Origin of the sequence: Vibrio sp. S17_S38, assembly GCF_014694375.1 — a bacterium.
GTDB lineage: Bacteria > Pseudomonadota > Gammaproteobacteria > Enterobacterales > Vibrionaceae > Vibrio.
In genome coordinates this window covers 1-115,343 of record NZ_JAAUWW010000005.1, presented here as the reverse complement: position 1 = coordinate 115,343, position 115,343 = coordinate 1, and the positions used below count along the sequence as shown (strand labels likewise).

The 115,343-nt window shown below is 41.2% G+C and carries 99 protein-coding genes, 1 tRNA gene and 1 riboswitch (1 of these 101 running past the window's edge); of the genes, 67 read left to right on the top strand and 33 right to left on the bottom strand.

From position 1 onward, the window contains the following. Nucleotides 1-292, bottom strand: the start of a protein-coding gene (tyrS, locus tag HC725_RS05725; protein WP_190330820.1) for a tyrosine--tRNA ligase. The gene continues 896 nt to the left of window position 1, outside the view; 292 of the gene's 1,188 nt are visible here — the first part of the coding sequence; it begins with the start codon at nucleotides 290-292; the stop codon falls past the left edge of the window. Between the two features lie 126 nt (nucleotides 293-418). Between tyrS and HC725_RS05720 the strand changes: the two genes are divergently transcribed. Continuing rightward, nucleotides 419-1,705, top strand: coding sequence for a peptidoglycan DD-metalloendopeptidase family protein (locus HC725_RS05720; RefSeq protein ID WP_190330819.1), 1,287 nt, complete (start codon nucleotides 419-421; stop codon nucleotides 1,703-1,705). Between the two features lie 99 nt (nucleotides 1,706-1,804). Here the strand turns inward: HC725_RS05720 and erpA are convergent, their stop codons facing one another. Next, nucleotides 1,805-2,146, bottom strand: coding sequence for an iron-sulfur cluster insertion protein ErpA (gene erpA / locus HC725_RS05715; protein ID WP_190330818.1), 342 nt, complete (start codon nucleotides 2,144-2,146; stop codon nucleotides 1,805-1,807). Nucleotides 2,147-2,499: 353 nt separating this feature from the next. Here erpA and hemL point away from each other — a divergent pair, with 353 nt between their 5' ends. The 15 genes from hemL to emrD all read left to right on the top strand — a co-directional run bounded on the left by hemL (nucleotide 2,500) and on the right by emrD (nucleotide 26,865). Next, entirely contained in the window at nucleotides 2,500-3,801 is a 1,302-nt protein-coding gene (gene hemL, locus HC725_RS05710) for a glutamate-1-semialdehyde 2,1-aminomutase (RefSeq protein ID WP_190330817.1), read from the top strand. 307 nt (nucleotides 3,802-4,108) lie between these two features. Beyond that, nucleotides 4,109-5,194, top strand: coding sequence for an AI-2E family transporter (locus tag HC725_RS05705; protein WP_190330816.1), 1,086 nt, complete (start codon nucleotides 4,109-4,111; stop codon nucleotides 5,192-5,194). 94 nt (nucleotides 5,195-5,288) lie between these two features. Beyond that, nucleotides 5,289-6,320 carry a 16S rRNA (guanine(1207)-N(2))-methyltransferase RsmC gene (gene rsmC / locus HC725_RS05700; RefSeq protein ID WP_190330815.1) on the top strand — a complete coding sequence of 344 codons (1,032 nt, stop codon included), beginning with the start codon at nucleotides 5,289-5,291 and terminating at the stop codon, nucleotides 6,318-6,320. 240 nt (nucleotides 6,321-6,560) lie between these two features. Next, a complete protein-coding gene (locus tag HC725_RS05695; protein WP_190330814.1) occupies nucleotides 6,561-9,953 on the top strand; it encodes a response regulator in 3,393 nt (1,130 codons plus the stop codon). An 840-nt stretch (nucleotides 9,954-10,793) separates the two neighbouring features. Continuing rightward, nucleotides 10,794-12,476 carry an ABC transporter substrate-binding protein gene (locus tag HC725_RS05690; RefSeq protein WP_190330813.1) on the top strand — a complete coding sequence of 561 codons (1,683 nt, stop codon included), beginning with the start codon at nucleotides 10,794-10,796 and terminating at the stop codon, nucleotides 12,474-12,476. A gap of 165 nt (nucleotides 12,477-12,641) precedes the next feature. After that, on the top strand, nucleotides 12,642-13,628 hold the full coding sequence (locus HC725_RS05685; RefSeq protein WP_190330812.1) for an ABC transporter permease: 987 nt from the start codon (nucleotides 12,642-12,644) through the stop codon (nucleotides 13,626-13,628). Nucleotides 13,629-13,630: 2 nt separating this feature from the next. Further along, nucleotides 13,631-14,656, top strand: coding sequence for an ABC transporter permease (locus HC725_RS05680; protein WP_190330811.1), 1,026 nt, complete (start codon nucleotides 13,631-13,633; stop codon nucleotides 14,654-14,656). 1 nt (nucleotide 14,657) lies between these two features. Next, nucleotides 14,658-15,656, top strand: coding sequence for an ABC transporter ATP-binding protein (locus HC725_RS05675; RefSeq protein WP_190330810.1), 999 nt, complete (start codon nucleotides 14,658-14,660; stop codon nucleotides 15,654-15,656). Between the two features lie 72 nt (nucleotides 15,657-15,728). Further along, nucleotides 15,729-16,730 carry an ABC transporter ATP-binding protein gene (locus tag HC725_RS05670; protein ID WP_190330809.1) on the top strand — a complete coding sequence of 334 codons (1,002 nt, stop codon included), beginning with the start codon at nucleotides 15,729-15,731 and terminating at the stop codon, nucleotides 16,728-16,730. A 77-nt stretch (nucleotides 16,731-16,807) separates the two neighbouring features. Continuing rightward, nucleotides 16,808-18,544: a glycoside hydrolase family 9 protein gene (locus HC725_RS05665; protein WP_190330808.1), complete on the top strand. Its 1,737-nt coding sequence runs from the start codon at nucleotides 16,808-16,810 to the stop codon at nucleotides 18,542-18,544. Nucleotides 18,545-18,546: 2 nt separating this feature from the next. Further along, on the top strand, nucleotides 18,547-19,425 hold the full coding sequence (locus tag HC725_RS05660) for an N-acetylglucosamine kinase (protein ID WP_190330807.1): 879 nt from the start codon (nucleotides 18,547-18,549) through the stop codon (nucleotides 19,423-19,425). Between the two features lie 35 nt (nucleotides 19,426-19,460). Beyond that, on the top strand, nucleotides 19,461-21,380 hold the full coding sequence (locus HC725_RS05655; RefSeq protein ID WP_190330806.1) for a beta-N-acetylhexosaminidase: 1,920 nt from the start codon (nucleotides 19,461-19,463) through the stop codon (nucleotides 21,378-21,380). A 69-nt stretch (nucleotides 21,381-21,449) separates the two neighbouring features. Continuing rightward, entirely contained in the window at nucleotides 21,450-23,855 is a 2,406-nt protein-coding gene (locus HC725_RS05650; protein WP_190330805.1) for a GH36-type glycosyl hydrolase domain-containing protein, read from the top strand. A gap of 150 nt (nucleotides 23,856-24,005) precedes the next feature. Next, nucleotides 24,006-25,418 carry a phosphoglucomutase/phosphomannomutase family protein gene (locus HC725_RS05645; RefSeq protein WP_190330804.1) on the top strand — a complete coding sequence of 471 codons (1,413 nt, stop codon included), beginning with the start codon at nucleotides 24,006-24,008 and terminating at the stop codon, nucleotides 25,416-25,418. 241 nt (nucleotides 25,419-25,659) lie between these two features. Continuing rightward, entirely contained in the window at nucleotides 25,660-26,865 is a 1,206-nt protein-coding gene (emrD, locus tag HC725_RS05640; RefSeq protein WP_190330803.1) for a multidrug efflux MFS transporter EmrD, read from the top strand. Between the two features lie 83 nt (nucleotides 26,866-26,948). Here emrD and HC725_RS05635 read toward each other — a convergent pair whose 3' ends face one another. From HC725_RS05635 to hrpB, 11 genes are all read right to left on the bottom strand, one after another. Continuing rightward, nucleotides 26,949-27,287 carry a HopJ type III effector protein gene (locus HC725_RS05635; protein WP_190330802.1) on the bottom strand — a complete coding sequence of 113 codons (339 nt, stop codon included), beginning with the start codon at nucleotides 27,285-27,287 and terminating at the stop codon, nucleotides 26,949-26,951. 102 nt (nucleotides 27,288-27,389) lie between these two features. Continuing rightward, nucleotides 27,390-28,460 (bottom strand): ABC transporter ATP-binding protein, encoded by a 1,071-nt coding sequence (locus HC725_RS05630; RefSeq protein ID WP_190330908.1) that lies wholly within the window; start codon nucleotides 28,458-28,460, stop codon nucleotides 27,390-27,392. Between the two features lie 2 nt (nucleotides 28,461-28,462). Continuing rightward, entirely contained in the window at nucleotides 28,463-30,103 is a 1,641-nt protein-coding gene (locus HC725_RS05625; RefSeq protein ID WP_190330801.1) for an ABC transporter permease, read from the bottom strand. Between the two features lie 70 nt (nucleotides 30,104-30,173). Continuing rightward, on the bottom strand, nucleotides 30,174-31,187 hold the full coding sequence (locus HC725_RS05620; protein ID WP_190330800.1) for a Fe(3+) ABC transporter substrate-binding protein: 1,014 nt from the start codon (nucleotides 31,185-31,187) through the stop codon (nucleotides 30,174-30,176). 177 nt (nucleotides 31,188-31,364) lie between these two features. Then, nucleotides 31,365-32,594, bottom strand: a complete 1,230-nt coding sequence (locus HC725_RS05615) for an ammonium transporter (RefSeq protein ID WP_190330799.1) — start codon at nucleotides 32,592-32,594, stop codon at nucleotides 31,365-31,367. A 135-nt stretch (nucleotides 32,595-32,729) separates the two neighbouring features. Next, nucleotides 32,730-33,068: a P-II family nitrogen regulator gene (gene glnK / locus HC725_RS05610; protein ID WP_190330798.1), complete on the bottom strand. Its 339-nt coding sequence runs from the start codon at nucleotides 33,066-33,068 to the stop codon at nucleotides 32,730-32,732. A 209-nt stretch (nucleotides 33,069-33,277) separates the two neighbouring features. Further along, nucleotides 33,278-33,652: a YacL family protein gene (locus HC725_RS05605; RefSeq protein ID WP_190330797.1), complete on the bottom strand. Its 375-nt coding sequence runs from the start codon at nucleotides 33,650-33,652 to the stop codon at nucleotides 33,278-33,280. Nucleotides 33,653-33,832: 180 nt separating this feature from the next. Then, complete coding sequence (acnB, locus tag HC725_RS05600) at nucleotides 33,833-36,430, bottom strand: bifunctional aconitate hydratase 2/2-methylisocitrate dehydratase (protein WP_190330796.1); 2,598 nt, start codon at nucleotides 36,428-36,430, stop codon at nucleotides 33,833-33,835. Between the two features lie 302 nt (nucleotides 36,431-36,732). After that, nucleotides 36,733-38,952: a patatin-like phospholipase family protein gene (locus tag HC725_RS05595; protein WP_190330907.1), complete on the bottom strand. Its 2,220-nt coding sequence runs from the start codon at nucleotides 38,950-38,952 to the stop codon at nucleotides 36,733-36,735. Between the two features lie 218 nt (nucleotides 38,953-39,170). Continuing rightward, nucleotides 39,171-41,585, bottom strand: a complete 2,415-nt coding sequence (mrcB, locus tag HC725_RS05590) for a penicillin-binding protein 1B (protein ID WP_190330795.1) — start codon at nucleotides 41,583-41,585, stop codon at nucleotides 39,171-39,173. Next, on the bottom strand, nucleotides 41,539-44,109 hold the full coding sequence (hrpB, locus tag HC725_RS05585; protein ID WP_190330794.1) for an ATP-dependent helicase HrpB: 2,571 nt from the start codon (nucleotides 44,107-44,109) through the stop codon (nucleotides 41,539-41,541). The genes mrcB and hrpB overlap by 47 nt, the downstream gene beginning before the upstream one ends. A gap of 106 nt (nucleotides 44,110-44,215) precedes the next feature. Here hrpB and sfsA point away from each other — a divergent pair, with 106 nt between their 5' ends. The 7 genes from sfsA to panC all read left to right on the top strand — a co-directional run bounded on the left by sfsA (nucleotide 44,216) and on the right by panC (nucleotide 50,354). Further along, complete coding sequence (sfsA, locus tag HC725_RS05580) at nucleotides 44,216-44,983, top strand: DNA/RNA nuclease SfsA (RefSeq protein WP_190330793.1); 768 nt, start codon at nucleotides 44,216-44,218, stop codon at nucleotides 44,981-44,983. A gap of 146 nt (nucleotides 44,984-45,129) precedes the next feature. Then, a complete protein-coding gene (gene dksA / locus HC725_RS05575) occupies nucleotides 45,130-45,579 on the top strand; it encodes an RNA polymerase-binding protein DksA (RefSeq protein ID WP_190330792.1) in 450 nt (149 codons plus the stop codon). Between the two features lie 100 nt (nucleotides 45,580-45,679). Further along, the gene (gluQRS, locus tag HC725_RS05570; protein ID WP_190330791.1) at nucleotides 45,680-46,558 is read left to right on the top strand and encodes a tRNA glutamyl-Q(34) synthetase GluQRS; all 879 of its coding nucleotides are present in this window, start codon (nucleotides 45,680-45,682) and stop codon (nucleotides 46,556-46,558) included. Between the two features lie 155 nt (nucleotides 46,559-46,713). Next, entirely contained in the window at nucleotides 46,714-48,105 is a 1,392-nt protein-coding gene (gene pcnB, locus HC725_RS05565; protein WP_190330790.1) for a polynucleotide adenylyltransferase PcnB, read from the top strand. A 2-nt stretch (nucleotides 48,106-48,107) separates the two neighbouring features. Then, nucleotides 48,108-48,596, top strand: a complete 489-nt coding sequence (gene folK / locus HC725_RS05560; RefSeq protein ID WP_446751351.1) for a 2-amino-4-hydroxy-6-hydroxymethyldihydropteridine diphosphokinase — start codon at nucleotides 48,108-48,110, stop codon at nucleotides 48,594-48,596. 72 nt (nucleotides 48,597-48,668) lie between these two features. Continuing rightward, a complete protein-coding gene (gene panB / locus HC725_RS05555) occupies nucleotides 48,669-49,463 on the top strand; it encodes a 3-methyl-2-oxobutanoate hydroxymethyltransferase (protein WP_190330788.1) in 795 nt (264 codons plus the stop codon). Nucleotides 49,464-49,472: 9 nt separating this feature from the next. After that, the gene (gene panC, locus HC725_RS05550) at nucleotides 49,473-50,354 is read left to right on the top strand and encodes a pantoate--beta-alanine ligase (protein ID WP_190330787.1); all 882 of its coding nucleotides are present in this window, start codon (nucleotides 49,473-49,475) and stop codon (nucleotides 50,352-50,354) included. Nucleotides 50,355-50,504: 150 nt separating this feature from the next. On the opposite strand, the gene HC725_RS05545 is transcribed toward panC, so the two are convergent. Next, nucleotides 50,505-51,275, bottom strand: a complete 771-nt coding sequence (locus tag HC725_RS05545) for an ABC transporter permease (RefSeq protein WP_190330786.1) — start codon at nucleotides 51,273-51,275, stop codon at nucleotides 50,505-50,507. Further along, complete coding sequence (locus HC725_RS05540; protein ID WP_190330785.1) at nucleotides 51,275-52,231, bottom strand: ABC transporter ATP-binding protein; 957 nt, start codon at nucleotides 52,229-52,231, stop codon at nucleotides 51,275-51,277. The genes HC725_RS05545 and HC725_RS05540 overlap by 1 nt, the downstream gene beginning before the upstream one ends. A 95-nt stretch (nucleotides 52,232-52,326) precedes the next feature. Here HC725_RS05540 and can point away from each other — a divergent pair, with 95 nt between their 5' ends. Next, entirely contained in the window at nucleotides 52,327-53,004 is a 678-nt protein-coding gene (gene can / locus HC725_RS05535) for a carbonate dehydratase (RefSeq protein ID WP_190330784.1), read from the top strand. Nucleotides 53,005-53,227: 223 nt separating this feature from the next. Here can and hpt read toward each other — a convergent pair whose 3' ends face one another. Beyond that, the gene (gene hpt, locus HC725_RS05530; RefSeq protein WP_190330783.1) at nucleotides 53,228-53,758 is read right to left on the bottom strand and encodes a hypoxanthine phosphoribosyltransferase; all 531 of its coding nucleotides are present in this window, start codon (nucleotides 53,756-53,758) and stop codon (nucleotides 53,228-53,230) included. A gap of 236 nt (nucleotides 53,759-53,994) precedes the next feature. Here hpt and HC725_RS05525 point away from each other — a divergent pair, with 236 nt between their 5' ends. Continuing rightward, nucleotides 53,995-54,609 carry a TetR/AcrR family transcriptional regulator gene (locus HC725_RS05525; protein WP_190330782.1) on the top strand — a complete coding sequence of 205 codons (615 nt, stop codon included), beginning with the start codon at nucleotides 53,995-53,997 and terminating at the stop codon, nucleotides 54,607-54,609. Nucleotides 54,610-54,735: 126 nt separating this feature from the next. On the opposite strand, the gene lpdA is transcribed toward HC725_RS05525, so the two are convergent. From lpdA to ampD, 5 genes are all read right to left on the bottom strand, one after another. Beyond that, a complete protein-coding gene (gene lpdA / locus HC725_RS05520) occupies nucleotides 54,736-56,163 on the bottom strand; it encodes a dihydrolipoyl dehydrogenase (protein WP_190330781.1) in 1,428 nt (475 codons plus the stop codon). A gap of 292 nt (nucleotides 56,164-56,455) precedes the next feature. Beyond that, the gene (gene aceF, locus HC725_RS05515) at nucleotides 56,456-58,345 is read right to left on the bottom strand and encodes a pyruvate dehydrogenase complex dihydrolipoyllysine-residue acetyltransferase (protein ID WP_190330780.1); all 1,890 of its coding nucleotides are present in this window, start codon (nucleotides 58,343-58,345) and stop codon (nucleotides 56,456-56,458) included. A 60-nt stretch (nucleotides 58,346-58,405) separates the two neighbouring features. Beyond that, nucleotides 58,406-61,072: a pyruvate dehydrogenase (acetyl-transferring), homodimeric type gene (aceE, locus tag HC725_RS05510; protein ID WP_190330779.1), complete on the bottom strand. Its 2,667-nt coding sequence runs from the start codon at nucleotides 61,070-61,072 to the stop codon at nucleotides 58,406-58,408. A 52-nt stretch (nucleotides 61,073-61,124) separates the two neighbouring features. After that, nucleotides 61,125-61,892 (bottom strand): pyruvate dehydrogenase complex transcriptional repressor PdhR, encoded by a 768-nt coding sequence (gene pdhR / locus HC725_RS05505; protein ID WP_190330778.1) that lies wholly within the window; start codon nucleotides 61,890-61,892, stop codon nucleotides 61,125-61,127. Nucleotides 61,893-62,299: 407 nt separating this feature from the next. Next, nucleotides 62,300-62,848, bottom strand: a complete 549-nt coding sequence (gene ampD / locus HC725_RS05500; protein WP_190330777.1) for a 1,6-anhydro-N-acetylmuramyl-L-alanine amidase AmpD — start codon at nucleotides 62,846-62,848, stop codon at nucleotides 62,300-62,302. 312 nt (nucleotides 62,849-63,160) lie between these two features. Here ampD and nadC point away from each other — a divergent pair, with 312 nt between their 5' ends. The 8 genes from nadC to yacG all read left to right on the top strand — a co-directional run bounded on the left by nadC (nucleotide 63,161) and on the right by yacG (nucleotide 70,735). Then, a complete protein-coding gene (nadC, locus tag HC725_RS05495) occupies nucleotides 63,161-64,081 on the top strand; it encodes a carboxylating nicotinate-nucleotide diphosphorylase (protein ID WP_190330776.1) in 921 nt (306 codons plus the stop codon). A gap of 391 nt (nucleotides 64,082-64,472) precedes the next feature. Then, nucleotides 64,473-64,970 (top strand): pilin, encoded by a 498-nt coding sequence (locus tag HC725_RS05490; protein WP_190330775.1) that lies wholly within the window; start codon nucleotides 64,473-64,475, stop codon nucleotides 64,968-64,970. A gap of 6 nt (nucleotides 64,971-64,976) precedes the next feature. Next, the gene (pilB, locus tag HC725_RS05485; RefSeq protein ID WP_190330774.1) at nucleotides 64,977-66,665 is read left to right on the top strand and encodes a type IV-A pilus assembly ATPase PilB; all 1,689 of its coding nucleotides are present in this window, start codon (nucleotides 64,977-64,979) and stop codon (nucleotides 66,663-66,665) included. An 84-nt stretch (nucleotides 66,666-66,749) separates the two neighbouring features. Further along, complete coding sequence (locus HC725_RS05480) at nucleotides 66,750-67,982, top strand: type II secretion system F family protein (protein WP_190330773.1); 1,233 nt, start codon at nucleotides 66,750-66,752, stop codon at nucleotides 67,980-67,982. 37 nt (nucleotides 67,983-68,019) lie between these two features. Further along, nucleotides 68,020-68,913 carry a prepilin peptidase gene (locus tag HC725_RS05475; RefSeq protein WP_190330772.1) on the top strand — a complete coding sequence of 298 codons (894 nt, stop codon included), beginning with the start codon at nucleotides 68,020-68,022 and terminating at the stop codon, nucleotides 68,911-68,913. Nucleotides 68,914-69,018: 105 nt separating this feature from the next. Beyond that, nucleotides 69,019-69,624: a dephospho-CoA kinase gene (gene coaE / locus HC725_RS05470; protein WP_190330771.1), complete on the top strand. Its 606-nt coding sequence runs from the start codon at nucleotides 69,019-69,021 to the stop codon at nucleotides 69,622-69,624. Nucleotides 69,625-69,727: 103 nt separating this feature from the next. Beyond that, the gene (gene zapD / locus HC725_RS05465; protein WP_190330905.1) at nucleotides 69,728-70,465 is read left to right on the top strand and encodes a cell division protein ZapD; all 738 of its coding nucleotides are present in this window, start codon (nucleotides 69,728-69,730) and stop codon (nucleotides 70,463-70,465) included. A gap of 66 nt (nucleotides 70,466-70,531) precedes the next feature. Beyond that, complete coding sequence (yacG, locus tag HC725_RS05460) at nucleotides 70,532-70,735, top strand: DNA gyrase inhibitor YacG (RefSeq protein ID WP_190330770.1); 204 nt, start codon at nucleotides 70,532-70,534, stop codon at nucleotides 70,733-70,735. 99 nt (nucleotides 70,736-70,834) lie between these two features. Here the strand turns inward: yacG and HC725_RS05455 are convergent, their stop codons facing one another. The 3 genes from HC725_RS05455 to HC725_RS05445 all read right to left on the bottom strand — a co-directional run bounded on the left by HC725_RS05455 (nucleotide 70,835) and on the right by HC725_RS05445 (nucleotide 74,931). After that, nucleotides 70,835-72,091 carry a uracil-xanthine permease family protein gene (locus tag HC725_RS05455; protein ID WP_190330769.1) on the bottom strand — a complete coding sequence of 419 codons (1,257 nt, stop codon included), beginning with the start codon at nucleotides 72,089-72,091 and terminating at the stop codon, nucleotides 70,835-70,837. A gap of 249 nt (nucleotides 72,092-72,340) precedes the next feature. Continuing rightward, nucleotides 72,341-73,186, bottom strand: a complete 846-nt coding sequence (locus HC725_RS05450) for a general secretion pathway protein GspB (RefSeq protein WP_190330768.1) — start codon at nucleotides 73,184-73,186, stop codon at nucleotides 72,341-72,343. Next, entirely contained in the window at nucleotides 73,186-74,931 is a 1,746-nt protein-coding gene (locus tag HC725_RS05445) for an ExeA family protein (RefSeq protein WP_190330767.1), read from the bottom strand. Before HC725_RS05445 ends, HC725_RS05450 begins: the two co-directional genes overlap by 1 nt. A 152-nt stretch (nucleotides 74,932-75,083) precedes the next feature. Between HC725_RS05445 and HC725_RS05440 the strand changes: the two genes are divergently transcribed. Beyond that, nucleotides 75,084-76,319: a multifunctional CCA addition/repair protein gene (locus HC725_RS05440; protein ID WP_190330766.1), complete on the top strand. Its 1,236-nt coding sequence runs from the start codon at nucleotides 75,084-75,086 to the stop codon at nucleotides 76,317-76,319. Between the two features lie 194 nt (nucleotides 76,320-76,513). Further along, on the top strand, nucleotides 76,514-77,299 hold the full coding sequence (locus HC725_RS05435) for an undecaprenyl-diphosphate phosphatase (protein ID WP_190330765.1): 786 nt from the start codon (nucleotides 76,514-76,516) through the stop codon (nucleotides 77,297-77,299). Between the two features lie 110 nt (nucleotides 77,300-77,409). Here HC725_RS05435 and folK (HC725_RS05430) read toward each other — a convergent pair whose 3' ends face one another. Both folK (HC725_RS05430) and folB read right to left on the bottom strand, forming a co-directional pair. Beyond that, nucleotides 77,410-77,895 carry a 2-amino-4-hydroxy-6-hydroxymethyldihydropteridine diphosphokinase gene (gene folK / locus HC725_RS05430; RefSeq protein ID WP_190330764.1) on the bottom strand — a complete coding sequence of 162 codons (486 nt, stop codon included), beginning with the start codon at nucleotides 77,893-77,895 and terminating at the stop codon, nucleotides 77,410-77,412. Next, complete coding sequence (gene folB / locus HC725_RS05425) at nucleotides 77,892-78,251, bottom strand: dihydroneopterin aldolase (RefSeq protein ID WP_190330763.1); 360 nt, start codon at nucleotides 78,249-78,251, stop codon at nucleotides 77,892-77,894. Before folB ends, folK (HC725_RS05430) begins: the two co-directional genes overlap by 4 nt. A 128-nt stretch (nucleotides 78,252-78,379) precedes the next feature. On the opposite strand from folB, the gene plsY reads away from it, so the two are divergent. Then, nucleotides 78,380-78,970, top strand: coding sequence for a glycerol-3-phosphate 1-O-acyltransferase PlsY (plsY, locus tag HC725_RS05420; protein ID WP_190330762.1), 591 nt, complete (start codon nucleotides 78,380-78,382; stop codon nucleotides 78,968-78,970). A 90-nt stretch (nucleotides 78,971-79,060) separates the two neighbouring features. Here the strand turns inward: plsY and tsaD are convergent, their stop codons facing one another. Further along, nucleotides 79,061-80,095, bottom strand: a complete 1,035-nt coding sequence (gene tsaD / locus HC725_RS05415) for a tRNA (adenosine(37)-N6)-threonylcarbamoyltransferase complex transferase subunit TsaD (RefSeq protein WP_190330761.1) — start codon at nucleotides 80,093-80,095, stop codon at nucleotides 79,061-79,063. A gap of 231 nt (nucleotides 80,096-80,326) precedes the next feature. Between tsaD and rpsU the strand changes: the two genes are divergently transcribed. From rpsU to HC725_RS05385, 6 genes are all read left to right on the top strand, one after another. Beyond that, a complete protein-coding gene (rpsU, locus tag HC725_RS05410) occupies nucleotides 80,327-80,542 on the top strand; it encodes a 30S ribosomal protein S21 (RefSeq protein WP_190330760.1) in 216 nt (71 codons plus the stop codon). 27 nt (nucleotides 80,543-80,569) lie between these two features. Next, the gene (locus HC725_RS05405; protein ID WP_190330759.1) at nucleotides 80,570-81,013 is read left to right on the top strand and encodes a GatB/YqeY domain-containing protein; all 444 of its coding nucleotides are present in this window, start codon (nucleotides 80,570-80,572) and stop codon (nucleotides 81,011-81,013) included. Nucleotides 81,014-81,115: 102 nt separating this feature from the next. Next, a complete protein-coding gene (dnaG, locus tag HC725_RS05400; RefSeq protein ID WP_190330758.1) occupies nucleotides 81,116-82,879 on the top strand; it encodes a DNA primase in 1,764 nt (587 codons plus the stop codon). 117 nt (nucleotides 82,880-82,996) lie between these two features. Then, nucleotides 82,997-84,841: an RNA polymerase sigma factor RpoD gene (gene rpoD, locus HC725_RS05395; RefSeq protein ID WP_190330757.1), complete on the top strand. Its 1,845-nt coding sequence runs from the start codon at nucleotides 82,997-82,999 to the stop codon at nucleotides 84,839-84,841. 165 nt (nucleotides 84,842-85,006) lie between these two features. Next, nucleotides 85,007-85,083, top strand: a tRNA-Ile gene (locus HC725_RS05390). A 180-nt stretch (nucleotides 85,084-85,263) separates the two neighbouring features. Beyond that, complete coding sequence (locus HC725_RS05385; RefSeq protein ID WP_190330756.1) at nucleotides 85,264-85,782, top strand: DUF4136 domain-containing protein; 519 nt, start codon at nucleotides 85,264-85,266, stop codon at nucleotides 85,780-85,782. Between the two features lie 106 nt (nucleotides 85,783-85,888). Here the strand turns inward: HC725_RS05385 and ribB are convergent, their stop codons facing one another. The 4 genes from ribB to HC725_RS05365 all read right to left on the bottom strand — a co-directional run bounded on the left by ribB (nucleotide 85,889) and on the right by HC725_RS05365 (nucleotide 89,433). Beyond that, nucleotides 85,889-86,551, bottom strand: a complete 663-nt coding sequence (ribB, locus tag HC725_RS05380; RefSeq protein WP_190330755.1) for a 3,4-dihydroxy-2-butanone-4-phosphate synthase — start codon at nucleotides 86,549-86,551, stop codon at nucleotides 85,889-85,891. Nucleotides 86,552-86,670: 119 nt separating this feature from the next. After that, nucleotides 86,671-86,855: riboswitch (FMN riboswitch) on the bottom strand. Nucleotides 86,856-87,058: 203 nt separating this feature from the next. Then, nucleotides 87,059-87,673, bottom strand: coding sequence for an acetate uptake transporter (locus HC725_RS05375; RefSeq protein ID WP_190330754.1), 615 nt, complete (start codon nucleotides 87,671-87,673; stop codon nucleotides 87,059-87,061). Nucleotides 87,674-87,779: 106 nt separating this feature from the next. After that, the gene (locus HC725_RS05370; protein WP_190330753.1) at nucleotides 87,780-88,430 is read right to left on the bottom strand and encodes a mechanosensitive ion channel domain-containing protein; all 651 of its coding nucleotides are present in this window, start codon (nucleotides 88,428-88,430) and stop codon (nucleotides 87,780-87,782) included. Nucleotides 88,431-88,440: 10 nt separating this feature from the next. Next, a complete protein-coding gene (locus HC725_RS05365) occupies nucleotides 88,441-89,433 on the bottom strand; it encodes a bile acid:sodium symporter (RefSeq protein ID WP_190330904.1) in 993 nt (330 codons plus the stop codon). A gap of 250 nt (nucleotides 89,434-89,683) precedes the next feature. On the opposite strand from HC725_RS05365, the gene HC725_RS05360 reads away from it, so the two are divergent. Both HC725_RS05360 and HC725_RS05355 read left to right on the top strand, forming a co-directional pair. Then, on the top strand, nucleotides 89,684-90,097 hold the full coding sequence (locus HC725_RS05360; protein WP_190330752.1) for a DUF3302 domain-containing protein: 414 nt from the start codon (nucleotides 89,684-89,686) through the stop codon (nucleotides 90,095-90,097). Continuing rightward, nucleotides 90,097-91,230 carry an HlyD family secretion protein gene (locus tag HC725_RS05355; protein WP_190330751.1) on the top strand — a complete coding sequence of 378 codons (1,134 nt, stop codon included), beginning with the start codon at nucleotides 90,097-90,099 and terminating at the stop codon, nucleotides 91,228-91,230. The genes HC725_RS05360 and HC725_RS05355 overlap by 1 nt, the downstream gene beginning before the upstream one ends. A 65-nt stretch (nucleotides 91,231-91,295) precedes the next feature. Here the strand turns inward: HC725_RS05355 and HC725_RS05350 are convergent, their stop codons facing one another. Then, a complete protein-coding gene (locus HC725_RS05350; protein ID WP_190330750.1) occupies nucleotides 91,296-92,540 on the bottom strand; it encodes an NAD(P)/FAD-dependent oxidoreductase in 1,245 nt (414 codons plus the stop codon). A 34-nt stretch (nucleotides 92,541-92,574) separates the two neighbouring features. Then, nucleotides 92,575-93,642, bottom strand: coding sequence for a methyltransferase (locus HC725_RS05345; protein ID WP_190330749.1), 1,068 nt, complete (start codon nucleotides 93,640-93,642; stop codon nucleotides 92,575-92,577). 141 nt (nucleotides 93,643-93,783) lie between these two features. On the opposite strand from HC725_RS05345, the gene HC725_RS05340 reads away from it, so the two are divergent. The 23 genes from HC725_RS05340 (at nucleotide 93,784) to cysE (ending at nucleotide 114,792) form a co-directional block, all read left to right on the top strand. Then, entirely contained in the window at nucleotides 93,784-94,551 is a 768-nt protein-coding gene (locus HC725_RS05340) for a beta-ketoacyl synthase chain length factor (RefSeq protein ID WP_190330748.1), read from the top strand. Nucleotides 94,552-94,575: 24 nt separating this feature from the next. Further along, nucleotides 94,576-95,373 carry a lysophospholipid acyltransferase family protein gene (locus HC725_RS05335; RefSeq protein WP_190330747.1) on the top strand — a complete coding sequence of 266 codons (798 nt, stop codon included), beginning with the start codon at nucleotides 94,576-94,578 and terminating at the stop codon, nucleotides 95,371-95,373. 92 nt (nucleotides 95,374-95,465) lie between these two features. After that, a complete protein-coding gene (locus HC725_RS05330; RefSeq protein WP_190330746.1) occupies nucleotides 95,466-95,726 on the top strand; it encodes a phosphopantetheine-binding protein in 261 nt (86 codons plus the stop codon). Between the two features lie 26 nt (nucleotides 95,727-95,752). Further along, nucleotides 95,753-96,010 carry an acyl carrier protein gene (locus tag HC725_RS05325; protein ID WP_190330745.1) on the top strand — a complete coding sequence of 86 codons (258 nt, stop codon included), beginning with the start codon at nucleotides 95,753-95,755 and terminating at the stop codon, nucleotides 96,008-96,010. Continuing rightward, nucleotides 96,010-96,576, top strand: a complete 567-nt coding sequence (locus tag HC725_RS05320; protein WP_190330744.1) for a COG4648 family protein — start codon at nucleotides 96,010-96,012, stop codon at nucleotides 96,574-96,576. Before HC725_RS05325 ends, HC725_RS05320 begins: the two co-directional genes overlap by 1 nt. Before the next feature lie 125 nt (nucleotides 96,577-96,701). Then, nucleotides 96,702-98,126, top strand: a complete 1,425-nt coding sequence (locus HC725_RS05315) for an AMP-binding protein (RefSeq protein ID WP_190330743.1) — start codon at nucleotides 96,702-96,704, stop codon at nucleotides 98,124-98,126. Next, nucleotides 98,126-98,491, top strand: a complete 366-nt coding sequence (locus HC725_RS05310; protein WP_190330742.1) for an ApeI family dehydratase — start codon at nucleotides 98,126-98,128, stop codon at nucleotides 98,489-98,491. Before HC725_RS05315 ends, HC725_RS05310 begins: the two co-directional genes overlap by 1 nt. 37 nt (nucleotides 98,492-98,528) lie before the next feature. Next, nucleotides 98,529-100,322 carry a glycosyltransferase family 2 protein gene (locus HC725_RS05305; protein WP_190330741.1) on the top strand — a complete coding sequence of 598 codons (1,794 nt, stop codon included), beginning with the start codon at nucleotides 98,529-98,531 and terminating at the stop codon, nucleotides 100,320-100,322. Beyond that, on the top strand, nucleotides 100,300-101,850 hold the full coding sequence (locus HC725_RS05300) for an HAL/PAL/TAL family ammonia-lyase (RefSeq protein ID WP_190330740.1): 1,551 nt from the start codon (nucleotides 100,300-100,302) through the stop codon (nucleotides 101,848-101,850). The genes HC725_RS05305 and HC725_RS05300 overlap by 23 nt, the downstream gene beginning before the upstream one ends. Then, nucleotides 101,850-102,272 carry an acyl-CoA thioesterase gene (locus HC725_RS05295; RefSeq protein WP_190330739.1) on the top strand — a complete coding sequence of 141 codons (423 nt, stop codon included), beginning with the start codon at nucleotides 101,850-101,852 and terminating at the stop codon, nucleotides 102,270-102,272. Before HC725_RS05300 ends, HC725_RS05295 begins: the two co-directional genes overlap by 1 nt. Further along, nucleotides 102,262-102,885 carry a LolA family protein gene (locus HC725_RS05290; protein ID WP_190330738.1) on the top strand — a complete coding sequence of 208 codons (624 nt, stop codon included), beginning with the start codon at nucleotides 102,262-102,264 and terminating at the stop codon, nucleotides 102,883-102,885. The genes HC725_RS05295 and HC725_RS05290 overlap by 11 nt, the downstream gene beginning before the upstream one ends. 55 nt (nucleotides 102,886-102,940) lie before the next feature. Next, nucleotides 102,941-105,385, top strand: a complete 2,445-nt coding sequence (locus HC725_RS05285) for an MMPL family transporter (protein ID WP_190330737.1) — start codon at nucleotides 102,941-102,943, stop codon at nucleotides 105,383-105,385. A 74-nt stretch (nucleotides 105,386-105,459) separates the two neighbouring features. Next, a complete protein-coding gene (locus tag HC725_RS05280) occupies nucleotides 105,460-106,050 on the top strand; it encodes a DUF3261 domain-containing protein (RefSeq protein ID WP_190330736.1) in 591 nt (196 codons plus the stop codon). A gap of 61 nt (nucleotides 106,051-106,111) precedes the next feature. Continuing rightward, complete coding sequence (locus HC725_RS05275; RefSeq protein ID WP_190330735.1) at nucleotides 106,112-107,311, top strand: beta-ketoacyl-[acyl-carrier-protein] synthase family protein; 1,200 nt, start codon at nucleotides 106,112-106,114, stop codon at nucleotides 107,309-107,311. Then, nucleotides 107,304-107,801, top strand: a complete 498-nt coding sequence (locus HC725_RS05270) for a hotdog family protein (RefSeq protein WP_190330734.1) — start codon at nucleotides 107,304-107,306, stop codon at nucleotides 107,799-107,801. The genes HC725_RS05275 and HC725_RS05270 overlap by 8 nt, the downstream gene beginning before the upstream one ends. Then, complete coding sequence (fabG, locus tag HC725_RS05265) at nucleotides 107,798-108,523, top strand: 3-oxoacyl-ACP reductase FabG (protein ID WP_190330733.1); 726 nt, start codon at nucleotides 107,798-107,800, stop codon at nucleotides 108,521-108,523. Before HC725_RS05270 ends, fabG begins: the two co-directional genes overlap by 4 nt. Then, nucleotides 108,520-109,767, top strand: coding sequence for a beta-ketoacyl-ACP synthase (locus HC725_RS05260; protein ID WP_190330732.1), 1,248 nt, complete (start codon nucleotides 108,520-108,522; stop codon nucleotides 109,765-109,767). The genes fabG and HC725_RS05260 overlap by 4 nt, the downstream gene beginning before the upstream one ends. 192 nt (nucleotides 109,768-109,959) lie before the next feature. Next, nucleotides 109,960-110,403 carry a Zn(2+)-responsive transcriptional regulator gene (gene zntR / locus HC725_RS05255; protein WP_190330731.1) on the top strand — a complete coding sequence of 148 codons (444 nt, stop codon included), beginning with the start codon at nucleotides 109,960-109,962 and terminating at the stop codon, nucleotides 110,401-110,403. Between the two features lies 1 nt (nucleotide 110,404). Continuing rightward, a complete protein-coding gene (locus HC725_RS05250) occupies nucleotides 110,405-111,571 on the top strand; it encodes an SO_0444 family Cu/Zn efflux transporter (RefSeq protein ID WP_190330730.1) in 1,167 nt (388 codons plus the stop codon). Nucleotides 111,572-111,746: 175 nt separating this feature from the next. Next, entirely contained in the window at nucleotides 111,747-112,202 is a 456-nt protein-coding gene (locus HC725_RS05245) for a rhodanese-like domain-containing protein (RefSeq protein WP_190330729.1), read from the top strand. 43 nt (nucleotides 112,203-112,245) lie between these two features. Next, nucleotides 112,246-112,710: a protein-export chaperone SecB gene (gene secB / locus HC725_RS05240; protein WP_190330728.1), complete on the top strand. Its 465-nt coding sequence runs from the start codon at nucleotides 112,246-112,248 to the stop codon at nucleotides 112,708-112,710. A gap of 136 nt (nucleotides 112,711-112,846) precedes the next feature. Continuing rightward, nucleotides 112,847-113,869, top strand: coding sequence for an NAD(P)H-dependent glycerol-3-phosphate dehydrogenase (gene gpsA / locus HC725_RS05235; RefSeq protein WP_238928437.1), 1,023 nt, complete (start codon nucleotides 112,847-112,849; stop codon nucleotides 113,867-113,869). 101 nt (nucleotides 113,870-113,970) lie between these two features. Further along, nucleotides 113,971-114,792 (top strand): serine O-acetyltransferase, encoded by an 822-nt coding sequence (gene cysE, locus HC725_RS05230; RefSeq protein ID WP_190330727.1) that lies wholly within the window; start codon nucleotides 113,971-113,973, stop codon nucleotides 114,790-114,792. The last annotated feature ends 551 nt before the right edge of the window (nucleotides 114,793-115,343 follow it).

The window sequence follows — 115,343 nt, the reverse complement described above, 5'->3', positions numbered from 1 at the left end:
ATACATCTTCACGCGTTAAAGGCGGACGTGTGGTGTTTTTACCACTAGGGTCACCAACCATACCGGTAAAATCACCGATTAAAAAAGTAACGTCATGACCTAGCTCTTGGAATGCTCTTAACTTGTTAAGAATAACGGTGTGGCCTAAATGGATATCTGGTGCAGTTGGATCCGCTCCCAACTTAATACGTAAAGGGCGATTTTCTTTTAATTTCTCAATCAACTCAGCTTCAGGGATTAATTCTTCCACACCGCGCTTAATTTCAGCCAATGCTGCTTCAATACTCGCCATTTAGGTTTACTCCGAAAATTAGGCATAAAAATTGTATCAAGACATGATACGCAATAGCGCCCTTTTTGGAAACCAGTTAGACTGACTCATCCTATTTTTTCGCTATTTACATTACTCTTAATGACTATGAGCATACAATTGACTCGCCTTCCTAGGCTACACAAAATATCGATTGCTTTTATCTCCCTCATAATAACTATTGTTTTGTTTTCACTTCCTGACTTTGACGATCTCACTCGTAATGAACCAAAGCTAGAAGTCGGCAAAGTTTATCCTCTTGAGCTCTCTAGCGAATTTTCACAATCGCAAACCACGAATAAAAACTGGCTACAATGGCAGCCCTATACCGTCCAATCAGGCGAAAGTGCTTCTGTTTTATTTAATCGTATCGGTTTATCAGCAAAGTTATTACATCAATTAATCACTAGTGATTCTGGTATAGAAACTCAATTATCGCGACTTCGACCAGGTGACATCCTAAATTTTGGCTTTAACCAAAATGATCAATTAGTCGAATTAATTCGCCCTTTGTCTGCTTATCAATCTTTTCATATCTATAAACAAGGAGATGTGTTCACTTCGAAAATAGAAAGTAAAAAAATTGATGTTCAATATAATTACACTGAAGCAACCATTACATCAAACTTCTGGAATGCAGCATCAAATTCAGGTTTAACTCCAAATCAAATAATGTCATTAGCCGGTATTTTTGGTTGGGATATTGATTTTGCGTTAGATCTGCGTGCAGGAGATCATTTTGAAGTGTTATATGAAGATCGTTTTGTTGAAGGTCGAAATATTGGCCAAGGCAACATTATTACCGCAGTTTTTACTAGCCAAGGTGCCACGTTCAAAGCCATTTTGAACCCAAAAGATGGCAATTATTACGATGAGGATGGCAGGGCAATGAAAAAAGCCTTTCTGCGCTCACCTATCGATTTTCGCCGTGTAACCTCTAATTTCAATCCTACTCGTCGCCATCCTGTAACAGGAAAAATCGTCGCTCATAGAGGGACAGATTATGCAGCTCCAGTTGGAACCCCTATTTGGGCTGCTGGTGATGGAGTGGTCGAAAAAGCAGGTTATAACCAATTTAATGGTAACTACGTATTTATTCGCCATAGCAATACTTATATTACCAAGTACTTGCACATGAAAAAACGATCCGTCAATACAGGACAACGAGTAAAACAAGGCGATACGGTAGGCACGCTTGGTGGAACAGGACGAGTAACTGGGCCACACTTACATTATGAATTTTTAGTGAATGGTATCCATAAAAATCCAAGAACGGTTAACTTGCCTCAATCAAAATCATTAACGGGTCAAGATAAAAGTAACTTTATGACACTGGCGCAGCAAAATTTAGCGCAACTCAAACGCTACAATAACTTACTTATTGCAAAAGAATAGCCAAACAAAAAAGCCCTGAAAATTTCTTATTCTCAACGAAAAAGAGATTTTTAGGGCTTTCTTAAAGTGACTTGTTTAAATGGGCTTAGGTAAAATGGCTTACACGCTAAATGAAGCACCACAACCGCAAGTTGTTGTTGCATTTGGATTGTTCACAAAAAAGCGAGAGCCTTCTAGCCCTTCAGTATAATCCACTACACCACCAAGCAAATATTGCAAACTCATAGGATCAACCACTAAAGTTACTCCCTGCTTCACTATTGTCATATCACCATCATTAACTTTCTCATCGAAGGTAAATCCGTATTGAAAACCACTGCAACCACCACCGGTGATATAAACACGTAGTTTTAACTCTGGATTTTCTTCTTCCTCAATCAATATTTTCACACGCGCCGCAGCGGTTTCAGAAAAAGATAAAGGTAATTGCTCATCGCTCATGACGACCTCTCTCATTAGCGTTAATATCAACAGGTAAATGAATAACGTTGATACAAGATACGATCGCTGACATTGCTTAGCCATACGGTCAAACTTTAATTAATGCGATTATCTAATACCTGACCTTATCGTTCAAGTATTCATCTTGCTTTCAGAACAATAAATCGTATAAACCGTCTTCACATCAACTGTATCTGATTTTGTTTTCTAAATAAGTGCAAAAAGTCTCAGCTTAGTTACAATGCCTACAGTTAATTATCTCGATCACGGTGCGGTAGCCTATTAACCGCACAAGAATTGCGCTTAAAGTGCAACAGCCTTATCGCAATAAGATATTATTTAAAGGATCCCCTATGAGTAAATCATCAGAACTATATCAAAAAGCACAACAAACGATTCCCGGTGGCGTGAACTCTCCAGTACGCGCTTTTAATGGTGTTGGTGGAACTCCACTTTTCATCGATCGCGCAGATGGCCCACTGATTTTTGATGCCGATGGTAAAGCTTATATTGATTATGTTGGCTCTTGGGGACCGATGATCTTAGGCCACAATAATACTGCTGTGCGTAATGCGGTGATTAAAGCGGCTGAACGTGGTTTAAGCTTTGGAGCGCCCACAAAATCTGAAATAAAAATGGCAGAAAAAGTATCCGAAATGGTTCCATCAATGGAGCAACTTCGCATGGTTAATTCTGGCACAGAAGCGACGATGAGCGCTATTCGTTTAGCTCGAGGCTTTACTGGTCGTGACAAGATCTTAAAATTTGAAGGTTGTTACCACGGTCATGCTGACAGTTTATTGGTAAAAGCAGGATCAGGCGCATTAACATTGGGTCAACCAAGCTCACCAGGTGTACCTGCTGATTTTGCCAAATACACATTAACAGCCACTTTTAATGATATTGAATCCGTTAAAGCATTATTTGAAGCAAATCCTGAAGAGATTGCTTGCATAATCGTTGAACCTGTCGCGGGTAATATGAACTGCATCCCTCCTGTTGAAGGTTTTTTAGAAGGCTTGCGTGACATTTGTGATTCTTCTGGCGCATTACTGATTTTTGATGAAGTGATGACAGGCTTTCGCGTCGCACAAGGTGGCGCTCAAGCTTACTATGACATCAAACCGGACTTAACTACGCTTGGTAAAGTCATTGGCGGAGGCATGCCAGTCGGGGCTTTTGGTGGTCGCCGTGACGTCATGCAATTTATTGCTCCGACAGGCCCAGTTTACCAAGCCGGTACACTATCAGGTAATCCTATTGCCATGGCGGCAGGTTTAGCTTGTTTGAAAGAGTTAGAAGGCGAAGAAAACGAAGCTCGCTTAGCGAAACGGACAAAACAATTAACAAAAGGCTTAAAAAAGGCGGCAGCGGAGCATGGTATTCCTCTGGCGATTAATCGCGTTGGTGGTATGTTTGGTTTTTTCTTTACGGAGCAGAAAACCATTACTTGTTACGAAGATGTCACAAAATGCGATACTGAGCGCTTTAAACGCTTCTTCCATTTAATGCTTGAACATGGTGTCAACTTTGCTCCATCAGCATTTGAAGCGAGCTTTATGTCATTGGCACATTCACCACGTGAAATTGAAGCCACAATTGAAGCGGCAGATCGCTGCTTTGCAATTATGGCAAAAGAAAGCGAAGCACTATAATAAAATAACCAAGTACTCATCTCGCTTGCCTTCGTATTTACTCACGAGCAAGCGAGTTGCTTAACCCATTTTTTATAAATAAACCTGCACTCAAGACTGCCAATTCAAAGCAATCAGCACCGCCATAAAAACTATAATCACAGCTAACCAAGGTATGCTCTTTTTCTTCTTATTACTGCAACACTCTTTTTTGTCACAACAGCCCATATATATTCCTCCAGACTCAATAAATCTTTAATTGATAAGCGTTTGCTTTACCGCCATTATATACCAATATAAAACCACATCACTCCTTCAAGGATGAAACATGGACAACAAGTTAAAACTGGATTCAACACACTGGGTATTAATCATTGCACTACTGTTTGCAGCCTATGCTTGTTATTTATTAATTTCACCTTATATGAATTCGATTGTTATCGCGTTTATTATTTCTCTGTTAATTTACCCTTTGCATCAAAAAATAGAATTACGCTGGCCACGCTTCCCTAACACGGTAGCTTTTATCTCCTGCTTATTTCTCACCTTTGTTATTGTCATTCCATTACTTGCTATTTTTGCAGCAATCATCCAACAAGGTGCTAATTTTTCACAAACGGTTTATAACTGGGCAAGTGCTGGCGGGATCCAAGAATTATTGAATCATCCATATATTTCAAAACTGCTGCATATTGCTAATCAATATCTACCATTCGACAATATTGACCCACAACAAATAGCTCAACGCGCGGCTAAGTTTATTTCACAATTTGGCACGATTTTAGTCTCTGTTAGCGCCAAAATATTAGGTGACGCGACTGGGTTTCTAGCGAACTTCTTTTTAATGCTTTTTGTATTATTCTTTTTATTACGCGATCGTGAAAAACTGGTTAATAGCATTCATCATATTTTACCTCTATCACGCAGCCAAGAAGACCGTTTATTAAACGAAGTAGAGCAGGTTTCTAAATCAGCCGTTTTAGGCTCATTTCTTACCGCTATCGCCCAAGCTATTGTTGGCGGCTTTGCATTATGGCTAGTCGGCTTGCCAGGCTTATTCTGGGGAACAATGATTGGAGCTGCCTCCTTTATTCCAGTTGTTGGCACTGCATTAATTTGGGTTCCAGCTGCCGCTTATTTATTTTTAACTGGCGATATCGGCTGGGGAATATTTTTAGTAGTTTGGGGCGTAGTAGTCATTGGTTCGATTGACAATATTATTCGCCCGCTTCTTATGCAAGGAAGCGCTGGCATGGATACCTTACTTATCTTTTTCTCACTATTGGGCGGGATCCAATTGTTTGGATTAATTGGTTTGATCTACGGGCCACTGATCTTTGCCATTACCATGGTGCTATTTAAAATGTACGAAGAGGAATTTAAGCAATTTCTTAACATGCAAGATAATAACTAATCACGTCAACAGCAATTAACTCTCAAGTGATTTAATTGGTATCTAGGCCAGATTATGCGAAAATCTGGCCACTGCCCATAGAGAGTGACCATCAATGTCAAGCTATACCCCCCCTAGCCAAATTGCTCAACGTCAAATTGAATATTTTTCAGGTAAGCGTGTTTTAATTGCAGGTGAAGCCGAAGATTTATTTTGTCTTGAACTTGCTAAGCACTGCCAATCAGTCTCCGTTTTTACAACCCATTATGGTTACCATCAACAATTTAATCAGCATGATAATATTACGTCTTACTTTGGCGCAGAACTGACTGATAACATTGATGCTGATATGCTTCTGTTGTATTGGCCAAAAGCTAAAGCCGAAGCTCAATATTTACTTGCAATGTTGATGGCGAAACTTAAAACCGGCACTGAAATCTGTGTTGTTGGCGAGAATCGCTCTGGCGTTAAAAGCATTGAAAAAATGTTTAGCCAATATGGCACAGTGAAAAAATACGATTCTGCACGTCGTTGTTCTTTCTATTGGGGGCAATATCAAACCGAAGCGCCAGCGTTTAATTTAGATGAATGGTATAAAACTTATCCCCTCACTATCGGTGATGATACGCTTCAAATTAAAAGCTTGCCTGGTGTATTTAGCCATGGTGAATTTGATAAAGGTACAGAGCTACTGCTTGAAACACTACCAAGACTCAAAGGTAAAGTACTGGATTTGGGCTGTGGTGCTGGTGTAATTGGTTGCGTTATTGCAACTCGCTATCCTAAAGCGAATGTTGATATGTGTGACATCAGCGCACTCGCGATTGAATCAAGTAAAGCGACGTTAGAAATTAATGGATTAACCGGACAAGTCTTTGCCTCTGATATTTACTCCAACATTGGCAAAGGATACGACTTTTTAATTAGTAACCCGCCTTTCCATTCAGGTTTAGATACCCAATACAGTGCAGCGGAAACCTTATTATCCCAAGCGCCGCATCATTTATCGGCTCGAGGGCAAATGCTGATCGTTGCCAATAACTTTTTAAAATATCCTCCTATTATTGAGAAAGCTTTTGGGCACTGCAACATTGCAGCTAAAAACACTAAATTCAGCATCTATCACACCAATAAAGCATCTCAATAGTCAGTCCTTATTGAGGTTTAATTATAGTCATGAGCCTAGCCTTTAGGCTCATTTTCCCACCGAATATTTTATAATAATTGCCCTCGGTCACCTTTTTTGCCTTTGAAAATAAAGTTTCCTTTCTTCTCGACAAATATCATAGTAAAAAGGTTTTGCGTGTTAACTTAATAAAATAATTCAATCCTTGGCTTTTTCTACTTCTAATAAGCCGCCACTCAGAGAAATCGTAAGTAGCCACCTATGCTAAAACTAAGAAATGTACATAAATTTCAAAGGCTTCAACACACATTAATGATCGCATTTTTAGTATTAAGTCTGACTCCTTTCACTGTTATTGCTTTATTTTTTCTCCAATCACATACTCAAGATTTACAAGAGCAAAGTACCTCATATTTATTGTCAATTCGTGACACGAAAAAACAACAAGTTAACGATTATGTAAAATCTAAAGAATCTGAAGTCATGGGCGTGGTTCGCTCAGAATTAGCTTACTCAAGTGGCGGCCGATTTTATGGTTTGGTCAGTGCGTTCACAAAGCTAGGTGATAGCATAGAAGATGCTCGAGACAACGCCCAACAGCGTTATATTCAGAACTCTGGTGATAAAATAAAAACAGCGGTTCTCCCTGAATCTCCGGATTTTATTGGTACAGAGCGTTATCGATTATTACATAAACGTTATCATTGGGCTTATGTGGATTTACTCAAGCGCTCAGATTTTACCGACATTCTGCTCATTGATTTAAATGGCAATGTCACCTACTCAGTAAGAAAAGAAAAAGATTATGGGACTAACTTAATAACTGGTCCTTATCAAAATACGATTTTAGGTAAAACCTTTGCGAACCTTAAAGATACCGTCAAAGCATCGCGCAAAAATAACGAAGATTATACTCCGGTCATCTTGTCTGATTTTAATAAAGAAGACTCACAGCAAATCCTTTGGCTCGGCGCACCTATAATCCAACAAGGCTACCTACATAGTTACGCTATGTTTAAACTGCCAAGCACAGCACTCTCAAACATTATGAATGATCATAATGATAAAGGAGCACTCACCAAGATCCTTGTTGGTGAAAATAAAAAACCAAAAATACTCAATTTATCGCAATCGTCTATTGATGCAAGCATGAGCGTTATCGACAAAGCTTTACAGGGACTTTCAGCGGTAGAATCCTTTACAAATGGCGATGGTGAACAGATTATTGCCGCTTACACTCCTATAAAAATCAAAGATAAAACATGGGCTTTAGTGGTTGAACTACCAGAAAAAGATGCCTATTCAAGAGTTCATCAACTTAAAAAAATCTTTGCCATTGTTATGCTTATAGGTATTCTTTTAGTTATTGTTTGTTCTCATTACCTATCTAACTTTATAACCACACCATTATTAAAGCTGACTTGGATGGCAGAACGAGTCGCAGCGGGAGATTTAGATCAAAATATAGTAAGTATTGAGCGGAAAGATGAAATTGGACGGTTGGCCGTCAGCTTTGCTCGTATGCAGCGCTCAATTAAAGAGAAAATTCAATTAATTGGCGATCAAAATAAAACCTTAGAAAACAATATCCAGACTATTAGGCAAAAAAATGATGACTTACAACTTGCCAATAAGCTCAAAGATGAGTTTCTCGCCACAACATCACATGAACTAAGAACCCCGTTGCATGGAATGGTTGGTATCGCAGAAGCATTAGTTTCGGGTTCCAACGGACCTATTCCTGCCAACCAAAAGCACCAATTAGATATCATCATCAACAGTGGGCAACGCCTCACTACATTGGTGGATGATCTTCTGGATTACCATAAGATGCGCTATGGCAATCTTGATATACAAACCACCACTGTCGATATTGTTTCTGCAACACGTTTAGTTTTAGAGTTATCGCAGCACCTTTTAGGTAATAAACCACTTCGTATCATTAATCAGATTGCATTAGAACTGCCACTGGTTGCCGCAGATGCTCAGAGATTAGAACAGGTTCTTTATAACTTGATCGGCAATGCCATCAAATATACATCGGAAGGAAAAATCATCATTTCAGCAACCGTACTGGAAAATGATATTAGGATGCAAGTTGTGGATACAGGACAAGGGATTCCAGCCGAACAACTGGAGCATATCTTCGAACCTTTAATTCAAGCTGGACAAGATTCTAGTCGCTATCGTCAAGGTGCAGGACTGGGCTTATCCATTAGTCGACAGCTAATTGAATTGATGGGTGGATCGCTTTATGTCAGTAGCCAGCCATTGGTTGGCACCACTTTTAGCTTTTCCTTACCAATTGCCACTGAAGAACAAATTAAAGCACACCAGTACCAACAACCGAATGAACACTTCCAAGCACCAGATCGCTTATCCAATATGGCTGATTTTGAATCTTCACCACTACCAATTAATCCCGAAGGGCCATTATTACTCGTGGTCGATGATGAGCCTGTCAATTTACAGATTCTTGATAGCTTTTTACGACTTGAAGGCTATCAAGTTAAAACGGCAGCAGATGGCCTAACCGCACTCCAATTAATAGAAAAAGACAAACCTGAATTAATCTTACTCGACATCATGATGCCAGGAATGAATGGCTATGAAACCTGTGAAGAAATTCGTCAGAAATATGATCACGCACAGCTGCCAGTTATTCTATTAACCGCATTGAGTCAAACTAAAGATCGTGTCCGAGGTTTTGAATCTGGCGCTAATGACTATCTCACCAAGCCTTTTAATAAACAAGAGCTTGCAGCAAGAATAAAAGCACATTTAACCGCCAGTAAAGCCGAACAACGCCGCATAGAAAATAGCCAACTACAACAAGAGCTGCGTATTCGAGAGCAAGTTGAAGCGAGTTTATTAGAGACTCAAGGCCGCTTATTAGAACAACTAGAATCTGCACCAGAAGCGATTATTTGTGTTCGTGAAGATGGACGAATCCGCTTTGCTAATGATTCAGCTGCAAAATTATTTAAACGCAGTCCTGAGCAGCTCAAACGGTCAAATTCAGATGAGATTATTGCGCCTAAGTATCTTAATCTCAATCAGGAACATTTTTGTGGTGAAATTGATATCTTCATTGAGGACAAGCGAGAACATATTCAAAGTGATGTACTCATGCTTCCTGAAGCCTCTGGATTGCAATCCATGTATATTTTTAATATCGGTGGCGGAATCAATGCGCAACGAATTGATAACTTAGAAACTGCAATTGAAGCCCTTTCTAGCTATGCTTTTGATGGTGACAAAAATAAGCTTCAGCAACTGAAAGAACTCGGCGGCGAATTTACCCGATTAGCGGATAAAGTTTTCCATAAACGCGAAGATAAACACCAGATAATGCGCGATATATTAGTTGATACAATGACGACAGCCCTCGATTATTGGGAATCAGCGACAGGTCAAACGAAATATACATTAGCTGAAGAAAGTGGATTATGGCGCGTTTACTTAGATCGTAGTACCTTACAAACTCGAACTTTAGATAAATACCTACGCGTGGAAACGTTACCGAAAACTCCCCGTTGGCGTACAGTTCTAAACACGATTGATTATATTCTAGAAAATAGCAGTGCTAATACCGCCCAACGCCAGCACTTAATTGACTGCCGAGAAAAAATACAAATGTTACTCGTTAGCTGAACTTATTTTATCGATACAGCATAATCATTCATAACAATCTATCTCCAGAGCCCCCTTATTAAACCGTTAGGTCAAGCGACTTAACGGTTATTTCATTTCTTAAACCACAGCTTCCATATGCTTATTATTTCTTATCTAAAAGCCTTACCAACCACCAAAGCACCATCACAATCGGTTGGTAATATACAGCCTTAAACTCCCTTTCTCAGGCGAATGACACTTAGAGGTAAGAACAATCCCGACCAATAAAACCAAACATTAATACTTTATTCACACAAAGAAATAACCGCAATTCACTCCAAAAACAAAACGGATAAATCGCCTTTTTTCTATTTAATGACCCTGCTTAACCTTAGTATTTATGGCTAATGCGAAGCGAGTCACAACAAATCGGCAATACTATTTTAAAACAATAAAGTAAGCTTGTTTTCGACTAGTGATCAAGATCGCCTTAATAAGGATTGAAATTAAAACCTTTAAATTAAAAATAAAATCAAGATAGTAAGCACTAACATTCAATCAAAAAAAACAATCCAACATGATGCATATCACATTTAAGTTTGAATAAAAAAACAGCGTATTTTGTCTGATTTTTACGATATTAACGTAAAGGTAAGATTATTTGACGTTTTTAACGAGAATTCAAATTGACGATTTCAACGATAAAGTGTTTTCTGTACAGGCAAAGGGCCTACAGGCCACTCTGGAATAATCAATGAATGTCCGAACATCACATTCATTATGAAACAGGTTATTTCGAGGTAGGTCTCAGCGAGTGTTTATCAATTGATGACATTCCTTTTAATTAAGCTAAAACAAAAGCAAAAGTAAGGAACAGCTATGCTAACCAATATCAAAAAAACAGCCATTGCTGCAGCGATACTTTCGGTTGCCGTTACTGGTTTTTCGACAGTAGCAACAGCCGCAGAACGCAGTGAGTTAACTATCGTCCCAGATTTTTATCCAACTATGGTACGGAATTTCAACCCATACTTAGGGGCGACTAACTTAAAAACAACCACAGATTTCATTTATGAACCTCTGGTTATTTTTAACGAAATGCACGGTAATACACCAGTCATGCGTCTTGCAAAAGATTTCAAAATGTCTGATGACCTAATGACAGTCACATTTGATATCCGTGAAGGTGTTAAGTGGTCGGATGGTAAAACCTTTGATGCTAATGATGTTGTTTACTCATTTGCGTTAGTTAAAAAATTCCCTGCACTTGATCAATCAGGCATTAACAAATGGGTAAAAAGTGTTGAACAGAAAGGTGACTACCAAGTTATATTTCATTTAACAGAAGCTAATTCAAATGTTCCTTACGAAATTGCTAAAGTACCTGTTGTTGCAGAGCACATCTGGAAAGACGTAAAAGATCCAACTACTTTCACTAATGAAACTCCTGTAGGTACCGGTCCATTTACTGAGATCGAAACCTTTACACCACAACTTTACATTCAGTGTGAAAACCCAAATTACTGGGATGCTAAAGACCTAAACGTTGACTGTTTACGTGTTCCGCAAATCGCCAATAATGATCAATTATTAAGTAAAATTATCAACTCAGAACTTGATTGGACCTCTTCATTCGTCCCTGACATTGATAAAACTTATGCATCTGTAAGCCCTAATCACCATTATTGGTATCCGCCATCAGGTACGCAATCATTCATGGTGAACTTTGCTGAAAAAGATGCCGCGAAAAAAGAAGCGTTAACCAACGTTGATTTCCGTCGTGCTTTCTCTATGGCTCTTGACCGTCAAACCATCATTGATATCGCATTCTATGGCGCGGGAACAGTGAATGATTTCGCATCAGGTCTTGGGTATGCATTTGAAGCTTGGTCTGATGAAAAAGTTCATAATAAATACAAAGGCTACAACACATATAATGTTGAAGGCGCGAAGAAACTGCTTGCTAAAGCCGGCTTTAAAGATGTCAATAAAGATGGTTTTGTTGACACCCCATCAGGTAAACCTTTTGAGTTATTAATTCAATCACCAAATGGTTGGACTGACTTTAACAACACTGTACAACTTGCAGTAGAGCAACTAGAAGAAGTGGGCATTAAAGCAAAAGCTCGTACACCTGAATTCGCGGTTTATAACCAAGCAATGCTAGATGGTAATTACGATGTAGCTTTTACTAACTACTTCCACGGTGCTGATCCATTCACTTACTGGAACTCAGCGTACAACTCAGCACTGCAAGGTGGTGATGGTATGCCTCGTTTCGCGATGCATTTCTTCAAAAATGACAAGTTAGATTCTTTATTAAACAGCTTCTATAAAACTGCTGATAAAAATGAGCAAATGAAAATCGCTCATGGAATCCAACAAATCATTGCAGAAAATCAAGTCACGATTCCAGTCATGTCTGGTGCACAAATGTACCAATACAACACCAAGCGCTTTACAGGCTGGTGGAGCGAGAAAAACCCGAAAGGCCGTCCAAGTATCTGGGCTGGCATTCCAGAGCGTCTACTTCATGTACTGGATTTAAAACCAGTTAAATAAGTCGTCACTCAACTCTGCGGCGCATGCCTAATATGCGCCGCCATTAAAATCCCCCTCTTACTGATAAAAAGTATGGCGCTCGTCGTCAGGGGATTTGTTTGTCTAAAATAGGCGTCCTGAAACCAGAATCAGGCGAAAAATTCTGGGAAAGTTAAGGTGTAAGTTATGGGATTCTTCTTAAGACGTTTAGGTTTTTATTTTATCGCTTTAGTCGTCGCTGCAACGATTAACTTTGCGATTCCGCGTGCGATGCCTGGTGACCCAGTTACCATGATGTTTGCTAACGCTACAGTGCAGGTGACTCCAGAACGTATCGCGGCAATGAAAGAGCTTTTGGGCTTTGTCGACGGTAATATTTTTGTTCAATACATTGCGTACCTTAAAAATATTTTCAGTTGGAATCTAGGCACTTCAATTCAGTTCTTTCCATTACCTGTGTCTGATTTATTAGGTCGTGCATTTGGTTGGTCACTATTTTTAGCCGGTACTGCGGTTGCTTTCTCTTTCTCTTTAGGGTCAATTCTTGGCATTTTTGCTGCTTGGAAACGCGGCAGCAAATTCGATACTTTTATTTCCCCTGGAATGTTGGTTATTCAAGCGGTACCACAAGTGGTTATTGCCATGCTTGCCATGTTTACCTTTGCGGTTGGTTTGCGATGGTTCCCAACCGGTTATGCTTATACTGCAGGTAACTTACCAGACTGGACTAGTTGGGTATTTATTAAAGATGTTGCCTATCACGCCGTCCTACCTTTGTTCTGTGCTTCTGTCGTTCAAATTGGTGGCTTCTTAATCAATATGCGTAACAACATGATTAACTTGTTAGGTGAAGATTACATCACCATGGCAAAAGGCAAAGGCTTGAGTGAAAACCGCGTGGTATTCAATTACGCCGCTCGTAATGCCATGCTACCAAGTGTAACCGCCCTTTCTATGTCGCTTGGTATGGCGATTGGTGGTCAATTAATTGTCGAGATCATCTTTAACTACCCAGGTCTTGGTTCAGTTCTATTTAATGCAATCAATTCTCGTGACTACCAAGTTCTGCAAGGTCAGTTACTTATTATGACCTTATTTATGCTGTTCTTTAACTTACTTGCCGACATGTTGTATGTCGTACTTGACCCTCGTCTGCGTAAGGGAGGCAAATAATCATGAAAGGTTTATTTAAATTACTGACGGGCAACGCTAAAGCCATGACAGGATTAATTATATTATTGTTGTTTATTGCTATGGCTATTTTTGCACCTTTAATTACCAAACATGCTCCCGATAAGCGAACGGGTAATCCACACGAATACCCTAGTGGCATCGTAAAAATGGCAAAAAGTAGCCCCGATGGTTGGGTTGCACAAAACCTTGCGAATGATCGTCGCACTATGATCATGTCAAAAAAAGAAGACCACACACTTGGTACCACTCGTATGGGGCGTGATGTCTGGTCACAGCTGGCTTATGGCGCTCGTGTATCTCTTGGGGTTGGTTTTGGCGCTGGTCTTGTAGTGTGTTTCTTAGCCACTGTGATTGGCGTTTCGGCAGGATACTTTGGCGGCAAAATCGATGACATATTAACCGCAGCAATGAACATCATGCTAGTAATACCTCAATATCCATTACTGTTTGTTTTAGCTGCATTTATCGGAGAGGCAGGCCCACTAACCATTGCGCTAATCATAGGCTGTACTTCTTGGGCTTGGGGCGCACGTGTCGTTCGTTCGCAAACACTCGCATTACGAGAGAAAGAGTTTGTAAAAGCGGCTGAAGTATTAGGGGAGTCGTCATTCCGCATCATCTTTGTTGAGATACTGCCTAACCTGATCTCCATTGTCGGGGCAAGCTTCATTGGTTCGGTAATGTACGCCATTATGATGGAAGCCACTATTTCATTCTTAGGCCTTGGCGACCCAAGTACTATTAGTTGGGGCATCATGCTTTACAACGTTCAAACCTCATCAGCGATATTAGTTGGCGCATGGTGGGAACTGATCGCGCCATGTTTAGCATTAACTACATTAGCTATCGGACTTGCACTATTAAATTTTGCGGTTGATGAAGTAGCAAACCCACAATTACGTTCTCATAAAGGCATGAAGCGCTGGAAAAAAATCGCAACACAAGATGAACAATCTCGAGAGCCTGAACTACCACCACAAAATGCCGTTTGGAGTGGAGATAAATAATATGACCATTATCAATAAAACAGAGCCATTAATCTCTATCCGCAACCTATGCGTTGATTACATTACCGATGCGGGAGATGTCCGCGCCGTCAACAATGTTAGCTTTGACATTGCACCGGGCGAAGTCTTTGGCCTTGCCGGTGAATCAGGCTGTGGCAAATCGACCGTTGCTTTCTCACTAATGCGTTTACATAAGCCACCAGCCTTTATTACCGGTGGAGAGGTCATTTTTAATGGCGAAAATATTTTAAAGTACAGCGAACAAAGGATGCAATCTTTCCGTTGGAGCCAAATGTCGATGGTATTTCAAAGTGCCATGAATGCGTTAAATCCAGTACTCCCAATGGAAGAGCAATTTTGCGATGTGATCATGCGTCATACCAATATGACGCGCCAACAAGCGAAAAAACGTGCCGAAGGTTTATTAGAAATTGTAGATATCCACCCTGATCGTTTGAATGACTATCCTCATCAGTTTTCAGGCGGCATGCGTCAACGTTTAGTGATTGCTATTGCATTGGCTTTGAATCCAAAAATGATCATTATGGATGAACCAACCACAGCTCTGGATGTGGTAGTACAACGTGAAATTCTACAAAAAATTTATGCACTAAAAGAAGAGTTTGGCTTCTCCATATTATTCATCACTCATGACTTGTCATTAATGGTCGAGTTCTCCGATCGTATTGGCATCATGTATTCAGGTGAATTAATTGAAGTCGCTCCTTCGAAAAAAATATTGGAAACGCCTTATCACCCATACACCAAAGGATTGGGTTCGTCTTTTCCTCCATTAACAGGACCTAAAACCAAATTAACCGGGATCCCTGGTAATCCGTTGAACTTATTAGAAATCCCACAAGGCTGTCGATTCCAAGCACGTTGTGATCGTGTTCATGACACTTGCCGAAAAGTGCCAACACAATTGCGTCAAATTGAGCACGGTCGATTATCTAATTGCCATTTATATGGCGAGCCAATCTCGATAGCGACAGTTTGAACGAACAAAACACAAAGCAGAATCGGCGATAGAGCCAGTTAATAAAGAATTAGCGTAAAGCTGGAGACAACTATGAGCTCATCAGAAGTATATGGAAAATTGTTGATTGAAGGTAAGAATCTGATTAAAGATTTCCCTCTCAACAGTAACTCTCTCAAACAAACTAGAATGCGCGCCATCAATGACGTGTCATTTAAAATGTATAAAAGTCGCGGCCTTGCCGTGGTCGGAGAATCAGGTTCAGGCAAATCCACCACCGCGAAAATGATTGCCAAAATGTATGCACCAACCGGAGGAGCGATTGAATACAAAGGTCGTGATATTCAAGAGATCAAAAAGACAAAAGATCTAATGCATTATCGCGAAGGGGTACAAATGGTATGGCAAGATCCGTTTGGGTCTTTAAATCCAACCCATAATATTTTTCACCATATTGCTCGTCCTTTGCTCATTCATAACAAAGTGAAATCAAGCAATAAGAAAGAGCTACAAGAGCGTGTTTACGAACTACTTGAGCAAGTCGGTCTAAACCCAGCGAAAGAAACATCGGTAAAATTCCCCCATCAATTATCTGGGGGTCAACGTCAGCGTGTGAATTTAGCCCGTAACATCGCAGTGGGAGCAGAAGTCGTTTTAGCGGACGAACCAACCTCAATGCTAGATGTGTCTATTCGCGCTGGTGTTTTGAATCTAATGGAAGAGATGAAGTTCGACAAACAAATGTCGCTACTTTACATCACCCATGATATCGCGACTGCTCGTTATATTGCTGAAGATCTTTCGGTTATGTATGTCGGTCATATGGTTGAATGGGGCGATACCGATCAGATCATTCACGATCCTCAACACCCGTATACCCAACTATTAGTATCGGCAGTTCCAGATCCAAAAAAATCAATCCATGAAAAGCTAAAGGGTAATAAAGGTGAAATTCCACTTTGGACACCAGATTCATTAGGCTGCCCTTTTGCTGGTCGTTGCTTACATGTCACCGACAAGTGCCGCGAAAAAATGCCAGAAGTAACACAACTAGCGACCAATCACTTTGTTCGATGCTATTTATTTGAGAAGTAAACAAAGCGATTTTTCAACAATAAACGGCTCTAATCTATTATCAGATTAGAGCCTATTTCAAAGGGTTTGGAGCATTCATGCAAATTTTCACTAACCATATTGGTTACCCTTGCTTTGGTAACAAAAATGCAGTCGTACTTGCCTCATCAGTAGAGGAAAAGTGCAACGCTAAATTGATCGATGCAGATACACATCAAGTAATGCAAGAATTTTCAATATCTCCAGACAGTACTGTCGACAATTGGCATTTCGGCCGTTTTCATCAAATCGACTTCTCTGAATTCACTCAAGCTGGCCGTTATTATCTCACCGTTGGAAATCGTCAATCTCATTTCTTTGAGATAGGTAAAAACGTTCTCATGAATCGTACTTTTTCCGATTGCTTGCACTATTTTAAATCCCAACGTTGTGGCGGAATTTTCGATCAACGCGATCATCACGTTCCTCTTCTCAATAGTACAAACACCGTCGATGTACATGGTGGTTGGTATGATGCTTCCGGGGATGTTAGCAAGTACTTAAGCCACCTTTCTTATGCGAATTATCTCAATCCGCAACAAACACCAATGATAGTGTGGAACATGCTAAAAGGCTTGGAGATCGCGGCAAAAATAGAAGGTTTCGCTAAATTTTCAGCCGTACGCTTAACCGAAGAAGCATTATTTGGCGCTGATTTTTTAATGAGAATGTTATCACCTGAAGGGTACTTCTATACCACAGTGTTTGATAAGTGGAGTAAGGACATTAACCAGCGTGAAATCTGTGCTTATGAAACACAAAATGGTCATAAAGGTGAGGATTATCAAGCCGGTTTTCGTCAGGGTGGTGGCGTAGCTATTGCAGCCCTCGCCCGGGCTTCTCGATTAGAGCAACATGGTGAATTCACGTCTAATCAATATTTAGAAGCCGCAATTAAGGCTTATCAGCATTTAGTTGAGCACAATACTCAATACCTTAATGATGGCACTGAAAACATCATTGATGAATATTGCGCACTATTATCGGCGGTCGAGCTTTTCCATTGCACTCAAAAACAAGAATTTGCCAATCAAGCACAGATCTGGGCGCAACGTTTAGCCCAGCGCCAAATGAGCGATGATAACCTTCAGTATTTCTGGGCGGCTAACAGTGATGGTTCTCGCCCATATTTTCACGCGGCAGAAGCTGGGTTGCCAGTAATAGCTTTGTGTGAATATGCAGCCATTGAAAAAGATTCAACCAATAAACAAGCAATTATTGAGGTAATCAACAATGCCTTACGCTTTGAAATTACCATTAGTTCAAAAGTAAATAATCCATTTGGTTATCCTCGCCAGTATGTCAAAGGCGTTAATGAAGAAAAGCGTGAAGCCTTCTTCGTGGCTCATAACAATGAATCGGGTTATTGGTGGCAAGGCGAAAATGCTCGTATTGCCTCTTTATCTTGCATGGCAAATCTAGCACAGCAATATACCAATGATCCTGAACTTAGATGTGAACTACAACGTTTCTCACAATCCGCATTAGATTGGATCGTCGGTTTAAATCCTTATGACATGTGCATGCTTGACGGCCATGGTTATAACAATCCCGATTACTTGCCAGAACAGGGATTTTTTAATGCTAAAGGCGGTGTGTGTAATGGCATTACGGCCGGTTTTGACGATGAAAGAGACATTGCCTTTAATCCTAACGAGCAAAAAGATGACATGCTGCAAAACTGGCGCTGGGGTGAGCAATGGATCCCACATGGTGGTTGGTATTTACTGGCTATCATCGCACAGCAATATCATATTGATACTGAGTCAACAAGTGCTCTAGCCGATAAGGAATAATCATGAATGCATATTATTTAGTTGGCATTGATGGCGGAGGCACCTCTTGTCGAGCACGTTTAACCGACAGCAACGGCGCTCTCCTCGGTGAAGGCAAAAGTGGTAGTGCCAATATTCTGCTAGGCGTTGAAGTGACAATGGCATCGATTATTAACGCCGTTAGAAAAGCGAGTAAACAAGCAGGCTTAAGTGAAGATGACTTCGCATCAATGCACCTTGGCTTAGCTTTGGCAGCCGCTGAACAAAGAAAAGCATGGCAGGGTTTTATGCAACTTGAGCATCCTTTTGCCAGCATCGTACTTAATACTGATGCTTATGGCGCTTGCTTAGGGGCTCATAATGGTGACGATGGCGCAATTATGATCGCCGGCACAGGATCGTGTGGTTTGTTAATTAAAGATGGTCAACAACATGTGGTTGGCGGTCGAGAGTTTCCAATTTCCGACCAAGGTAGCGGCGCAATAATGGGGCTCCATTTGATCCAATACACTTTATTGGCACAAGATCAAATCAAACCACACTCAAATATTACTCAAATTGTAATGCAGCAATTTAATCAAGATGTGGATGCAATTGTTGAATGGTCTAAAACAGCTCGACCTTGTGATTATGGTCAATTTTCACCACAAATATTTCAATGCGCGCAGAGAAGCGATCCAGTAGCCGAGGAATTATTGCAACAAACGGCAGCTGATTTAGACATGTATCTAAATGCTTTACATCAGCGAGGTGCAAACCAGATTGCGTTAATGGGCGGTATTGGAGAACGCATTATCCCTTGGTTAAGCAAGCAAAGCCAACAATGGTTGGTGCCTCCTCAAAAAGATGCCTTAGATGGCGCTTTAATGATGGCAAACCAGACTAAGCACAACTTGTTTTAATACTTATGAACCAACTCTCCATGAAAGGTGCAACGATGAACTACCGAATTGATCTTGCCGTTATCCAACAACAAGAGAATTACTCTCGCTTTGGCTTAACTCTGCATAATTTAAGTGATCAGGACTTACAAGACTGGAGCATTCATGTCAGCTTCCGCCGCTATATTCAGCCTCAAACATTAACTCAAGGTCTAATTGAGCAAATCGGTGGTTACTGCGTGTTTACACCGCCAATCAACACCACTCTACAAGCGAACAACTTATATTATGTGGAGTTTGGCACCAACACCGCTCCATTTAAATTACTTGATGATGGCTTTGATGATGCCTTTATCCAAGTAACACAAGATCATCAATCCCAGAATATACCCGTGACAGTGACTCCGATTGCGCTGTCTTCGAATACAAAAAAACAAATTACCGTGCCAAACGTTGAGGCTAAATTAGATAGCCTAATCCCTGCCCCTCAAAGCATGAAACCACAAACGGGTTATTTCAATTTAGATACCGCGATTACTTTTCAAGCGCACAGTAGTTATGCTCAATCGGCATTAGTCTGGCTAGCCGATGAATTAAGCCAAATAACACCACATGCCATTAAAAAGAGCACTCAAGGTAACGTGTGCTTTGTGACAACACAAAGCTTGCCACAAGGTGCCTATAAACTCGAAATTCAACCTAATCAAATATTACTTGAAGCCAGTTCCAGTAGTGGTTTTATGCATGCGGCTGTCAGCTTGCTTCAACTCATCAGTACTCAAATTGATAATGACAGCCAGCAACTTGCTTGTGTATTAATTCAAGACAAACCCCGCTTTGATCACCGAGGCATGATGCTAGATTGCGCGCGCCACTTTCATAGCATTGAGCAGATAAAACGATTAATTAATCAACTCGCTAAATACAAATTTAATACCTTTCATTGGCATTTAACCGACGATGAAGGCTGGCGTATTGAAATTAAAGCCTTTCCAGAGTTAACCGAAATCGGCGCATGGCGTGGCATCAACACACCAATTGAACCGCAATATTCTCATCTCACTGAAACTTATGGTGGTTTTTATAGCCAAGATCAAATCCGTGAGATCGTGTCCTATGCTGCCGAGCGTAATATTAGCGTTATTCCCGAACTCGATATTCCAGGGCACTGTCGCGCTGCCATTAAATCACTTCCACATCTGCTCGTGGATCCAGATGACCGATCTCAATATCGCAGTATTCAATATTACGTTGATAACGTCTTATCCCCAGGATTAGCCGGTACTTACACTTTTCTCGACACCGTTTTAGAAGAAATTTGTCAATTATTCCCATCCCCTTTAGTACACATTGGCGGTGATGAAGTACCAAAAGGCGTTTGGACTGATAGCCCTAAATGCCAAGAGTTGATGGAAGCACAAGGTTATTCTGATCCCAAAGAACTTCAAGGCCATATCTTGCGCTATGCAGAAGACAAGTTGAAATCTTTAGGTAAACGCATGCTCGGCTGGGAAGAAGTACAACACGGTGACAAAGTAAGTAAAGATACCATTATTTGTTCGTGGATAAATGAAGATGCAGGCTTACAAGCGATCAAGCAAGGCGTTGATATCGTGCTACAACCTGCACAATTCACTTACCTTGATATTGTGCAAGATTATTCATTCGAAGAGCTGGGCGTCAACTGGGCTGGAGTTACCCCACTGGAGAAATCCTATGGTTATGAACCGTTAGCACAAGTCGCTAGCGATGACCCAATACGTCAACATATTTTAGGTATTCAATGTGGCTTGTGGTGCGAAATTATAGACACGCCAGAACGCATGGACACCATGATTTTCCCACGACTTTTGGCAATAGCCGAAGTGTGTTGGACCGAAAAACAAAACCGTAATTGGGAAGATTTTGTTGCACGTTTAAATGGCCATTTACCGACATTAAATCGTCAAGGTATCAAATATAGACCACTTAAATGAAGCGCTCCATCATCCTATTACGGATTGAATATCTAACTTTGAGTAAGAATTTTAATTAAGGAAGAGAATATGAAATACGGCTTTTTCGATAATGATAACCGCGAATACGTCATCACTCGCCCAGATGTCCCTGCGCCATGGACCAACTATTTAGGTACCGAAAAATTTTGTACTGTGATTTCACACAACGCAGGCGGCTATTCTTTTTATAATTCACCTGAACACAATCGCGTGACCAAATTTCGCCCCAATGCCAGCTTTGATCGTCCGGGGCATTATGTGTATTTACGTGATGATGAAACGGGTGATTACTGGTCCATCTCATGGCAACCAGTCGCTAAAAGCCTAGATGAAGCAAGTTATGAAGTTCGTCACGGCTTATCATATTCAAAATTCAAATGTGAGTACAACGGTATCGCCGCAACGAAAACCTTGTTTGTTCCAAAAGGTGAAGATGCCGAAGTGTGGGATGTGGTAATCAAAAATACCAGCGACAAACCACGCACAATCAGTACTTTTTCATTTGTTGAATTCTCGTTTAGTCACATTCAGTCGGACAACCAAAATCATCAAATGTCATTGTACTCTGCAGGAACTGAGTATAAAGATGGTGTATTGGAATATGACCTTTATTACAACACCAATGAGCAAGAAGGTTTCTATTACTTAGCATCTACCTTCGATCCTGATTCATATGATGGACAACGTGATAACTTCCTCGGTTTATACCGCGATGAATCCAACCCAATCGCAGTTGAACAAGGCAAATGCTCAAACTCAGCGCAAACCTGTTACAACCATTGCGGTTCTTTACATAAACAATTTGTTATCCAACCAGGTGAAGAAGTTCGCTTTGCTTATATTTTAGGTATTGGTAAAGGTAACGGCGAAAAACTGCGTGCTAAGTATCAAGATGTTACTAATGTCGATGCGGCTTTTGCTGGCATCAAAGCTCACTGGGATGAACGTTGTAATAAATTCCAAGTGAAATCACCAAACGCAGGCTTGGATACCATGATCAATACATGGACACTTTATCAAGCAGAAACCTGTGTGGTGTGGTCTCGCTTTGCATCCTTCATCGAGGTAGGCGGACGTACTGGTTTGGGTTACCGCGATACGGCGCAAGACGCTATTTCAGTACCGCATTCAAATCCAAAAATGACGCGTAAACGTCTGGTCGATCTTCTGCGTGGGCAAGTGAAAGCAGGTTATGGTCTGCACTTATTTGATCCTGATTGGTTCGATCCTGAAAAAGCCGATGTCAAACCATCTAAATCACCAACCGTCGTCCCAACCCCAAGCGATGAAGATAAGATCCACGGCATTGAAGATACTTGCTCAGATGATCATTTATGGCTAGTACCAACCATTTGTAAATATGTGATGGAAACCGGTGAAGAATCCTTCTTTGATGAAGAAATCCCATACGCTGATGGGGGTATTGCCACGGTATATGATCATATGAAAGCTGCGCTCAATTTCTCGGCTGAATATGTGGGTAATACTGGTATTTGCAAAGGCTTACGCGCCGACTGGAACGACTGCTTAAACTTAGGTGGCGGCGAGTCTTCTATGGTGTCCTTCCTTCATTACTGGGCATTACAAGAATTTATCGATTTAGCAAAATATCTCGGTAAAAACGACGATGTCGATACTTACACCACAATGGCAGAAGGTGTTCGCCAAGCCTGTGAAACGCATCTTTGGGATGACGAAGGCGGTTGGTACATTCGTGGTCTAACTAAAAATGGTGACAAAATTGGTACCGCGCAACAAACCGAAGGTCGCATTCATTTAGAATCCAACACCTTAGCAGTATTGTCGGGCGCGGTATCACAAGAGCGTGGCGAACGTGCGATGGATTCTGTTGATGAGCACCTGTATTCACCATACGGCTTACACTTGAACTCTCCTTCTTTCTCCACTCCAAATGATGACATTGGTTTTGTGACTCGTGTTTATCAAGGCGTAAAAGAAAACGGCGCGATCTTCTCTCATCCAAACCCTTGGGCATGGGTGGCAGAAGCAAAACTCGGTCGTGGTGATAAAGCGATGAAGTTTTATGACGCACTTAACCCATACAACCAAAATGACATAATCGAGCAACGTATTGCCGAACCCTATTCTTATGTGCAGTTCATCATGGGACGCGATCATCAAGATCATGGACGAGCCAACCACCCTTGGTTAACAGGTACATCTGGCTGGGCTTACTTTGCTGTCACTAACTTCATTCTTGGTGTCAATTTAGGGTTTGAAGGCTTAAATATTAATCCATGTATTCCAACCGATTGGCCTGGATTTGAAGTTACCCGTCAATGGCGTGGCGCGACTTTCAACATTACAGTGAAAAACCCAGATGGTGTCAGCAAAGGCGTGAAATCTATCACTTTGAATGGTGAATCAAATGAAGGTTCAATCTCAGCTCAAGCCGATGGCAGCGTGCATGACGTTGTAGTGATAATGGGTTAGTCATTTAAATCGTCATCCCGACCAGAAGCCTAAGTAAAGAAGATACGAGATCTCGCTTTTAGAGTAATAAAAACCTAAAGCGAGATCCCGGATAACTCATCTCTCGTTTTAGGAATGGCGGTGAACAATTAAATTTTTAAGGATATTATTATGATCAAATTCGGAACCGGTGGCTGGCGTTCATTTATTGGGGAAGAATTTACCCAAGCCAATGTTCGCCTTGTTGCTCAAGCAATTGCCAATATCATGATCAATGAAAATGCGGTCAATAAAGGTTTTGTGATTGGCTACGATCGCCGCTTTTTATCCGACAAAGCAGCAAAATGGTTTGCCGAAGTATTAGCCGCTAATGGCATTACGGTAAGCTTTATTAATCGCTTTGTTCCAACCCCGATTGTCATGTTTCAGTGTAATAAAATGGGCTGCATTTATTCAGCTTGCATTACCGCATCTCACAATCCAGCCGACTATAATGGCATTAAGGTGTTTATTGAAGGTGGGCGCGACGCCGATGAAATCATAACCGAAAAAATCGAAACACAAATTGCTGGTTTAACCGAAAGCGACGTCAAGTTAATTGAATTTGAAGAAGCCTTACAATCAGGCAAAGTGAACATCATTAATCCGATGAACGATTTTGTCGACTCTGTGATTAACTTCATTGATATTGAAGCCATCAAAAAAGCCAACCTACGCGTACTAATTGATCCAATGTTTGGCGTGGCAAAAAATGCGCTGCAAACCGTCTTGATCACTGGGCGTTGCGATGTGGATGTGATCAACGATGGAGAAAACCCCTCTTTTGGTGGACTAATGCCATCCCCAAGTGCGGCCACATTATATCGATTGAAACACTTAGTCGCAGCAGAAGGTTATGATATTGGAATCGGTACCGATGGCGATGCTGATCGCTTAGGAATTATTGATGAAAAAGGTAATTTTATTCATCCAAATGAAGTGTTGATGCTGCTGTATTACTACTTACTCGAATACAAAGGATGGAAAGGCTCTGTGGTGCGTAATATCGCCACTACTCATCTACTCGATAAAATTGCCGCCGATCACGGTGAAAAAAGCTTTGAGGTTCCAGTAGGCTTTAAGCACATCAGTAGTCAAATGGAAGCCGATGATGCATTACTGGGTGGAGAAAGCTCGGGTGGCTTAACCATTCGTGGACACATCAAAGGCAAAGATGGCGTATTTGCCTCAAGCTTATTAGTCGAATTGATCAGTGTAACCGGTAAGAAGTTATCCGAAATGCTAGATGAGATCTATGCCCGCTATGGTTATGCTTATACCGCTGAAGGCGATTGCACTTTTAAAGCAGCTCAAAAAGAAGCGTTATACACCAAGATTTATGTCGAAAAACAACTTCCTGAATTTGAGTATGACATCGACAAAGTTAGCTACGATGATGGTGCCAAAGTGTATTTCAAAAATGGTGGCTGGGTGATCGCCCGCTTCTCGGGTACTGAACCACTGCTGCGTATTTTTTCAGAAATGGAAGATAAATCAACGGCAGAAAAAATAGTCGCGCAGATGAAGGCGTTTTTAGCGTTGTAGCATAAGTATACAACTCGTTTCTAAAAGAGATCATAGTGAAAGCTATGGTCTCTTTTCTATTTGAAGGCTAGCTTTTCTGGCATTAGAAAATCTAATCCATAACCTCGATTTTCATCTTGCAAACATCATCATATTCTTATTGCTGAATCCTATACTTACTCCTAATATTCACGCCATCAGAACACCCCATTTAACATATTGTTTTAATTAACAACCTAGACCTTTATGCAGGAGAAAATGCATGTCTGCGCCTCTGAGTTTTATCAAGCTTACTTTTTTGATCGCCATTTTGGCAGCTGTCGGGCAAATGACACAAACCATGTATGTGCCATCAATGGGCTATATGGCGCATGAATTTCAAGTCTCTGCAGCATCAATGCAAGCAGTAATGGCGTGTTACTTAATCCCTTACGGCTTATCCCAATTCATCTATGGTCCACTCTCTGATCGTTTGGGTCGTCGTCCAATTATTTTAGCGGGTTTAGCCATCTATATTCTTGGCTCTATCATTGCCCTGTTTTCTCATAATTTTAGCTTATTCCTAGTCGGAAGCTTTGTTCAAGGAATGGGTATAGGTTGTGGTGGGGCAATGGCAAGAACACTAAGCCGAGACTGTTTTTCTGGTTCAGATCTTCATAAGGTTAATAGCTTAATCAGTATGTGTTTGATGTTTTCACCATTAATGGCTCCGCTATTAGGGGGATACTTAACCGAAGCGTTTAATTGGCGTTCTAGCTATTTATTCTTGGCACTCTTTAGTATCGGAGTCACCATTGTGATGTTTACTCACATGACCGAAACGCTGCCAAAAGAATCTCGCCGCTTTGATTCGGTCGCCATCAGCTATCGTTACGTTTTATCCAGCCGACAGTTCCAAGGTTACTTACTGTGTTTGGTCGCCACTTTTGCAGGTGTAGCGGTATTTGAAGCAGCAGCAGGAGTGTTACTTGGCGGAAAACTTAAACTGGCAGCCACTACCGTTAGCTTATTATTTATAGTTCCAATTCCGGGATATCTATTGGGCGCGGCAATGTCGAGTTGGATAGCCTCTCGTCACTCAGAAAAACGAGCTTTAAACTTTGGTTTAGTGGCGATTGCAATTGGCTCATTAGTTGTCTTTATTCCAGGTGTCTTTGGTTATACCAATGCAGTGAGCTTAATCGGTGGAGCTACCATTTACTTCTTAGGCGCTGGCGTATTGTTCCCTGCTGCAACCACTGGTGCGATTTCTCCGTTTCCACATCATGCAGGAACCGCAGGTGCTTTATTGGGAGGAATACAAAATTTCGGTGCAGGGCTCGCCACCTTGATTGCGGCAATGATCCCCGCACACAACCAAATGCCATTGGGCGCATTAATGCTTGCGATGTCTTTACTGGCAGTAATGGGTTTACACCGAGTCAATAAAACCCCGCTCTCACCCGATACTTTGGGATCGGCTATCTGATCCCTATTCATTCAAAAAATAAAGCGACACTAGAGCCAATCTAGTGTCGCTTTACTGTTTCCTCAATTCAGGTTTGTAATAAACTATTTTAATGCAGGTGCTGAAAACTCAATACCATTCCAACCATGGGTAATAAAATTGCGAATGTTTTGATGATCATCGTTATCTGGGTGCTCTAATACATCATGACGATAAAACTTCCCAAAACAAGCTAGAGCTTGCGCTTCGGTTAAATTATGCATTTGAGCAAAAGCAAAGATCTTACACGATCCATTATTCTGTCCAGCTTCATTATCAACATCACCATTTTTGAATGCGGTCGGCGTAAAAGTAAAATGACTATCAATAACACCTATCGTTTGCTCAAACTCTACCGATAATGGCTCTGTCGTGACTTGATGTACAAATTCAGTTAATTCCATCGACTATTTTCCTTCATAAAGTATCAATTTAGATGTTGTCAGCTTAACACTAGATAAAATTCAGTTCGAGGCTTGACGATAATCCATCATTTCAAAGCCATATTATTGAGCAAAAATGACTGCAGAACCCGCATCAACTTCGACGCTAACGCGCTGCCCAATCATCAATAATTGATTCGATTGCGCCAATAACTTAACCTCTTGAACATTAATTATGTAACGACAATGATCGCCCATAAATTGTTGCTCAATCACTTTGATCTCGCTATCGGCATCAGCGTGGATCATCACTTGTTGTGGGCGCAATAAAATCTCACATGCGCTCCCTTCACCCACATTAGAATCCATCACTTCAAGTATTCCTAATACGGTATCAAAATTATTCCTAGCACCTTTAACCGCAGGTAAATAGGTTCCACCACCTAAGAAATTCGCAACAAATGGACTCGATGGTTGATAGTAAAGCTCTGCCGCACTACCAAATTGCTCGATCACACCTCGGTTCATTACCGCCATTTTATCTGAGAAAGCAAACGCTTCTTCACGGCTATGTGTGACAAAAATTGCAGTGACTCCCTGCGCCTTGAAAATAGAACGAATATCTCTTATCAGATCATGTCGTACTTGAGTGTCGATATTGGAGAACGGTTCATCAAGCAGCAATAAATCAGGCTGATAAGCCAGTGAACGAGCAATGGCAACACGCTGCTGCTGGCCACCCGATAATTGATGAGGATAGCGATCATTAAGCCCAGATAAATGCACCAGTTCTAGCATGTTCTCCACGATTCTGGCTCGCTCAGATTTATTCAAATCCGTTAACCCAAAGGCCACATTTTCACTGACGGTTAAATGTGGAAATAAAGCGTAATCTTGAAAGATAAGACCAATATTGCGAGATTCAGGCGGTAGCCAAGTAGCACCATTATCAATCACAGTATTCGCAAGGGTCATTTCCCCTTTAGATAAAGGAAGCAAACCAGCAATGGCTTTTAATAAGGTGGTTTTACCGCACCCACTCGCACCCAATAAGCAGACAATTTCGCCTTTCTGAACCGTTAAATCTAGATTTTGTAACACCGCTTGATTCAATGATTGTCCATCATAACTACACGTCAGATCACGTATAGTTAATGCCGATTGTTCAGCTCGGTCTTGAGTCGTTTCAAGCATCATCAATGCGCCTTTTCTAATGAGTGGTTAACTAAAATAAGCGGGATCAAACCAACCAGAATCAATAAAATAGCCGGCAATGCCGCCATTTCTAGTTGCTCATCGGATGCAAAGTTATAAACGTAAGTCGCCAAAGTCTCAAAATTAAAGGGACGCAGTAACAAAGAAGCATTTAATTCTTTCATTGATTCTATAAATACGAGTAAGCCTGCAATTAGCACACCACGAGATACTAAAGGTAAATGAATTCTACGTAACATCTGATTGCTATTACAACCCATCGTTCTAGCCGCCATATCAAGACTTGGCGAAACCTTACTTAATCCACTTTCAATACTGCCAATTGCCACGGCGGAAAAACGGACCGTCAACGCAAAGACTAACGCAAACATAGTGCCTGAAAAAATCAGGCCAGGTCGCCTCCATCCAATATATTTAGCGATATCATTCACACTATGATCAAGCGTTAATACTGCCACCATGATCCCAATCGCCAATACAGTGCCCGGCACCGCATAACCAAGTGAAGACAATCGCATGGGTAATATACTTTTCTTCCCGTGAGATAAGCGTCGATAGAAATTCACGATTAATGCCACGCACACGGCGGTTATCGCGACACAAAAAGAAACGTATAAACTATTCATCGCATACACGGTAAATTCATTAGTCCAGCTACGAGTAAAATAGCGCTTGGCATAATCGCTTAATTGAAGAATGGGAAATAAGAAGCCTGCGCACACTAAGCCCCAGCACCAGAAACTGGCAGCCCATTTTTTCCAACCAACTAGCACATAGCGGTTATCTTCATGGCTAGAAAATTGAGTTTGAAAACGCTTTTGTTTGCGACGACTGTAACGCTCAAGGCTTAATAGCAATACCACCACAAGTAACATAATAGCGGATATTTTGGCCGCAGCGGTTAAGTTGGAGTAACCAAGCCAAGTATCATAAACGGCCGTGGTTAAGGTCTGCACCGCAAAGTAATTCATGGTGCCAAAATCCCCTAATGCTTCCATTGCCACCAATGAAAGACCAACGGCAATCGCAGGGCGAGCAAGAGGCAAGGAAACTCGACGAAAGCTTTGCCAAGGACTGCATTTAAGCAAACGAGCAGAATGAAGAAGAGATGAGCTTTGCTCCATAAAGGCCGCGCGAGCTAATAAATAAACATAAGGATAAAGCACTAACGCGAGAACGGTAATCGCGCCCTGAAGTGTCCGTAAGTCAGGAAACCAATAAGATCGAACTTGCCAGCCAGTGAGATCCCTTAATAAAATTTGAATGGGTCCTGCTACATCAAACCAATCGGTATAAATATAACCTACAATGTATCCTGGCATCGCTAATGGCAAAACTAATGCCCATTGCAAAACCTTTTCACCAGGCATTCTACACATCGCCATACACCAAGCTGCGGGAACGCCAAATACCGCGCTCAGCAACATAGTGCCTGCGACTAAAACAACAGTGTTGTAAGTATAGGTTGGTAATACCGTGGCAAATAAATGAGTAAATAAATCATCCGTTTTGCCAACTGAAGTATGAAAAAGTGCAGTGTAGAAGATCGCTAAGATCGGCAAAACCAGCAATAGAGCTAATCCCCAACTGCTGGTTTTCCATAATGAAAATCTGTCTTTCATTCCCGACTACTTAATGGTTGAAAGCGAATGATAAAAGAATGCTTTCTTCTATCATTCAACATTATATTAATTACAGGTCAAACTTCACTTCATCAAGCAGTTTAATTGCCGCTTCATGATGATCTGCGATCTCATCTAAAGATAAGGTATCCGCTTTAAAGTCTCCCCATGAAGCCACTAACTCTGAACGTTTTACGCCCGCCTTCACTGGAGATTCAAAGTTATCTTGTGCGTACATGCTTTGTGCCACATCACCAGATAAGAACTCCATTAATTTTAGAGCGTTATCTTTATTTGGTGCGTATTTCGCCATCGCCATACCACTGATATTCACATGAGTACCCTTTGCTTCTTGCCCAGGGAAATTGATATAAACAGCATCTGCCCACGCTTTTTGATCTTTATCGTTCAGCATGTTGCCTAAGTAATAACTGTTACCGAGAGAAACATCACAAAGGCCTTCTTTGATCGCTTGCACTTGAGCTCGATCACTGCCTTGAGGTTTACGTGCTAAATTAGATTTGACCCCTTCTAACCACGTTTTGGTTTCGGCTTCGCCATAATGAGCGATCATGGCTGACACTAAAGAAACATTATAAGGATGCTTACCAGATCGAGTACAAATCTTGCCTTTAAATTCAGGCTTAGCTAGATCTAAATAATCAAATGAAGCCGGTAATTTACCGATACGATCTTTGGACGAATAGACTGCGCGAGCGCGGGTCGTTACCCCAAACCATTCACCTTCTTTATCACGATATTGAGCAGGGATATTGGCATCAATCAATTTACTTTCAACAGGTTGGACGACACCCATTTTAGTTAACTCAGCAAGACGGCTAATATCAACCGTTAACACGACATCTGCCGGACTATATTCACCTTCTTGCTTAAGTTTCTCGGCTAACCCTTCTTTAGCAAATTTCACATTCACTTTAACGCCTGTTTCTTTGGTAAATTCCTTCAACATAGGCTCAACTAAAAATGGCTGACGGTAAGAATATACATTCACTTCTTCGGCTGCCATTAGATTTGGTGAAAAGGCACTTATAGCAATAGCAGAAGCAAGAAATAGCTTTTTCATATTAAATCCTTTAATAAAATTAACGCAAATGATAATGGTTATCAATGCGATTATTTTATCGAGGTTATGAAATAACTCAATATGGAGTAAGTGATAAATGTGAGAAAGCCCCACTCAAACGAGCAGGGCTTTGTAATTAAATGTAACTTTCTTACTTACTACTTCAAGTAAGGCGGGTTATTTAGATGAAGAAAACTCTGGATAAGCCACAACACCACAATCGTGAATGTCCATACCTTCTAGCTCTTCCTCTTCGGTTACACGAATACCCATAGTCGCTTTAATGATCCCCCAAACAACTAGGCTAGCAATAAAGACCCAAGCAAAAATAACCACTGCACCGAACAGTTGAGCACCAAAGCTTGCATCAGCATTACTAAATGGTACAACCATTAACCCGAAGATACCGCACACGCCGTGTACCGACAAAGCCCCAACAGGATCATCAATCTTTACTTTATCAAACGCTAGGATACTGAACACCACTAAAATGCCGGCGATACCACCAACAATAACAGCAGCAACAGGAGATGGAGATAGTGGATCAGCAGTAATTGCCACTAGACCAGCTAATGCACCATTCAGAATCATAGATAAATCTGCTTTGCCCCAGATTGATTTAACCACAATCAACGCGGCAATAGCACCAGCACAAGCCGCCGCATTAGTATTCAAGAAGATTTGACCGACTGCGGTTGCATTTTCAAAGTTAGATAAAGCTAATTGAGAGCCACCGTTAAAACCAAACCAACCCATCCATAAAATGAATGTACCTAAAGTAGCAAGTGGCATGCTTGATCCTGGAATTGGGTGGATTTCTCCATTTCGACCATATTTACCTTTACGAGCACCTAACAATAAAACCCCGGCTAGTGCAGCAGAAGCACCGGCTAAATGCACGATACCAGAACCGGCAAAATCACTAAAACCAGCAGCCGATAAGAAACCACCGCCCCATGTCCAGTAACCTTCCATTGGATAGATAAAGCCTGTAAGCACAACAGCAAAAACTAAGAAAGCCCATAGTTTCATGCGCTCAGCAACTACGCCAGATACCACTGACATCGCTGTTGCAACAAACACTACTTGGAAAAAGAAATCCGAGCCTAATGAATGGTCTGCGCCTTCAGCTTGGGTGCCAATCAATGCTCCAATAGAAGGAATAATACCGCCTTCATCATTGCCGACATACATGATGTTGTAGCCAACTAACAAGAAAACCGTACAAGCAATGGCATAAAGCACAAAGTTTTTAGTTAATATTTCAGTGGTATTTTTAGAGCGCACTAAGCCAGCCTCTAACATCGCAAAACCTGCGGCCATCCACATCACTAATGCACCTGAAATAAGGAAGAAAAAAGTATCGAGTGCGTAGCGAAGTTCGACTACTGTGGTTGAAAGTTCCATTTTAAATTCTCCAATCGATTTAATCTAAGCGCCTATCTATTTATATTAGGCTGCCTGTTTTTTAACTGTCTGTTCAAATAAATTATCTGCTCGAATAAACTATCTATTCGATCTGTCTATCCAAAAAAGTCAGTATTACAGGGCTTCATCATCCGTTTCACCAGTACGAATACGTACCGCATGATCTAAGTCGTAGACAAAAATTTTACCGTCACCAATCTTTCCTGTTTGAGCTGCTTTCACAATAGCCTCAATCACTCGGTCAACATTGTCTGATTGGGTCGCAATCTCGATCTTAACTTTTGGCAGAAAATCGACTTGATATTCCGCGCCACGATACAATTCTGTATGACCTTTTTGGCGTCCAAAGCCTTTGACTTCGGATACTGTCATACCTTCAATGCCCACATCCGCTAACGCTTCACGAACATCGTCTAATTTAAATGGTTTGATAATCGCATTAATTTGTTTCATTGCATTCCCTCGTCATGATACGTCTTAATTGTTTAACTCAATCCTGCTTGAGTTTTTGTTCCTTGGATAAAGACAATCAAGTTACGTGCCAAGTTTTTAACTATTTGTTAAATAAGGGATAACGAAGTTATTGTAAGAATTGCACGAAAATAGACGCACCAAGTAAGTGCAAATGCCTCACGATTAGAGGCAAGATAGGGAAAACGAAATTATTGACTTACAAATGCTCGCCAAGATTGTAAAACCTGTTCAAAATCCTCAATACCACACCAAGAAACACTTTCTTCATCGTAAGCAGAAAGCGAGTCATCAAACTCATCCTCTTGTTCGGAGTCTATATTTAACAAATGGTTAGCACTGATATTGATTTCATTTTGCTCAACCGATAACGTCCAATCCTTTCCCTGTTGACGCCATTCTTGATTGATGTTCTTTTGTGCACCAAGTTGTTGCACGATAGCATCCAATTTTTCCGTATTGGTGCCAATTTCTTCAATCAACCAATGCCCGATCGCTTCATGCCCTGATGAAAACACCACACGATAACTGCCATCTAAAGTATTTTTCTTAAATTCAAAGTCCATAATGCATCTTTATTTTTTCAAAGGGATAAAGGAAGTTTACTTGTAAATGGATAATTTTTCGACCGAGAACCGAGAACCGAGAAGATTGAATGGAAGAAAATATTCGTCAAGTTGAGGAGTATTAAAATAAAAAACCGCTGAACTTGTCAGCGGTTTAGTTTCATTAAACATTTAAAAGCATTATGCCGGTTCTTGGAAAATCACCGTATCTGCTTTTTTAGTATAATGTTCCATCTTATGGAAATTCAGGTAACGATAAGTATCTGCTGCCGTCGCGTTAATTTGATCCGCGTATTGCATGTACTCTTCTTTGGTTGGAATTCGACCTAAGATCGCACCAACTGCAGAAAGTTCAGCAGACGCTAAAAATACATTAGCCCCTGTACCTAAACGGTTAGGGAAGTTACGGGTTGAAGTCGACATCACTGTCGCACCGTCTTCCACTCGCGCTTGGTTACCCATACATAACGAACAACCCGGAGTTTCAATACGAACTCCAGCACGACCAAAGATACCGTAATATCCTTCTTCGGTGAGTTGATCGCGATCCATCTTCGTCGGTGGTGCAACCCAAAGGCGCGTATCAAGAGAACCTTTATGCTTCTCAAGTAATTTACCTGCTGCACGGAAATGGCCAATGTTGGTCATACAAGAACCGATAAATACTTCATCAATCTTAGTGCCTTGAACTTCAGAAAGCAGACGTGCATCATCAGGATCATTTGGCGCACAAAGAACAGGTTCTTTAATGTCAGCCATATCAATCTCAATCACATGTGCGTATTCAGCATCTGCATCTGCTGACATCAGTTCAGGATTGGCTAACCACTCTTCCATCGCGGTAATACGACGCTCGATAGTACGACGATCACCATAACCTTCCGAGATCATCCATTTAAGCATAACGACGTTTGAACTTAAGTATTCTGCAATCGACTCTTCAGAAAGCTTCACAGTACAACCTGCAGCTGAACGCTCTGCCGATGCATCTGATAGCTCAAATGCCTGCTCAATGGTTAAATGCTCAAGGCCTTCAATTTCAAGAATACGACCAGAGAATTCATTCACCTTGCCAGCTTTAGCAACGGTTAATAAACCTTTTTGGATGGCAACATAAGGGATTGCATGCACCAAGTCACGTAGAGTGATACCCGGTTGCATCTCACCTTTAAAGCGAACCAAAATTGATTCAGGCATATCCAATGGCATAACACCGGTTGCAGCAGCAAACGCCACTAAACCAGAACCCGCTGGGAATGAAATACCTAATGGGAAACGTGTATGTGAATCACCACCAGTACCAACGGTATCAGGCAGAAGCATACGGTTTAACCATGAGTGAATGATGCCATCGCCAGGGCGAAGTGATACACCGCCACGATTCATAATAAAATCAGGTAGCGTATGGTGTGTATTTACATCAATTGGTTTTGGGTATGCTGAAGTATGACAAAAAGACTGCATGGTCAAATCAGCAGAGAAACCTAGACAAGCCAGATCTTTAAGCTCATCACGCGTCATTGGACCCGTAGTATCTTGCGATCCTACCGTAGTCATTTTTGGCTCACAGTAAGTATCAGGGCGAACTCCCGCGACACCACACGCTTTACCGACCATCTTCTGAGCTAAAGTAAAACCTTTACCAGAATCAGTCACAGGTACAGGACGGCGGAATACTTTCGATGGCTCAAGTCCAAGCGCGACACGAGCACGGTCAGTTAGACCACGGCCAATAATCAGAGGAATACGACCACCAGCACGAACTTCATCATACAGAACGTCGGTTTTTAGTTTAAAGGTCGAAATAACTTCATCGGTATCGTGCTTGCATACTTTTCCATCATGAGGATAAATATCAATCACATCGCCCATGTCCATTTTAGACACATCGAGCTCAATCGGCAGTGCGCCAGCATCTTCCATTGTATTAAAGAAGATTGGGGCAATTTTTCCACCCAAACAAAAGCCACCAGCGCGTTTGTTTGGCACAAATGGGATATCATCGCCCATTAACCAAAGCACTGAGTTAGTCGCTGATTTACGAGAAGAACCCGTTCCAACCACATCACCAACATAAACAAGTTGATGGCCTTTTTCTTTCAGCGCTTCAATTTGCTTAATCGGGCCAATTTCACCGGCTTGATCAGGTTCAATACCTTCACGCTCATTTTTCAGCATCGCTAAGGCATGCAATGGAATATCAGGGCGGGACCAAGCATCAGGCGCTGGTGATAGATCATCGGTGTTAGTTTCACCGGTCACTTTAAATACAGTTAATGTCACCTTGTCTGCAGTTTTTGGCTTCTTCAAGAACCAATCTGCATCGGCCCAAGATTGCAGAACTTGCTGCGCAGAATCATTACCAGCTTTCGCTTTTTCTTCCACATCATGGAAAGAATCGAACATTAATAATGTGTGAGATAAAGCTTCAACCGCGATAGGAGCAAGTAGCTCGTCATCGAGGAAACTAATTAATGGTTCAATATTATAACCGCCTTGCATAGTGCCAAGCAGTTGCGCCGCTTTTTCGCGGCTCACTAGCGGAGATGTTGCCTCACTTTTGGCGACAGCAGTTAAGAAACCTGCTTTAACATAAGCGGCTTCATCCACACCTGGTGGGATACGGTTTTCAAGTAAATCGAGCAGAAAGCTTTCTTCACCTTTCGGTGGGTTTTTAAGCTGTTCTACCAAAGCAGCAACCTGCTCAGCGTCTAAAGGTTTAGGGACAATTCCTTCAGCGGCACGCTCTTCGACGTGTTTACGGTAGGCTTCAAGCACGGCTCATTCCTCTCATTGCGGTTCGCCCTTTTTATAATCGGTACAAAGGGAAAACATCCTTGGAAAATTGGCTTCTTGCTTATGTTATTAGGAATAAGATCAGACTGATTCTTAATAAGGGAATACGGCGCGGAGCCAAAGTGTGTACATCAGAATAACAAATTTAACGAAACATTAAAATCAAGCGAATTTGACCAAGCTAGCAAAGTAGAAACTAAATTGCTGTAATTTGACAAATTTATGCTACTGCAACTTTTATTTATCAACGGAAACTGTCATTTATCAACCGTTATTATCAACAGCTAAAAAGCAGATCCTACAATCAAATAGATAGACCTATAACTTTCCTCAGTTTGCCCATACGCAAAAATAATTGGCCCAATAGGTGAATCTATTCCAGTAAAGAGCGAACCGGCCATATACATTGAGTCGGCATCGAATTTTTTATTGGCATCTGCCCACACACCACCGTATTCCAGAGAAGCCCCTAAGTAAACCGGTGATTGAAATAATCCAAAGTCATTATCAAACCATTTATATCGGTACACTAAGCTGCTAAAAGCTTTGTTACTACCCGATAAACTGTCCCTTGGCAGTCCAGATAAATTAAGAAATCCGCCAAGCTCTCGTGGTGCAATAGGTAAAAAGGAATTGCGACTATCTACTGTTTCATATTCAATTTGACCAACTAAGGAATGCTTATTGTAATGCTGAGCAGCTATAAATTTGATCGAAATCTCAGAAACCGTATCTTTCGTCTGACTCTCAGAATCATCGGTTTCATCTTGCGAAAGAAGATACTGCATATCCGCATAAAATCCTTTAGATGGAAAATTCACATCATCTAAAGTATCAACACGATAACGAGCATACGCACCTTGACGGGTATAATTTAACTCACCAGCAACCGGCAATCCCGTAGCATAGCTATTCCCATCGGTATAACGAATTCCTATCCGAAATTCTTGCCATAAGGCAGGCTGGAAGCCAATTGCAATATCCCCAATCCAGCGGACGTAATCGACAGGCAATGAGTTGTCAGTATCCGATAAGTGGCTTACATTTCTAGTCGATGTGCCATTTTCAGATAAAAATATGCTCGATTTTTCATCGCTATAAGAAGCAGAAACAGAGGTGAAAAAGTTTTGATCGTAGGACATGGGAATATACAACTCACCACCAATAAGCTTATCTGTCCCTATTTCAAGATTAGTGCGTAACTCGGCCCCATCATCGTTCAAATCAGTAAAGTTACTGGTTAAACCAATCGAATACTTACTTGAATTTTTAAAGTTATCCTCAAGAAAAAAACGAAAATCAATATAATTAGGTCCCCAGCTTTTTTCATTTACATCAACAGTTAAATCCGCTTTATTATCATCAGTTTCAGAGTATTGATACGAAATGCGCTCAAATCGGTCCAAAGCATATAAGTCTCGTACTTTGGTTTCAATTTCATCGCTTGTGTAAGTTTCTCCTGGCTCAATATCCAAACGGTGTCTTAATAGTTTTTCATTATAATGGCTATTATTGATGATATTGACTTTGGCTAATTGCAGATCAGCGCCACTGTGAATTTTTTCTCGAATGACACTTTTTTCAGTTTGATAGGCTAAATAATCCAATTCAGGAATAGAATAACGCTCTAAAGCCATTTTATTTTGTTCGGCAGCTTTATAGCCTAATTTTAATGCTTCAGGCATTTGGCCAAAATCTGTTGTCGACATTTTACCAACCGCTGGTTTCAAAAGAACATCGGTATCGTGTAACTGTTGACTCTGTTCTAATGTACTACGACGAACCATGTAATTAGATAACTGGTCACCTACGGTAAGAAAGGTGGTTAATTCGTCACCCGTTCGGTAATCAGTACTGATGTCGACCGCAATAACAACATCTGCCCCCATTGAGCGGGCAATATCCACGGGCATATTATTGGTAACACCGCCATCGACCAATAACATTCCATTGTAGGAATAAGGCGGTAGAGCTCCGGGAACCGACATACTTGCCATCATGGCATCGACGATTTCTCCACCTTTTAGGACTACGGGCTTTAATTCAACAATATCAGTGGCAACTGCACGATAATGAACAGGAAGATCATCAAAGGACTTGAACGCAGGAATATTACCGGTGCTTTGGCGCAAAATATGCAACATATTTTGACCTTGCACGACCCCTTTAGGCACTTGAAGCCCTATCCAGCGTAAACCGAGATCGGTGTGAAGTTGGTAACGATCATCATAGACTTTATCGCGAACTCGGCGCTCGCTGCGCTCAACGCGATCGTGGTAACCTGAATTCCAATCGACTTCGTTAAGTTTTTTCTCAATCTCATCGGCATTCATACCTAATGCATACAAACCGCCAACATAAGATCCCATGCTAGTTCCCGTCACAATATCAATCGGGATATGCATTTCTTCTAAAGCTTTAAGGACACCAATATGCGCTGCGCCTTTTGCACCACCACCAGCTAAAACAACAGCAATAGTCGGACGGTAACTTCCGTCTGCCATCTTCTCTCTAGCATCAACTTTTATACTCAGTAACAGTAAAGGGAGAACACAATAAAAGTACGCCGTAAATTGTCGTTTCAACGATAATCCTTATCTTAAATTCATAGTAGACAAAATATCCATTTAGTCTTAATCCATTATAGTGACTGGCTTGTAAAGACGTTGTTATTAAATCATAAATCCGCCAATTTGCATCCCTTTACTGGCTTGGTTTATGACTAAAAACTAAATAAATCTTTAATCCAACCCGTCGGGGTATTTTTACATTTATCTAATACTTCTCCTTTCTCATCCCATACCGGCAGATCAATATCACCACTACAATCCACCTTGTAACCACCTTTCGAGGTTTCCTCAAAATGATCGGTCGCAATATTTTTTGGCCACGGCAGAGTCAACTTTTCAGGAGCTCGTTGTGATAAGTAGTCCGCATAGATTCGAAGTGAACCACTCGAACCAGTAAGCTTTGTAGGCTTGTTATCATCACGCCCAGTCCAAATCGTGACCACCTCTCGGCCATCGACACCAACAAACCAGCTATCACGACTGTCGTTACTAGTTCCGGTTTTAGCCGCCAACGTTGCCCAACCATATTTAGATTGTAACGCTCGGCTAGTACCTTCACTCACGACTCTCTTCATAATATAAGTTGTCAGCCAAGCCGCTTGTTGCGGTACTTGTTGGGAAGCTTTTGGAATGCTTTGATAAAGCACATTACCGTCGACATCAACCACCGTGCGAAGAGCTGTTAACCGAGCTCGCTTGCCTGAGTTAGTTATGGTTTGGAACATTTGTGATACTTGATAAGGCGTTAATGAAAATGATCCCAAAAACATAGAAGGCACAGGGCGAATTTCTTGCTTATCTACGCCCAGTTTCTCCAGCGTATCCATCACGGCAGGAATACCAAGCTGCATGCCCAAATTCACCGTTGGGACATTCATAGATTTCGCCATCGCTTTATACAGTGGCACTTCACCACTAAAAGTACGATCAAAGTTTTTCGGTGACCATGTTTTGCCTTGCTTATTGGTTAATGTGATTGGTTGATCTGGCAATGTTGTACCTAAATCGTATTTTTCCGGTTGCTCTAAGGCTGTTAAATACACTGATGGTTTTACCAAAGAACCGATTTGACGACTAGCACTCAAGGCTCGATTAAAGCCGTCATAACCCGCCTGACGACCACCGACCATGGCGCGGATCTCACCGGTTTTGCGATCAACCGCCACGATTGCCGTTTCCAATCCTTTACCTGAACGCTTCTCAAGTTCAGGTAAAGTGCGATTGACTGAAGACTCAAGGTACGACTGAGAAACAGGATCAAGGGTTGTGAACAAACGTAAGCCGGTATCAGCTTTAAATTTATCACCCACCTTATCTTTTAACTCTATTTGAAGTTGCTCAAAATACGCAGGCTGACGACGACCAAGATGTGGATTTTTTTGTAGATCCAATGGGCGAGTTGCCGCTTCATTATATTGAGATGGCGTCAGAATATCTTGGCGCATCATCAATTCAAGTACCAAGTCACGACGATCTTTGGTCAGTTCAGGGCGGCGCATTGGGTTGTAATAAGACGGCCCTTTGACCATTCCCACCAACATAGCTAATTGATCAATCCGTAGTTCTTGCAGAGGCTGACCAAAATAATAACGCGAAGCCAATGCAAAACCATGGATCGCTTCACCGCCATTTTGTCCTAAATACACTTCATTTAGGTACGCTTCTAAAATGCGATCTTTACTAAAGCGATAATCTAAAATCATAGCTATGTAAGCTTCTTTAAACTTACGCCATAACGTTTTCTCGCTGCTTAAAAACAAGTTTTTGGCAAGCTGCTGAGTAAGCGTACTACCACCTTGTACCGCGCGACCTGCTTTAAGGTTAACCAAAAATGCCCGAGCAATTGCGACAGGAGAGATCCCGCCGTGATGATAGAAATCACGATCTTCAGTCGAAAGCAGTGCTTGCACCATGGCTTCTGGAAATTGCTCACGCTTTAAGAATAAGCGCGTTTCTTCTTTTTTAGCTTCCAACATCCCAAGCATTTTGGGTTCAATACGCAGAAAACCCAGATCCGATTTTGAATCCAATGATTGAATACGAGTGAGTTCACCATCTTTAAAATACAACATGACATGACGAGCAGGCTCAGGACCATTATCAAATTCAAATGGACGACGAAACAACTCAATTTTCGTAGATGAGGCTGAATACTCACCTTCTCGCATCGGGTTCGATACTTTGCGGTAATTTAATACATCCAATTCTTGGCGAAGCTTACTGACTGAAATGGAACTACCCGGCTCTAAATTCAGCACTCTGGCATACACAACAGTTGGCAATTCAAATAGCTGCCCCGTGAAACGCTGAGTCACGACATTATTTAAATAGAAACCGGCGGCAACCATAAAAATAATAAACACTAAAGCTAGCTTCCAACCGATACTCCATAGTTTTTTTAACCATGTTCTTTTAGGCTTTTTAGGGGAAGCCTTACGAGCCCGAGCAGGGCCAGCTTTACGGCCAGATGAGGTTGATTTTCGTGTCGTATTTTTTTTAGGGGTATTCAATGTAATGCCTTTATTCTTTTTCGATAAAATTGCGTTTAGTTTTCGCCGTTGGTACATGATTTGCGGGATCATCAGGCCAAATATGCTTAGGGTAGCGCCCCTTCATCTCTTTTTGTACATCTTTATAAGAACCTCGCCAGAAACCCGCTAAATCTTGCGTAATTTGCAACGGTCTTTGTGCGGGTGATAATAATTCTAACACTAGTTTTTTCTGCCCTTGAGCAATCATAGGAGAATCCGATTCACCGAATACTTCTTGCATCCGCACAGACAAAACAGGCTCGGCTTTATCTTGATAACGGATCGATTTTCGATTTCCAGTGGGTAAGGTGTAATGGGTCGGCAGCCATTCATCAATCTTCTGATTCAATGGCCAAGATAAATATGCCAATAACGCTTGAACCATATTCACTTTTTTTAATTGTCCGACTGTTTCTATATCTAGCATATAAGGAGCGAGCCAATGTTCGAGTTGTGCCAAAAGTGTTTCATCATCGAGATCCGGCCATGATTCTTGTGGCAACCAATCTCGGCCATTACGCATTCGGTGTAATAAATTGTCGCTTTTATCATTCCAAGGTAAAGCCGTTAACCCTTTACGGCGAATATAATCCAATAATGCTTTTGTGATCAATTCAGGTTTAGGTTTTGGTAATCGACGACGGGTTAATACCAGTTTCCCTAATCGGCTTTGTTCTTCTGCGATAATTTGGCCTTTATCATCATCCCAACTGACGAGTGTTTGTGACTCAATTAATTGTGGTAAACATACCTCGATATCAGCCATATCAATTTTAACCGCTCGGAAAATTTGGCTATTCATAGCTTTAAAGTGAGGGGATTGAGAACGAACAGAGCCGGATGTACGCATTACATCAATGGCGACGATCATCTTTTCGGAGGCTAATGCTTCATGCTCATTCATTGATGCACCATGACCATTAGCCAATAAATAGTCACCAATCGATCCATGTCTTTGCATTGCAATTCGGTCGGGGAATGCCATCGCCAAGCAAACCCCTAACTTAGAGGGGTCAACCAATGATACCAAAAAAGAACTATTTAAAAGTCCAACCTGACGAGCTAATTGCTGACTACGCTGGTTTAATCTTGATGCTTTAGGATGAGAATGATTCTGCCAACGATGTAGACTATGACTGATATCCACAATGGATTTTTCAGGTTCTTCCAATAATGCCACCAGCGCAATGGCGGCCATAACATAATCAGAATCGAATGACTCTGAACTTAATGCTTGTGAACCTAGCATCATCGCAGACAATCTCGGCTCAAGACCAAACCTTTGACTAGCTTTAGCCTGCGCGGTCAATTGGCCATTAACATCAAGTAGATTTAAACTTTTCAGTAAATCAGCCGCTTGAGTAAGGTTTGATTGAGGCGGTGTATCAAGCCACATTAACTCGTCTGCTTGCTGTGCTCCCCATTGAATTAACTCCATTTTTAACGTGGTTAAATCACTGCGTAAAATCTCAGGTACTGGAACTTTTAATTGCTGTTGCAACATTTCTTGGCTATACAGGCGAATACAAATCCCAGCCTCTAATCTCCCCGCTCTTCCTGCACGTTGTATTGCTGAAGACTGCGCGATCATATGTTGGTCAAGACGAGTAATCCCAGTTTTGGGATCAAATTTAGCACTGCGTTCAAGCCCCGAATCAATCACCATTCGCACACCGTCAATGGTCAAACTGGTTTCGGCAACATTAGTGGCTAAACAGATTTTACGCCGCCCTTGTGAGCTTGGCTGAATAGCAAGTTGTTGCGCTTTAGTATCTAGTTGGCCATATAAAGGAAAAATATCCACATTGTTCAAACAATCCCCTTCTACTGCCGTGTGTTTCTGCTGAATCAGTAATTGCTGTAAACGAACAATATCACCAACACCGGGCAAAAAGACCAACATCGAACCTGTTTCTTGCGCCAACCAACGGGGAATCAATTGTGCCAAACGAGGCACAACATATTCATTTGGTTTTAGTGGGGAGTAGTGATATTCAATCGGGTAACCTCGCCCTTGAGACTCAATATACTGCGCATCAGGTAATAATGAACATAAAGCTTGCTGATCTAACGTGGCTGACATGACCAATATTTTCAGATCATCTCGCAATGCTTGTTGTACTTCTAATCCAAACGCTAAAGCCGTATCGGCATGAATACTGCGTTCATGAAATTCATCGAAAATAATCAGGTCGATACCATTTAATTCAGGATCGGATTGGATCATTCTTGTCATTACGCCCTCGGTCACAATCTCAAATCGCGTTTTTTCGCTTACTTGAGAATCTCCCTTGATCCGATAACCGACAGTGCCGCCAACTTTCTCGCCCAATTGCTTCGCTAAATAATGAGCAATATTACGCGCGGCTAATCGACGAGGCTCCATCATGATTATTTTGCCACTCAAATGCGCAACATCACCAAGCTTTTGATCTAATAAGCAAAGAGGTAAATAAGTAGATTTTCCAGCGCCAGGTGCGGCTTTTAATATCACTTGAGAATGGGTACCAATCGCTTGCAACAAAGCAGGCATGACCTCTATGATAGGCAGTTGTGACAATCCAAAATCCTTATGTCATGATAAATGAGTTTTGTTACCGCCTGCGATTCTACCTAAATTATTTCAATAGAGGTACGCTAAGCTCAGGATTCAATATAGGAAGTCCATGAAATTCACGCCCCCTTTACAACCCGCCACCTTAATTAAACGGTATAAACGATTTTTAGCCGATGTGACTCTACCGAATGGTGATGAAAAAACGATGCATTGTGCCAACACGGGAGCAATGACCGGGTGCGCGGAAACAGGAAACGCCATTTGGTATTCCTCATCCAGTAACCTAAAGCGCAAATATCCGAATAGCTGGGAAATTTCAGTCAATTCACAAGGGCATCATATTTGTATCAATACGGCTCGCGCGAATGCATTAGTGATTGAAGCAATTGAAAATGGTCAAATATCGGAACTAAGTGGCTATTGTGAATTAAAAGCCGAAGTCAAATACGGCGACGAAAACAGCCGAATCGATATTTTACTGAGTTCAGAGGCTCGCCCAGCATGCTATATCGAAGTAAAAAGTGTGACGTTATTAGATGAAGACCGCTCAGATTCTAATAATAACCAATCAACTGACGGTAGAGCTGATGGTAGAAATAGCGGCCAAGGTTATTTTCCTGATGCTGTTACCACCCGTGGACAGAAGCATCTACGCGAATTAATACAAATGGTCGAATCTGGACACCGAGCTGTGCTTTTATTCGCAGTATTACACACGGGTATTACTCGCGTTTCAGTTGCTCATCATATTGATGCAAAATACGCACTATTATTAGATCAAGCAAGAAATGCTGGCGTTGAAGTCTTATGCTACACGGCGAGTATTTCACCACTTGAAATCAGCCTAACCAATCGTATTGAGTTTATTGGTAGTTGATTAATATTACATCAAGAAAATACCAATCTACATAACAAGAATCACATTCGATTACAGATTCATTTGCCAAGCAAACCGCTTTCTGCTATATGTACGCCCCTCAATTAGTCAGCCATTGACTAAGGAAGAGTAAGTAGGAGCGCTGTATGCCAGAATTAACCACAAAAAAAACGCTAGGCACTCTAGCCATTGCGGGTGTTGAACCGTACCAAGAGAAAGCTGGTGAAGAATACATGTCGCCAGGACAGGTGGAACACTTCTCTATAATTTTAAAAGCGTGGCGCGATCAGCTTCATGGTGAAGTGAACCGCACAATGACTCACATGAAAGATGAAGCCGCAAACTTCCCTGATCCAGTCGATCGCGCTTCTCAAGAAGAAGAGTTTAGCTTAGAGCTTCGTAACCGAGATCGTGAACGCCGCCTAATCAAAAAAATCGAAAAAACGTTAATGAAAATTAAAGATGACGATTTTGGTTTCTGCGATTCATGCGGTATCGAAATCGGCATTCGCCGTCTTGAAGCTCGTCCAACTGCCGATCTTTGTATCGACTGTAAGACATTAGCAGAGCTAAAAGAAAAGCAAATGCAAGGCTAAGAGCCCATACCCAGTTTTGAGAATCGAGAGGTGACGTTGTTCCCTCTCAATTCTCGAAGCAGAGTAACTCATCTCATATTAATGTCTCGTAATAAGCTTTATGTCTAATTATATTGGTCGTTTTGCCCCTTCCCCTTCCGGACCATTACACTTTGGCTCCATCGTTGCCGCTTTAGGTAGCTATTTTCAAGCAAAATCACAACAAGGCCAATGGCTAGTTCGCATGGAAGATCTCGATCCGCCTCGAGAAATGCCGGGAGCTGCTACATTAATCCTAAAAACATTAGAAGCTTATGGTCTGCACTGGGATCAAGATGTTATCTATCAAAGCCAGCGTCATGATTATTATCAACAAAAGATTGATCAGTGGCTTAATTCCGGCTTAGCCTATTATTGCCAATGCACTCGTAAACAAATAAAGCAATCTGGTGGTTTTTATCAAGGATATTGTCGCACTCTAGGATTATCATCACCTGATGGCTGCGCGATCCGTTTAATTGTGGATGAACCCATTACTCAGTTTCACGATCAAAAACACGCCATCATTCAAATTCAGCCCGATCTAGCCAAAGAAGATTTCATCATCAAACGCCGTGATGGGTTATTTGCTTATAATCTTGCCGTGGTGCTTGATGACATTGACCAAGGCATCACCGAAGTAGTACGCGGCGCGGATTTAATCGAGCCAACAGGCCGTCAAATTAACTTATATCGTTATCTTAATCATACCGAGGTCAGCTACCTGCACTTACCTTTAGCAGTCAATGAGCACGGTGATAAACTATCGAAACAAAATCATGCTCCTGCGGTTGATCTATATAATCCAAAACCTGTCATTTTATTCGCGATGCAATTTCTTGGATTTACCTTACCCGATGATTTTCAATCCGCTAACATAGAACAGATTCTTGCTTGGGGTTGCCAACATTGGCACATAAGCCAGCTACCAAATTCATTGTCAGCACCTTGCCCATTCTAAAATCATCGAACCTGCGCTATTATGTGCGAAATTTTTAGCCTTGAAGCTATCCATCAAGGTTTATGAGTTGTGATCCCAAAACCACTTCAAGTGTGAAAATTGCATCATGACAAAGAAAATAACCGAGGTGAGCTATCTTTACTCAAGCAGTTAATTTGTGCCGCAAGATTTTTGCGCCAACAAGTAAAAACGAACACAGCTCAAATGGAGAAGTTAAGCTGAACATTATTACTCGCCAAGAGCATCCTATCTCTCGTTCACATATTAGTGATAACGCGCTTAAAGTGCTGTATCGATTAAGTAACCACGGCTACGATGCATTCTTAGTCGGTGGTGGCGTTCGTGACATATTATTGGGTAAAGAACCTAAAGACTTTGATATAGCGACCAACGCTACACCGGAACAAATCAGAGCGCTATTTCGTAACTGCCGCTTAATTGGCCGTCGATTTCGTTTGGCTCATATCATGTTTGGACGTGACATTATTGAAGTCGCTACCTTCCGTGGTCATCATCAAGAACCAGAAAAAAATCAATCGGCTCAATCGAAAGAAGGCATGTTACTTAGAGATAACGTCTACGGCACGGTTGAAGAAGATGCAGAGCGTCGTGATTTCACCATTAATGCGATGTATTACAATATTGCCGATTTCAGCATTCATGATTACGCTAATGGTGTTCAAGATTTAAATGCGGGCATTATCCGTATGATTGGCGATCCTGAAACTCGTTACCGTGAAGACCCAGTTCGTATGATCCGCGCGATTCGCTTCGCGGCAAAGTTAGGCATGAAAATTGCCGATAATACCGCCAAGCCGATTAAACCATTAGCGCATTTATTATCGGAAGTACCTTCTGCACGTTTATTTGAAGAGTCATTAAAACTGTTGCAAGCAGGCCAAGGTTTAGCAACCTATAAGCTACTACGTGAATATCAATTATTTGGCACGTTATTCCCGAGTGTTTTACCTTACTTTACTGAAGATGATGCCGATCAAGGCCATGCATCAAAAGTAGAGAAAATGATCGAGATCGCCCTTCGCTCAACCGACAAACGCATCAATGATGATAAACGCATTAATCCCGCGTTCATGTTTGCAGCTTTCTTATGGTACCCATTACAAAGCCATGCTGAAGAGCTAATGCGTGAAAAATCACTCAGCTATTACGATGCGATCATGGCAGCCGGCAATCATATTATGGATGAGCAAGTCAAAAGCTTAGCGATCCCTCGCCGTCACACTGCCACCATTCGTGATATTTGGCAGCTACAATTACGTCTAACGCGCCGTACAGGGAAGCGTGCTTTCCAAATGCTGGAGCTCAACAAATTCCGTGCAGGTTTTGATATGCTTGAAATGCGCGGTGAAGTGGAAGGTGGTCAAACACAAGAGTTGGCCCAATGGTGGCATGAGTTCCAAGACGCACCCGCCGTTCATCGCCAAAATATGGTGCAACAGCTTGGAAATCCACAACCGACAGGCCGCCGTAAAAAGCGAACTTACGCGAAACGTAAGCCCAGTGTGAAAAAGGCTTCATCAGAATGATCATGACGAATACCGTCTATATTGCGATAGGCAGTAATCTTTCAGATCCAGTAGCTCAAGCTAAACTGGCGATTGAAACGCTAAAACAACACCCTGATTTAGAACTAATCGCCTGTTCTTCGTTGTATTCCAGCACGCCGATGGGGCCTCAAAACCAACCCGATTACATCAATGCAGTCGCGCAAGTTAAAACTGCCTTATCACCTTTAGATTTGCTCGATTGCACGCAAGCTATTGAACAGCAACAAGGGCGAGTACGCAAAAATGAACGTTGGGGGCCTCGCAGCCTAGATTTAGATATTATTCTTTATGGTAATGATGTCATTGAGAATGAGCGACTTACCGTTCCTCATTACGGTATGAAAGATCGAGAGTTCGTATTATACCCACTGTTTGAAATTGCCCCTGATTTGCAATTGCCTGATGGAACGAAGCTCGCCTCATTATTACCTCTAATTGACAGTAACGGACTCAATATTTGGCATGCGTAGAAGTAAGACGCTTATTTTCAGTGAATACGTCAACTTCTAGCAAATACACCAATTTCAAATAAGGACTCAATCATGAAAAAAGTATCGATTCATACTTTAATTAAGTGGAAACAAGAAGGGCATAAATTTGCGACCTCAACCGCTTATGACGCCAGTTTTGCTCAATTATTTGAACAGCAACAAATGCCATTATTATTAGTCGGCGACTCTTTAGGCATGGTACTACAAGGCGAAGACAGCACCCTGCCCGTCACGATTGACGAACTGGCCTATCACACGCGTTGCGTCCGCGCTGGTAACAAAACTAGCCTTCTTGTCTCCGATATGCCATTTATGACTTATGCAACGCCAGAGCAAGCTTGCCAAGAAGCTGCAAAGCTCATGCGCGCGGGTGCTAACATGGTTAAGCTTGAGGGTGGTGAATGGTTAGTTGAAACCGTAAAGAAGCTTACTGAACGTTCGGTTCCTGTTTGTGCTCACCTTGGTTTAACCCCACAATCGGTTAATATTTTTGGTGGATTTCGTATCCAAGGTCGCGATCACGACAAAGCAGAACAAATGGTAAGAGATGCATTATCACTACAAAATGCCGGCGCGCAATTACTTGTGTTAGAATGCGTCCCAACCGCCCTTGCAGAACGCATCACCTCCGCATTACACATCCCCGTAATCGGTATTGGCGCTGGCAATAAAACCGATGGGCAAATCCTAGTCATGCACGATATGTTTGGTATTTCAGCCAACTATATGCCGAAATTCTCCAAGAACTTCTTGGCTGAAACTGGCAGCATGGCGCTCGCTATTGATAAGTACATTCAAGATGTTGAAGCCGGAACCTTTCCTGGCATCGAACACAGCTTCGAATAAGGAAAAAATATGCAAACTTTTGCTGATGTAGTTTCATTAAGAGACCAGCTAAAAAGTGCTCGCCGTGATGGTCGCCGTATCGCTTTCGTTCCAACCATGGGCAACTTACATGAAGGTCATCTAACTTTAGTGCGTAAAGCACGTGAACAAGCTGACCTTGTTGTCGTGAGTATTTTTGTCAATCCAATGCAATTTGAGCGTGAAGATGATCTAAATAATTATCCGCGTACGCTTGAAGATGATCTCAGCAAACTCAACAGTGAAAGCGTCGATTTTGTTTTCACTCCAACGCCTGAAATCATGTATCCAGAAGGATTAGACAAACACACTTTTGTCGAAGTTCCTAGCTTATCGCACATGCTAGAAGGCGCCTCACGTCCGGGGCATTTTCGCGGTGTCAGCACTATCGTGACTAAGCTATTCAATATTGTTCAACCTGATGTCGCCTGTTTTGGTGAGAAAGATTTTCAACAGCTCGCGGTGATCAAAAAAATGGTCATTGATTTAGCGTTAGATATTAATGTGATTGGCGTACCAACCGTTCGTGAATTAGATAACCTTGCCATGAGTTCTCGTAATAGTCGTCTAACATTGAGTGAGCGTCAACGCGCACCAGTGCTAGCTCGGACTATGCGCTGGATTGGCAGTCAGATGCGTTGTGGACGCAATGATTACCCATCACTAATTGAAGATGCAACCGATCAGCTACGTGCCGCGGATCTTGAACCTGATGAAATATTTATTCGTGATGCGAATACGTTACAACTGGTCAATGAAGACAGTACTCAAGCAGTAGTATTAATGTCTGCATATCTTGGGCAAGTACGTTTAATCGATAATACTATCGTTGAATTATCAAATATAAATAGCTCAGATGGCGAAGAGGAATAAGCATTTTAGGCTACATCAACAAAACCCTGATACACCGAGAAGATTGAACTCCAATTACTGCTACCGCCATTAAAAAAGGCCATAACCTCATTATGAAGTTGTGGCCTTTTTAGTTTAAAACTCAAAACTGCTATTTAGAGCTATTCACTTCTAGCTCCTAAGCCCTATCCCTCTTGAAATCAAGTTATAGGCCAGTGCGTACATCACTGCAATAAATACGAACAACACACTAAAAGACGTCATAATCCCTACATCCGACACACCTAAAAACCCGTAACGGAAGGCGTTAACCATATACACGATGGGGTTGATTTTAGACACTCCTTGCCAAAATTCAGGTAACAAGTTAATCGAGTAAAATACGCCGCCCAAGTAAGTTAATGGGGTTAACACAAAGGTTGGGATAATTGAAATATCATCAAAAGTCGTAGCAAATACCGCATTAATTAACCCGCCAAGTGAAAATACAATTGAGGTTAAGAATACAATCGAAATGATGATAAACCAGTGATGAACATGGAGATCAACAAAGAACATCGATACACACGTCACTAAAGCACCGACCATCAAACCACGTACAACACCGCCCATAACATGCCCAAGAATGATGATGTGATGTGGCACTGGGGCCACTAACAACTCTTCAATATTCTTTTGGAATTTAGCACTGAAAAATGAAGACGCCACATTCGAATAGGAATTGGTGATGACAGACATCATAATAAGGCCTGGAACAATGTATTCCATGTAGCTAAAGCCATTCATTTGTCCGATACGTGAGCCTATCAAATTACCAAAAATAATAAAATACAGTGTCATCGTAATAGCTGGCGGAACGATCGTTTGTACCCAAATACGCATAAAACGACGAATTTCTTTACTGACTAAACTTTTAAAAGCCGTCCAATATAACTCTGCCATTACTTTGAATCTCCTTGCACAGGTTCATTTTTACTGCCGCTATCATTTTTTCCATTACGAACAATAGTGACAAATAGTTCTTCTAAACGGTTGGCTTTATTACGCATAGAAAGCACTTCTATTCCTTGCGCCGTTAATTGCTCAAACACTTTACTTAAACCTTGGGTTTTATCTATTTCCACTTCTAAACTAGTGGGATCAAAATGAGTGATTTTAGCTTGCTCAAGTTTTGGTTGTTGTTCGGTTTCAACAATATCCAAGATAAAGGTCTCGACGGTAAGCTTATTTAATAGCGCTTTCATCGAGGTATCTTCAATCACTTCACCACTATTAATAATGCCGATATTGCGGCACAGCATTTCAGCTTCTTCCAAGTAATGAGTCGTCAGAATAATAGTGACGCCTTCTTGGTTAATTTGCTTCAAGAATTCCCACATAGAGCGGCGTAGTTCAATATCTACACCAGCCGTTGGCTCATCAAGGATCAACAGTTGAGGCTCATGCATTAGTGCACGCGCAATCATTAAGCGGCGTTTCATACCACCAGATAAGTTACGAGCACGTTCATCACGTTTTCCCCACAAATCGAGTTGCGTTAAATACTTTTGTGCACGAACTTTAGCCAGTTCAACTGAAACACCATAGTAACCTGCTTGCTGCATTACGATTTGTTGAACAGTTTCAAAAGGGTTGAAGTTAAATTCTTGTGGCACTAAGCCTAACTGTAATTTCGCCTTAACCAGATCAGTATCAATATCATGACCAAATACTTTCACTTGGCCTGATGTTTTGTTTACCAGTGAGCTAATCACGCCAATTGTCGTCGATTTACCTGCACCATTTGGTCCAAGCAAAGCATAAAAGTCGCCTTTATTAACATTAAGTGAAACCCCTTTTAAGGCTTCCACTCCACCCGCATAGGTTTTGCGCAAATTTTTAATTTCTAATGCATACATAGTTTATCTTTCATCCATTTGGTAAATAGATCACAAATCGGATTTGATTTTTGATGATTTTGTGTATAGTAAAGCAGGTTAACGAGGAATGTAACATGCCAGATATAAAACAATTATTTCAAAACAACTCAACGTGGGCAGAAAAAATAAAGTCCGAACGTCCAGAGTTTTTTAACAAATTAGAAGAATCTCAACACCCTGAATACCTATGGATAGGCTGTTCAGATAGTCGAGTACCTGCAGAGCGTCTCACCGGCCTGTATTCCGGCGAGTTATTCGTCCATCGCAACGTCGCCAACCAAGTCATACATACCGATTTGAATTGCCTGTCTGTTGTGCAATATGCGGTTGACGTTTTAAAGGTCAAACACATTATCATCTGTGGTCATTATGGTTGCGGCGGCGTTCAAGCTGCGATTGATAATCCTAATCTTGGATTAATCAATAACTGGCTACTGCACATCCGAGATTTATACTTAAAACACCGCAATTGGCTTGGCCAGCTTCCTAAAGAGCAATGGGCCGACAGATTGTGTGAAATCAACGTAGCCGAACAAGCATATAACTTAGGTAACTCAACGGTTTTACAGCAAGCTTGGGAACGCGGACAAAAAATTGAAATTCACGGTTGGTGCTATGGTATCCGCGACGGTGTCTTAAATGATCTCGGTGTTCGCTGTCATAGTAGAGAAAGTTTAGAAATCTCCCATCAAGCTTCCCTTGCTAAAATTTTATCGATAGATCTTCCAGAAGAAGATTCAAATAAAATCTAGCGATAAGATTTGAATTCTAAGTGACTTAAACTTAAACCTCACCAGTAAAATACAAATAAAAAGAGCGCCTTTTGGTCGCTCTTTTTTATTGTCGAGCCGCATCAACAAGACTAGCGGATCTTAGGATAGGATTCTAATGACCTAAATGCATGTTGAGTATAACTGCAACGAATACCTCTAAAATAAAGCGGTAATCAAAGCCTTTAAATTACCATATCAACAATTATTCTTGAGGGACAACTTTTCCAATATAAGGCAAGTGGCGGTAATTTTGTGCGTAATCGATTCCTACACCAACCACAAACTCATCGGGAATTTCAAAACCGATCCACTTAGCATCAACTTCGACTTCACGACGAGAAGGCTTATCAAGTAATGTACAAATTTGAATAGAGTTTGGTTCACGAATTTTTAGAATGTCACATACTTTACTTAAGGTGTTACCAGTATCAATAATATCTTCAACTAGTAAAATATCCATTCCCTTAATATCATCATCTAAATCTTTTAGAATACGGACATCACGCGTACTCGTCATGCCATTGCCGTAACTTGATGCCGTCATAAAGTCGATCTTATGATTCATACCAATAGCGCGTGATAAATCAGCCATAAAGACAAATGAACCACGTAATAAACCAATCACAACAAGATTTTCAGATCCTTGATAATGCTCAGCAATAGACTTCCCTAAGACTTTTGTTCGATCTTGTACATCCTGTTCAGAGATCATTACTTCAACTGTATGTTTCATATCTTTCTCAATAGTTAGATTTTATCGTTATTAATAATAACTGAAATAATGCCAGTAAAATTAACAAAGGCCACATTCTACCATTGCTAAACGTATTCGTTAACTTTTTCACCAAACACACTCCAAGCTGTATGAATTTTATTCAGATTGACACTCAAATAGACAGCGGTAAACTCATTCACATAACAACTATAACAATGAATTAATATTTCACCTGTTTATTTTAGGACTATAATATGGACTTATTGACCAAACGCTCAAGAACGAGACTGTCGCCTGAAAAAAGAAAAGTACAGCTATTAGAAATTGCCATCGAAGTATTTGCCAAGCGAGGCATAGGGAGAGGAGGTCATGCTGATATCGCCGATATCGCCCAAGTTTCGGTTGCCACCGTGTTTAATTATTTCCCCACTCGTGAAGACTTAGTTGATGAAGTTCTTACCAATGTAGAGCAACAGTTTTCTTACTTCCTCAAAGAAAATATCGATACCACACTACCGGTGAAAAAAAACCTCTCAAATCTTTCTAATCGCTTGGTGGATCTGGTTCTAGAAGATACTCAATGGATTAAGATTTGGTTTGAATGGAGCACATCGACACGTGAAGAAGTTTGGCCATTATTTGTTTCCATCCACAGCGAGCATCAAAAATACTTCCGTGAAATGTTCTGTAATGCCATCAAAAATGGCGAACTTTGTGGTGATCATAGCCCAAGCAATATCGCCAAGTTATTCCACGGTATTTGCTACGCAATCTTTGTACAAGCTAACCGCCAACCAGATAAAGAATATTTAACCAAACTCGTTAACAGTTTCTTAGATATGTTGTGCATTTATAAAGAAAAGGATTAGATTTCGTTCTTCATATCCGAGATAACATCAATGTAGCTCTTAACAGAAAAGGCCGTATGATCTCGCGATCATACGGCCTTTTATGCTGATTCGTCACTTAACTTTCAAATGACGAATTCCGCTTTATTATTTTTTACGCTTTACTGCTTTCGCATTTGGAAGGTCTGTAATAGTCCCTTCAAATATTTCAGCGGCCATACCAACAGACTCGTGCAACGTTGGGTGAGCGTGAATTGTCAATGCAAGATCTTCTGCATCACAACCCATTTCAATCGCAAGGCCAATTTCACCTAGCAATTCACCACCGTTAGTACCCACGATAGCACCACCGATAACACGATGAGTATCTTTATCGAAGATAAGCTTAGTCATGCCTTCTGCGCAATCAGAAGCGATTGCACGGCCTGATGCAGCCCAAGGGAAAGTAGCCGTTTCGTAGTTAATGCCTTCCGCTTTTGCTTCTTTCTCAGTTTTACCAACCCACGCAACTTCTGGTTCCGTGTAAGCAATTGAAGGGATAACTTTAGGATCAAAGTAATGTTTCTTGCCAGAAATAACTTCTGCTGCCACGTGGCCTTCATGCACGCCTTTGTGAGCCAACATTGGTTGACCAACGATGTCACCGATAGCATGAATATGAGAAACGTTAGTACGCATTTGCTTATCAACATTGATAAAGCCACGTTCATCTACTTCGATGCCCGCTTTTTCTGCGTCCATTAGCTTGCCATTAGGAACACGGCCGATAGCAACAAGAACAGCATCGTAACGTTCAGCTTCTGCTGGCGCTTTTTTACCTTCCATTGAAACGTAGATTCCATCTTCTTTCGCTTCAACAGCTGTTACTTTAGTTTCAAGCATTAAGTTGAATTTATCTTTGATTTGCTTAGTGAATACTTTCACTACGTCTTTATCAGCCGCAGGGATCACTTGATCAAACATTTCAACTACATCGATTTGAGACCCTAGAGAGTGGTACACCGTACCCATTTCTAGACCGATAATGCCGCCGCCCATAACAAGCATTTTCTTAGGCACTTCTTTCAATTCTAGCGCGTCAGTTGAATCCCAAATACGTGGATCTTCATGCGGAATGAAAGGTAATTTAATTGGGCGAGAACCCGCTGCAATAATCGCGTTATCAAAAGTGACTGTTGTAGTTTCTTCACCAACCACTTCAAGGGTATTAGCACCAGTAAATTTACCGAAACCATTTACCACTGTTACTTTACGCATTTTCGCCATACCAGCTAAGCCGCCAGTAAGCTGAGTAATCACTTTATCTTTCCAAGAACGAACCTTGTCGATATCAGTTTGAGGCTCACCAAACACAACGCCGTGCGCTGCCATTGCTTTTGCTTCTTCGATAACTTTAGATACGTGCAACAATGCTTTTGATGGGATACAACCCACGTTTAGACAAACACCACCAAGTGAACTGTAACGCTCAACAATAACAGTTTCTAAACCTAAATCTGCACAGCGAAATGCTGCTGAGTATCCAGCAGGACCTGCACCAAGTACCACAACCTGGGCTTTAATTTCTTTACTCATTTTGACCTCGTTATAGTCATTATTCCTGACAAGCTGACGATTCTCACTTTAACAATTCAGAACAATAAATATTCTAATGACAACAAGTGAGTGTGAATTACCGAATTCAGAATTAACAACAGTTTATCGACTTGTTAACCGTCTGAAAAGTCATTCACGTTAGCCTGTGAGCTAGACAACATTCTTTATCTTTTTGAGTCTTATCGCGCCTTTTTCCATACTGGTTTTCGATGCAATAAGCCGAAATGTATAAAAAATAAGGTGGCTGCTTGGCCACCCTATTTCCATTCAATTACAACACTAAACGACGGATGTCAGACAAACAGTTGTTTAGGTAAGTAATGAATCGCGCACCTTCTGCACCATCGATCACGCGGTGATCGTAAGAAAGAGAAAGTGGAAGCTGTAGGCGTGGTTCAAATTCTTTACCATTCCATACTGGCTTAATTTCAGATTTAGATACCCCTAGAATACCTACTTCTGGTGCGTTCACGATTGGAGTAAACGCAGTACCGCCGATACCACCAAGGCTAGAAATAGTGAAACAACCACCTTGCATATCAGAAGACGTTAATTTACCTGAACGTGCTTTCTTAGAAATCACAGCCAGCTCTTCTGATAATTCGTAGATGCCTTTTTTGTTTACATCTTTGAATACAGGAACCACTAGACCATTTGGCGTATCAACCGCAATACCAACGTTCACATATTTCTTCAAGATGATGCTTTCGCCGTCATCAGAAAGAGAAGAGTTAAACGATGGGAAGGCTTCTAATGCTTTTGCAACGGCTTTCATGATGAACACAAGAGGTGTGATTTTCATTCCAGTATCGCGTTTTGCTTCAATTGCATTTTGTTCTTTACGGAACGCTTCTAATGCAGTGATATCAGCATTGTCCCACTGTGTAACGTGCGGGATCATTACCCAGTTACGATGCAGGTTAGCACCAGAAATTTTCTTGATCTTAGAAAGTTTCTGTACTTCAGTTTCACCAAACTTGCTGAAATCCACTTTTGGCCAAGGAAGTAGACCAAGACCTGCGCCGTCACCTTTACCCGATGCCGCAGCACCAGACTCAAGACGTTTAAGCGCTGCTTTCACGAAGTCTTGTACATCTTCTTTCAGGATACGGCTCTTACGACCTGATCCTTTTACTTTAGCAAGGTTAACACCAAACTCACGAGCAAGACGACGAACAACAGGAGATGCATGTGCATATTCGTTGTTGTCTTGGAAATCACCCGTTGAAGCAGGTGCTGGAGCCGCTGCTTTTGGTGCTGATTGTGCAGGAGCTGCTGATGCTGCTTGAGCTGGAGCCGATGCTTGTGGTGCAGGTGCTGCGCCAGCTACTTCGAATACCATAATAAGAGAGCCAGTTGACACTTTATCGCCAGCCACAATCTTAATTTCTTTTACTACGCCAGCAAATGGTGCAGGAACTTCCATTGATGCTTTGTCGCCTTCAACAGTAATAAGAGATTGCTCTTCTTCTACTGTATCGCCAACAGCAACCATAATTTCAGTCACTTCAACTTCATCACCGCCGATATCAGGTACGTTCACGTCTTTAGAAGCAGATGCAACAGGTGCTGCGGCTTGAGCAGGAGCAGCTTGCTCAGCGGCCGGTGCTGCTGGAGCAGAACCAGAGCCCGCGACTTCAAAAATCATGACTAATGAACCAGTTGAAACGGTATCACCAACGTTGATTTTAATTTCTTTTAGAACACCAGCGAAAGGTGCTGGTACTTCCATTGAAGCTTTATCGCCTTCAACAGTAAGAAGAGATTGCTCTTCTTCGATGCTGTCACCAATAGCAACCATGATTTCAGTTACTTCAACTTCATCACCACCGATATCAGGAACATGAACTTCTTTTAGTTCTGCTGCAGCTGGAGCGGCTACTGGAGCAGACTCAGCTTTTGGTGCTTCAGCTGCTGGAGCCGCTGCGCCTTCTGCTTCAAAGACCATGATAAATGAACCAGTCGATACTGAATCACCTACGTTAATTTTGATTTCTTTTACGATACCCGCTTGAGGAGCCGGTACTTCCATTGAAGCTTTATCGCCTTCAACGGTAATAAGAGACTGTTCTTCTTCAACCTTGTCGCCAACGCTAACAAGAATCTCTGTTACTTCAACCTCATCGGTACCAATATCAGGTACATTAATTTCGATTGTCATTATTCTTTCCTATTAAAAGATTGATTGCAGCGATCATCTAGACCACTGCAATCAATTGGATTATGCGTATAGCGGGTTGATTTTATCTGCGTCGATGTTGAATTTAGCAATTGCTTCAACAATCACTGATTTTTCAATATCGCCACGTTTTGCAAGTTCAGTCAGAGCTGCAACCACAACATAACCTGCATTCACTTCAAAGTGAGTACGTAAGTTGTCGCGGCTATCTGAACGACCAAAGCCATCAGTACCAAGTACTTTATAAGACTCAGATGGCATGTAAGCACGAACTTGTTCTGCGTAATTTTTCATGTAATCCGTTGCAGCGATTGCTGGCTCAGAGCCAAGAACCGTTGAGATGTAAGCCACTTTTTCTTCTGCTTCTGGGTGAAGCATGTTGAAGCGCTCAGCATCTTGACCATCACGAGTCAATTCGTTGAAAGAAGTCACAGAGAACACATCAGAAGCAACACCGTAGTCATCACTTAAGATTTGCGCCGCTTTACGTACTTCGTTCATGATAGTACCAGAACTCATCAATTGAACTTTACCCTTCGCACCTTCGTAAGATTCTAGTTTGTAGATACCTTTACGAATGCCTTCTTCCGCGCCTTCTGGCATGGCTGGCATATGGTAATTTTCGTTCATCACGGTTAAGTAATAGTAAACGTTCTCTTGCTCAGGACCATACATACGATGGATACCATCTTGCATGATTACCGCTAACTCATACGCAAACGTTGGATCATAAGAGATACAGTTTGGAATGGTGTTCGCTTGAATATGCGAGTGACCATCTTCGTGCTGTAGACCTTCACCATTTAGCGTAGTACGACCAGCAGTAGCACCCAATAGGAAGCCACGAGCTTGTTGGTCACCCGCCATCCACGCCATGTCACCAACACGTTGGAAGCCGAACATAGAGTAGTAAATGTAGAATGGGATCATTGGAAGATCGTTGGTGCTGTATGAAGTCGCCGCAGCAACCCATGAAGACATAGCACCTAACTCATTGATACCTTCTTGTAGAACTTGGCCTGATGTTTCTTCTTTATAGTAAGAGACTAAGCTGCGATCTTCTGGAGTGTATTCTTGACCTTGGTGGTTATAAATACCCACTTGACGGAATAGACCTTCCATACCGAAAGTACGTGCTTCATCGGCAATGATAGGAACAATGTTCTTACCAATGTTTTTATCTTTAAGAAGAATATTTAAAGTACGAACAAACGCCATCGTAGTTGATATGTCACGTTTTTGCTCAGTCAGTAATGCATCAAACTCACTTAACTCAGGTACTTTAAATTCTTGAGTAAACTTAGGTAAACGTACAGGTGTGTAACCATGTAGCGCATCACGACGAGCGTGTAAGTAAGTGTGCTCAGCAGAACCTTCTTCAAGAGTTAGATAAGGAAGTTCTTTTACTTTCTCATCAGATAAGATGTCTTGCAGACCTAAACGATCACGTAAATAAAGAACATGTGTCATGTCCATTTTCTTCACGCCGTGTGCAATATTTTTACCTTCTGCAGCTTCGCCCATGCCGTAACCTTTAACAGTTTTAGCAAGGATAACCGTTGGCTTACCATTGGTTTCTTGAGCAGATTTGAATGCAGAGAATAGTTTAGATGAATCATGACCACCACGCTTAAGCGCGAAGATTTCGTCATCAGTCATATCCGCAACAAGTGCTGCTGTTTCAGGGTACTTACCAAAGAAGTGTTCACGAACGTAAGCACCATCTTTTGATTTAAAGGTTTGGTAATCGCCATCGACGGTTTCGTTCATCAATTGCAGTAATTTACCTGTGGTATCTTTCGCAAGTAGAGCATCCCAATTGCTACCCCAGATAACTTTAATTACATTCCAGCCTGCGCCTTTGAACAAACCTTCAAGTTCTTGAATAATGCTACCATTACCCATAACTGGGCCATCAAGGCGCTGTAAGTTACAGTTGATAAGGAAACATAAGTTATCAAGCCCTTCACGTGAAGCGAAAGAAATACCACCGCGTGATTCTGGCTCATCCATCTCACCATCACCAAGGAACGCGTAAACACGTTGGTTGGTTGTATCTTTAAGACCACGGCCGTTCAAGTACTTCAAGAAGCGAGCTTGATAGATAGCAGCCATTGGACCTAAGCCCATAGATACCGTTGGGAACTGCCAGAATTCAGGCAATAATTTTGGATGCGGGTAAGAAGGCAAGCCGTTACCGGTTGATTCTTGACGGAAGTTGTTTAGCTGCTCTTCAGTTAAACGACCTTCAACGAATGCACGTGCATAAATCCCTGGAGAAATATGGCCTTGGTAATAGACTAAATCGCCACCATCCGTTGCATTTGGAGCACGGAAGAAATGGTTGAAACAAACTTCGTAGAAAGAAGCTGCAGATTGGTAAGACGCCATGTGGCCGCCAAGATCCAAATCTTTTTTCGATGCACGCAATACGATCATGATGGCATTCCAACGAATGATCGAACGAATACGACGCTCAATGGTGATATCACCAGGATATGCCGCTTCTTGCGTTGGTGGAATGGTGTTTATGTAGTTTGTGTTAATGCCCGTTGGCATATCAACACCACCTAAACGTGCTTTATCAAGAACTTGCTCTAATAAATATTGAGCGCGTTCTACACCTTCTTCACGTACCACTGATTCAAGGGCTTCTAACCAATCTTGAGTTTCCAGTGCATCAACGTCATTATTCATGACTTCAGACATGGCGATCTATCCTTCTGTTGGTTTATGAGACAAGTTAACTAATTAACCGGCCTTAAGATTCATTGGCTTGTTGAATTCGGCGTAACGAACGCTCGCGTCGACTCTCTTCTCGAGTCAAATCCAACAAAGTCTCTTCAATGTAAGCCAAGTGTGCATGCGAGGCTTTACGAGCTTTTTCTGGCTCGCGGTCAAGGATCGCTTGAACAATATTGGCACGGTGATCACTCACCTTATCTACCACTTCATCGCGACGATGAAGTAATTCTAAATTCTGTAAAACATTTTGTTCTAACAAGGGAGCAAGGCTACGAATAATATGAAGTAACACCACGTTATGAGCCGCTTCAGAGATGGCAATAAGCACCTTCATGACCGCGCTAGATTCTTGTTTAATATCTTTATTTTCGATTGCTATTTCGACATTACGTTGGCACTCAGAGATACGTTTGAAGTCTTCCTCTGTTCCACGTAGTGCTGCAAAATAAGCTGAAATCCCTTCCATTGCATGGCGAGATTCTAATAAGTCGAGTTGTGTTTCTGAATGTGTCGATAACAATTCTAGTAGTGGTTCGGAAAAAGACGTCCATAAAGTGCCACTAACAAAAGTTCCACCGCCCTGTTTACGTGTCAGTAAACGTTTTGCTTCTAGACGCTGAATAGCTTCACGAATTGAAGGACGAGACACATCAAACTGTTTGGCTAACTCACGCTCTGGTGGCAACTGCTGCCCCGGAGAAAGTGTACCTTCGACAATCAGCCTTTCTAATTCTTGTTCAATCACATCAGAAAGTTTTGGCTGACGAATTCGTTGATAAGCCATAATGCAATCTTGTCCCACTAAGTTGGATGTAAATTGGTAATACCAATTACCAAGAGCACAAAAATTTTACAGAATCCCAACGCCCCTGTCTAGTCAAAACTTGATTCAAATCATAGAACGCACTTGGCGTTAACTACGGATTAACAATTTCACTTTAAAACACCAATAACATTGGTAATACCATTTAATAAAAACCAAACACAAAACACCTCTTTATGAGTATTTTATATTTCGTGTTTATCTTTCTATGAAAAGCGTGACAAAGATCGACATCGTATTAACAAAAGTTCGATTAAAAATAAGGATGTAGATAAGAAAGGTAACGCCGTTTTATTGCAATTATGTAACAAATAAAAATATAAATGCACCATAACGTTCAGAAGATGCTTCAATTTAGAGGAGAGTCATCACACTTCTAGCATCTTCCGAAAACGCCGCCAATCAAACACCAGCCCAGGGTCAGTTTTACGTAATGGAGCAATATATTGGTGCCCAGTAATTCTAGGTAAAGTGATATCAGGATAGGATCTCATGATCGCATCAGTCACGTTGGCTAGCGCTTGATATTGCTCTTTGCTGTAAGCATCAAAATCCGTCCCTTCAAGTTCTATGCCTATCGAATAATCATTACAACGATCCACTCCGGCAAAGCTTGATTTCCCCGCATGCCAAGCACGAGCATTAAACGGCACAAATTGAATAACTTCTCCATCACGTCGAATAAAGCAATGCGCCGACACGCCCATATTATGGATTACCTTAAAAAATGGGTGTTCATCAGGATTCAGCTTACCCGTGAAAAATTGCTCGACATACGGCCCTCCATACTCCCCTGGAGGTAAACTAATGTTATGTACAACCAGCAATGAAATCGGAGAGTGATCTGGGCGCTCATCAAAAAATGGCGATGGGATCTGTTTTATGCCTTTTAGCCAATGATCGGAAATGATGAGCATGATGAATCCTTATGTAATGAGTCATTAATTCTGTCTAAAAGTAAAATGAAGTCAATAAATTTGCAGCACCGCATCATGATTGTTCTTTTTATTTATCGGATTTACCTAACGCTACACCCAAAGTAATTGGAGTTGCAGTGAGGCGACAAGTGAGCGAAGCCCCATGAGCTTAGCTTGCCTAAGTGATTGGGGGAGGGAACGCTGTCAACAAAACTGCAGTTTCAAGTAAGACGGGTATAGAACCAAAGGGCAAAATTGAAGTATCATAATAGCCTCTCATTCTACTCCTTTTCTCAATAGGATCTCGTCAGCATGAAAAGCACTCACGATTCACAATCTCGCCTTGAATATCTAAAACAACAACTACCAGAACAAATCACTCGTATGGTGAGTGATGCATTAAAAGAAGATCTTGGCGGCACGCTTGATCCTACTGCTGATATTACCGCCAGTTTAATTCCAGCCGACGCCACCAACACCGCAACCATCATTACCCGAGAACATGGCATTTTTTGTGGTCAAGCATGGGCAGATGAAGTGTTCAAACAATTAGGTGGTGAAGTTCATATCAAATGGCATGTAGCCGATGGGAATGTGGTTGAACCAAACCAAACTTTGTGTACATTAACAGGTCCTTCACGCGCACTATTAACCGGTGAGCGTAATGCCATGAATTTTATTCAAACGCTATCTGGTTGCGCCACATTAACCGCTCAATATGTAAAAGAATTGCAAGGCACCGATTGCCGTTTGCTTGATACGCGTAAAACCATTCCGGGTCTGCGCAGCGCTCTCAAATATGCCGTTACTTGTGGTGGTGGTTTTAATCATCGTATTGGTGTTTTCGATGCTTATCTCATTAAAGAAAACCACATCATCGCTTGTGGCGGAATTGAAAAAGCCATCGCAACGGCAAAAGATCTCAACCCCGGTAAACCAGTTGAAGTAGAAACCGAATCGCTGCAAGAATTAGAACGCGCCATTCGTGCTGGCGCCGATATTGTCATGCTGGATAATTTCACCAAAGCCATAATGATTGAAGCGGTGGAACTCAATAAAAAAATAGGTGAAGAACAAGGTTTAGAATCGGGCCCTGCCGCGTTAGAGAACTCAGGCAATATTACGATTGAAACCTTAAACGAATACGCCAGCACCGGAGTCGATTACATTTCAGTGGGCGCATTAACTAAGCATATCAGAGCTATGGATTTATCCATGAGAGTGATTGGCTAGGCTCATAACCCTAACGCGTCATTCCGTACATGAACCTAAGCGAAGAAGATACTGAATCTCCTACAGTATATTGAGTCTCAAATCGTTGTAGGAGATCCTGAACTGCGCTCCTGCGGTGTTTTCAGGATGACGGGATAGTAATCTAGTGAGACTCCTCGCATAACCACTTAATAACTGGCGCTTTATTGCCTTTTCACTTACGTCATCATCACGTCAATAACGCTATTTCCATTACCATAATTATTAATTTGATCGCAATAATTTGTCACTCAAGTGCAATACCTCAGCCATTTTACAACCTGACTCGAACATGCGTTTAAGCGCAATTTTTCTTTATATCCGTTGTTCTTATGATTGCCCGCGAAATACTACTTTATTCACGGAGATGAAAATGAAAAAGCTACAACAAGGAAAAAAGAAACTTCAACAGGGTTTCACATTAATTGAATTGATGATCGTGGTAGCGGTTATCGGGGTGCTGGCGGCGATTGCGATGCCTCAGTATCAAAAATATATAGCTAAATCTGAGGTAGCTTCAGTATTAGCCTCTTTAACTGGCGTGAAAACAAATGTTGAAGCTTATACCGTTGAAAATGGGGTATTCCCTAATAGTGCATCCTCTGCTGATGAGCTAGGTATTCCCGTAATTACATTAGCCGACTTAACATATGCTCAAAACGGTGTAGAAATAAAAGCTGTTGGCGCGGTTGATGCGGGAACAATTACTGTGAAATTTGCACCAACTGGAGGTAACGCAAGCGCATTAGTTGCAGCTCAATCTCTAGTATTAACAAGAATAACAAAAACTGGGCAGTGGAAATGTGCTCCCTCTTCTGGAGCCAGTGATGACTTTAAGTCACTTATGCCTAAAACATGCAAATCAAATTAGCATTAAATGAACACTAACCTTGCCTCCATTTTACGCCAAGCGGAGTTCCTGACTCACGAGCAGGAACAAGTGGTGGTGAGCAAGGTTATTAACGATAAAAAAAGCGTCCCCGTGTCTTGCGTGGACGCTGGTTTTATTAATAGCCAATTATTACTGCAACAACTGTGTCAGCTGTTCGCCCTACCACAAGCCAGTCTCGCTCATTACAGTTATCACCAAGTGTGTGAACAACTGGGATTACGTGATCTTGTTACCAGCCACCAAGTACTACCACTGCAAATTGATTCCCAAAGTTTATTACTGGCAGTTTCCGACCCAACCAATACTAGTGTGGAGGATGATTTTCGCTTTGCCACCGGTAAGCAAGTTGAATTTATTTTAGTCGATTGCAAAGAACTAGAAGGCGCAATTCGACGTTTGTATGGTCGCGGCGTCAATAACGATAGCGGGCAAGGCAAAGACATCACCCAAGATGAATTGGCTAACTTGGTAGAAGTCGGCAGTGATGAAATTCAAGAAACTGAAGATCTCAGCCAAGATGAAGCGCCAGTCAGCCGCTTTATCAATCAAATCCTACTCGATGCTGTGCGCAAAGGAGCCTCCGATATTCACTTTGAACCTTACGAAGAACTGTATCGAGTACGTTTACGTTGCGATGGTATTTTGATAGAAACCAACCGACCAGCTCAACATTTAGGCCGTCGATTAGCCGCAAGGATCAAGATCCTCTCCAAATTAGATATTGCTGAGCGCCGCTTGCCACAAGATGGACGAATCAAAATACGCTTAAACGCCGATACCGCCATTGATATGCGAGTATCAACACTGCCGACATTATGGGGCGAAAAAATTGTTTTACGTTTACTCGATAGTAGCGCCGCCAATTTAAACATCGATAAACTCGGTTATAGCGACACGCAGAAGAAACTCTATATCGATGCACTGCAACAACCGCAAGGCATGATCTTAATGACTGGCCCAACCGGGAGCGGCAAAACCGTTTCTTTATATACTGGCCTGCGCATTTTAAACACGCCAGATAAAAACATCTCAACGGCGGAAGATCCGGTCGAAATCAACTTAACCGGCATCAATCAAGTTCAAGTCAAACCCAAAATAGGATTTACCTTTGCTGCGGCATTGCGGGCATTTTTACGTCAAGATCCAGATGTGGTCATGGTGGGTGAAATTCGCGATCTCGAAACCGCAGAAATCGCCATAAAAGCGGCGCAAACTGGCCACTTAGTTTTATCTACTCTACACACTAACTCTTCTGCCGAAACGGTGGTGCGTTTATCTAATATGGGAATAGAAGCCTTCAACCTTGCCTCTTCATTGAGCCTTATCATCGCTCAGCGTCTGGCTCGTCGCTTATGCCCACACTGTAAAACCGCCGATGATCTTCCGGAAATCTTACGGCAAAAACTCAATATTCCACAGGGAATGACCCTTTACCAAGCTTTCAGCCAAGGATGCTCAGAATGCACTGGCGGCTATTCTGGCCGTGTTGGGATTTATGAAGTGATGCCATTTACCACCGAAATTGCCAGCGCGGTTATCAAAAAAGCATCAGCCAATGACATTGAAATGATCGCGGTAAAACAAGGCATGGCAACACTGCGTCAATCCGGTATCGAAAATCTAAAACAAGGCATTACTAGCTTCGCTGAATTACAACGCGTGCTTTATTTTTAATCGCCATATTTGTATTAATAAAACTATCTCTATTAAGAAAACAATCGCTATTAATAGAACCATTGTTATTGATAAGGAATCATCATGGCAAGATCCGCCACTTTAAAAGCCCCCGCCCTTAAAAATTTTCAATGGCGTGGCCTGAATAGCTCTGGTAAAAAAGTTTCCGGTCAGATGATGGCATTTAATGAAAGTGAAGTGCGCACCAAGCTCAAACAACAACGTGTCCAAATCAAAAAACTGAAACGCCGCAGTGTGTCTTTTTTGGCAAAACTCAGTCATAAAGTAAAGCGGAAAGATATTACCGTTCTAACTCGCCAACTTGCCACCATGCTGACCACTGGCGTACCCATCGTACAATCATTAAAATTAATTGCCGATAGCCAACGTAAAGCGGAAATGAAATCTATTTTGTCGCAGACTTGTACCCAAGTCGAAGCAGGAACGCCTATTTCAAAAGCATTAAAAGCCAGCAGTTCATTCTTTGATGATTTCTTTTGCGACTTAGTGTCAACCGGTGAACAAACAGGGAATTTAGGGGAGGTATTTGAAAGGCTAGCCACTTATCGAGAAAAAAGTGAAGAGCTAAGATCGAAAGTCATTAAAGCCATGATTTATCCTGCAATGGTCATCTTAGTTGCCACCTGCGTATCGATTTTAATGCTCACCATGGTGATCCCGGAATTTGAAACCATGTTTAAAGGTTTTGGGGCTGAATTGCCCGCCTTTACTCAACGCGTGATCGATTTATCTCATTTCATTCAAGATTATTTATTTATAATGATTGTCGGTTTATTGGCGTTTATTTTTGCCATCAAACAAGCTCGAAAACGCTCCTTTAGCTTTCGATTAAAGACCAGTCGAATGGCGTTAAAAATGCCCATTTTAGGACCCGTGTTTTCAAAAGCAGCCATCGCTAAATTTAGCCGTACTCTTTCCACCAGCTTTAGTGCCGGTATTCCGATTTTGACCAGTTTGTTGACCACCGCTAAAACCGCAGGAAATTTGCATTATCAAGTTGCGGTTGAACAAGTGCATAAAGACACCGCAGCCGGAATGCCAATGTACATAGCGATGCGTAATGCAGAAGCGTTTCCTGAAATGGTGCTGCAAATGGTGATGATAGGTGAAGAGTCCGGCAACTTGGATGATATGCTCAATAAAGTCGCCACCATTTATGAATTTGAAGTCGATAATACCGTCGATAACTTAGGCAAAATTATTGAGCCCGCTATTATTGTCTTTTTAGGTGTGGTGGTGGGTGGTTTAGTCGTCTCACTTTATCTGCCAATCTTTAAGCTAGTTAGTGTATTCTAGCTGTATTCTTTTCACTTTTGTGGTGTCGTGATCCAACATGCTCATTTTTGATTATTATCCTTTTTTATTTCCTATTGCCGCTGGTGTATTTGGCTTATTAATCGGCAGTTTCTTAAATGTGGTTATTTATCGTCTCCCTGTCATGATGGAACGCGAGTGGATCAAAGAATGTATCGATTACTTCCCTCAATTAAAAAAAGACTCAGCCTTAAAAAAATATACCTCGGATTTAGACAAACCCTTTAACTTAAACATCCCTCGATCGCGCTGCCCAAAATGTAATACCCAAATCCGAACAATCGATAATATCCCCGTTTTTAGTTGGCTATGGTTACGCGGAAAATGTCGTCAATGCGCAAACCCGATCAGCGCACGTTACCCTGCTATTGAATTATTAACCGCCGCGCTCAGCGTCGTCATTGCCTTATATTTCCCAGCAAACTGGTATGGTTTGGCGTTGCTATTTTTTACTTTTACGTTAGTCGCGGCTACTTTTATCGATCTCGATACCATGTTACTACCCGACCAACTGACCTTGCCATTAATGTGGGGCGGTTTAGCATTATCCGCTTTTGGTATTAGCCCAATATCTTTACAAGATGCCATTATTGGCGCGATGGTAGGCTATTTATGTTTATGGTCTGTCTTTTGGGCATTTAAATTACTGACCGGTAAAGATGGTATGGGTTATGGCGACTTTAAGTTATTGGCAGCACTTGGTGCATGGTTAGGCTGGCAACAGTTACCATTATTGATTTTACTGTCTTCGGTGGTCGGCTTAATCTTTGGATTGATCCAATTACGTTTACAGAAAAAAGGCATCGAAAAAGCCTTCCCATTTGGCCCATATTTAGCGATTTCCGGCTGGTTTTGTTTGATTTTTGGTCAGGATATTGCTAACTGGTATCTCACCAATATCCTTCATATTTAAAGCGACCACATTATAGGTTACGCGTGTTTAGGCAAGCCTACTTCAATGAAGACAAAGCGATGGGCATGTCAATTATTTGAATATAACTAAAAGGTAGATGATTCAATGATCATTGGTCTTACTGGCGGTATTGGTAGCGGAAAAACCAGTATTGCCAACTTATTCCGGCAACATTTTAATATCGACTTAGTTGACGCGGATATCGTTGCTCGCCAAGTGGTAGAACCAAATACGGTTGGTTTGAAAGCCATCACGGAACATTTTGGCACATCGGTCTTAACCTCTGATAAAGAACTCGATCGCGCTCAACTGCGAGAGTGTATTTTTTCTGACCCCGCTGAAAAGCAATGGATAAACGAATTATTGCACCCTTTGATCCGTGCCGAAATTAGCCACCAACTGACTCAAACCACCTCACCGTATGTGATACTAGTGGTGCCATTATTAGTTGAAAGTGATTGGAAATCATTAGTCGACCGTATTTTAGTAATTGATGCCAGCCCAGAAACCCAAATCAGCCGAACTTGCACGCGTGATAAGGTATCTGCCAGTCAAGTACGCGCTATCTTAAATTCACAAGCTTCCAGACAAGAGCGGTTAAGTTTTGCCGATGATGTGATTAATAATGACTCACCTCTCACAAAAGAGATTCAGCAGGCGCTACTATTAGAAGTCACTCAATTACATCAAAAATATATGAGTCTATGTTAATCAATTATTTGTGTTTTTGTAATCAAAGGTCAACCGACCCTAGCGTGACTCATAGATATCTGTGACAATAACGACTTAACATCACTCATAATTATATGTTGAAATTATTATGCTGAAATTCGAACACCCTTTAACAGAAAAAGTGCGAATTTATCTGCGAGTAGAATTCCTACTCAAGCAGCTGCATAATTCTGCCAATTTTGAAACATCGCAATCCTACTTAATATTTTTCCGCTCTTTATTTGATCTGATGGAAATTTTTGAACAAATTCAAATGAAGTCGGAAATAGGTAAAGATCTCGAAAAACAGAAACTCGCCTATAAACACTGGATGGGTGTTCCTGGTGTCGATCAAAATAAGCTAAATACTATTTTAACCGATATTGATACCTGCTTTAAGCAAGTGATGTCTTCAGAGCGCTTTGGTGTCTCTTTAAAAGAAAATCGCTTTTTAAATTCGATTCGCCAACGCTTTAATCTCCCTGGTGGAACCTGCAGTTTTGATTTACCTGCTTTGCATTATTGGGTTCATCTTCCATTAGAAAAACGTTTAACCGATGCCAAATCTTGGACAGATACACTAGAACCCGCAAGAATGGCGCTGAATTTACTGCTTCGATTGATAAGAGAAACTGCTCAGCTGAAGCCTAAGATAGCCCGTAATGGCTTCTTTCAAAGTGAAGCCGAAGATGCCAATATATTGCGCTTACAGCTGCCCGTTGAAATTGGCGTATACCCAATGATTTCCGGGCATAAAAACCGTTTTGCAATAAAATTTATCAGTTTCGAAACCGGTAATGCTTATAGCCAAGATATCGAGTTTGATCTCGCCATCTGTTAAGACTACACTTCGGCTCATCTTTTTATGACGCATGTTTTAGATGCATCACAATACAGAGCTAATATTATGACCAACACCACCCCAAAAAAAGTGACCATCGTTAAATGCCCAACTTGCCAGACAAACGTGGTTTGGGGAGAAATGAGTACCTATCGCCCTTTTTGCAGCAAACAATGCCAAATGATTGATTTTGGTGAATGGGCAGATGAAGAAAAATCGATTCCCGGCGCGCCCGATATGTCCGATTCTGATGGTTGGTCTGAGATGTAATCAACAATAAAAAAGCGATCCTAGGATCGCTTTTTAGCTCTCAATTTCTTTTTAGCTCTCAATTTACAGTTTCGCTTCAATCGAACTTTTAGCTTGACTTCAACCTGGAGTAGAATCAGATTCTATTTGCGCATTATCAACAATATGATTGTCACCAATATCTTTTGGTAACACTAGATTCAAGACTATCGCGACAATACCGCATAAACTCACACCTTGCAGGCTAAACTCACCGATACCAAATGCCATACCGCCAATACCAAAAATCAACGTCACCGCCACAATCACCAAATTACGTGATTTATGTAAATCCACTTGATTTTTGATCAGCGTATTCAAACCAACGACAGCAATTGAACCAAATAAAAGGATCATAATTCCGCCCATTACAGGAACCGGAATGGTTTGTAAAACTGCGCCTAATTTACCGACAAAAGCTAAAACTAAAGCCGTTACCGCGGCCCATGTCATGATCACTGGATTAAAAGCCTTGGTTAGCATAACTGCGCCAGTCACTTCAGAATAAGTGGTATTGGGTGGAGCGCCAAACATAGCTGCAGCCATGGTTGCAAATCCATCGCCCATCATAGTGCGATGCAAACCTGGCTTTTTAAGGTAATCTTTTCCTGTCACATTTGAGATAGCGAGAATATCACCCACGTGTTCAACCGCAGGCGCGATAGCAACAGGGATCATAAATAATACCGCATTGATATTAAACTCAGGGAACGTAAAGTTCGGCAGAGCTAACCAAGCGGCTTGATGAACTGGTGTGAAATCCACCACACCAAAAAACAAACTCGTTAAATAGCCTGAAAGAATGCCACCTATGATCGGCACCAGTTTAAAAAATCCTTTGCCGAAAACACTCAGAGTTATCGTCACAATAAGAGAAATGGCCGAAATCCATAATGCCGCATCATGAGCAACAATTTGTACGCCGCCGTCACCACTTTTTCCTAAAGCCATGTTAACCGCAGCAGGTGCAAGCCCTAAACCTATTACCATGATCACAGGACCGACAACAACAGGCGGTAATAATCGATGAATAAACCCTACACCGCGAACTTTAATCACGACGCCAAGTACAACGTACACCGCGCCAGCCATCATAAGACCGCCCAACATACTTGGAACACCCCAAGCTTGAATGCCATACATAATAGGTGCAATAAAAGCGAAAGAAGAGGCTAAAAAAATGGGAACGCTTCGCTTAGTCAGTACTTGAAAAATTAAAGTCCCAATCCCGGCACCAAATAAAGCAACGCTAGGATCAAGCCCCGTCAATAATGGCACTAATACCAGTGCGCCAAATGCAACAAATAGCATTTGTGCACCTTGTAAAACCTGAAACATAAGCCATCCTTTCTGATATATAAAAAACAAACGGGCGGATTCTAACACCAAAAAGCTTTCAAACATTACTCTAAATACAGATTATCAATAAAAATGCAGGTATCTGTCGCCATTATCATAAGGGTAACGATTACATAAAGAATAATAGTTCTTAGCTTGCATAATTGAACAGGCAAAAAAATAGCGACATTTCGGTCGCTATTTTACTGATCTATAGAAACGATGATCGTAGTTTCAACTGAATAGTCGTTAACCAGCCCATTCATATAATGCTGGGATCTGCACATTCTGCCCATCAAAACGCACCACAAGACTTCCCGGTAATATTTTCTCAAGCTTAACAAGCTTATCCACTATCCACTCGCCTTCATGTACATTGCTCCCATTCACTTTTATCCAGCGACTGGTCAATTTAGATGAATACATATGAGTTTCAAAATTCATCTTAGGTAACCTGCCTTGATATATTTTTTCATTTCCGACTAAATTGATCATCGGTGCATCAAAGCTTGGGTTCTTCAGAGGTTCGGATTTAGGTGCTACTACCTTTGAGCGAGGCTGCGGATCCAGTTGTGATTCCGTTAGCATCGCTTGCTTAAAACGAGCCACAATATCAGGAGATACTCCCGACATATCAATATTATCAACATTCCAAGCCTGATTTTTTTCCGATGATGCATTAATTTGTGTGGTTTTAATCACGCGGCCTTGAGGCTCAGTTTTAGCTGCCTGGGTTTTCACTGACAAAGCTTTAGCCTGAATATTATCGACTACTTTCGGTTGAAACTTCACTTCTGGCAATACTTGTAAATCTTTCATCTTAGGGAAAGGTAACAAATGCACTTGTAGATTTTGCTTATGATTAATATTTTTCGATGAAGATATATCTTCGATTGTTTTTGGTGATTGAACTAACGGGTAGACCAATAGAAATAACAACACCAATAAAAAAGGCAGTATAAATAAAGACACTACAAGCCATTTATGAGGCGTTTTTTCGATGGCTAAATAGCGATAACTACCCTCAGATTTAGGAGATAATTGAGACCGATAAGCTTGCTCAGATTGTTGCAGGGCTTTCATTACTTCAGACATTAGCTTTTATTCCCATTGAAATGCTGAGACTTACCATCAATACTGCCCATTAACCTTGGAGCATCAAGGTTTGTATAACTATCTAAAAGCATTAAGGTTTCTTTACCTGCAATACCATCAACGTTAATACCTTGCCACATTTGAAAAGCTTCTACTTTGCTTTTCATATCTTGATTGAAAATTGTAGTATCTAATAATGCCCCACCCAGAGCTTGGGACAACTCTTTGTTTAACTGGGAAACATATTCGCCTGTATCATTGATTTTTAAAACTTGGTCCGCCATCTTGCTATGCCATAACAGCTGATATTCACCGTTCCAGTGTTTTTTCAACCACTCATTCGGTACTTCAATTCGCTTATCCGCTAATAACAGTTGAGAACTGGATTCATTAACTCGATACAAAATAGCAAAATAAGTTTGGTAGTTGGCTTGCAAGGTCAGCATGGTTGGACGATTAATTACCGCCAATTGGTTTAAATTCCCCGTACCTTGATAGCAATATAAATCCGCTCTTGGAGCTTGGCGACAATTTGCTTCTTTTGCTTCGACTTGATATCCCCATAAACCAAACAAAGTCTGCATGGCATTAATAGGGTTATGGCTTTGTTTAATGTATGGCGAGATAAGAGATTCCGCTGACTTATCCACCTGCGTTTGTTCTCCATCTTGAGCTATTGCTTTCCTCGTAGAGGCTATAACATCGTGAGCCAATTCTGATGGTGCTGATTTATCTTGAGCTTCCATACTTTGAGATAACTGACTATCAAACTCAGGAGCTAACCATTGCGGAGCATAAAACCAAACCAAAACAGCCAAAGCTAACCCACCAATTAAGCTTGCCCCATAAGCAACCCAAGATTTGCCAGTTTTCATATTTACCGGGCTATTTACACCTGAAACATGAGGGTTCATGACCGAATTTGCTGGCATTGGTCGCTGAAAAATCATCACATCCGCACAAGCTTTTTCCGCTATAACGCCAGAAACCATAGGCTCACCGCCATAATAGGCATACAGCAAACATTTATCACACACTAAGTTGATTAGACGTGGCACACCATGGGTTTGCTTGGCGATATGCTTGATGGCTTTGGCTGTAAACATGTCATAACTTCCGCCAGCCACTTGAATACGAAATTGAATGTATTGCGCCACTTCTTGAGAAGTTAATGGCAATAGATGATAACGACCCGTAATACGCTGTGCTAGTTGACGTAATTCTTCGGTTTGTAACTTATATTGCAATTCAGGTTGCCCAATTAATAACACTTTGAGCAACTTTTGGCTTTCGGTTTCAAGATTAGTCAATAAACGTAACTGTTCAAGCACCATGGCCGATAAATGCTGAGCTTCATCAATGAGTAATAATGTTTGCAGCCCTTGACCGTGGTTGTTAATCAAGTAGCGATAAATGGATTCGGTCAACTGTTTTAATGACGCAGATTCTTGATATTCAATCGAAAACTCATCACAAATGGCTTCTAATAAATCCGATCCGGTATAAGTTGGATTTAACAATAAGCCGGTTTTAATATTATCTTCTAATACCGCAAGCAGCGCTTTTGATACTGTAGTTTTCCCAGTCCCCACTTCTCCGGTTAGTAATGCAAAGCCACCGCCACCACCCAATCCCGCTTGCAGATGATTCATCGCTTCCCGGTGACGCGCACTCAAGAAGAGGTAACGCGAACTTGGTACTATGGTAAACGGCAGCTCTGATAGGCCAAAAAAGTCCTTGTACATGCATTACTCTCAAATCGTCAGCAGATCCAGTATCTAATGTGGTATAAATTACACTAATACGATCGTTATTTATAGATGCAGCATGGCAGCGCCTAGCTTTCTTGCTAGAATCGACCACTCTTTATTATTCACTCTTGTTGAAAGGTTTAAATGTGGAAATATTCTTAGTTGGTGGCGCGGTTAGAGATAAGCTACTTGGCATTGAAAGCCATGATCAAGATTGGGTAGTGGTTGGTAGTTCACCACAACAAATGATCGATCAAGGATTTCGCTCTGTAGGTCAAGATTTCCCTGTCTTCTTACATCCCAAAACTCAGCAAGAATATGCGCTAGCACGCACCGAGCGAAAATCAGGTCAAGGCTATACCGGATTTGAATGCTTCTATGCGCCGGATGTGACTTTAGAAGAAGATCTAGCTCGCCGAGATCTCACCATTAATGCGATTGCCGAAGATAAACAAGGCAAGTTGTATGATCCATATCATGGTCAGATCGATCTTAACAATAAGATTTTACGTCATGTTTCTCCTGCTTTTAGCGAAGATCCATTGCGTGTGTTACGCGTGGCGCGCTTTGCCGCTAAATTGGCACCGCAAGGATTTACGATCGCACCTGAAACACTAGAATTAATGAAAACGGTTACCAGCAGCGGAGAATTATCTCACTTAACATCAGAGCGAGTTTGGCAGGAATGGTATAAATCGTTAACCACTTCAGCGCCACAGATCTTCTTACAAACATTAAAAGACTGCGGGGCGCTTAAAGTCATATTACCGGAAATCGATGCGCTATTTGGTGTCCCTCAACCAGAAAAGTGGCACCCAGAAATCGATACGGGCATTCACACTTTAATGGTCGCCGAACAGGCTGCAAAATTAAGCTTGGAAGTGAGTGTTCGCTTCGCCGCTCAAGTCCATGACTTAGGAAAAGGTGTCACACCAGAATCTGAATGGCCAAGTCATAAAATGCATTGTCATACAGGGCTCACATTAATTAAAGCATTATGTAATCGAATTAAAGTACCTAATGAAAGCCGAGAGTTAGCCTTGTTAGTTTGCCAACATCACTCAAATATTCATCGCGCAGCTGAACTAAAAGCATCGACTGCGCTCAAACTACTCAATCAACTAGATGCATGGCGTAAACCTGAACGTTTTGAGCAAATATTATTATGCTGCCAAGCCGATCACCAAGGAAGAAAAGGCTTAGAACTTCAGCCTTATCCGCAATATCATCGCTTACGCCGCTATTATCACGCAGCTCAAGCGATTGATGTGAGTAATATTCTTCAACAAGGTTTTCAAGGTAAGGCTATTCGAGATGAACTGGATCAGCAACGCATAATCAGTATTGAACAAGTGAAACAAGTCTTATCTCAAGAACAATAGTCACCTTAGGTAAAACGAGTATAAACAACCAACGATAAAAACCACGATCCATTGCTACATCAAAGTCTTGTAAAGAGTAGGGTTATAGGATTGATTCTTTATCCATAGCAAGGCAAAGTGCGCATAATTTTAACATTTTATTACTGCCTATTTTCTCTGATGAAATAACGGCAATACAAGGACATTAATTTAGCATGACCATTTTTGACTCCATTATTTTAGGCATTGTTGAAGGTATAACCGAATTTTTACCTATTTCTTCAACTGGACATATGATCGTCATTGGTGATTGGTTAGGCATCGCCAATACCAGTAATAACAATGCCTTTGAAGTGATTATCCAAGTCGCGGCTATTTTAGCGGTTATTGCCAACTATAAAGAAAAATTTCATCCAAAGTATTTCTCATTATGGGTAAAAGTGGCGGTGGCCTTTTTGCCAATTGGTATTATTGGTTTCTTAATGAGCGATATTGTCAAAGCACTGTTTAGTGTCACCATCGTTGGCATTATGTTTATTATTGGCGGTATTATATTTATTTGTGTAGAGCGTTTCTATAAAGAAGAAAACTGCCCAACCGTAGATGTAAATGATGTATCAATGAAACAAGCGTTATGGATTGGCTTTGCACAAATTTTTGCATTAATTCCGGGGACAAGTCGCGCAGGTTCAACCATTATTGGTGCTATGTTGGTGGGTTTAAACCGTAAGACCTGTGCTGAGTTTTCTTTTTTACTCGGCTTGCCTGTTTTGGCAGCAGCTTCAGGTTATGATTTATTGAAACATTATCAAGACTTCACTAGCGCTGATTTCATCAACTTAGCTGTTGGCTTTGTCACCGCGTTTATTGTGGCCTATTTTTCAATCAAATTATTCATCCGTTTCTTAGCTAATTTCACTTTTGTTGGTTTTGGTGTTTACCGTATTCTATTTGGTTTATTACTACTAGTTCCACCAATACTCGGATTCACTTGGGCATAAAGCTCATCATAACTTTTCATTAATCTATCTTAAATAGTTAACACCAATCCTAAATAGAGGGTTCATTCGAGCTCTCTATTTTTTTACTTACCAACCAGCCCCGTACTTCATTACCTAAAATCAAACTCTACTGCTTTTAAGCTCCCTTTATTCTCAAATTTTTCCCACACTTGCTCAATGCATCTTCCATCATTAGGAATAATAAGCTGCGGGTTTAATTCAAATAATGGTAGGAGTACAAATTCATAATCAAAGATATCGCGGCGAGGAATAACTGGTGCATGCTCAGAAACAACATCACCAAATAAAAGAATATCCAAATCAAGTGTTCGATCTTGCAATTTCTGAGCGTTAGCCGTGCGTCCCCATTTGAATTCAATTTTCTTCAAATTTTGTTGTAATTCAATCAAGGATAATGGCGTATCAATTTCGATAACTGCATTATAAAAAGCGTGGCTCTCAAACCCGACAGGATCGCATTCATAAACACTCGAGCAACGTAAGTAATTACTTACATTATTAAGCTCTTGATATGCTGCTTGAATATGTTTACGACGCTCGATATTACTGCCAATACCAATGTATGCTAAAGTCACAAACAACCGCGCTCAATGATGACTCCCACCCCTCTTGCTTGTGGTACTGCGCCTGGTTTAGTTAAATGAACTTTAACCCAAGGAACCGAAAAGCGTTTCATAATTAATTGCGCCACCTCTTCTGCAACACGCTCAACTAATAGAAACTGTCCACCTTCAATATGGTTTAACACCGCTTGGCTGACCTTAGCGTAATCCAGAGCATCTTCGACATCATCGCTTTTACCTGGGTTTCGGTTATCATGAGCCATTTCAATAGTAAGCACTAACTTCTGCTTAATCTCTTGCTCCCAATCATAAGCGCCAATGGTAGTAATTACTTCTAATTGGTCGATAAATACTTTATCTAAAGCCATGTTGATTCCTTTTGATTAGTTTTTACTTATGAGAGTAACTGATCGGATACCCAAGTAGCATAAAAACACGTAAGATGCAGAAATATACTATAAAACCATCTTACATCACACTACCTCCAAGGAAGACAATGAGCATCGTGGTACTGGTAATGATCATTCTCGCATATTTACTCGGATCTATTTCGAGTGCAGTACTGATCTGCCGTGTTTGTCATCTTCCAGACCCTAGAACCCAAGGCTCAAAAAATCCTGGTGCAACCAATGTATTAAGAGTGGGCGGTAAGTGGGCTGCAGTCGCGGTATTATTATGTGATGTGCTAAAAGGAATGCTGCCGGTTTGGGCAAGCTATTTTCTTAACATTCAACCACTAATGCTCGGTTTTATTGGCTTAGCGGCATGCCTTGGGCATATTTACCCACTATTTTTTCATTTCAAGGGTGGTAAAGGAGTTGCAACTGCATTGGGGACGATGGCTCCAATTGGATTGGATTTAACTGGAATGGTAATGACAACTTGGATCCTAACTTTCTTCTTTAGCCGCTATTCCTCTCTTGCAGCTGTCGTGACATCACTGCTGGCTCCTTTTTATACTTGGATGGTTAAGCCCCAATATACTATTCCTGTTGCGATGCTTTCATGCTTAATAATCTTTAGACATTATCAAAATATTAAGCGCCTGATTGATGGCAGCGAGCCGAAAGTAAAACCGAAAAACTAACGTTAATATTCCCATAAAAAACAAATAAAACGGCAGCCTTTATTATTGGCTGCCGTTTTGTTTATCGCATATTATTTGTTCAATACCATATTATTCAGAGAGTGGTTTTAGCTCATCAATTGGCCAACGAGGTCGTGCTTCTACAGATAAATCTACTAACTCAGCATTATGTAATTCACCACGAGATAAGCGCTGCATGCCGGCATAAGCAATCATTGCGCCATTGTCGGTACAAAACTCCGTGCGCGGATAATACACCGCACCACCTACTTTTTTCGCTAACGCTTCTAATGATATTCGTAATTGCTTGTTAGCACTCACTCCGCCAGCAATGACAATCCGTTTTAAACCCGTTTGCTCTAATGCGCGACGACACTTAATCACTAATGTGTCACACACTGCCTCTTGAAACGCATAAGCAATATCGGCGCGAGTTTGCGGATCATCGTCATTGTCTCGGATAGTATTAGCAGCAAAGGTTTTTAGACCAGAAAAACTAAAGTCTAAGCCAGGTCTGTCGGTCATTGGACGAGGAAATCTAAACCTACCTTTGGTCCCCTTTTCCGCTAACTTAGATAGTAACGGCCCCCCGGGGTAATCTAAGCCCATTAACTTGGCCGTTTTGTCAAATGCTTCACCGGCAGCATCATCAATAGATTCACCTAAAATTTTATACTCACCAATCGCCTGAACATCAACCATCATGGTGTGACCGCCAGAAACCAGTAAAGCAACAAATGGAAACTCAGGTGGATTATCTTCTAGCATAGGAGCTAATAAATGTCCTTCCATGTGATGTACAGGTACAGCAGGAACACCCCACGCATAAGCGAGGCTGCGTCCAATGGTTGCTCCCACTAATAAAGCTCCAACTAAACCAGGCCCTGCAGTATAAGCCACACCATCAATATCTTTAGAAGTTAGCCCTGCGTCTAGTAATGCAGCCTTAATCAGCGGGATAGTTTTCTTAACATGATCACGTGAAGCTAGCTCAGGGACTACACCACCGTAGTCTGCATGCAGCTTCACTTGGCTATATAATTTATGAGCCAATAACCCCTTTTCTTCATCAAAAATAGCAATGCCTGTTTCATCACATGATGTTTCAATACCTAAAATACGCATAAATTTCTCACGACCAATGATGTCGACTAGTTGATTTTTCTTAAATTATGGGTAATCTTACCGCCTCGGAAAAAAATTAACCAGATCTTACCTTGATAATGCTTTACAAATAGGTCTTGATCGGATTAAAATTCCGCACCATTTTTGATCTAGCTGATTAATATCCATTCTAGTTTTTAGGGTCGATTTAAAAAATCAGCATTAATGAATAACCCCTGAGGTGAAAGGCATATGCCAGTAGTTAAAGTACGTGATAACGAACCGTTTGACGTAGCATTACGTCGTTTCAAGCGCTCTTGTGAAAAAGCAGGTGTTCTTTCTGAAGTGCGTCGTCGTGAGCATTACGAAAAACCAACAACTGTTCGTAAACGCGCTAAAGCATCGGCTCAAAAACGTCATGCTAAAAAATTAGCTCGCGAAAACGCACGTCGCGTTCGCTTGTACTAATAACTTACTCCAATTAAGGACTGAGTTATGGCTCTGATTGAACAACTCAAAGAAGAGCAAAAATTAGCGATGAAAGCCAAGGATAAATTACGCCTTGGCACTATTCGTTTAGCTCTATCAGCCATTAAGCAACGTGAAGTCGATGAGCGAATTACGCTTACCGATGAAGACATTATTGCAGTAATGACTAAGATGGTTAAACAACGTCGTGATTCTGTTACGCAATATGAAGCAGCAAATCGTCAAGATCTTGCTGATGCTGAAAAAGCAGAAATTATCGTACTTGAGGAATTTATGCCTCAACCGCTAAGTGAAGAAGAAGTCATCGCACTTATTGATAGTGCTATTATTGAATCTGGTGCTGCGGGCATGCAAGACATGGGTAACGTAATGGGGGTTCTAAAACCTCAACTTCAAGGTCGTGCAGATATGGGTAAAGTCAGTGGTTTAGTTCGTTCTAAATTAGCTTAATTAAATTTAAGCCACTTTATTTCCCAAGCTTAAGTTTTAATGAGCCGTGCATTCTTCAAGAATCGCACGGCTTGTTTGTATTCTAAGGATTCAAACTTCTCTATGGCTGGAAGAATTCCACGAAGCTTTATTGATGATGTTATATCTCGCACCGATATTATCGATGTTATCGATCCGCGTGTAAAACTCAAAAAGCAAGGGAAGAACTACACCGCCTGCTGCCCTTTCCATAACGAAAAATCTCCATCTTTTAACGTTAGCCAAGACAAACAATTTTATCATTGCTTCGGTTGTGGTGTTAGCGGTAATGCGATCAGTTTTTTAATGGAGTATGAGCGTCTTGAGTTTGTAGAAGCCATTGAAGAGCTTGCCAGTAAACTCAGTTTAGAAGTGCCACGCGAAACCGCAACTGGCCAAGAATTTCAAACTGACACCCCAAAAGTCAACGCTGAACAAAAACGTAATCTGTACGATCTATTAGGCAGTATTAGCCAATACTATCGATCCCAGCTTAAATTGGGAGCCAATAAACCTGCGATTGAGTATTTAAAAAATCGTGGCCTATCAGGCGAAATCGTACAAAAATTTGGCATAGGTTATGTCCCTGACGAATGGGATAGCGTACGTAAAAACTTTGGCCAACAAAATCATATTCAAGACATGCTAGTTGAAGGTGGCATGCTGGTTGAAAACGAGAAAGGCAACCGCTACGATCGTTTTCGTGGTCGAGTTATGTTCCCTATTCGGGATCGTCGTGGCCGAGTCATCGGTTTTGGTGGCCGAGTGCTAGGTGATGAAAAACCTAAATATCTCAATTCACCAGAAACCCCGGTATTCCATAAAGGCAAAGAACTTTACGGTTTGTATGACGTGTTGCAAAGCCATAAAGATCCAGCTCAAATTCTAGTAGTTGAAGGCTACATGGATGTGGTTGCATTGGCTCAATATGGTGTCGATTATGCAGTAGCTGCTCTTGGGACTTCTACCACTGGCGACCATATGCAACTATTGTATCGTCAAACCGGCACCGTAGTATGTTGCTATGATGGAGACCGCGCTGGACGAGAAGCAGCTTGGCGAGCCATGGAAAACGCCTTACCTTATTTAAATGATGGGCGACAACTGAAATTTATGTTTTTGCCCGATGGCGAAGATCCTGATACATATATTCGTCAGCATGGTAAAGATGCATTTGAACAACAAATTTTTCATGCAACTTCATTGTCTGAATTTTTATTTGGCACCTTGATGCAACAAGTGGATACCAGCAGTAATGAAGGTAAGACTAAACTCACAGCTTTGGTTGTTCCTCTGATAGAAAAAGTCCCAGGTGGTACATTGCGACTATACTTGAGAGACTTGCTCGGTAAGAAGCTTGGTTTACTCGATGAAAGACAACTCCAACAGTTGATCTCTAAGAATACACAACAACACAATACACCTCAGCCACATGAAAAAATTCAAATAACGCCAATGCGGGTGGTTATTGCTCTGCTTTTGCAAAAACCCAGCTATGCTAAATTAGTACCAGATTTAACCAGTATTAGTCATATAGACTTACCGGGATTAAGTTTATTATTAAACGTACTTGATATTTGTCGAGAAAATCCCCATATCAAGTCCGGTCAGTTGATGGAAAACTGGCGAGAAACAAAAATAGAATCATTATTATCAAGACTATTAAGTTGGGATATTCCCCTCAATGATGATAATGAACAAGATGTTTTTTTAGATACATTGGATAACATATTTACTCAGTGTATTAATAAACAAATTGAAGTATTGCAAGCAAAGCAAAGAAGCTCCGGCTTATCAGTCGAGGAGAAAAAGGAACTGAATGATTTAACTCTTCAGCGTCCTAAATAGATGCTACGACCAACGGCTAATACCCAACTGGTCAGCAATAATTAAATTTGTTATAATTGGCGGTTTGCATTTCGCATACTAATACTCTTCACTCAGACCTCAAGTTGGATATCGTCGATGGATCAAAATCCGCAGTCACAGCTAAAGTTACTTGTCGCAAAAGGTAAGGAACAGGGCTATCTGACCTACGCCGAAGTAAATGACCACCTACCTGAAGAAATTGTAGATTCAGAGCAGGTAGAAGACATCATTCAAATGATTAACGACATGGGTATCCAAGTCGTTGAAACCGCACCAGATGCGGACGATCTAATGTTGAATGAAGCCGTAGCAGATGAAGATGCTGCCGAAGCTGCAGCAGCCGCACTTTCAAGTGTTGAAAGTGAGATTGGCCGAACAACTGACCCTGTGCGTATGTATATGCGCGAAATGGGCACGGTTGAACTATTAACTCGTGAAGGTGAAATTGACATTGCTAAACGCATTGAAGATGGCATCAATCAAGTGCAGTGTTCGGTTGCAGAATACCCAGGCACCATTTCTTATATTCTTGAACAATTTGATAAAGTTCAAGCTGAAGAGCTTCGCTTAACGGATATTATTTCCGGTTTTGTTGATCCTGATGATGATGGTAATGCTGCACCAACAGCAACCCACATTGGTTCAGAACTAACCGTTAGTGATAATGACAGTGATGATGACGATGATGAGGACGACGATTCAGGCGAGGACGAAGAAGAGGAAGACACAGGCATCGATCCTGAGCTTGCTTTAGAGCGTTTTACTGCGCTACGAAATACTTATCAAAATCTACAGCTATCAATCAATGAACATGGTCGTGAAAGTAAAAAAATCGCGAGCAGCAAACAAGAGTTCTTAGACGTATTTCGTCAATTCCGTTTGATCCCAAAACAGTTTGATTACCTCGTTAATGGTTTGAAAAACTCGATGGATCGCGTTCGCACTCAAGAGCGATTGATTATTCGTACCGTTGTTGAATACGGAAAAATGCCAAAGAAAGCTTTCGTTAATGCCTTTACTGGCAGCGAATCTTCTGACACATGGCTCGATGACATTCTTGCTTCAGGTAAACCATACGCAGAAAAGATCAAACAAAGCGAAGAAGATCTTCGCCGTTGTATCTACAAGCTAAAAACCATTGAAGAAGAAACATCGCTTAATGTCCAAAACATTAAAGATATTAGTCGTCGCATGTCTATTGGTGAAGCCAAAGCTCGTCGTGCTAAGAAAGAAATGGTTGAAGCTAACTTACGCCTAGTTATTTCTATCGCGAAGAAATACACCAACCGTGGCCTACAGTTCTTGGATCTCATCCAAGAAGGTAATATTGGCCTCATGAAAGCGGTAGATAAATTCGAATATCGTCGTGGTTATAAGTTCTCAACTTATGCGACTTGGTGGATTCGTCAAGCTATCACACGCTCAATTGCAGACCAAGCACGTACGATTCGTATCCCAGTGCACATGATCGAAACCATTAACAAATTGAATCGTATCTCTCGTCAGATGCTTCAAGAAATGGGCCGTGAGCCTCTTCCAGAAGAACTGGCTGAACGCATGCAAATGCCTGAAGATAAGATCCGTAAAGTGTTAAAGATTGCCAAAGAGCCGATCTCAATGGAAACGCCAATTGGTGATGATGAAGATTCTCACTTAGGTGACTTTATTGAAGATACCACACTTGAATTGCCTTTAGATTCAGCCACGGCGACCAGCCTGAAGTTCGCCACTAAAGATGTTCTTGCTGGCCTAACGCCTCGCGAAGCAAAAGTACTTCGTATGCGTTTCGGTATCGATATGAACACTGACCACACTTTAGAAGAAGTTGGTAAGCAATTTGATGTAACACGCGAACGTATCCGTCAGATTGAAGCAAAAGCTTTACGTAAACTTCGTCATCCAAGCCGTTCAGAAACATTGCGCAGCTTCCTCGACGAATAAAAAATCTAGTTTCAAGCTAGAAAATAAAACCGAAAAGGTGGGCATTGCTCACCTTTTTTGTATCTAGCATAAAATATTGGTTTAAGTGGGCAGAAACTAAACAGAATTGGTCTATGTAGCCTCTAGACACCCTTGCTTCATTCCCCTATAATCGTCCCTCAATTTGGCCCCTTAGCTCAGTTGGTTAGAGCGCGCGACTCATAATCGTTAGGTCCCCAGTTCAAGTCTGGGAGGGGCCACCATATATAGAAAGGCGTAGCAGGTTAATCCTTGCTACGCCTTTTTACTATCTATTGATACAGTATGCTCACCGCAATATGACAACCAACCGTTAAAATTTCATCTAACATGATTCACTTATAAGCTAAAATTGAACATGAAGGCACCTTCACTTTTAGAAAGCCATTCGCCATAGAGGAAATATGATGAAATTACTCTCTGCTCTTGCTTGTACCGCTCTACTTTTATCTGGATGTAGCAGTCAACCGAAGCCAGATTACGATCTTAATTATTCTTTCGACCAACTTCATTCATTTAGCCTTCAGGCTCCAAAGCAAACCTCTGACACTCTCACAACTGAACGAATTCAAAAGGCAATTATTGATAATCTCACCGCTCGTGACTATCAACAATCAGATCCTGCAGATTTTATTGTGACATTTACCAGTGGAAAAATGCAGAATAACAAACGCAAACCCTCTATAGGATTAGGTCTTGGTGGAGGTTTAGGCGCGATTGGTATCGGAACAGGGATTAGTATGCCGATTGGTGACAACAAGAAGCTAGAGAATATTCAAATCGATATTCACAATGCAGAGAACAATAAAGTGATCTGGAGTGGTAATCGTAATTTTGAATTCACAGATGGTGGGGAAGAAAAAGCACAAATCACAAAAGAAACGGTCGACGAGATTTTAAACGACTTCCCACCTGAAAAATAATACTTAAATAAAAATTAAGTCAGATAAAGAAAAAAGCCACTTTGTCACAGTTTAAGAAATGAACTTAAACGGACAAAGTAGCTTTTACAGTCTTATAATTGTATTTTTACGCTTGTTTTTTTATCAAAGCTTCGCGATATAAAACAATGTCATCAATGGTTAGTACTGGCATATTATGCAATTTACCAAAAGCTACGATCTCTGGCGCTCGCGCCATTGTGCCATCAGGATTAGTTACTTCACATAACACACCTGCAGGGTTCAAACCGGCCAATTGCATTAAGTCTGTTGTGCCTTCTGTATGACCACGACGACTTAACACACCGCCTTTACGCGCACGTAATGGGAATACATGTCCAGGGCGAGCAAGATCACTTGGTTTTGCATCTGCAAAAATAGCGGTTTTGATTGTCGTCACGCGATCTGCTGCTGATACGCCCGTAGTCACACCTTGTTTTGCTTCAATAGATACGGTAAATGCAGTTTGATTTTGGCTGTTGTTATTAATCACCATTGGTGGCAATTCTAATTGCTCCGCTTGCTCATCGGACAAACATAAGCACACGATCCCACTACCTTCGCGGATCATTAACGCCATTTGTGTATCGGTTAATGTTTCTGCTGAATAAATCATATCGCCTTCATTTTCGCGATCTTCATCATCAAGCACAAGTACGCCTTTACCTTGCTGTAAGGCAATAAGCGCAGCTTCGACACGTTCAATTGGGTTACCGTATTCGGCAAGTAAAGATGGTTGGTTCTGATTCATGGTAAAGCTCCTGTAGGTACCAGAATCAGGGCAATTTTTCAGAAGGGGTTAAACGCCGCTATATCAATAATATAACGATCGTTAAACGTCAAACACACTCAGTAATAATACCAAGTGTTATTTATCCTCTCCCATCCAGACTATCACTGTCGGCTCCGGTTTCTCACCAGATCTGCTGACCTTGATCCTAAAATCAAGCGCTCGCGGGCTCATAAAGTCACTATAACTACGATCTCAATGATTTTAAGATCATATTGCTTTATATACCGCCGGTGGGGAATTGCGCCCCGCCCTGAGAATAATTAATAAAATTGTTAACACCAACAAAGTGGTGCTGCTACATAGTATTACAGAGCAAAAGTAAAATCCATTCTAACGCTCACTATCCATCGAGATACAAACCATAGGCAGTAAAAAAGCCTCAATCCAAATGAATGAACTGAGGCTTTAACTTTAGTCGCCGATCAATAGATTATGTTTTATAAAATATTAATTGGGAAATAATTATTATGCAGCCGCTTTAATCAAATCAACGGTTGCTTTTACTTTCTTCTCGCCAATAGGCAATACTGTGCGACCAAATTCATGATTAATCACAGTCGCCATAGCAAGGTAAACAGCACTTGAACCACAGAATAAACCAACAATACCAGCGATATGACCAATCGTTGTATTGCCAGTAAAGTCACCAGCAGCAAGCAAGAAGAACAATACGGTTAAGCTACCAAATACAGTTTGTTTTGCCACAGGGTAGCGAGCTAAAGTAGCAATAAACATAAAGCCAGTAAAAATACCCCAGATAGTTAAATAAGAAGCAAGGAAGTGCGCAGATGTTGCCTCACCTAATCCCATGCTTGGCATTAAAATCAAGCCAACAAGCGATAACCAAAACATACCATAAGAAGTAAATGCTGTGGTACCGAAAGTATTACCGTTCTTGTATTCCATAATACCAGCGATAACTTGTGCAATACCGCCGTAAAAAATACCCATAGCAAGAATAACTGTGCTTAATGGGAATAAACCTACGTTGTGTAGATTTAATAAAATAGTAGTCATACCAAAAGCCATTAGGCCTAATGGTGCTGGATTTGCTGGAGTTGTAGAGTTTGGCGTCGACATAATATTACCTGGTTAAAATATGAACTGGATAAGAAAAGCGGCGTATTATTGTCGATAGACATTCATTTGTACATTATTTTCATGACTTAAATCACAAAAATAGGGTTCAACTCAATTTTGATTCATTTTTATTCTCAACTTGTTTGTTGTCCACCTTCATAACATCCACTTTAGTGCTGTCGGTTTTTGTGCTGTCGGTTTTTGTGCTATCTGCAGCAGAATCCGGTTGTGGCACTTTTTTTAAAACAATGACAGGGCGAGTTAAAAATAAATTGTTTGGGTACAGTATTGTATTCCCATCTATATTTCTTAATTGCACACTCATAAATGCCATCTCGGTGATTTCACCTTCAATGTAATTTGCACCATCAACTACTCGAACCCAACGCCCAACTCGACAATCATTTTGACCGAACAGAATAAGGAAACTGGTTAAATTACTCAGCAACGACCAACCTGCAAATAAGGCGACGCCAAGTAAAGCAAACATGGATGAGCCAACCACCAGCAAGCCATGAAAATCAAAACCCCATGATAATAATAAAATCGTAATAATTATGATGGAGGTAATTGAATTAATTAATAACCTCGCACGTTGTTTACGATGAGTATTAATCCCCGCTTTCATACTGCCTAAAAATATCTTAGCTGGAATTCGGCGCAATACAGGGTAAACCATCAAGATGACAACCGTGATGATCCATTGCGAGTATTCTTTAATAAGTACTAACCATTCTTGATTCAAATTTACGTTCATATTGATCGCCCTATTTTGATTCGAGTTCTAATGCGTGTTTTTGATAACGGTTCGCTAAAATTGCACAATAAAAAATTTGTAATGGATGATAAATCATAATAGGCAGAAGTATCATTCCCAATCGTGGATCCGCACCAAAAATAACTTTTGCCATAGGGATCCCGGCAGCTAACGTTTTTTTACTACCACAAAATACTGCAGCTACTTCATCGGCATGATTAAAGCCCAATATTTTGGCACTCCAGCGCATCAATTGAATAATAAAAAATAGAACTACCATACAAATAGCTAAAGACATAATCAGATAATCAATAGAGAAGTTATGCCAAATCCCCTCTGATACGGAGTCACTAAAGGCATTATAGACAATCAGTAATATGACGTATTTATCCAACTTACCCGTCACATTTTTATGCTTTTCAATCCAAGAAAATAATAAAGGGCGCAATACTTGCCCTAATATCATAGGAAGTAAAAGAAGTTTCGATATCGAAAGGATCGAATCCATCATGTTTAATTGAGCGCCTTGCAACCCCATAAAAAACTGGATTAGAAATGGGGTAATAAAAACCCCAAGAATGCTCGATAAGGAGGCGTTAAATATCGCTCCCGGCATGTTACCTTTACCTATCGCAGTCATCGCGACAGAAGATGAAATGGTACTAGGTAAAACAAATAAAAAGCAGAAGCCAAATGCAAGCGCAGCGGGCATGATCGATTGCATACCGTGGCCAAATATCACCCATAACAATGGATAAACAACAAAAGTAGCGGCCTGAATAAAAAGGTGCAGTTTCCAATTATTCACTCCATCTTTTAATGCTTTTGGTGATAACGCGATACCATGTAAAAAGAAAACTAAAGCAATTCCGACTTCGGTGACATTATCAAGGTGCAAAATCCCGCCAGAACGACCAAACTCAGGAATCAACACGGCCAAGATCATAGCGATCACCATCGCAACCAAAAACCATTCTTTTTTTATTTGACTCAAAATATTAATCCCCTCACAAAACCAACGAATAGAAAGTCACTTTAATTTTTAAATACCAACTATTTGCTTAATTTAATATAAAATTAAGCAAATGACTTAAGATTAAGTAAGATAATTCACTTTAAAGCCAAATCATTTCTTCGTTTTTGTGGTCTACTTGCATACAATGCCAAATTAAGTCTTTGATGATATTCAAATCTGGAAGAAATTAGCTTAATCAAGACAGTAACCACAACACAAAGTTCTCAAAGGAAAAATAATGACTTTAGATTATGTTGCTTTAGGTATACTCATTTTCGTTGTACTGATACTGTTTTACGGCATCATTGCAATCCATGACATACCTTACGAAATAGCAAAAAAACGTAACCACCCTCAACAAGATGCATTACATGTTGCAGGTTGGATCAGTTTATTTACCTTACATGTACTTTGGCCTTTTCTTTGGATTTGGGCAACATTATGGCGCGAAGACCGAGGCTGGGGCTTTTCTCAACTAAAAGAAGAACAAACTGATATCCATCATCAAATCAATAGTCTCACAGAACAAGTTCATCAATTACAAACACAATTAGCAAAAATGACCCCTCAATCAACGACGGCAACTACCCCAGCACCAACAGAAAACCGACAACCTATTGTCATGAAAAATGACCAGGGAGAGTCGAACTAATGGAAACGATACTAACCCTGACTTATATTGCTTTTTGCATTGCTATTTTTAAAATATTCCGTATTCCATTAAATAAATGGACGGTTCCAACGGCCGTTTTAGGTGGAGTTGTCTTACTTGGCGCTATTTTCTTATCGATGAACTATTACCAGCCTTTTACTCAAATGGGTGGTCAAATCTATAGCACGACGCCTATGGTGTCGAATATTCGAGCACGAGTGGTTTCAGTTGAAGTTGAAGCCAATAAATTAGTACACCAAGGTGATGTATTAGTTCGATTAGACGATACCCCTTTTAAAGCTGCGGTCGTTCAACAAAAAGCTGCATTAGCGGCAGCTAAACAAAACGTTTTAGTGTTAGAAGCCAACTATAAACAAGCGTCTGCCAGTAGCATACAAGCTTTGGCAGAAAAAGATCGCTCTCAACGTGAAGCAGCTCGTTATCAAAAAGGTTACAAACGCGGAGCCTTCACCTTGCAACAAGTGGATGATAAACAACAGACAGCTAAAGGTGCAGAAGCTGCCTATCAGGCCGCACTTTCAAATGAAAATGCCGCCAAAGCTGCATATCAGTCACAAATCGATGGAGTTAACACCTCGGTAGCAGAAGCGCAAGCATCGTTAGACCGAGCTCAATTTAATCTTGACCAAACTATTGTTCGTGCTCCGACCGATGGTTATGTCTCACAACTTGCGCTTAAACCAGGTGTGATGGCGGTTCCACTGCCATTTAAGCCTATTTTAACGTTTGTGAGCACTCAAGATCCACGCGATTTTGTTGGTGCATTCCGCCAGAATTCCATTCTAAATATCAAACCAGGTGATGAAGCTGATGTCATCTTCCGAGCATTACCCGGTAAATCTTTTAAAGCTGAAGTAACAGATGTACTACCTGCGATCGCAGAAAGCCAAATTCAAGCTTCTGGTACGTTATTAGGAACAGAGGCATTGCAAACTCACGGTCGCATTATGGTTAAGTTCAAACTGAAAGATGATATTGAACAGTATGCATTACCAATGGGTACCAATGTGGAAATTGCGGTTTACTCTGGCAAGTTAGAGCATGTTGCGATTATTCGAAAGATCTTAATTCGAATGAAGAGTTGGCAGAATTATGTGTATTTCGATCACTAATACCTTCCATTAGAAATCAAAAAACCCCGAAATTTCGGGGTTTTTTATTACTTAAGATTCAATACTTAACCTGAGCAAATCTCGGCTAATGTGCTTAGACGTTTCTGCGGGCTAACCACATACGGATTCGAGCTATCCCAAGCATAACCGGCTAAAATAGAACTGATTTTTTTCTTGATTTCTTTATTTGGATTATCGGTAAAAATCACAGTTTGCAAGCGGCCATCATACCAACCTTCAACATAAGCACGAAAAGTATTCACTCCAACCATCAGTGGTTCTGAATACGATTTATCCCAATCGACCACTTCTCCATTTAACTGTGAAAGTAATGCTTCAACGGCTAATTCAGCTGATTTCATCGCTATGGTGACCCCAGATGAAAATACCGGGTCTAAAAACTCCCCTGCATTGCCTAATAAAGCATATTGAGAGGTTGCGAGATGCTTTACATCAACCGAATACCCATCAATTACACCGCCAGGATTTGGTAAAGTGGCATTCACAAATAACTCACGCAAATGAGGCTCTTCCTCTATCAGTTGCTTTAAAGCCTGAATACTATCTTGAGGGTAAGACTCCAAAAATTCGGGTGAACCAACAACGCCTAATGAACATACTCCATTTGAAAATGGGATCAGCCAATACCACACATCTGCATGTTCAGGATGTACATAAATGGTGATTTTATTTCTATCATAATTCATCTTTTGGCTAATATCGGCATCAATATTATCGACGACATGAGTAAAAATGGCTTTGCGTGCAGGAAAATCGGAAGGCTGCTCTAAGTCCAATAATCGTGGTAAAACTCGACCATAACCACTTGCATCTAAAATAAAGTCCGCTTGAATTTGATAAACAATATTATTTTCATCTGTGATCGATAGTAAAGGTTGGATACTTTCCAAATCTACCGCTATCACTGTATGTTGATAACGAATATCTACGCCTTGCTTCTGTGCTTGTTCCGCTAATAATTGGTCAAAGGAAGCTCTTTGAACTTGGAACGTTGTCCCCTCACCTGCTGTATATTTATCCGTAAAATCAAAATGCGTATATTCACCACAACGACGAAAAGCAGCGCCATTTTTAAACTGAAATCCAGCCTGATTAACCGCCTCAAACATGTTGGCTTTTTTCAACGTTTCCATACAAGCAGGTAACAAACTTTCACCAATCGAGAAACGAGGAAAAAGACTTTTCTCCAACACGATGCAATTGACACCTTGTTGTTTCAACAATGCCGCTGCGATAGATCCAGATGGGCCTGCGCCAATAATCGCGACTTGAGTGTACTGCTTAATCATCTCTGTATTTCCTGATTTATATTTAACCCACAACTTAATCTGCAATAAGCTCTAACAATGTATGACCTAAACCAATATCATCGGTACGCTCACTGACTTTAAAACCCGCTTCTGTCACTATTTCTAAAAAATCTTCACTACGATAAAAACGGCTATTTCCATTGGCAAGACAAGTAAAATAAAGCGATGTCGCATTCATACTGTAAGCCGCTGCTTCATAACGCTGTGCATCCCAAAACAATTCTAGAATATACACTTTTGCCTCGGGCTTCATCGCCATACGCACACGACGTAAAATACTTAAAATTTCCATTGGAGAAAAACAATCTAAAAACTGACTCATCCACCATACATCCGCGCCTTGAGGCAAACTCTGTGTTTTGTCCAGCATATTGGCAGGATAAAAATGGACGCGATCCGAAAAACCATTCTTTTCTATATTCTCTTTTGCTAACACGATTTGCTGTGGCAGATCGATCAAAGTCACCGTCACATCTGGATTATAGTGGCAACATTGTAATGTCCACTTCCCTGTGTTTCCGCCAATATCAAAAATCTGCTTTGGCTGACTAGAAAATATTTTTTTCAATAAGATCGGAAACGAATTATCTGAATAAAAATGATCGAATTTAAACCAGCTCTCTTTCGCTTTGTCTGGCAAGCTCGATAAACCTTCATAAATGGTTGTCCAATCTCCAAGCTCTTTTAGCCCCGCAGGCGTGCCTTCTTGAATAGCTTGAGTTAAATGCATCATACCGGCATAACAAACATCCGCAGTGAAATCCATATTGGCTCGTGTCATGCCATCATGCAGCAAAGAGTGTCCTAGCTTAGCTAAAACGTAATGAGGCGCTTGCCAAGTCACAATGCGAGCACTTAAGGCCATATCAAGTAAAACCTTAACACCATATTCTGAAACATTGGTTTTCTGCGCAATTTGTGGTGCCGTTAAGGTTTGATCTTTTGCTTGATATAACGCATCTAAAATACCAAGGTCACGCAGTGTTCGAGCAGTGTGAAAAACAATAGGCGAAAATGCTAATTTTTGCGCCTCTGTTTTGGCTTCTAAAGCAGAATAAGGATCAGTCTGGTAAATATTCAAAGGTTATTCCAAGTAAATAAAAATGAAAAATACAGCGTATGAATCAATACTAGCGAATAATTTCCATCACACGATAGCGTTTTAATCAATAAAAGTGCTATTTTACGCCTCATCCGACGAAATTATTGATAAAGGGACTTTATGAGCAGTATTGCGTTTAATATTCAGCATTGGCAAGCTCTGTCTGCAGGGCTTGATTCGTCGGAATCTTGGTTGCATTGGGCAAAAAATCAGACGTGGCCACAAAATCTGCCACCAGCTAAAGCAGACTTAATTCCAGCGATGATGCGCCGTCGTATGAGCCCTCTGAGTAAACTGGCTTTACAAGTTGCGATATCTCTCAAGCAACGCTTAGATGACCAACAATGTTCCATCGATTATTTAATTTTTTCAAGCCGTCATGGTGAACTGTCTCGCACCAGTAAATTATTACAACAAGTACTGAGTGGTGACGATGCCTCACCGACAGCGTTCTCGCAATCGGTGCATAATACCAGTGCAGGTTTATTTACCATTGCCACTCAAAGCCCGATTCCTGCCACCTCTTTAGCTGCGAGTAGCAATAGCTTACATCATGCATTAATTGAAGCCGGTGCCTATTTAATTATAAATCCAAGTCACCGTGTATTAGTGATAGATTTTGATGAATCGCTTCCAGAGCCCTATACTTCATTTGAATCACAAAGCCACCCTGGCTATGCGTTAGGTTTAGTATTAACCCATGGAGATCAAGTTCAATTAACATGGCAAGGTACTAAAAAACACTCAAATTCAACGGATCATAATTCGACGCCATTTTTTTGCACTCAGAGCCTACAAATCTTAGCTAACTTGGCGACAAAACAGCAAAAATGGGACATTATAGACGAAAAGTTTGAGTGGCAATGGCAGTGCACAACATCGTTATAAATATTAAAGGTACTCCTCACTAGCATGAAATACTGTGAACTTTCATTATTTCAACGCCTTAATAAATACTGGCGCGTCATTGCGACTGGTAGCTGCTTTGCTATTTTTGGGATCGGAGCATTAGTATTAACATTTATTGTTTTCCCATTAATGACCGCAACCATCCGTGATTCAGGGCAACGAGAAAAACAAGTACAACGCATCATTCAGTACTCTTTTTCCCTCTTTTGCCAAACCATGAAATTTACTGGTGCTATCGATTATCAATTTGATGGTAGCGATAAACTCTCTCAAGATAAAAACTGCTTAATTATTGCTAATCACCCTAGCTTAATTGATTACGTTCTGATTGCTTCTCATCTACCACAATGTGACTGCTTAGTGAAAGCCAGTATTTGGCATAACCCTTTTATGAAAGGCATAGTAAAAGCTGCGGGATATATTCCCAATAGAGACCCAGAAACCTTGCTAGAAGAATGCAATAAACGCCTAAACAATGATAATGTCTTATTAGTATTCCCCGAAGGCACAAGAACCACACCAGGGCAAAAATCAAAATTACAACGTGGCGCGGCGCAAATCGCCACCCGAACTCAAACGGATTTAAGATTGGTTCATATCACGGTTACGCCCAACTTTTTAACGAAACAAATGAAATGGTATCAAGTTCCTGACGTAAAACCCTTTTTTCATCTAGAAGTGAAAGGTAAGATAGCGATAAATACATTTATAAAGAACAATGATTCACCAACGACAGCCGCTCGCCAGCTGAATCGTTATTTATCAACAGCTCTATTTCCAAATAAGAATGACAATATATAACTATGTAACTCAAGTAACGGTCGATAGTATCGTGACTTAAATTAAAATTGATTAAGTAATCAAAAATAAAAACAATATTTAGGTAGGTTAATGTGGAACAGCTATACAAGGAATTAAAAATATTAATTATCGAATCTCTAAATCTTGAAGATATTCAAATTGAAGATATTGATAGTGAAGCGCCATTATTTGGCGAGGGTTTAGGTTTAGATTCAATTGATGCCTTAGAGCTAGGTTTAGCGATTAAGAAGAAATATAATGTCGTTATTGATGCAGATGATGCAAACACTCGTGAACACTTTTCTTCTGTCGAAAATCTAGCGAAATATGTTAGCGCGAGCCGCCAACTTTAATAGCCCAACTAACAAGCGTAAATACTATGACCAACATAAATCGTGAAGATGTATTCAACAAAGTGAGTGATGCTTTTGTTGAACTATTTGAAATTGATGCCAATGACATCAAACCTGAATCTCAGCTGTATCAAGAGCTCGATCTTGATAGTATTGATGCTGTTGATTTAGTAGTGCACTTACAAAAGCTAACGGGTAAAAAAATTCAACCTGATGAATTCAAAGCCGTTCGTACGGTTAACGATGTAGTTGACGCCGTTGTCGAACTCTTAAAAGAAAAGTAATGAACAAGATCCTGACGGCTCTATCTGCCATCGTTTTATTAGCATATCCATTTGCAGTTTATTACGGATTAAATCGTTGGGGTATTGGCGTTATTGCGGCGCTACTTGGGGTGTTTTTTCTAATCCGGATTCTAGCGGGTCATCGCTCTCGTTTAGCCGAATTGAAATACATGGCATGGCTCAGTGGCGGCGCTGGCATTATCTTAACGATTTTTGCAACTCTATTTAAACAACAAGGCTGGTTTACTTTTTATCCTGTTGTGGTAAATGGTCTGATGTTCATTTTATTTGTCAGTAGTTTATGGCAAAAGCAAACCTTAATTGAACGTCTTGCTCGACTACAAGATCCAGATCTGCCAGCGAGTGGTGTCCAATACACACGAACAGTCACCAAAGTCTGGTGTGGCTACTTTATTTTAAATGGCTCGATCGCACTTTATACCTGCTTCCAACCCATTGAAGTATGGACTCTTTATAATGGCCTAATTAGCTATATTTTTGGCGGTAGCTTATTTGCAAGCGAATGGCTCATCAGGCAGTGGATTCTAAAGAAACACCGAGTTTAAGAGTTTAAGATCTAACCTATTAATTATATATATCCAACGTATTTGAAGCGGCAACTTCAAGTAAAGCAGGTATAAATGCCCACGTTATTTTCGGGTATACTGACATGGAAAACGTCTGACAGCACATGAACCAATTCTCACCACAGTTCCAATCAATCCATGATTTAATGCAGTCACAACGCTCACCTCAGTTAGCGGTAACCGCCTGTTTATCTGAGAATGATGTCTTATATTCATGGCTAGATTTTCAACAACATGTTTCACAACTCACCGCAAGATTAAACAAGACTCCGCAACAGAAATGGGCGATTTGCACCCAAGACAGCTATTGGTTTGCCGTTGCTTTTATGGCGGTATGTCATGCTGAAAAACACCTTATTTTACCTGGTAATCTACAACCTGGCGCATTACTCGATCTAGCTGAACATTTTGATGCGTTGTTACATGATGATGTCATCGATATACATGTATTTCCAAAGACGATCATGCAAACCAGCATCGCTCTTCCTTTGATAGAAACCTCTTCTGAACAACTAATTACATTTGAAACGCTCAGTAACACGCCGATTACTTTATTTACATCAGGCTCCAGTGGGGCTCCAAAAGCAATCCATAAAACCTTAGCGTTACTCAATAATGAAGTTGAACAATTAGAGCAAACTTGGGGACACGAACTGACAGGCAGCATCATCGCGAGCACTGTTTCCCATCAGCACATTTATGGATTACTGTTTCGGGTATTATGGCCTCTGGCATCTGGGCGAGCATTTTTCAGACATGATTGGCAATACCCCGAACAAATTGCCCAACACACATCTTCTAATACCGTTTTGATCAGTAGCCCTGCATTATTAAAGCGCTTAGTCGAAAATAACTCTAACGCCAATTATCGCGCCATATTTTCATCCGGCGGCCCTTTAGCATTTGATTCGGCTCTCACTTGCTTTACGCTCTTTAACCAATGGCCAAGAGAAGTATTAGGCAGTACAGAAACCGGTGGAATTGCTTATCGCCAGCAAATCACTAGCGCCGAACCTTGGCAAGCTTTTGACGCCATCAAAATTAAACTCAATGCCGAAAATTGTTTACGAATTCTATCGCCTTTGGTCGATCCTAAGATTTGGTATCAAACTGCCGATCAGTGTGAGTTACTAAACGACAAGCAGTTCATTTTGAAAGGACGAGCGGATCGCGTTATTAAAATTGAAGAAAAACGCATTTCACTAACCGAAATTGAACGCCGATTAAATCAATTAATTGAGATAAATGAAGCGGCGGTGATTCCTTACCAAACCGAACAACGCCTAATCATTGCCGCCGCAATAACGCTCACGGCCAATGGACAAGCTAAATTAGAACAATTAGGTAAAGGTAAGTTTTGGCTCTATTTGCGCAAAGCCCTGCATCAATGGATTGAGCCTGTGGGTATTCCACGTCGCTTTAAAGTTGTCGAAAGCATTCCACTCAATACGCAAGGAAAGCGACTCATCAGTGATATTGAAGCTTTATTTGAAGACAATCTCGATAATAAGAATAGCGAGCTAAGATAATGACTGAGATTAAGCGTAAACCTAGTGTTATTCATCAGACAGTCAATGAATCTGTGGTTGAATTACAACTCTATATTGATGAAGACATTGAAGATTTTAACGGTCACTTTCCCGTATATTCTTTACTACCTGGTGTAACCCAAATTGATTGGGCGATATTTTTTGCCAAGCAATATTTATCTATCCCGGGTGAATTTCAAGGAATGGAAGTGATCAAGTTTCAAGAGCCTATACTCAAAGGCAGTGACGTCACATTGAAGCTTGAATGGCATGATGAGAAAGGGAAATTGTATTTTTCATACACATCCCAAGATAATGATGCATGCTTACATACGCATTCATCAGGCCGTATTTTATTAGCTTAACTCTAGGCTCAATCACTCAAAGGACATCATAACCACCATGTGCGAATTTTCACCCTGCTTTTTGATCCCTTGTTACAACCACGGCCAAACGATGGCTGCGGTGGTGGCATCATTGCAGAGTTTTAATTTTCCCATTCTCATTATCGATGATGGTAGTAATGAAGACACCAAGCAAGTGCTTGAGTCACTCGCACAACAACCCGATATTACCTTAATAAGCTTGGCTTCAAATCAAGGAAAAGGTGGCGCTGTTATTGCAGGTATTCAGCAAGCTCATCAACTGGGTTTTAGTCATGCGTTGCAAATTGATGCCGATGGACAACATGATATCGAAACAATCCCTCGCTTATTGAAAGCCTCCGAGCTCTACCCACAACATTTGATTTCAGGCAAACCTATCTATGATGAATCGGTACCTAAAGCGCGCTTATATGGTCGTTATGCAACTCATATTTGGGTATGGATTGAAACGCTGTCATTGGAAATTAAAGACAGCATGTGTGGCTTTCGTGCTTACCCGATCCCATCCACTATTGAAACATTAGACAAATATACCATAGGTCTGAGAATGGATTTTGATACTGAGATCATGGTGAAAATGTATTGGGAAGGCGTTCAATTTCATTTTATTGATACGCGAGTATTTTATCCTGAAGATGGTATTTCTCATTTTGATGCACTGCATGACAATATCCGCATCAGTAAAATGCATACCAAGCTATTCTTTGGCATGCTTCCACGGATCCCTGCGTTAATTAAACGCCACTTATCTAAGCAACCAACTGAAAATCAAAATCCATCGTCAGCACCATCCCATCAGCACTGGGCCAAAAGTAAAGAGCGCGGTACGGTACTTGGAATCAAATTATTGATGATGGTTTATTCACTCCTCGGGCGTCGAATTTTTAATGGTATTTTGAAATTAGTGATCGGCTATTATCACCGTTCAGGTAAGCAAACTCGTCAAGCCTCTGAGCAATTTTTAGCTCAAGTACAGAATCACTGTCATCAACAAAATATCGCGATCAATTCCTCGCTATCAAGCTACCAACATTTGTTATCTTTTGGTCACACTATTCTGGATAAATTAGCAGGTTGGCGTGGCGACATTCAAATCAGCGATCTCACCATTCATGGTCAAGATCATTTCGATAAAGTGATTGGCGCCAAACAAGGCATAGTAATTTTAGGCTCACATCTCGGTAATTTAGAGCTGTGCCGAGCTTTAGGTCGCGTGCGCAGTAAAGTCACCATTAATGCTTTAGTCTTCACCGAACACGCCGAACGCTTTAATAGTGTCATGAAAGCTATTAATCCAGAGTCGTCCATTAACCTGATTCAAGTGAGCTCCCTTGGACCCGATACCGCGATTTTATTGCAACAAAAATTGGAACAAGGTGAATGGGTGGTGATTGTCGGCGATCGTACTTCTACCACTCAAGAACAACGAGTAGTGTGGGCTGATTTTTTAGGAAAACCCGCCCCATTTCCACAAGGGCCATTTCTATTGGCCACCATTCTTGCCGCTCCCGTGTATTTATTATTTGGGTTACGCGATGAATCAAATACAAGCAAGCGACCTCGTTTTGATGTGCATTTCGAACCTTTCAGTGAAAAGATTCATTTACCTCGAAAACAGAGGACTGAAGCACTTCAAGCATTAGTGCAGCAATACGCCAATCGCTTAGAGTACTTCACCTTAAAAGCGCCTTTACAGTGGTATAACTTTTTTAATTTTTGGCAACTCAGCCGCGACAATATGCTGGAATCTGAACAGTCCAATGAATCCTTTAAATCGAGTGAGCAACATGACAACCCACAATCTAAATAATCCATCGATAACCTTTGGGGCACAACGTCTCACTATTGAAGATGTAGTGAACATTGCCCAAGGCGGCCAAGCCCAAATGAATCAAACCGATGCTTTCACTAGCAAGATAGATCGCGGTGTAGCATTTCTGGAACGTTTATTAAAAGAAGAAGGCGTGATTTACGGTGTTACCACAGGTTATGGCGATTCTTGTACGGTCGCGATCCCGATGAATCTGGTGGACGAGTTACCACTGCATTTAACTCGTTTTCATGGTTGTGGATTAGGCGAGCATTTAGATGAACAACAAGCCCGTGCGGTGCTCGCAACTCGTTTATGCTCTTTATCTCAAGGCATGTCTGGTGTCACTCATGATCTGCTCAATCAAATCGTAACCTTGATCAATCAAGGCATCACACCAATGATCCCACAAGAAGGATCGGTCGGTGCTAGTGGTGATCTTACCCCGCTATCTTATTTAGCGGCGGTGTTAATTGGTGAACGTGAAGTTTTATACCAAGGCGAAGTACGCCCTACTCTTGATGTGTTTAAAGAGCTAAACATTCAACCGATTAAGCTAAAACCCAAAGAAGGTCTAGCCTTAATGAATGGCACATCAGTCATGACTGCTCTGGCTTGTATCGCCTTTAAACGAGCCGAATACTTAACGCAACTAGCAACAAAAATTACCGCCATGGTGTCATTGGGAATGCAAGGTAATGACTTCCACTTTGATGAAGCTTTGTTCGCGGTGAAACCTCACCAAGGTCAACAGCAAATCGCCGCTTGGCTACGCAGTGATCTTCAAGCTGAACGTCCACCAAGCAACAGTGACCGCTTACAAGATCGTTACTCTCTACGTTGTGCGCCACACGTGATTGGCGTATTGCAAGATACCCTACCGTGGTTGCGTCAAATGATCGAAAATGAACTCAATAGCGCAAATGATAACCCAATCATTGATGGCGATAATGAGCGTGTTCTACACGGTGGACATTTCTATGGTGGTCATATTGCCATGGCGATGGATACACTAAAAACGGCAGTAGCTAATATTGCGGATTTACTTGACCGCCAAATGGCGCAATTAATGGATTATAAGTTCAACAACGGATTACCCTTTAACTTAACTGGCGCAACCGGTGAACGTAAGCCAATTAACCACGGTTTTAAAGCGGTACAAATTGGCATTTCAGCTTGGACCGCCGAAGCACTAAAAAATACTATGCCTGCTAGCGTATTCTCTCGTTCTACTGAATGCCATAACCAAGATAAAGTCAGCATGGGCACCATTGCTTCTCGTGACTGTTTACGTGTTTTGCAGCTGACCGAGCAAGTAACCTCTGCGTCATTGTTAGCGGCCACTCAAGCGATAGAGCTGCGCAAGCGCAATAATGAACTTGACCACCAGCATTTCAGCCCAGCGATTCAAGCCATGATGGAAGCGGTACAATCGGAGTTTGAATTTGTGGAGGAAGATCGTCCTTTAGAAGCGGATTTACGCAAATTCATCGTTAAAATTCAGCAGCAAGTGTGGGATTTATATTAATGAGTAATACATTAACGTCCAGTGTACTTATGACACCCTCTTTTCAAGATGCGGATCCAATGGGCGTGGTGTATCACGGTAATTACTTTCGTTTTTTTGAAGAAGCCCGCCGCGTTATGCTAGATAAAATTGGCTATAACTACCGCGCGATGGAAGCGTCTGGTTATATGTGGCCAATTATTGATGTGAGAGTAAAGTACATCAAACCGATCCCGTTTGATCTGACTGTGCGGGTTGAAGCTATGCTCACCGAATGGGAAAATCGTTTGAAAGTGGAGTATGTGATCTACCATGCCGAAACGGGTGCTCGCCTGACCAAAGGTTATACCATGCAAGTGGCGGTGGAGATGAAAACCGAAGAAATGTGCTTTGTTTCACCAAAAGCACTGACTGATAGAGTGGAGAAATGGCATGCGCAATAAAATCAGTACAGTATTGTTTTCACTGATCTTTATGATCACCTTTGTATCGATCTCTGCTTCCGCGATCACGCTCGATCAACTGCAAACAAAACTGGCGCAACATACAGTGGTGCGTGGCGATTTCACTCAAACTCGCACTATGCAGATGTTTGATGCTCCTTTGGAATCAAGTGGTCAATTTTTATTATCGGAACAACAAGGTTTATGGTGGCAACAAACTCAACCATTTCCAGTCTCTTTGGTATTAACTCAAGATAAGTTAAGTCAAAAAATGGCGGATCAACCCGCGCAAGTATTAGATAAAAAAGACAATCCGATGGTGTTTTATTTCAGCCACATTTTCTTATCTTTATTTCAAGGTGACACCAATACTTTAACCGAGCAATTTACCCTTGAGCTCAGCTCAAATCCTGATCATTGGACGCTAGTACTCACACCTAAAACTGCGCCACTAAATAAAGTCTTTGCTTCCATTACCATTCAAGGCAGTGATTATATTGATTCGGTTTTATTAAAAGAAGTGCGAGGAGATCAATCTGAGATTAATTTTAGTCAACAAACCAATCAGCCCAATACACTTAATAAAACGGAACAAGCAGCCTTTCAGTTTTAATGGCGACTAGCACTTTTAATCGTATTTATTAACCGCTTTTGAGAATAACGACATCATGATACACAGATTCAATAACAGTAAAATATTAGCGGTTAGTTGGCTTGCGGTGATCTTAATCTTCGGTGCGACGTTAATCTGGCAGTTATCAAGCCGCACCAGTCCTATCGAAACCGATATCATGGCATTACTGCCAAAAGATAAGCAAGATCCAGTTGCCCAAATTGCATTTGATAATATCGCCACCAGCATGAGCAATAAGGTGATTTTTTTAGTTGGAAGTGAAAATAAAGACCGTGCGATTTCTGCCGCGACTGAGTTTTCTAAACAGCTCGAGAGTTTATCGTTATTTAGCCATGTTAAGGCGAAAATAGATTCGGAATCACAGCAAGCTTGGGGGCAGTTTTTCTATCCCAATCGCTTCCAACTACTCACAGATGCACAGCGAAAACAATTACAGATCGCACCACAAAAGCAAACTCAGCAAGTGATCCAAAGTGTCTACAATCCATTTTCAGGAGTCACTGGATCAGAATTAAAAAATGACCCTTTTTTACTTTTTCGGGATTTCTTAACTCAGCTATCGGCTAACTCTGGCAATTTCGTTCTTTCAAATGGATTTTTGACTACTCAGTATCAAGGTAAAACTTACGCACTGATCAATGCTGAATTACAAGGCTCCCCTTATAGCTTTGATTTACAATCTAAACTGCCCGAACTTAACGATTTACAAAAGAAGATTGAACAACAATTTACCGATATATCTGTCAATAAAACCAACACAGGCACCAAAGCCAACAACAATAAAATCGAGATCCTTCACACCGGCGTGATCTTCTACGCAGCCCACGGCACTCAAAGCGCAAAAAATGAAATAAGCACCATCGGCGCAGGCTCTTTAGTTGGGATAATTATTCTAATCTTGTTTGTTTACCGCAGCATCACCCCGCTAAATTTGGCTCTATTGTCAATAGGATGCGGATTATTAAGCGCCTTCGTGGTGACGGTTGCTGTCTTTGGCAAGGTGCATTTATTTAGTTTGGTATTTGGTGCCAGTTTAATTGGAGTGTCGATTGATTATGCTTTTCATTATCTAACAGACCGACTTGCCGCAGGTAAAGACTGGGATAGCCAACAAGGTTTACGGCATATTTTTGTCGCCATCAGCTTTGGTTTAATCACCAGTTTAATTGGTTATTTAGGCATGTTAGTTGCCCCTTTCCCGGGGTTACAACAATTGGCCTTATTCTCTGCCGTCGGCTTATGCGCCGCTTATGCCTCAGTGGTATGTTGGTATCCGATTTTAGCATCAAGCCCATCGAAAGTGACGCATTTACCACTTTCTAAAACAATGTCGATTTGGCTGCAATTATGGCAAAAGCGCAACATTAGAATCGGGCTTCCGTTGAGTTTATTGATCATGGCTGCTCTTGGCCTATCACAAGCTAAATACAATGATGATATTCGCCAGTTACAAGCGCTGCCCACTCAACTTAAGCAACAAGAAAATAGTATCAAAGCCATCTCTGGGATCAGCAATGGTCAACAAATGTTGTTAGTAAAAGCCAGTGATGACCAAGCTCTTTTACAACGATTGGAACAAGTCTCTAAACAGCTCGATGGCTTTATCAATCAAGGTAAGTTGCAAGGCTATCAAAGCCTCACTCAATATATTCCTTCGGCACTTTCTCAGCATCAGAACTATCAATTAATAAAGCAGCTTTATGCCAATCAAGGCAAAAAATTACAACAAAGCTTAAAGCTCAATCAAGCCCTCAACTTTGATGCTCAATTTAATCCCATATCTATCAATGATTTTCTCGCCTCTCCAATCTCAGAACCAGTGCGTTTTATGTGGTTAGGAAAAATACTTGGGCAACAATCTGCAGTGATACGCTTAACGGGTTTATCGGCGCCAATATTTATGCAGCAATACGCCGATAGCCAAGTGAATATCAGTTATTTAGATAAAACTGACGACATTTCACGCTTATTCGGCTCCTATCGAGAAAGAGTGACTGAATTACTCGCATTCGCCAGTGCGCTGATTTTTATCGTGGTGGCGTGGTGCTATGGCTGGCAACAAGGCATTCGTATTATGATCCCACCGTTACTTGCCGGAGGGATCGGCATTGCCGTCACCGTATTAGCGGGGACACCACTGAATCTGTTTAATTTATTGGCATTGATTTTAATACTTGGAATCGGGATTGATTACACTTTATTTTTTGCTGAGCACAGTCGTCATTCAGCATTCAAAGCAACACCGAAATCTGAATCATTACACAGTACCTTATTAGCGATTAGTTTATCTGGCTTAACGACATTATTGTCCTTCGGACTGCTGGCTTTAAGTGAAACTCAAGCCATCCATAGTTTTGGGATCACGGTATTATTTGGCATTATAGTTTGTTGGTTACTCGCGCCATTAGCCATGACGCCATTAACGATGAAAGACCCGCTAAAATTGACTGATGAAAATCGCCCACAAGGACATAAGTGATGATGATAAAACGAATAAATAACTACGTATTAACACGTTTTTCTCTCTCGTCTAATCTTATAATATTGAGCTTCATGACTCTTAGTTTCGCGCTATTGACGGGGTGCGCTTCATTAACATCAAACGATGCGGAAACAACGCAAGCTAAAGTCGAAATCGCAAAAGGTGTATGGGTAGCTTTACCAGCACCACGCGATTTAGGATACTCATTAAGTGCAAGTCAATTGATTTCAGTTTCCTATCAAAACACCACGAAGCAACTCCCCACTCAACTGCAAGTATCTGATGATAAAGTCGTTTTGGCTGGGTTTTCCTCTTGGGGCTCGCGAATTCTGAGTTTGGAGTATGCTAACAATCAGATTGATTCACACGTCATGTCGGGTCTTGGTGGCGTATTACCTCAACCAGAACAGGTACTGTTTAATTTAATGATCACCTTATGGCCGGTTGAGGTATGGCAACCATCATTATCTAAAATAGGTTGGGCATTAACTGAAAAAAATAATGACGGCTCTCAAGGGAAACACCGACAATTAAGCAACGATAAAGGGGAAGTTGTGGCAGATATTCATTATCAAAATATCAATCCCTTAAAGGGCGATATCACCTTTATTAATCCATTGCTAAGACTCAACATTAAGATCAAAACATTACAATATAAATAAGCCTATTTCGCTTTCCGATTATGACACTTTTCATTCGTTTAAATTAAGGTAATAAATTGACATGCCGACACCTATTTACATTCATGCTTGTGGCTCACATTCAGCCTTAGGTCAGAAAACGGATGAAATCCATCGGCATCTGCTGCAAGGTGTGTCGCCTAATATGCGAATGAGTGGTGATTGGCTCAACAATGGAAAACAAACTGTGCTGGGTTATGCACCGGATGGACTCCCTCACATTGATGACACATTTATCCACCAAAATACCACCAATAATCGTTTAGCGTTATCCGCATTGTTGCAAATTGAGCCAGAAATCAAACAGGCTATTCAACGTTATGGCGCCAATCGTATTGCGGTTATTCTAGGTACTAGCACTTCTGGTATTGTAGATGGAGAGCAAGCATTACACGCTCAACAACAAACTCAGCAATGGCCAAATGGCTATCATTACCATCAACAAGAAATGGCTAATACTAGTCAATTTGTTGCGGACTATTTTAATCTCTCTGGGCCGTGTTACACCATTTCAACCGCATGCTCTTCCAGTGGTCGTGCCTTTATCTCAGCCAAACGATTGTTAATAGCGGGATTAGTCGATGCAGTGATTGTAGGTGGGGCCGATACCTTATGCAAACTGACGTTAAATGGTTTTAATGGTCTAGAAGCCTTATCTAACACGCTTTGTCGCCCCTTCTCTCCTGAAAGAAATGGGATCAATATTGGTGAAGCGGCTGCCTTTATGTTACTCAGCTTAGAGAAACCCGAACCTCATACTAAAAAGCACCCCACCATTGCCTTGTTAGGTGCTGGAGATAGCTCCGACGCTCACCATATATCTGCGCCACATCCTGAAGGTAATGGCGCGGAACAAGCGATGCGCAAAGCGTTAGACGACGCAAGATTAACACCACAAGACATCGGTTATATTAATGCTCACGGAACGGCGACGCCGCTAAACGATACGATGGAATCAAAAGCAATCAATCGTGTATTTAGTAATCATGTTCCCGTTAGCTCAACCAAATCGCTCACCGGTCATGCATTGGGCTCAGCGAGTGCGATTGAAGCCGCTATTTGTTGGCATATTTTACGCTATAATCTTCCACTTCCAGCTCAAACAAATACGTCAGATGGTGAAGCATTAGGCATTCAATTAGCCAAGCCTGAGTCTGCATTAACACAACCGGCGATTTTAAGTAATTCTTTTGCCTTTGGTGGCAATAACGTCAGCCTTATTTTTGGATACCCGCATGACTGAATCGAGCATTCCTCACATTCACCAACTTATCCCCCATGAAGCGCCGATGATATTAGTGGATCGTTTGATCGACGTTGGCGATGAGCACATTCATACCCAAGTTGATATCCAATCAAGTAACCTGTTTTTTGATGAATCATCACAGACAGTGCCAGCTTATGTGGGAATAGAATTCATGGCACAATCAATCGCCGCATGGTCAGGCTATCAAGCATGGAAACAAGACGTTGAACCATCGATTGGTTTCTTACTTGGCACTCGTCGCTACCACTGCCAACAGACGCAATTTTCATTAGGAACCATATTGGATATCCATGCGGAAAAAGTAATGGAAAATAATGGTATGGCGGTATTTCAATGCATAATAGAACAGCAAGGTAAAGAAGTCGCCAGTGCTCAATTAAATGCTTTTGTCCCCTCTAAAACACAATTACACGATATGCTGGGTCAACCGGCTGTTGCAAAGAAACAATCAAAGGAAACCTTATGACTCAACATGTTCTAGTAACAGGAGCCAGCAAAGGCATTGGTAAAGCAATTGCGACTCAATTGGCGCAAGATGGCTTTCATATTACCATTCATTATATGAGCGACGAAACGGGTGCACTCGGCACGTTACACGACATTGAACAAGCTGGCGGGCAAGGCCATCTACTTCAGTTTGATATCAGCAATAGAACCCAATGCCGAGAAAAATTGGAAGCGGACATTGAACAATATGGCGCATATTATGGTGTTATAAGTAATGCAGGGATCACCTGTGATACAGCCTTTCCAGCCATGATGGAAGAAGAATGGGATAGCGTGATCCATACCAATTTAGACAGTTTCTATAATGTGCTTCATCCTTGTGTCATGCCTATGGTACAAAAGCGCCGTGGTGGACGCATCATTACCATTGCTTCCGTATCTGGCATCATGGGCAACCGTGGTCAAACTAATTACAGTGCTGCAAAAGCGGGTGTGATTGGCGCAACCAAATCTCTGGCTTTAGAACTCGCCAAACGCAAAATCACCGTGAATTGTGTTGCGCCAGGGCTTATTGATACAGGAATGGTAGATGAACATGTTAAAGAGCATGCTTTACCACAAGTGCCTTTACGCCGTATGGGGAAACCAGAAGAAGTAGCAGGATTAGTCCGCTATTTAATGTCGGATAATGCTGCATATATCACCAGACAAGTTATTTCAGTCAATGGAGGTTTAATATGAGTCGTCGTGTTGTAGTGACTGGAATGTCTGGCGTTACTGCCTTTGGTAATAATTGGGCTGAGATTTTACCTAAGCTGCAAGCCTGCGAAAATGCGGTGCAATTTATGGAAAGCTATATGCAATATGATGGCTTGAATACCAAACTGGCCGCCCCTATTTTAAACTTTGAACTACCAAAGCATTACACACGGAAAAAGATTCGCTCAATGGGTAGAGTGTCTCAAATGGCGACCTTAGCCTCTGAAAATGCGCTATTACAAAGTGGTCTTGTTAGTGAGAATGGCGATAAACATGAAACCTTAACGAATGGTCAAACCGGCGTAGCTTATGGTTCATCCACCGGCAGTACTCCAGCCGTGAGTGCTTTTGGTGTGATGCTTAATGAGAAATCCACCCGAGCAATCACCGCCACCACCTATGTACAAATGATGCCTCACACAGCAGCAGTGAATGTCGGTTTATTTTTCGGCTTACGAGGACGAGTAATCCCAACTAGCAGTGCCTGCACTTCTGGCAGCCAAGCCATTGGATATTCTTACGAAGCCATTAAACACGGCTATCAAACAGTCATGGTTGCAGGCGGCGCAGAAGAACTTTGCCCTACTGAATCAGCTGTTTTTGACACCCTATTTGCCACCAGTTTAAAAAATGATGTACCAAAAACTACGCCTCGACCTTATGACACAGACCGAGACGGCCTCGTTATTGGTGAAGGTGCTGGTACATTAGTCCTTGAAGAATATGAACATGCCATCGCTCGTGGGGCAACAATTTATGCTGAAATCATTGGCTTTGCGAGTAATTGCGACGCAGCCCATGTTACTCAACCACAAATGGAAAATATGCAACGTTGCATGGAACTAGCGCTTAAAGATGCCAATATTCCGGCTTCTCAGATCGATTATGTTTCTGCTCACGGTACCGCAACTGACCGTGGCGATATTGCAGAAAGTAACGCGACCTCCAACCTATTTGGAAATCAAACACCCATCAGTTCACTCAAAAGTTATTTTGGTCATACGCTTGGTGCTTGTGGTGCCGTTGAGGCATGGCTTAGCTTAGAGATGATGCATACTGGATGGTTTAGTCCAACTCTAAACTTGAATAACATTGATCCACTGTGTGGTGATCTGGATTATATTCAGGGCAAAGGGCGAGAAATACAATGCAATACGATAATGAGTAATAACTTTGCTTTTGGTGGTATTAATACGTCGATTATCTTTAAGCGACACCAAATTTAAAACTACCTTTTCAATCGCTTACTCTTTAAGAGTTTGAACACGGTGCTCCTTCAGTCACTACAACTAAGCCCACAGATCTTATCTATGGGCTTTTTTATTTCACTTTAAATTCAATACGTACACTCATCGCTATTGACCTTGGAGTATCATCTAAGGTTTATACTCTCTGTAACGTCAAAATAGGGAATGGATATGTATAAGATTGGTGAGTTAGCAAAACTCTGTGAAGTAAATAATGATACGTTACGATTTTATGAAAAATCAGGACTACTCAGCCCATCAAATCGAACAGATTCAGGCTATCGCTTATATACCGAAAAAGATAAGCAAGCTCTGCAATTTATTATTAGAGCCAAAAAAGTCGGCTTTAATTTATCGGATATAAAAGAGTTATTAGAAATCGACGTCAATAAAGCTAGCAATGCTTGCTCTGATGTAAAACAAGTTGTTGATATCAAGTTGCAGCAAGTCGAACAAAAATTAGCAGAGCTTCTTCACTTCCAACGCTCATTACAAGCACTTTCTTCTGCTTGTTGTGGTGGTGCAAATAGCGCAGAGCAATGCACAATTCTACAAGCACTAGAAACTAACACCGATGACGTCAAGCCTGAAATTCATCACCACCAAGGAGCATAATATGGCTTTTCTATCTCACTTTATGGAATTATTTTTAGAATCGGCACCTTGGTTAATATTAGGGCTCGTCACAGCAGGAATCATCAAAGTATTCATTCCTAGTACATGGCTAAACAAACAACTTGGCGGAAGTGGATTTAAAGCCATTGTGAAATCTGCTATTTTTGGTGCCCCATTACCATTATGTTCATGTGGGGTGATCCCTGCTGCCGTCGGTTTACGTAGAGCCGGAGCATCAAAAGCATCCACAACTTCGTTTTTAGTTTCTACACCAGAAACAGGCGTCGATTCAATCGCTATTTCGTATGTTCTCTTAGGTCCGTTTATGGCAATTATGCGTCCTATCTCGGCCATTTTTAGCGCGGTTTTAGCCGGATTACTGGTAGGTAAAGACAAAGAAAGCTCAAGTATTGCTTCAATAACGTCCATTTCAAAGCCAGTGGAAACAGCTTCATGTTGCAGCCCGAAAAAACAAAGAATAAAAACCACCCTTCAATCAAATACCACCATGAAACCAGCCTCATCATGCTGCTCAAGTAAGAAAAAGACGTCATGTGGTTCTGCACAATCTAAAACTGAACAACCAACACCTGAAAATCTTATTGGTAAGTTAAAACTCGCTATTAAATTTGCCTCAACAGAGCTATTAAAAGACACAAGTGGATGGCTTTTAGTTGGGCTAGGCTTTGCCGCGTTAATTCAAGCTTATATGCCTGATGGGCTATTAGAAGGCTGGGGAAGTGGCATTTTAGCTATGCTAGTTATGGTTATTATTTCAATACCAATGTACATCTGCGCGACTGCATCCACTCCTGTAGCTGCTGGATTACTGTTAGCAGGGATATCTCCTGGGGCGGTATTAGTCTTTATGTTGGCAGGGCCTGCAAGTAATGTTGCAAGCTTAGGGGTTGTATTTAAAGAAATGGGAAAACGAGCATTATTTGGTTATTTAGGTGGTGTACTAGGCGGCGCCATACTCATGGGATCTTTGGTTGATTTTTTAGTGTCACAATATGGTTTTCAAGTCACACCTCAAGTTGGCCCTGAACATGAATTATTACCACACTGGTTAACAATAATAAGTGGTATCAGCCTGGCAATGTTGATTATTTATAATTGGTTAAAAGGCCTACAAAATAGATGGACTGAAAAGACCTTAACATCATAAGTCATACTATGTTGCGATCCTATCGTATTTAAAGCTGGATATTCATGTCTCTTTTAAGATCTAGGATCGCTTTTTTCCCTTCTCTTCTCGCCTCTTTCCCCATAGGCGGTTATACTCTTGCCTTTCAAATTTTGTCTGTGGATGTCCACAGCTATCGCAGGTAAGAGCTTAAAATATGCAAGAATATATGGAATTTTTTCAACAAAACATGGTCATGTGCTTAGTTTGGGTGGGTGTACTTGCTGCCTTGATTATGAGCATTTATAAGTCATCAACTGCAAAATATAAGATCGTAGATGCTGGAGGACTAACCTACCTAATCAATCGTGAAGATGGTGTGGTTATTGATATTCGCTCTAAAGATGAGTTCAAACATGGCCATATTGCGGGCTCAGTTCACATTTTACCTTCTGAAATTAAATCTGGTGCTCTTGCTACTATTGAAAAATACAAAGCCACCCCAATCATTGTGGTATGTAAGCTTGGACAAACCGCAGCAGAAAGTGCCAACCTATTAGTTAAAGCTGGTTTTGAAAATGTCAGCCTATTAAAAAATGGCATGGGCGCTTGGAATGAAAATAACTTACCTTTAGTTTCAGATAAAGCAGTGACAAAGAAAGGTAAGAAATAGTTAGATAACAGATTTTTAATTTATACCTACAAGGATTTTAATCATGGCTGAAGCAGCACCTCAAGAACAACAGAACTTCACAATTCAACGTATTTTTCTAAAAGATATTTCTTTTGAAGCGCCAAATTCACCACAAATGTTTCAAAAAGAGTGGGAACCGGACGTTAAACTTGATCTAGATACCCAAAGCCGTGAGCTAGGTGAAGGTGTTTATGAAGTTGTTCTACGCTTAACTGTTACTGTTAAAAATGCTGATGAGGTTGCTTTTCTATGTGAAATCCAACAAGGCGGTATTTTTACAGCAGAACAGATGGAACAAGGTCAACTTGCACATTGCTTAGGAGCTTTCTGCCCGAATATCCTATTCCCATATGCACGTGAAACTATTTCAAGTTTAGTTATTAAAGGGACATTCCCACAACTGAACTTAGCCCCTGTTAACTTTGATGCATTGTTCATGAACTATTTACAGCAGCAAGCAGAGCAAGCACCACAAGTAGAAGCATAAGATAATAAACGCGAAGTGTGAAAATACTTCGCGTAAATATCTGACCACAAAGCAAAAGCGAAATTATCTTGCTTTTGCTTTTTGTTTCTTCAGGCCTCACTCCTCGGTTTCTCATCTTTCACAAAAGGTTTCAATCATGCCAAAGACACACTCTCATCAAAATGCTGTTATGACTGTTATTGGTGCTGGATCATATGGCACTTCACTTGCCATCGCGTTAGCCCGAAATGGTTCAAAAGTGGTTTTATGGGGGCATGAAGCCAAGCATATGGCAAAATTACAAGCTGACCGAGCAAACCACGAGTTTTTACCCGGCATCACATTCCCTGAGTCGTTAATTATTGAATCCGATCTTGCAACTGCTGTTTCATCTAGTCGTGATTTACTAGTCGTTGTTCCAAGCCATGTGTTCGGATTAGTACTCAATAGTCTAAAACCTCACCTATTGGTTAACTCTCGAATTTGCTGGGCAACTAAAGGGTTAGAACCTGAAACGGGCCGTCTATTAAAAGATGTTGCACAAGAGGTTCTAGGTGAGAGTATTCCACTAGCAGTTCTTTCTGGCCCTACTTTTGCGAAAGAATTAGCAGCAGGTTTACCAACAGCTATTTCAGTTGCTTCACCTGATACTGAATTTGTTAAAGATTTACAGGAAACTATTCATTGCGATAAGAGCTTTCGCGTTTATGCTAATAATGATTTTACTGGTATGCAACTTGGTGGAGCAGTCAAAAATGTTATCGCAATTGGCGCTGGCATGTCAGATGGCATCGGATTCGGAGCAAATGCACGAACAGCATTAATCACCCGTGGATTAGCTGAAATGACACGTTTAGGTGTCGCATTAGGTGCCCAAGCAGAAACGTTCATGGGCATGGCTGGCCTTGGTGATTTAGTATTGACCTGCACAGATAACCAGTCACGAAATCGCCGCTTTGGCTTGGCTTTAGGCCAAGGCAAAGCTATTGAAAGTGCTCAGCAAGAAATCGGACAAGTGGTTGAAGGGTATCGCAACACAAAAGAAGTATGGCTACTTGCGAACCGAATGGGTGTAGAAATGCCTATTGTTGATCAAATTTATCAAGTACTGTATCAAGGTAAAGACGCACGCCAAGCCGCACAAGATTTATTGGCAAGATCGAAAAAAATGGAAAGATAAACGGATAACTTCACCTGAAAATTCAAGCGTGATAGGTTAATGGAATAACAATATATCGCCGCCCTTGCGCTGCGAAAAATAGAATTGAGATACATAGCATCATGAAACAGTGTGAAAAGCAGAAAGTATGGAAAGCCATTGTTAAAGAAGCAAAACAGCAAGCGGAATTAGAACCAATGCTCGCCAGTTTCTATCACTCTACGATTATTAACCATGATAGTTTAGGAGCTTCTCTTAGCTATATCTTAGCGAATAAACTAAAAACAGCATCAATGCCTGCAATGGCAGTACGCGAAGTAGTAGAAGAGGCTTTCCTATCTGATTCACAATTAACTGAATCTGCTGCTTGTGATATTTGCGCTACAGTCACTCGAGACCCCGCAGTATCTATGTATTCTATTCCTCTGCTATATTTAAAAGGATACCATGCTCTGCAAGGCTACCGCGTTGCAAACTGGTTATGGAAACAAGGCCGAGTCACATTAGCTACTTATCTTCAAAATCAAATTTCAGTTGCATGCCAAGTCGATATTCACCCAGCGGCACAAATAGGCCAAGGCATCATGCTCGATCACGCAACAGGTATAGTCATTGGCGAAACCGCAGTGGTTGAAAATGATGTATCGATTTTACAAGATGTAACATTAGGCGGTACAGGTAAAGACTGCGGCGACCGCCATCCAAAAATCAGAGAAGGTGTAATGATTGGTGCCGGGGCAAAAATACTTGGAAACATTGAAGTCGGCGTCGGTGCAAAAATTGGCTCATGTTCAGTTGTACTACAATCAGTCCCCGCTCACACTACCGTTGCAGGTGTCCCTGCAAAAATAGTAGGTCGTCCGCAGAGTGATAAACCATCTTTAGATATGGATCAACAATTTAACGGTAGCTCCCCTATACTTCTTGATGGTGCAGGGATCTAAGATCAATTCAGATAATTTCATGAATCAATGAAGTTATCTCTATTCAATCCAAACTGGATTATCACACTCCCCAAAGCCGACATCCTTTAATGTTCCTTAAAATAAGGAGTCCCCTACTGATGCAAACTCACTTTCCCGATAATCTTGAAAGTAAACTATTCTCCATATTCCATTCCACTACACACCTGAGAGTTATACTGTTCATAGTATAATCAGAATTATCTCAGAAAAAATTTGAACAGAAAACCGATTTTTTGTTAAAGGGCTATCCTACAAACAAAAAATTCAGTTTCATCTAAACAGTTTCAGGGATACTAATAGTATAGGCCAAGGCACATTAGACAATATTATCCATATTAACGAGGAGGAGTTGTAGCCTGAACTGTCAGCAATTATCGCTGTTGTAATTGGAAATAAATGCATCTCAGCTCTAGACACATCAAAATACATGTCACCACCAGTGCAAAAATGATCCACTAACACCAATTGAAAATTGATCCACTTGGTATCATTCAGTTTTAACAAAACTGGATGGTGATTATGTTAACCAA

What these genes read in the sequence shown, in the direction of transcription:
- HC725_RS05720 (WP_190330819.1), top strand. Translation starts at nt 419, where the DNA reads ATGAGCATACAATTGACTCGCCTTCCTAGGCTACACAAAATATCGATT.
- erpA (WP_190330818.1), bottom strand. Translation starts at nt 2,146, where the DNA reads ATGAGCGATGAGCAATTACCTTTATCTTTTTCTGAAACCGCTGCGGCG.
- hemL (WP_190330817.1), top strand. Translation starts at nt 2,500, where the DNA reads ATGAGTAAATCATCAGAACTATATCAAAAAGCACAACAAACGATTCCC.
- HC725_RS05705 (WP_190330816.1), top strand. Translation starts at nt 4,109, where the DNA reads ATGGACAACAAGTTAAAACTGGATTCAACACACTGGGTATTAATCATT.
- rsmC (WP_190330815.1), top strand. Translation starts at nt 5,289, where the DNA reads ATGTCAAGCTATACCCCCCCTAGCCAAATTGCTCAACGTCAAATTGAA.
- HC725_RS05695 (WP_190330814.1), top strand. Translation starts at nt 6,561, where the DNA reads ATGCTAAAACTAAGAAATGTACATAAATTTCAAAGGCTTCAACACACA.
- HC725_RS05690 (WP_190330813.1), top strand. Translation starts at nt 10,794, where the DNA reads ATGCTAACCAATATCAAAAAAACAGCCATTGCTGCAGCGATACTTTCG.
- HC725_RS05685 (WP_190330812.1), top strand. Translation starts at nt 12,642, where the DNA reads ATGGGATTCTTCTTAAGACGTTTAGGTTTTTATTTTATCGCTTTAGTC.
- HC725_RS05680 (WP_190330811.1), top strand. Translation starts at nt 13,631, where the DNA reads ATGAAAGGTTTATTTAAATTACTGACGGGCAACGCTAAAGCCATGACA.
- HC725_RS05675 (WP_190330810.1), top strand. Translation starts at nt 14,658, where the DNA reads ATGACCATTATCAATAAAACAGAGCCATTAATCTCTATCCGCAACCTA.
- HC725_RS05670 (WP_190330809.1), top strand. Translation starts at nt 15,729, where the DNA reads ATGAGCTCATCAGAAGTATATGGAAAATTGTTGATTGAAGGTAAGAAT.
- HC725_RS05665 (WP_190330808.1), top strand. Translation starts at nt 16,808, where the DNA reads ATGCAAATTTTCACTAACCATATTGGTTACCCTTGCTTTGGTAACAAA.
- HC725_RS05660 (WP_190330807.1), top strand. Translation starts at nt 18,547, where the DNA reads ATGAATGCATATTATTTAGTTGGCATTGATGGCGGAGGCACCTCTTGT.
- HC725_RS05655 (WP_190330806.1), top strand. Translation starts at nt 19,461, where the DNA reads ATGAACTACCGAATTGATCTTGCCGTTATCCAACAACAAGAGAATTAC.
- HC725_RS05650 (WP_190330805.1), top strand. Translation starts at nt 21,450, where the DNA reads ATGAAATACGGCTTTTTCGATAATGATAACCGCGAATACGTCATCACT.
- HC725_RS05645 (WP_190330804.1), top strand. Translation starts at nt 24,006, where the DNA reads ATGATCAAATTCGGAACCGGTGGCTGGCGTTCATTTATTGGGGAAGAA.
- emrD (WP_190330803.1), top strand. Translation starts at nt 25,660, where the DNA reads ATGTCTGCGCCTCTGAGTTTTATCAAGCTTACTTTTTTGATCGCCATT.
- HC725_RS05635 (WP_190330802.1), bottom strand. Translation starts at nt 27,287, where the DNA reads ATGGAATTAACTGAATTTGTACATCAAGTCACGACAGAGCCATTATCG.
- HC725_RS05630 (WP_190330908.1), bottom strand. Translation starts at nt 28,460, where the DNA reads ATGCTTGAAACGACTCAAGACCGAGCTGAACAATCGGCATTAACTATA.
- HC725_RS05625 (WP_190330801.1), bottom strand. Translation starts at nt 30,103, where the DNA reads ATGAAAGACAGATTTTCATTATGGAAAACCAGCAGTTGGGGATTAGCT.
- HC725_RS05620 (WP_190330800.1), bottom strand. Translation starts at nt 31,187, where the DNA reads ATGAAAAAGCTATTTCTTGCTTCTGCTATTGCTATAAGTGCCTTTTCA.
- HC725_RS05615 (WP_190330799.1), bottom strand. Translation starts at nt 32,594, where the DNA reads ATGGAACTTTCAACCACAGTAGTCGAACTTCGCTACGCACTCGATACT.
- glnK (WP_190330798.1), bottom strand. Translation starts at nt 33,068, where the DNA reads ATGAAACAAATTAATGCGATTATCAAACCATTTAAATTAGACGATGTT.
- HC725_RS05605 (WP_190330797.1), bottom strand. Translation starts at nt 33,652, where the DNA reads ATGGACTTTGAATTTAAGAAAAATACTTTAGATGGCAGTTATCGTGTG.
- HC725_RS05595 (WP_190330907.1), bottom strand. Translation starts at nt 38,952, where the DNA reads ATGGCAGACGGAAGTTACCGTCCGACTATTGCTGTTGTTTTAGCTGGT.
- mrcB (WP_190330795.1), bottom strand. Translation starts at nt 41,585, where the DNA reads ATGTACCAACGGCGAAAACTAAACGCAATTTTATCGAAAAAGAATAAA.
- sfsA (WP_190330793.1), top strand. Translation starts at nt 44,216, where the DNA reads ATGAAATTCACGCCCCCTTTACAACCCGCCACCTTAATTAAACGGTAT.
- dksA (WP_190330792.1), top strand. Translation starts at nt 45,130, where the DNA reads ATGCCAGAATTAACCACAAAAAAAACGCTAGGCACTCTAGCCATTGCG.
- gluQRS (WP_190330791.1), top strand. Translation starts at nt 45,680, where the DNA reads ATGTCTAATTATATTGGTCGTTTTGCCCCTTCCCCTTCCGGACCATTA.
- folK (WP_446751351.1), top strand. Translation starts at nt 48,108, where the DNA reads ATGACGAATACCGTCTATATTGCGATAGGCAGTAATCTTTCAGATCCA.
- panB (WP_190330788.1), top strand. Translation starts at nt 48,669, where the DNA reads ATGAAAAAAGTATCGATTCATACTTTAATTAAGTGGAAACAAGAAGGG.
- panC (WP_190330787.1), top strand. Translation starts at nt 49,473, where the DNA reads ATGCAAACTTTTGCTGATGTAGTTTCATTAAGAGACCAGCTAAAAAGT.
- HC725_RS05545 (WP_190330786.1), bottom strand. Translation starts at nt 51,275, where the DNA reads ATGGCAGAGTTATATTGGACGGCTTTTAAAAGTTTAGTCAGTAAAGAA.
- HC725_RS05540 (WP_190330785.1), bottom strand. Translation starts at nt 52,231, where the DNA reads ATGTATGCATTAGAAATTAAAAATTTGCGCAAAACCTATGCGGGTGGA.
- can (WP_190330784.1), top strand. Translation starts at nt 52,327, where the DNA reads ATGCCAGATATAAAACAATTATTTCAAAACAACTCAACGTGGGCAGAA.
- hpt (WP_190330783.1), bottom strand. Translation starts at nt 53,758, where the DNA reads ATGAAACATACAGTTGAAGTAATGATCTCTGAACAGGATGTACAAGAT.
- HC725_RS05525 (WP_190330782.1), top strand. Translation starts at nt 53,995, where the DNA reads ATGGACTTATTGACCAAACGCTCAAGAACGAGACTGTCGCCTGAAAAA.
- lpdA (WP_190330781.1), bottom strand. Translation starts at nt 56,163, where the DNA reads ATGAGTAAAGAAATTAAAGCCCAGGTTGTGGTACTTGGTGCAGGTCCT.
- aceF (WP_190330780.1), bottom strand. Translation starts at nt 58,345, where the DNA reads ATGACAATCGAAATTAATGTACCTGATATTGGTACCGATGAGGTTGAA.
- aceE (WP_190330779.1), bottom strand. Translation starts at nt 61,072, where the DNA reads ATGTCTGAAGTCATGAATAATGACGTTGATGCACTGGAAACTCAAGAT.
- pdhR (WP_190330778.1), bottom strand. Translation starts at nt 61,892, where the DNA reads ATGGCTTATCAACGAATTCGTCAGCCAAAACTTTCTGATGTGATTGAA.
- ampD (WP_190330777.1), bottom strand. Translation starts at nt 62,848, where the DNA reads ATGCTCATCATTTCCGATCATTGGCTAAAAGGCATAAAACAGATCCCA.
- nadC (WP_190330776.1), top strand. Translation starts at nt 63,161, where the DNA reads ATGAAAAGCACTCACGATTCACAATCTCGCCTTGAATATCTAAAACAA.
- HC725_RS05490 (WP_190330775.1), top strand. Translation starts at nt 64,473, where the DNA reads ATGAAAAAGCTACAACAAGGAAAAAAGAAACTTCAACAGGGTTTCACA.
- pilB (WP_190330774.1), top strand. Translation starts at nt 64,977, where the DNA reads ATGAACACTAACCTTGCCTCCATTTTACGCCAAGCGGAGTTCCTGACT.
- HC725_RS05480 (WP_190330773.1), top strand. Translation starts at nt 66,750, where the DNA reads ATGGCAAGATCCGCCACTTTAAAAGCCCCCGCCCTTAAAAATTTTCAA.
- HC725_RS05475 (WP_190330772.1), top strand. Translation starts at nt 68,020, where the DNA reads ATGCTCATTTTTGATTATTATCCTTTTTTATTTCCTATTGCCGCTGGT.
- coaE (WP_190330771.1), top strand. Translation starts at nt 69,019, where the DNA reads ATGATCATTGGTCTTACTGGCGGTATTGGTAGCGGAAAAACCAGTATT.
- yacG (WP_190330770.1), top strand. Translation starts at nt 70,532, where the DNA reads ATGACCAACACCACCCCAAAAAAAGTGACCATCGTTAAATGCCCAACT.
- HC725_RS05455 (WP_190330769.1), bottom strand. Translation starts at nt 72,091, where the DNA reads ATGTTTCAGGTTTTACAAGGTGCACAAATGCTATTTGTTGCATTTGGC.
- HC725_RS05450 (WP_190330768.1), bottom strand. Translation starts at nt 73,186, where the DNA reads ATGTCTGAAGTAATGAAAGCCCTGCAACAATCTGAGCAAGCTTATCGG.
- HC725_RS05445 (WP_190330767.1), bottom strand. Translation starts at nt 74,931, where the DNA reads ATGTACAAGGACTTTTTTGGCCTATCAGAGCTGCCGTTTACCATAGTA.
- HC725_RS05435 (WP_190330765.1), top strand. Translation starts at nt 76,514, where the DNA reads ATGACCATTTTTGACTCCATTATTTTAGGCATTGTTGAAGGTATAACC.
- folB (WP_190330763.1), bottom strand. Translation starts at nt 78,251, where the DNA reads ATGGCTTTAGATAAAGTATTTATCGACCAATTAGAAGTAATTACTACC.
- plsY (WP_190330762.1), top strand. Translation starts at nt 78,380, where the DNA reads ATGAGCATCGTGGTACTGGTAATGATCATTCTCGCATATTTACTCGGA.
- tsaD (WP_190330761.1), bottom strand. Translation starts at nt 80,095, where the DNA reads ATGCGTATTTTAGGTATTGAAACATCATGTGATGAAACAGGCATTGCT.
- rpsU (WP_190330760.1), top strand. Translation starts at nt 80,327, where the DNA reads ATGCCAGTAGTTAAAGTACGTGATAACGAACCGTTTGACGTAGCATTA.
- HC725_RS05405 (WP_190330759.1), top strand. Translation starts at nt 80,570, where the DNA reads ATGGCTCTGATTGAACAACTCAAAGAAGAGCAAAAATTAGCGATGAAA.
- dnaG (WP_190330758.1), top strand. Translation starts at nt 81,116, where the DNA reads ATGGCTGGAAGAATTCCACGAAGCTTTATTGATGATGTTATATCTCGC.
- rpoD (WP_190330757.1), top strand. Translation starts at nt 82,997, where the DNA reads ATGGATCAAAATCCGCAGTCACAGCTAAAGTTACTTGTCGCAAAAGGT.
- HC725_RS05385 (WP_190330756.1), top strand. Translation starts at nt 85,264, where the DNA reads ATGATGAAATTACTCTCTGCTCTTGCTTGTACCGCTCTACTTTTATCT.
- ribB (WP_190330755.1), bottom strand. Translation starts at nt 86,551, where the DNA reads ATGAATCAGAACCAACCATCTTTACTTGCCGAATACGGTAACCCAATT.
- HC725_RS05375 (WP_190330754.1), bottom strand. Translation starts at nt 87,673, where the DNA reads ATGTCGACGCCAAACTCTACAACTCCAGCAAATCCAGCACCATTAGGC.
- HC725_RS05370 (WP_190330753.1), bottom strand. Translation starts at nt 88,430, where the DNA reads ATGAACGTAAATTTGAATCAAGAATGGTTAGTACTTATTAAAGAATAC.
- HC725_RS05360 (WP_190330752.1), top strand. Translation starts at nt 89,684, where the DNA reads ATGACTTTAGATTATGTTGCTTTAGGTATACTCATTTTCGTTGTACTG.
- HC725_RS05355 (WP_190330751.1), top strand. Translation starts at nt 90,097, where the DNA reads ATGGAAACGATACTAACCCTGACTTATATTGCTTTTTGCATTGCTATT.
- HC725_RS05350 (WP_190330750.1), bottom strand. Translation starts at nt 92,540, where the DNA reads ATGATTAAGCAGTACACTCAAGTCGCGATTATTGGCGCAGGCCCATCT.
- HC725_RS05340 (WP_190330748.1), top strand. Translation starts at nt 93,784, where the DNA reads ATGAGCAGTATTGCGTTTAATATTCAGCATTGGCAAGCTCTGTCTGCA.
- HC725_RS05335 (WP_190330747.1), top strand. Translation starts at nt 94,576, where the DNA reads ATGAAATACTGTGAACTTTCATTATTTCAACGCCTTAATAAATACTGG.
- HC725_RS05325 (WP_190330745.1), top strand. Translation starts at nt 95,753, where the DNA reads ATGACCAACATAAATCGTGAAGATGTATTCAACAAAGTGAGTGATGCT.
- HC725_RS05320 (WP_190330744.1), top strand. Translation starts at nt 96,010, where the DNA reads ATGAACAAGATCCTGACGGCTCTATCTGCCATCGTTTTATTAGCATAT.
- HC725_RS05315 (WP_190330743.1), top strand. Translation starts at nt 96,702, where the DNA reads ATGAACCAATTCTCACCACAGTTCCAATCAATCCATGATTTAATGCAG.
- HC725_RS05310 (WP_190330742.1), top strand. Translation starts at nt 98,126, where the DNA reads ATGACTGAGATTAAGCGTAAACCTAGTGTTATTCATCAGACAGTCAAT.
- HC725_RS05305 (WP_190330741.1), top strand. Translation starts at nt 98,529, where the DNA reads ATGTGCGAATTTTCACCCTGCTTTTTGATCCCTTGTTACAACCACGGC.
- HC725_RS05300 (WP_190330740.1), top strand. Translation starts at nt 100,300, where the DNA reads ATGACAACCCACAATCTAAATAATCCATCGATAACCTTTGGGGCACAA.
- HC725_RS05295 (WP_190330739.1), top strand. Translation starts at nt 101,850, where the DNA reads ATGAGTAATACATTAACGTCCAGTGTACTTATGACACCCTCTTTTCAA.
- HC725_RS05290 (WP_190330738.1), top strand. Translation starts at nt 102,262, where the DNA reads ATGCGCAATAAAATCAGTACAGTATTGTTTTCACTGATCTTTATGATC.
- HC725_RS05285 (WP_190330737.1), top strand. Translation starts at nt 102,941, where the DNA reads ATGATACACAGATTCAATAACAGTAAAATATTAGCGGTTAGTTGGCTT.
- HC725_RS05280 (WP_190330736.1), top strand. Translation starts at nt 105,460, where the DNA reads ATGACTCTTAGTTTCGCGCTATTGACGGGGTGCGCTTCATTAACATCA.
- HC725_RS05275 (WP_190330735.1), top strand. Translation starts at nt 106,112, where the DNA reads ATGCCGACACCTATTTACATTCATGCTTGTGGCTCACATTCAGCCTTA.
- HC725_RS05270 (WP_190330734.1), top strand. Translation starts at nt 107,304, where the DNA reads ATGACTGAATCGAGCATTCCTCACATTCACCAACTTATCCCCCATGAA.
- fabG (WP_190330733.1), top strand. Translation starts at nt 107,798, where the DNA reads ATGACTCAACATGTTCTAGTAACAGGAGCCAGCAAAGGCATTGGTAAA.
- HC725_RS05260 (WP_190330732.1), top strand. Translation starts at nt 108,520, where the DNA reads ATGAGTCGTCGTGTTGTAGTGACTGGAATGTCTGGCGTTACTGCCTTT.
- zntR (WP_190330731.1), top strand. Translation starts at nt 109,960, where the DNA reads ATGTATAAGATTGGTGAGTTAGCAAAACTCTGTGAAGTAAATAATGAT.
- HC725_RS05250 (WP_190330730.1), top strand. Translation starts at nt 110,405, where the DNA reads ATGGCTTTTCTATCTCACTTTATGGAATTATTTTTAGAATCGGCACCT.
- HC725_RS05245 (WP_190330729.1), top strand. Translation starts at nt 111,747, where the DNA reads ATGCAAGAATATATGGAATTTTTTCAACAAAACATGGTCATGTGCTTA.
- secB (WP_190330728.1), top strand. Translation starts at nt 112,246, where the DNA reads ATGGCTGAAGCAGCACCTCAAGAACAACAGAACTTCACAATTCAACGT.
- gpsA (WP_238928437.1), top strand. Translation starts at nt 112,847, where the DNA reads ATGCCAAAGACACACTCTCATCAAAATGCTGTTATGACTGTTATTGGT.
- cysE (WP_190330727.1), top strand. Translation starts at nt 113,971, where the DNA reads ATGAAACAGTGTGAAAAGCAGAAAGTATGGAAAGCCATTGTTAAAGAA.